Genomic DNA, 114,991 nt, shown 5'->3' on the forward strand with positions numbered 1-114,991 from the left:
GTGGCGCGGAAGGTCGGCTGGGCGTTCTCCCAGACCGAGGCGCCGGTGGTGGAGTAGCGGGTGTGGCCGACCGCGATGTGTCCCTGGAGGGAGGACAGCGAGGTCTCGTCGAAGACCTGGGAGACCAGGCCCATGTCCTTGAAGACCAGGATCTTGGAGCCGTTGCTCACCGCGATGCCCGCGGACTCCTGGCCGCGGTGCTGCAGCGCGTAGAGCCCGAAGTAGGTGAGCTTGGAGACCTCCTCGCCCGGGGCCCAGACACCGAAGACGCCGCAGGCGTCGCGCGGTCCCTTTTCGCCGGGGTTGAGATCGTGACTCAGTCGTCCGTCACCACGTGGCACGCCTTCGAGTCTAGGGCAGGTTCCGAACCTGGGAAGGCGGAGGGGCTGTGACCCTGGGCTCACCCTGGTGGCCGGTCCGCACCCGCGCACGCGCCCACCGGACCTGTGGCACGCACGCCGGGTGGTGCGCCCCGGGGCGCCGGGGGCAGGGGCGGCGGCCGGCGGAGCAGAGGCACGGGAGAGGCAGGGGCCGGGCAGGGTCAGGAAAGGACGGGGAGGTGCTGGTCCAGGGTGGCGGCGCGGTCGCCGCTCGCCTTCAGGCGGCCGGTGGCGGTGGCCAGCCGCCAGGTGGTGCGGCCGGTGGCCAGCCGCATCCAGGTGATCGGATCGGTCTCCACCACATTCGGCGGGGTGCCGCGGGTGTGGCGCGGGCCGGCGATGCACTGCACCGCGGCGAACGGCGGAATCCGCACCTCGGTGGAGGCGCCGGGCGCCTTGGCGGCCAGCGCGTCGGCCAGCACCCGGACGGTGGTGGCCAGCGCCATCCGGTCCAGCCGGACCGGCCGGCCGGTGGCCCGGGTCAGATCGTCGCTGTGCACCACCAGCTCGACGATCCGGCTGACGGTGAAGTCCAGGGCGCGGATCACCCCGGCCCGGTGGGGCAGCAGCACATCCTCGCGCACACCGGTGTCGATCACCGATTCCAGCTCCTCGGCGGCGGCGTCGATGGCGGCGACCGGCCCGCCCGGGCGGGCCGCGTCGGCACGCGCGGCGGCGGCGGTCTTGCCGGCCTCCTCGGCGGTGGACAGCGCCCAGGCCTGAAGGGAGAGGGTGGGGCGGACGGCGCGCGGCGCCGGCTCGGCGAGGCGCTGCGGCAGGGCGTCGATCTGTCCCGCGAGGTGCGCCAGCAGCGCCCGGATGTCCCAGCCGGGCAGCCCGGAGGGCTTGCCGAGCTGCTCCTCGGTGAGCTCCCCGGCGGCCAGCCGCAGGAACTCCACCTGGGCGAGCAGCGCATCCCGGACCCGGTCGGGGTGGTAGGAACGAGGCTTGCGCCGGACGGTGGACATGTCTGGAGCTTACGGCCTCACGACGGCCTCACCGCGTGCCGCTTAACAACCGGGTACCAAGTCCCCCGGCTGGGGGTGTGCCGGGGGCGGGCTGTGCCAGGATGCGCGCATGCCTATCGCCGACCGGTACCTCGCCGAGGACGAAGAGCTGGTGTATCACACCCGGCAGCACTGGACCACGCTGGTCAGCGAGTTTCTGCTGCTGCTGGTGATCGTGGCGGTCACCGGGGCGGCCGTGTGGTTCCTGCCGGACGAGGACTGGGCGGACACCGCGCTGTGGGTGGTGCTGGGCGCCGGGGCGCTGGCCGCGCTGTGGTTCTGGCTGGTCCCGCTGCTCCAGTGGCGCTCCACGGTGTATGTGCTGACCACGCGCCGTCTGCACAAGCGGTCGGGCTTCATCAACAAGGCGGGCCGTTCCATTCCGCTGGCCCGGGTGAACGATGTGGCGTTCTCCGCCAGCCTGTGGGAGCGGATCATGCGGTACGGCACGCTCACCGTCCAGTCCGCCTCCGAGCAGGGCACGATGACGCTGCGGCATGTGCCCGATCCCGAGCTGTTCAAGAGCAAGGTCTACCAGCAGCTCGACCAGCTCGACGACGAGCCCGGAGAGCGGTGAACCGGCTGAACGGGCGGCTCGGCCGGACCGCCGTGGCCCGGCCGGACCGCCGCCGAGCGCGCTGAATCGCCCGGGGCCGGGCGGGTACTCCGGCAGGCATGGCCGGAATCGAACTCAAGAGCTCAGCATTCAGTGATCAGGCGATCATCCCGCGCCGCTACACCAAGGACGGCGACAATGTCTCGCCCCCGCTGACCTGGTCGGGGGTGCCGGACGACGCCGCGGAGCTGGTGCTGCTGTGCGAGGACCCGGACGCGCCGGGCGGCCCCTTCCTGCACTGGCTGGTCACCGGGATCGACCCGCACAGCAACGGCGTCGGCACCGGGCACACCCCGGAGCACGGAACGCCGCACCGCAACGGTTATGGCGAGCCGGGATGGGGCGGCCCCCAGCCGCCCAAGGGCGATGACGCGCACCGCTACTTCTTCCGCCTCTACGCGCTGCCGGGCCACCCGTCGCTGCCTGCCGGGGCAAGTGCCCGGCAGGTGCACCAGGCCGTGGACAAGGCGCAGCTCGCCAGCGGCAACCTGATGGGGGTCTATCAGCGCTAGCCGGCAGTTTCGGGCGGGCGGGCGCGGTCACCCGTCAGCCACCGGCCCCGGTGACGGGCGGCGGCCCCAGGGCCCGCCCCCCCCGGCCGGCGACCCGTCGAGCGGCCGTCCCGGGGCGATCTCCCGACGACCGGGAAGAGGTGACTTCTTCCATGCAGCACGACCAGTTCATCGGCGAAGTGCAGAACAAGGCGGGGCTGGAGAGCCGGGGCGCGGCCGAGCGCGTCACCCGGGCCGGCCTGGAAACCCTTACCGAACGCATCCCGGCCGGGCTGGCGGACAATATCGCGGCCCAGCTTCCGCACGAGATCGGCGAGCACATGCGGCGGGTGGCGACCGCACCGGATGTGCCGTACACCGGCATGCGGATGACCACCCAGGAATTCTTCGACCGGGTGGCCACCCGCTCCGGCGCCAAGGGGCCGGCCGCCGTCTACCAGGCGCGATGCGTGATGGAGGTGGTCGGCGAGGCGACCCAGGGCGGGCTGATGACCAAGGTCCGCGAGGCCCTGCCGGACGAGCTGTCCACGGTCCTGCTGGCCGGCAGCACCGGCCATGTGCCGAACGGCGGCGGTGCCGCCGACCCGCACCGGGCCGGGAGGTGAGGTGCCATGGCCAAGATGGCGGGCCCCGAACCGGGCGGCCGGAAGGACTCGGGTGCCGACGACATCCGCAAGGCCGTCAAGGACGTGGACTTCCCGGCGGGCAAGGACGAGCTGATCCGGGCCGCCCAGGTGTCCGGCGCCTCCCAGGAGACGGTCAAGGCACTGCGCGGCATCCCGCCGGAGGACTACGGCAACCGTGAGGAGGTGGTCCGCTCGGTGCGGCTGAAGCCGGACACCGATCTCGGCCACAGCGCCGGGCAGCGGGCCGCGCAGGCGCGGAAGGGCGGCAAGCAAGGGCTGGCCCAGCAGTTGCGCGACGCGCCCAAGCCGCCGGTCGAGGAGGAACTCGACCGCTGACCTCCGGCGCCGCGCGGCGCCGGAGGCGGGGAAAGGAGCTTTCCGATGGTGCGCAAGAAGGTGGAGGGCGACGAGGACCAGCGGCGGGCCGCGGCGCACGCCGCGGAGAAGGCCGGGGAGCAGCCCAGCTCCCGCGGTGAGACCACCGGTGCCTCCAAGCAGCGGACCCACAGGCCGCACCGCTCGACCCTCACCCACGAGGAGAAGACCGCTTCGGTCCACCGGGGGAAGCAGCGCTCCGAACGGGAGTCCTCCTGGGGAACGAGGCCCTCGACGGCCGGCGGGCGCAGCTTCACCGGCCGGGGAACCCCGGAGTACGGCCCGGACCACGAGCGGGTGTTCCAGGCGCTGGCCGCGGCCGAGGACCAGCACGGCGGCGAAGGGGTCTATCTGCCGGAGGTCGCCCGGCTGGCCGGACTGCCGCTGGAGCAGGTCCGTGCGCTGATGCACGACCTGGTGACCGTGCACGGCCTGGCCACCGAGCTCCAGGGCGCCGACCGCCCGGATCTCGGCCCCCGCTACGAGTCCAAGGCGCGCCGCTGACCCCGCCCGCGCCACCGGCGGACCGCCGCGCCCCCCGGCGCCCCGCCGCCGCGCGGGGCGCCCGTTCAGTGGCCGGCCGGCCCGGCGACGGCCCGGCGGAGGGCTCCGTCACCGGTTGCCGCCCGGGCGGGAGACCGGCGGTCAGCCGGGGACGACGGCCACCAGCGCATGGCGCTCGCCGGGGGCGGCGCCGCCCCAGAGGGAGGGGTCGGTCAGCGGCTCGGCGCGCAGCGGCCGGGCGAAGGGCCTGACCAGCCCGGCCAGTTCTTCCGGGCCTATGCCGCCGGGCCAGGGCAGCCGCTCCGCCCCCGTCACATAGGGCGCGGGCGGACGTTCCCTGCCGGAGTACCAGCGGCGTCCCTCGAAGAACAGCATCCGGCCGCCCGGCCGCAGCCGGGCGGCCCACTCGCGCAGCGCGGCGGCCGGATCCGGCAGGGTCCACAGCACATGGCGGCACAGCAGCACATCGAATCGCCGCTCACCCGTGGGGGGCGCGGCGGCGTCCCCCACCAGGAAGCGCGCGGGCAGCCCCGCCGCGGCCAGCTTGGCCCGGGCCAGCTCGACCATCCGGGGCGATATGTCGACTCCCGTGACCCGGTGGCCGGCCTCGGCGAGCAGCAGCGACATCGTGCCCGTGCCGCAGCCGGCGTCCAGCACCTCCAGCGTCCCCGGCATCTCAGGGGCCCGATGTGGCATGTCCGCGGGGGGCGGCCCTCCGTCACCGTCGCCTTCCGGCCGGGCGGCCAGCAGACGCCGCACCAGCACGGCCCAGGCGGCCCTGGCCTCCCGGGCGGACAGGCCGTGATCCGGGCGCTCGTCGAACCCCGGGGCGGCGGCGTCCCAGTAATCCGTGACGGCGGCGGAGAGTTCGGTCATGCGGCCATGCTGCCACCCGCCACCGACAACCGCCCGGGCCGCATCCGGCCCCCGGATCGGCCGAACCCCCTTCCGGGCGGGCCCGGATGCGCCATGCTGTCCCGCAGCGACCCGGGCACGCCGGGCCAGGGGGAAGGAGGCGTGTCATGGCCGACGCCGGACATGTGGCGGGCAGCGCACCGGGCGGCGCCGGTGCGCCGTTCCGGATCTTCATCGCGGGCGACTCCACCGCGGCGGTGTACGAGGCACGGATGGCGCCGAGCGCCGGCTGGGGCCAGGCACTGCCCGTTTTCACCGCACCGCATGTCACGGTGGTGAACCGGGCCCTGTCGGGCGCCAGCACCCGCAGCTACGACCAGGCCGGGCTGCTCGCGGCGATTCTGCGGGACATCGCACCGGGCGACCGACTGCTCATCTCCTTCGGCCACAACGACCAGACGCTGGACGACCACTGGGGCGGCACCCAGCCGTACAGCAGTTATCAGGCGTTTCTGCGCCGCTATCTGGCCGGCGCGCGGCAGCGCGGCGCGCATCCGGTGCTGGTGACCCCGGTCGAGCGGCGCTGCTTCCGCCGGGACGGCACGCCGTTCCTGTCGCTGGGCGAGTATCCGGCGGCCATGGCGGCGCTGGCGGCCAGGGAGAGGGTGCCGCTGGTGGATCTGTCGGCGGCGAGCGCGGAGCGGTGGGCGAGGCTGGGGCCGGAGGGCACCAAGGACTGCTTTCTGTGGCTGGAGCCGGGCGAGCACCGCCATTTCCCGTTCGGGGCCTCGGACAACACGCACTTCCAGGCGCGGGGCGCCATCGAGGCGGCCCGGCTGGTCGCCACCGCGCTGGCCAAGGACCGGATCCTCCCCGACGGCGCATTCACCGGCCTGGACCGCCCGGTACGGGAGGACGAACTGGTCTGGCCGCCCCGGGCGCCCTCGCCCGGCTGATCCCCGCGCCCGCCGCGCCCGGCCGGCACGGTCGGGCAGGGCAGGCCCGCCCGTCCGGAATGACAAGCGATTGCAGAGATGGCCGCGCAACGGCGACGCGGACACGCCCATTTCGTGGCACCTACCGCTGCAATCGTTTGCAGGTTAAGGTGCTCGACGCCCCTCGCTTCTCCTTACCGCACCCGCGCCTTTCTCTCCGAGTCGCCTGGAGCGTCGTCTTGCCGAAACACCGTGTTGGCACCACCCGCCGCGGCCTGCTGCTGGCCGGAACCGTCGCCGCCCTCGGTCTGGCCCACCTGGCCGCCGCTCTCCCGGCCGCCGCCCGCCCGGGCGGCGGCCGGGGCCCGGACCAGGGCCATGGCCGTCCGTTCGGCCCCTATGGCTCACCCGGCGACCGCCGCGATGACCGCACCCTGTACGTCGACCCGCGGGGCCGGGGCGACCACACCACCGTGCAGGCCGCCGTGGACGCCACCACCGGCGGCGGCCCGGGCTGGACCCTGGTGCTGGCCGCCGCCCGCTACCGGGAGACGGTCCGCATCCCCGCCGACCGCACCGGCCTCACCCTGCTGGGCGCCACCGGCGACCCGCGCGAGGTGGTCATCGTCCACGACAATGCCGCGGGCACCCCCCGGCCGGACGGCAACGGCACCTACGGCACCTCCGGCTCGGCCACCACCACCGTGCGGGCCGACGGCTTCACCGCCTGCGATGTGACCTTCGCCAACGACTGGCTGCGCGCCGACCACCCCGGGGTCACCGGCACCCAGGCAGTCGCCATCAAGGTGCAGGGCGACCGCTCGGCCTTCCACCGCTGCCGTTTCCTGGGCCACCAGGACACCCTCTACGCCGACAGCCGCGGCTACGACCTGATCGCCCGGCAGTACTACCGGCACTGCTGCATCGAGGGCGACGTGGACTTCGTCTTCGGCCGGGCCACCGCCGTCTTCGACGCCTGCGAGTTCCGCACCGTCGCCCGGGACGCGGAGGTCACCCCGCTCGGCTTCGTCTTCGCGCCCAGCACCGCCCGGCACAATCCGCGCGGCTTCCTGGCCCACCGCTGCCGCGTCACCAGCTCGGCACCGGACGGCGCCTACAAGCTGGCCCGGCCCTGGGTGCCCACCTCGGCGCCGGACTCCTGGCCCATGCTGACCGTCCGCAACACCTGGATCGGTCCCGGCATCGACGCCGCCGTGCCCTACGCCAACATGCGCAACGCCCATCCCTGGCAGCGGCAGCGGTTCGCCGAGTACGCCGACTTCGGCCCGGGCGCGGAGATCACCGACCCGGCCGAGCGCCCGCAGCTCGACGACGCCGCGGCGGCGGAGCTGACGGTCGCCGGGCACCTCGGCGACTGGACGCCGCAGGACGCCTTCCGGCCGCAGGGCCGCCGGACACCGCCCGCCGGACCGCTGCGGATCTTCATCGCCGGTGACTCCACGGCCTCCGTCTACGAGGCCGCCCGGGCGCCGCGGGCCGGCTGGGGGCAGGCGCTGCCGGTCTTCACCGCGCCGGACGTGCGGGTCGTCGATCGCGCGCTGTCCGGCGCCAGCAGCCGGAGCTTCGCCGACGCCGGGCTGCTGGACGCGATCCTGCGGGACATCGCGCCCGGCGACCTGCTGCTGATCTCCTTCGGCCACAACGACCAGAAGCTGTACGACCCGGCGCGCGGCGTCGAGCCCTACGACGGCTACCAGGCATACCTGCGGACCTATCTGGACGGCGCGCGGCAGCGCGGCGCGCACCCGGTGCTGGTCACCTCGGTGGAGCGGCGCCGCTTCCGCGAGGACGGCACGGCCTACTCCTCGCTCGGCGACTACCCGGCGGCCATGGCGGCCCTGGCCCGGGAGGAGAACGTCCCGCTGATCGATCTCAACGCCGCCTCCATCGAACTGTGGCAGAAGCTCGGCCCCGAGACCACCAAGGAGTACTTCCTCTGGCTGGCCCCCGGCGAGCATCCCAACTACCCGGACGGCATCGGGGACGACACCCATTTCCAGGCGCACGGTGCCATCGAGGTGGCCCGGCTGCTCGGCTCGCTGCTGGAGGACGCCCGGGTGCTGCCGCACGGCTCCCTCACCGGCCTGAGCCGCCCGGTCCCCGACGACGCCCTCGACTGGCCCGCCGAGCCTCCCGTGCTGACCTGACGCCTCGATCCGGTCCGGGCCCGGCCGGTCCGGGCCGGCGCCGTCACTCCCCGGGGGTGGTCGTGAGGCGGGCCAGGGCAAGGGGCCAGGCGCGGGCGAATGCCTCGCGATAGGGCGGTCCGGCGTCGCCGTGGCGGTCCCAGTGGCCGTGCCGGACCCGGACCAGGGTGGAGTCGTCGCGGTCCGGGGTGAAGGTCACCGTGACCTCGCTGGCGTTCTCGGCGCGGGGCACCGGTACCCGGTCCGGGCCGATCTGCCAGGAGAAAACCAGGCGGCGCGGAGGCTCCCAGGCCAGCACCCGGCCCCAGTCCCAGCGCAGCCCTCCGGGGCCGTACTCGTAGAGCGCGCCGCCGACGCGCTGTTCGATCCCGATCCGCTCCAGACCGTCCGCCCCCGACCAGGAGAATTCCGGCGGCCACCACTGCTGGAGGCCGTCCGTGAACCGCTCGAACGCCTCCGCCGCCCCGACCGGCAGCCGCACCTCGGCGACCAGTTCCTCCACTTTCGCGGTATCCATACCGCTTCACCCTAGTCCCTCGCCGGGGTCGCGTCCTGGTCCCGCAGGGCCCCGCACTGCCGAGGCGGGGCGGGGACGGCGGCTCAGCCGTTCCCCGCCCCGCCTCGTTCAGCGGCAAGGCGCTCGCGCGCGACCCGTCAGGGAGCGGGGCTGCCGAGTTCGGTGACCTCGACCACCGATACCGGCATGTCCCATTCGACCCGCGAGTTGCCCCAGTCGTCCACGCCCACCACCGCGTACCGGACGGTCTCGCCGTCCGCCGTCGTCCGGTGGAGGTAGGAGGTGTCCGTCTCGGCGATGTAGGCGATGTGGCTGAAGGACCAGAAACCGTTCTCCTCGTCGCCGATCTCGCCCTCGCCGACCCACTCGCCCCGGTACAGGTCGTAGCGCCGCAGGTCCGGCTCGGTGAGCGGCTCCCACTCCAGCAGCACGCCGTCCGCCTGCGCGGTGGCGGTCAGCCCCGGCACCAGGCCCGGCGGGTCCAGGTCGCCCGGCATGGTGGCGGAGACCTCGGCCGTGGGGGCCGACTCGTTGCCGGCCGAGTCCACGGCGGTCACCACGTAGTGGTACGTCCCGCCGTAGTCCTTCATGCGGTTGTCGATGCCGGTGAAGGTCGCCGGGCTGGTGATCGGCTCATCGGGCCGGTAGACGGTCAGCCAGGGGTCCCTGCCCTCGGTCACCACCGGTGAGGTGCTGGACAGATAGACGTTGTAGTGGCTGACATCGGTGCTGGGCGAGGCGGTCCACTTCAGCTCCACCAGCAGGCTGTCCGGCTCCGGCTGCGCGACGGTCAGGCCGGTCGGCGGCAGGGGCGCGTGGTCACCCCGGGCGACCTCCACGGAGGCGGTGGGCGCCGATTCGTTGCCCGCCGCGTCCAGGGCCGCGACCCGGTAGCTGTGCCGGGTGCCCCCGGCCGCGGCGGTGTCCGTCCAGGAGGCCGATCCCGCGGTGCCGGCCCGGGTGTATGTGCCTTCGCCGCCGCTTCGGCGGTACACCGCGTAGCCTGCCGCGTCGCCGACGGGATTCCAGGTCAGCAGGACGCCGTCGGTGCTGTCGGCGGCGGTCAGCCCGGTGGGCGCGGCGGGCGGGGTGCTGTCGGTGGTGGTGACGGGACGGTCGATGCTGCCGGCCGACTCATTGCCCTTCTCGTCCACCGCGCGCACTTCGTAGCCCCAGCGGCGGCCGTCGGGCGGCAGGGACTCCTTGAACCAGGGATTGGTCAGCAGGGCGTCGCCGGAGACCTTGGTCCAGGAACTGGAGCCGGCCGGGCGGCGGTAGACCCGGTAGCCGGCAAGGTCCATCTCCTTGTTCCGGGCCCAGTTCATCTTGGCCTGTCCGCTCGCCTCGTCCCACCAGACGAAGTGCCCGGTCGGGGCCAGCGGCTCCACGGTGTCCACACCGGTGTTGGGCGCGTAGGCGAAGGACACACTGGCGTTGCCGGTCCAGGCCACGAAGTCGACGCGGATGGTGTGCTTTCCGGACGGAACGACCAGTTTGACCAGCTTGTAACGGCTGGCGGAGACGTCGTGCCACAGGCTCAGCTTGCGGTTGCCGTCCAGATAGACCCGGATGCCGTCCTGGCCCCCGGCGTAGAAGCGGAAGGAGCCGCCGGAGCCGAAGTCGCGCGTCATGGTCCAGCGGACGGAGAAGTTGTCCTTGGGCAGGGACACCCCCGCCGGGTCACCGGAACCGTAGTTCTCGTAGACCGCCGAGTCGCAGGTGGTCAGCTTCGGCGTGCCGGAGAAGGAGGCGTTGGCGTAGTACTGCGCCTTCCACTGCGGCGAGGGACACGACACCGCCGCCGAGGCGGGCGGGGCGAGAACGGACAGCAGCCCGCCGGTCAGCACGGCGGTCAGGAGGGCGACGACGGCATGTCTTCGCCGGCCTTGGGAGGTCATGAAGCAGAAATCCTTTCGGCCCGGCCGTCGGTGAGCCGGGCGGGAACACTCGGAAAAAACGTTCCGCCAATCAGCGCACCCTACCGCCCGGTTCACCCACCTCACCAGCCACTTGTGTCACTTTCCGATCATGGAAAGCGCAGCGCAACCCTCCCGCAACCGGGCGTCCGCCTCCGGGTTCAGCGGGTTCAGTGCCCTGCGCGAGTTCCGGTGGCGGCGGCCTTGACGGCGGTGAGGAGAGCGGCGAGGCGGGGCGGGGCGGTTATGAGGACGTCGGCCGGGCGGTCGCCCTCACGGAGTGCGATGCCTCCGGGCACCGCCGTCAGTTCGACGCAGTCGCCGTTGCCGTTGTTGGTGCTGAAACTGGACTTCTGCCAGGGGCCGGACATCGAGATTCCTCTCACAACTCGTAGAGCAGGCGCTGCATCAGACCGAAGGAGTCCCTGCGTGCCGGGCTGCTCACCTCAGCTTCGGCTTCGACAGGCGGAAGCGCAACGGAGCTGAGTCTGGTGAAGGCGTCGGAGAACTGGACCAGGCTGGGCTGGTCGATGACGAAGGACGACAGTGTCGGATGGTCGATGTACACGGTGCTCAGCTCCGGTACGGCCGCGTCGTAACAGACGAAGGGGCAACTGAAGCTGGGCGGATACGCCTCGGCCCGGAAGGGCAGGATCTGGAGCCGTACATGCGGAAGTCGGGTCGCCTGCCGCATCAAGTGCTCGATCTGCCGGCGCATGACCTCGCGTCCGACGAACTCCATACGCAGCGCGGCCTCGTGCACCACGGCGTGGAGCTCGGGGGCCCTGGCTTCCACCAGCAGCCGCTGGCGGCGCATCCGGAACCTCACAAAGCGTTCGATGCTCTCCTCCGGCAGGTCTGGCTGTCCGCCACGGAACAGTGCCCGCATGTACTCCTCGGTCTGGAGCAGGCCCGGGATATGAATCCACTGGAAGGAGCGGTGGCGGACGGACATCTCTTCCAGCTCGGCGAGGTCGCAGGCTTCATCGCTGTGCGGCGGGTGCCTGAACTCGGACCACCAGCCCCGGCCGTTCGACTGGCTCATGGCGATCAGTGCATCGATCAGCCGTTCGTCCTTGCACCCGTAGAGTTCGGCGAGCGCTCTCAGCCGGGCGGGGGCGATGGCGGTCCGGCCTGCTTCGATGTTGTTGACGTGGGCCGCGCTGAATCCGAACTCCTTGCCCGCTGCGGTCGCGGTGAGTCCGCCGTCAAGGCGCAGGCGTCGCAGTTCTGCCCCCAGACGCCGTTGCCGCTGGCTCGGGTTGGCACGCAGCCCCATGGTTCCCTCCCTGCACTCGGGGTCAGTCTGCCTGCCTGATGGCGCCGGTCCCAGCCGGGATCACTCACACGGATGAAATCCAAGAGAGAAGGGTTGGAATCCATCGAGGTTGATTTAGCTTAATCCCCATGCCGATCACTCGGCCACCGAAGTGCACCTGCCATCACAGCCGTTGGTGGCGGGCGAGCCACGGTCGCCGCGCTGATGCATGAAGGGCTGCGGAGACACGGTGAGAGACCGCTGCGGAGAAGGGAGCTGGTGTGATGGGTGGTGCTGGGGTGAGGGTGCCGGTGGTGCGGTCGTATCGGTTCATCACGCCGAATACGGCGGATGCGCCGAAGCTTGCCCGGGACCATGTGGTCTGGCTGCTGGAGCACGCGGGGTGCCCGGTGGATACGGATACCGCGCGGCTGCTGGTCTCGGAGGTGGTGAGCAACGCGCACCGGCATACGACCTCCACGCTGGTGTCGCTGACCACCACCATCCGGCCCGGCCGGGTGCACATCGAGGTCTACGACACCGCCCCCTGCCCCTTGCCGGACCCGCCCGAGGGTCCGGACCTGGCGCTGTGCGCTGAGGGAGGGCGCGGACTGTGGATGCTCCAGCAGTTCGCCGCGCTGTGGGGCTACGCCCTGCACGGCGGCGCCCGGCCCTTCGGCAAGACGGTGTGGTTCGACCTCTTGGGCGGTGCGAGATGACAACGGCCGGGTGCTCCGGCAGAGCGCACTCATGCAGCCGTCCGACCTGGGCCGCCGTACGGGCGGGTCGGGCCATCGGCGGTCAGGCCGACGGCGTGTGGTGGACGTTCTGTTCGCGCAGATCGCTGAGGTGCCTCGCTGCCGCACTGAAATCCTTGTCGTCGTGCAGCAGCACGAGGCCATGGTGCGCGGCCGTTGCCGCGACGAGCCAGTCCACCACGGACAGGCTGCGGTGCTGCGCCCGGGCGGCGAACGGCCGCCGTCCCCGGTGTGAGGGGCGGCGGCCGTCTCGGCGCGGTGGGTCGTGAGCGGTTCGGTGGTGAGCGGGTCAGGCGTGCCGGGTGTGGCCGAAGAGGGCGGGGATGGTGCGGGTGTGGGCCTCACGGAGCTCGGTCAGCGGCAGCGAGAACTCGCCCTGGACATCGAGGGAGTCGCCGTCGATGACGCCGATCCGGGTGGCCGGCATGCCCCGGGCCTCGCACATCCCGGTGAAGCGGACCTCCTCGCTGCGCGGCACGGCCACAACGGCCCGGCCGGTGGATTCCGAGAAGAGGAAGGTGAAGGCGGGCAGGCCGTCGGGGACGACGATGCGGGCGCCCCGGCCGCCCTTGAGGCAGGACTCGACGAGCGCCTGGACCAGACCGCCGTCCGAGAGATCGTGGGCGGCGTCGATCATGCCGTCCCGGGAGGCGTTGATCAGGATCTCGGCGAGCAGCCGCTCCCGTTCCAGATCCACGGCCGGGGGCAGGCCGCCCAGGTGGCCGTGGACGACATCGGTCCAGGCGGAGCCGCCGAACTCCTCCCGGGTGTCGCCGAGGAGGTAGATCATCTGGCCGTCCTCGGCGAATGCCATCGGGGTGCGGCGGGCCACATCGTCGATGACGCCGAGGACGCCGACCACCGGGGTCGGGTGGATGCCCACGTCCCCCGTCTGGTTGTAGAGGGAGACATTGCCGCCGGCGACCGGGGTGCCCAGGGTCCGGCAGGCGTCGGCCAGGCCGCGGCACGCCTCCGCGAACTGCCACATCCCGGCCGGGTCCTCGGGCGAGGGGAAGTTGAGGCAGTCGGTCACGGCCAGCGGGCGGGCGCCGGTGGCGGCGACATTCCGGTATGCCTCGGCCAGGGCGAGCTGGGCGCCGGCGTACGGGTCGAGCTTGGCGTAGCGGCCGTTGCCGTCCGTGGCCAGCGCGACGCCCAGGCCGGTCTCCTCGTCGATGCGCAGCATGCCGGAGTCCTCCGGCTGGGCCAGCACCGTATTGCCGAGGACGTACTTGTCGTACTGGCTGGTGATCCAGGACTTGTCCGCCTGGTTCGGGGACGAGACCAGGGCCAGGACCTGCTCACGCAGCTCGTCCCCGGTACGCGGGCGCGCCAGGCGGTCCGGGGTGTCGGCCTGGAGGGCGTCCAGCCAGCCGGGGCGGGCCATGGGCCGGTGGTAGACCGGGCCGTCGTGGGCCACGGTGCGCGGCGGCACGTCCACGATCAGCTCGCCGTGCCAGTAGATCTCCAGCCGCTCGCCGTCCGTCACCTCACCGATGACGGTGGCGGTGACGTCCCACTTCTCGCAGATGGCGAGGAAGCGCTCCGCGTTCTCCGGGGTGACCACGGCGCACATGCGCTCCTGGGACTCGCTCATGAGGATTTCCTCGGGCGACAGGGTGTGGTCGCGCAGCGGCACGGTGGAGAGATCGACGCGCATGCCGCCGGTGCCGTTGGAGGCCAGCTCGCTGGTGGCGCAGGACAGCCCGGCCGCGCCGAGGTCCTGGATGCCGACGACCAGCTTCTCGGCGAAGGCCTCCAGGGTGCACTCGATGAGGAGCTTCTCCTGGAAGGGATCTCCGACCTGGACGGCGGGGCGCTTGCTGGGCTTGTCCGAGTCGAAGGTCTCCGAGGCCAGGATGGAGGCGCCGCCGATGCCGTCGCCGCCGGTGCGGGCGCCGTAGAGGATGACCTTGTTGCCCGCGCCGGACGCCTTGGCCAGATGGATGTCCTCATGCCGCATCACGCCCACGCACAGGGCGTTGACCAGCGGATTGCCCTGGTAGCAGGGGTCGAAGACGACCTCGCCGCCGATATTGGGCAGGCCCAGGCAGTTGCCGTAGCCGCCGATGCCGGCCACCACGCCGTGCACCACGCGGGCGGTGTCCGGGTGGTCGGCGGCGCCGAAGCGCAGCGGGTCCATCACGGCCACCGGGCGGGCGCCCATGGCGATGATGTCGCGGACGATGCCGCCGATGCCGGTGGCCGCGCCCTGGTAGGGCTCCACATAGGAGGGGTGGTTGTGGGACTCCACCTTGAAGGTGACGGCGTAGCCCTGGCCCACATCCACCACGCCGGCCTGCTCGCCGATGCCGACCAGCAGCGCGTCCGAGGCCGGGGCCTTGTCGCCGAACTGCTTCAGATGCACCTTGCTGGACTTGTAGGAGCAGTGCTCGGACCACATCACCGAGTACATGGCCAGCTCCGAGCCGGTGGGGCGGCGGCCCAGGATGGACCGGACCCGCCGGTACTCGTCCTCGGTCATGCCCAGCTCGCGGAACGGCTGCTGGACGTCCGGGGTGGCGGCGGCGTGCTTGACGGTGTCGAGGGGCGTGCGGGGGCTCATGCGGTGACCAGCTTCTTGAGTACCGAGGTGAAGAATCCGAGGCCGTCGGTGGTGGGCCCGGTCAGCGGCTCCACGGCGTGCTCCGGGTGCGGCATCAGGCCGACGACGTTGCCGGCGGCGTTGGTGACGCCGGCGATGTCCCGCCGGGAGCCGTTGGGGTTGACGTCCAGATAGCGGAAGACCACCCGGCCCTCGGCCTCAAGCTCGTCCAGGGTGCGCTCGTCGGCCACATAGCCGCCCTCGCCGTTCTTCAGCGGGACGGTGATCTCCTGGCCCCCGGCGTAGTCGGAGGTCCAGGCGGTGGCGGCGTTCTCCACCCGGAGTTTCTGGTCCCGGCAGATGAAGTGCAGATGGTCGTTGCGGGTGAGCGCGCCGGGCAGCAGATGCGATTCGCACAGCACCTGGAAGCCGTTGCAGATGCCGAGGACCGGCATTCCGGCCTTGGCCTGCTCGATGACCGTCTCCATCACCGGAGAGAAACGGGCGATGGCGCCGCAGCGCAGATAGTCGCCGTAGGAGAAACCGCCGGGAAGGATGACGGCGTCCACCTGATGGAGATTTGTGTCACGGTGCCAGAGCGGTACGGCTTCGCCCCCGGCAAGGCGTACCGCCCGTTGTGCGTCCCGGTCGTCGAGAGAACCGGGAAAGGTGACGACGCCGATACGGGTGGTCACGGGGCGACCCCCTCGGCCTTCGGCTCCGAAGCGGCTTCCGCGGCGTCCTCGACGCGGACGGTGAAGTTCTCGATCACGGTATTGGCGAGGAAGGTTTCCGCCATCTCACGGACGCGGGCGAGCACGGCCTCGTCGACCGGGCCCTCCACTTCCAGCTCGAACCGCTTGCCCTGCCGGACGTCGCTGATGCCCTGGTAGCCGAGGCGCGGGAGAGCCCGCTGCACCGCCTGGCCCTGGGGGTCGAGGATTTCCGGCTTGAGCATGACGTCGACTACGACGCGAGCCACTGGTACTCCCGGTGGTGTTGGGTGACGCTGCAGGGCAAGACTACCGGGCGAGAAATTCTACGCGAGTAGATTACCGGGGGAACGGCCGGACGACGGCCACGCGGTCACGTTCCGGTATCGGAGCCGGAAAGGACTGCGCGGAAACCGGAAAGCGCGTAGTGTTCCCGACTGCGGAGGCGCGGGAAGACAGTCGGACGGCACACGGCGGGTTTTCCCGTGGCCGGTACGCTTCCCCGCGCATTGCGGGGGAAGGTAGAAAGAATAAAGACCTGATCCCCAACCAGTGGACCGCGTCGCGTGTCACCCGGCGATGGCCGGCCGGGGAGACCGAGCGGTCATCGAAAGGACCGATATCCGTGGCTCAGAAGGTAGTGGTCACACTCTGGGACGACCTCGATGACGGAGAGGCGTCGGAAACGGTCACCTTCGGGCTCGACGGAAAGTCGTACGAGATTGACCTGAGCGAGAAGAACGCGCAGCAGCTCCGGTCCATCTTCGAGCCCTATCTCGCGGCGGCGCGCCGCCAGACCAAGACCGGCAAGGCGTTCCGCCGTACCGCGGTCGCCCCCGACCCCAAGGCCGTGCGGGCCTGGGCGGAGGCGAACGGCATGGAGGTACCGGCCCGCGGCCGGATTCCGCGCAAGGTTTACGAAGCCTTCAACGCGGCGCACTGAGGCGGCTGTTGACTCACGCCGGGATCCGCGGGGGCGGTCGCGGCGGCCGGCGCCCGGGCGGACGGCACCGGCCCGGGGACCGGTGCCGGGCCGGCCCCGCCCTGACTTGCCACTCCCCCGGGGTGATCGGCTAGAGTCTGGAGCACGCCGCGGGGCGGACCGGACGGAAGGCCGGGAAGTCCCGGGAGGCATGCGGGTGTAGCTCAGTAGCAGAGCGCCCCTTTTCCAAAGGGGAGGCGCAGTGTGCAATTCCTGTCACCCGCTCCAGTCGTCGCCATGGCGATGGCCGTCGCACCGGGCAATACCGCGCCATGGTTCATCATGGGCCAGGCTCCTGCCCCGGTGAGGACATGCGGACGTAGCTCAGTTGGTAGAGCGCAACCTTGCCAAGGTTGAGGTCGCCGGTTCGAGCCCGGTCGTCCGCTCCGCAGAAAGGGCCCGGTCCGCAGCGGACCGGGCCCTTTCGCGTTTCCCCGCACCGCCCCGCCCCGGCCCGGCCCGCTCCGCGTCCGGCCCCCCGCGTCTGACATTTGTCATCCCGGCCGGTGACAGCCGGCACTGCCGGGCCGGCGCCGGGCCCGGGATGCTGGAGGACATGAGCGAGCGGGTGATCGAGGTGACCGGGCTCCGCCGTCGCTACGGGGGACCGGGACCGGAGGGCTTCGAAGCCGTCCGGGGGATGGATTTCGAGGTGCGGCGCGGTGAGGTCTACGCGCTGCTGGGCACCAACGGCGCGGGCAAGACCTCCACGGTGGAGCTGCTGGAAGGGCTGGCCCCGCCCACCGCCGGACAGGTACGGGTGCTGGGCATGGACCCCTGCCGGGAGCGCGGCGCGGTACGCCCGCGGATCGGGATCATGCTCCAGGAGGGCGGCTTCCCGTCCGATCTGACGGTGGCCGAGACGGCCCGGATGTGGGCGGGCTGCACCACCGGCGCCCGGCCGGTGGCCGAGGCACTGGACCTGGTGGACCTGGGGCGGCGGGCGGCGGTGCGCGTCAAGCAGCTCTCCGGCGGTGAGCGGCGGCGGCTGGACCTGGCCATGGCGCTGCTCGGCCGGCCCGAGGTGCTGTTTCTGGACGAGCCGACCACCGGCCTGGACCCCCAGGCACGGCACCGCACCTGGGAGCTGGTGGCCGCGCTGCGGGAGGAGGGCACCACGGTGCTGATGACCACGCACTATCTGGAGGAGGCGGAGGCGCTGGCCGACCGGCTGGCGATCATGCGGGAGGGGCGGATCGTGCTCTCCGGCACACCGGCCGAGGTGACGGCGGCGCAGCCGTCGCGGATCCGGTTCCGGCTGCCGGAGGGGATGGCCCCGGCGGAGCTGCCGCTGGATCTGCCGGCCGCGGTGGAAGGGACGCGGGTGGAGATCCGCACCCGGGACCTTCAGGCCGACCTGACCCGGCTGCTGCTGTGGGCCCGGGACGCCGGGGCGGTGCTGGCGGGGCTGGACGCCAGTTCGGCATCCCTGGAGGAAACCTTCCTCCAGGTGGCCGACGGGCCGGCCGGCGCGGACGGCGCGGACGGCGCGCAGGGGACGGACGGCACGGGCGGCGACGGCCGGGTGGAACGGGTGACGGCGTGATGAGCGGATACAGCACGACCTCGGTGCTGCTCGGGGTGCCGATGCGCAAGGGGGCGGGGGCACGGATGCGCTCCCTGGCCAGGGCCGAGCTGACCCTGCTGGTGCGCAACCGCACCGCGCTGTTCACCGCCCTGCTGATGCCGCTGCTGATGGTGGCCGCCGGGTACTCCGTCTCCCAGGACATGGCGGACGACCTGGCCGAGGGCGGGCTGTCGGTGGGGATGACGGTGGCCAGCGGCGGGCTGGTGATGATCATGCTGCTGGTCGTCTACAGCAATCTCACCGCCGCCTATGCCGCCCGCCGCGAGGAGCGGGTGCTCAAGCGGCTGCGCACCGGCGAGCCGACGGACGGGGAGATCCTGGCCGGGATGGCGCTGCCCAGCGTGCTGCTGGCCCTGGCGCAGTGCGTGCTGCTGGTGACGGCCACGGCGCTGCTGATGGCGGACTCGGTGCCGCGGCAGCCGCTGCCGCTGGCGCTGGGGGCGCTGCTGGGCTGTGTGCTGATGGCCGTGGCCGCGGTGGTGACCGCCTCCTTCACCCGCAATGCGGAGAGCGCGCAGATCACCGCGGTGCCGCTGTTCCTGGTCTCGGCGGTGCCCGTCTATGTGCCGCTGGAGCTGCTGCCGGACACCCTGGCGGATGTGCTGCGGCTGCTGCCGCTGACGCCCTCCCTGGAGCTGATGCGCAGCGGCTGGTCCGGCGGCCTGGACGGCACCGAGCTGCTGCGGGCGCTGGGCCTGGCGGTGGTTCTGGACGGCGCTGGCGGTGTTTGCTGTACGCCGGTGGTTCCGCTGGGAGCCCCGGCAGTGAACCGGGGCGGCGGCGAGCGGAACGCGTGAGTACGGGATCAGCACGGGAGCGGTACGGGACCGGTCCGGCAGGGCAGGCCGGCGCCGGCGGAGCGGGAGAGGTACGAGTGAACGAGGAGCCGGGCCCTGCCCCCTGGGGCGCGGCGGCCGCCCCGGGCGCCTCCCGGCACACCACGGTGGGCCGGCTGCGCGGCCGGGTGGACCGGTACCGCCGGGCCAGCGGCTACGCCCGCTTCCACTACTACAGCCGCTGGGGCCTGTATCTGGCGGCCGCGGTGGAGCTGACCGTGCTGGGCCTGTGGGCGGCCAACCAGCGCAACGAGGCCACCCCCGGCTGGGCCGTCGTGCTGCTGATGCTGCTGGGCGCGGTGCATGCCACGGCCAATCTGCTGCTGATCCGCACCGGTCTGCGGCACTATCTGGGCCAGGAGCCCTTCCCGGCGCGGCTGCTGACCGGGTTCCTGGCGCTCACCCTGTTCGTGCTGCTGGTGCCGGCGCTGCTGGCCGGGACCGGCCGGATGCCGGCCGAGGAGGCGGCCCCGGTGTTCGTCTGGTTCGCCATGTTCGCCGCCTCGGTGACCCTGGTCCTGCCGATGCGCCGGGCGGTGCCGGTGATGGCCGGTGTCACGGGCACCGCCATCCTCACCGGGGCGCTCGCCGGGGTGGAGCGGACGGGGCTGCTGGGCATCCTGTTCGGCTGCCTGCTGGGCAATCTCTGCTTCTCCGCCACCTTCCGGCCCACCGCCTGGGGGCTGCGGGTGCTCGACGAGCTGCATGCCGGGCGGGAGAGCCGGGCCCGGCTGGCGGTGGCCGAGGAGCGGCTGCGGTTCGCCCGGGATCTGCACGATGTGCTGGGCCGTAACCTGTCGGTGATCGCGCTCAAGAGCGAGCTGGCCGCGCAGTTGTCGCGGCGGGGATCGGAGACGGCCGTGGACCAGATGGTGGAGGTGCAGCGGATCGCCCGGGAGTCGCAGCAGGAGCTGCACGCGGTGGTGCGCGGCTACCGGGAGGCGGATCTGGTCAATGAGCTGGCGGGGGCCCGCGGGGTGCTGGAGGCGGCGGGCATCCGCTGCCGGGTGGAGCAGCCGGCGCAGCCCGCGGAACTGTCGTTGCCGGTGCGGGCCACCCTGGGCTGGGTGGTGCGGGAGGGTGCCACCAATGTGCTGCGGCATGCCGCGGCCACCGAGTGCACGATCGTGCTGAGCAGCGCGGACGGCCGGGTGCGGCTGTCCCTGGAGAACGACGGCGCGGACCGCGGCCCGGAGGAGGGGCGGGGCGCCGGCTCCGGCCTGCCGGGGCTGCGGGAGCGGCTGACCGCGCTGGGCGGCGGGCTGACCGCGCAGCGGGTCGGCGAGGGCCGGTTCCGGCTGGCCGCCGAGGTGCCCGCCGGGGCGGACGCATGACGGGGGCGGCGGGGCCGGTGCGCATTCTGCTGGCCGATGACGAGCATCTGATCCGGGGGGCGCTGGCCGCGCTGCTGGGCCTGGAGGACGATCTGGTGGTGGTGGCGGAGGCGGCCTCCGGCACCGAGGCGCTGGCCATGGCCCGGGCGCACCGCCCCGAGGTGGCGGTGCTCGACCTCCAGATGCCGGGCGCGGACGGTGTGACGGTGGCCACACGGCTGCGGGCGGCGCTGCCGGACTGCCGGGTGCTGATCGTCACCGGGCACGGCCGCCCGGGGGATCTGAAGCGGGCGCTGGCGGCGGGGGTGCGCGGTTTTGTGCCGAAGACCGTCTCGGCGCGGCGGCTGGCCGAGATCATCCGCACCGTACATGCCGGAAACCGTTATGTGGACCCGGAGTTGGCGGCGGATGCGATCAGTGCCGGGGACTCGCCGCTGACCGACCGGGAGGCCGGGCTGCTGGAGCTGGCGGCGGACGGGGCGCCGATCGCGGAGATCGCCGAGCGGGCGCGGCTGGCGCCGGGGACGGTGCGGAACTATCTCTCGGCGGCGGCGGCCAAGCTGCATGCGGAGAACCGTCATGCGGCGGTGCGCATCGCCCGGGAAAAAGGTTGGCTATGATGGAGGAGCTTCACGCGGTACGCCACCCGGGAGACGGGTGACGGCCGCGCGAATCACTCCTGCGGACGTAGCTCAGTTGGTAGAGCGCAACCTTGCCAAGGTTGAGGTCGCCGGTTCGAGCCCGGTCGTCCGCTCGCTTCCGAAGAGGCCCGGTCGGTTCCGCCGACCGGGCCTCTTCGCCGTGCGGGGGCGCGGCGCGGCGTGGTGGGACGGGCGAGAGCCGGGGGCGGAGCAGACTGGTGACCTTCCGTGATCTCGCACGAAGGGAAGCGAACGCTCATGGCCGATATGCCGCCGGCCCCGCAGGTGTGGCCCTCGCTGCGGGCACATGACGCCAAGCGGCTGATCCAGTTCCTGGTGGAGGCGTTCGGCTTCCGCGAGGTGGTGGTCTTCGAGGAGGGCGACCATGTGGCGCATGCGCAGCTCGCCTGGCCGGAGGGCGGCGGCGTGATGCTGAGCTCGGCCAGGGAGGCCGGGCTGGAGGACGAGTGGCCCCTGAAGCCCGGCACCTTCGGCGCCTATGCGGTCACCGACCGGGTGGACGAGGTGTACCGGCGGGCCCGGGCGGCCGGCGCGCACATCGAGGTGGAGCCGCGCACCACCGACTACGGCGCACGCGAGTTCATCGCCCGGGACACCGAGGGCAACTACTGGAGCTTCGGCGACTACCGGGGCGCCCCCGTGCCCGGCCGGTGATCAGCCGCCGGCCGGGGTGAGCTGCGCGGCTATCAGGGTGGAGCCGAGCGGGTCGCGGAAGTGGAGGGAGCGGCTGTCCGGATCCCGGCGCTCGTTCCACACCGGGACGTCGTGGGATTTGAGCCGCCGGGCGACCGCGTCCAGATCGTCGGTGTAGAGCACCAGCAGGGGCTGGTCGCCGGTCTGGCGGCCGACCAGGGCGCGCTCGGCCTCCCCGGTGGCGGGCATCAGCCACAGGCCCGCCGGGTGCGGGCCGGGCAGGCCGATGTGGAGATAGCGGTAGCCGTCCACCGTGCGGTCGTGCAGCACCCGGAAGCCGAGGACGTCCCGGTAGAAGGCGAGCGGCGGCTCCGGGTCGTCGACCAGGACGACGGTGCGGCCGATGGAACTGAAGAACTGTTCTTCGGTCATGGGAACACCGTAGCGGCCGGGTCCGACAGTCCGTTCGATCGGTTGTTTCGATGAATCTCTATCTTGACAGCCGTCAATGCAACCGCCATCGTGGGTGCTGCATCGGCATTCATCAATACAACCGAAGGGATGCGGACATGAGCGAGCAGTCGCGGCCGGAGGAGCTGCGGGAGGACGTACGGCGGCACTACGCGGACGCCGCACTGGCGGTCACGCGGAACGCCGGGCGGGCATGCTGCGGCCCCCAGGGCACCGAGGCGGCGGCGGACGTGGCGGTGGACGAGGACTTCGGCTCGGCCCTGTACTCGGCCGACGAGCGGGGCGGGCTGCCCGCCGAAGCGGTCGCCGCCTCCCTGGGCTGCGGCAACCCGACCGCCGTCGCCGATCTGCACGAGGGCGAGCGGGTGCTGGACCTCGGCTCCGGCGGCGGCATCGACGTACTGCTCTCCGCCCGCCGGGTGGGCCCCACCGGCCGCGCCTACGGCCTGGACATGACGGACGAGATGCTCGCCCTGGCGCTGGCCAACGCCCGGAGGGCGGGCGCGGCCAATGTGGAGTTCCTCAAGGGCGTCATCGAGGCGATCCCGCTGCCCGCCGGCACGGTGGACGTGGTGATCTCCAACTGCGTCATCAATCTCTCCACCGACAAGCCGGCCGTGTTCGCCGAGATGTTCCGGGTGCTCGCCCCCGGCGGGCGCATCGGGGTGTCCGACATCGTCGCCGACGACGGGCTGAGCCCCGGGGAGCGGGCCGAGCGGGGCTCCTATGTGGGCTGCGTCGCCGGTGCGCTGACCTTCCAGGAGTACCGGGCCGGACTGGCCGCCGCCGGTTTCACCGGCATCTCGCTGACCCCCACCCACCAGGTGGCCGAGGGCATGCACTCGGTCGTCGTGCGCGCCACCAAGCCCGCCGGGACCACCGGGACCCACGACCCGGCCGAGACCGCCGGGGCGGCGGCCGTCGCATCCGGCGGCTGCTGCTGAGCCGTCAGTCCCAGGGCAGGCCGGTGAGCAGCCGGTAGGCCTCGGTGCAGCGGACCCGGGTGTGGGCCACCACCTCGCCCGGCAGCGGCGGCGGGGGCTGGTTGCCGTGCCGGTCCCAGCCGGCGAGCTGAGCCGCACAGGACCCACGCTCCGCGCCCACATCGCGCGCATGTACGATGCACGCTCCAATTGCAGGCGGCGCTCCGGGGGTTCGGCGTGCTGCCGGACTTTCCCTGGAGGACGGGTGCGCATACGTACCGCTGTCGTCGCTGTCTGTTCCGCACTGGCGGCCTTGGTGATCGGCATACCGCCGGCGCAGGCACAGACCGGAGATCTGCGGATCTACAACGTCACCTTCAACGGCGGGAACAAGTACATCACCGTCTCGGCGACAGGTGCTGTGACGGTGACCGCCACGCTGGCCGCGAGCGATGACGCCGGCATCGGGAAGGTGTTTATCGGGATGACCAGGGAGGGGCCCAACGGCGAGCTCTACGACGCACTCCACAAATATGCGACGTGCAAGGCCTGGAACGCGACGACGTCGACCTGCCGGTGGTCGGTCCCGCTGGATCCGAAGGAGTTCATGCGGAACCGCTCGGCCGGCATCTGGGAAGTGACGATCCAGGTGCAGACGGACAACGATCTCCTCAGCCATGACCCGTACCAGACGGTCCTGGTCCGGCGGAAGTCGGTGCTGTCCATCAATGCCACGCCGGAGCCGGTGACGAAAAACGCCCCGATCACCGTCACCGGCACGATCAAGCGGGCCGACTGGACGAAGAACACCTACGTCGCCAACAGCGGCGTGTCCGTGAAGCTCCAGTTCAAGAAGAGCGGCACCAGCACCTGGACGACCGTGAAGACGGTGAAGTCCTCCAGCACGGGTGCGCTGAGGACCACCGTCCCGGCCACCGCCGACGGCACCTGGCGCTGGCACTACTCCGGTTCCCTCACCACCGCGCCCTGGGGCTCGAACGGTGACTTCGTGGACGTCCGGTAGCCCGCCGGCCCGGCAGCCAACGCTGTTTCGATGAATCTCTTTCCCGACTCTCGTCGATACAGCGCGCAGAGTCGCATCCACGCGTCGCATCCACGCGTCCGGCGGCTGCTGCTGAGCCGTCAGTCCCAGGGCAGGCCGGTGAGCAGCCGGTAGGCCTCGGTGTAGCGGGCCCGGGTGTGGGCCACCACCTCGCCCGGCAGCGGCGGCGGGGGCTGGTTGCCGTGCCGGTCCCAGCCGGAGGCCGGGGAGGCCAGCCAGTCCCGGATGTACTGCTTGTCGTACGGCTTCTGGGGCCTTCCCGGCTGCCACTCGTCCAGCCGCCAGAACCGGGACGAGTCCGGGGTCAGCACCTCGTCGGCCAGCACCAGCCGGGGTGCCCCGCTCCCGCCGTCCCCGGTGCCGTCCTCCTCCCAGCCGAACTCGAACTTGGTGTCGGCCAGGATCAGGCCACGGTCCCGGGCGATGTCCCGGGCCCGGGTGTAGAGCGCCAGGGTGGTCTGCCGGAGCAGCGCGGCGGTCTCCGCGCCGACCCGGCGGGCCACCTCCTCGTGGCTGACGTTCTCGTCGTGGTCGCCCACCTCCGCCTTGGTGGCGGGCGTGAAGATGGCGGCGGGCAGTTCCGAGCCGTCCGTGAGCCCTTCCGGCAGGGCGAGCCCGCACACCGTGCGGTCCCGCCGGTACTCGGCCAGGCCCGAGCCGGTGAGATAGCCGCGGGCCACGCACTCCACCGGAATCATCCGCAGCGCCCGGCAGACCATCACCCGCCCGGCCCAGTCGGCGGGCGCGCCCGGCGGCACATCCGTGGAGAGCACATGGGCCGGCGCCAGATCGGCGAGCTGCTCGAACCACCACAGCGAGAGCCGGGTGAGGATGCGGCCCTTGTCCGGGATGCCGGTGGGCAGCACCCAGTCGTAGGCCGAGACCCGGTCGCTGGCGACCATGACCAGATTCCCGTCCCCGTCGCGGTAGAGATCGCGCACCTTGCCGGTGTGCACATGCTCCAGTCCGGGGACCTCGACGGGCTCGGGCTTCTCCACAAAACCGGGCACGATGGCTCCTCGCGCGTGAGCGGAAACGGACTGGGCGGACAAGAACCACCGAACCGATGAAACAGTTGAAGCAGATGAAACGAATGAAACGGAGGAACCATATATCCGGGCCATCCGGGTCATGCGGGTCATCCGGCCCATGCGGTGCGGTGACCCTCCATTCGACCACAGCCGGCCCTCGCCGGGCCGCCCGGGGTCACCCGGACGGGCCCCGCCCGCCGATCCGGTCGAAGAGGCTGGCGGTGGCGCGCTGGACGCGCGGATCGGCGCGGCCGGCCCGGTCCAGGGCCGGGCACCAGCCCGAGGTCCCGGCGGCGAACACCCAGGCACCGCTGGGCGCCTGATACAGCGAGGTCTCCTGGTGACGCCGCGCCCCCGCCCCGTCCCGGTACGGCGAGTGCGCCAGCAGGATGCGGCTGCGGTACTCCGGCAGCGGGGTGCGCGGGAAATAGCGGTCCGCCGCCTCGGCCACCACACCGGGCAGTTCCTCGCCCTCGGCCGCGCCGCTCGCCGCCCACAGCCAGTGCCCGGCGTTGCGCACCACCAGCGGGTGCGGCTCCGGCACCGGCCCGCCGTACTGCACGCCCAGCAGCCGCTGCTCCGGATCGCCCTGTTCCCGCCACAGCACCGGGCGGCCGGGGCCGCGGCGCTTGCGGCAGGTCAGCAGCCGGTCCGCGTCCCCGGTGGGCAGCGCGGCCAGCTCCGCCCGCCAGTACATGGCGTGGGCGGAGAGGAAGACCAGCGAGACGCCCGCGTCCCGGGCCGCCGCCACCGTCCGGCGCATCGGCGCCGTCCAGTACGGGTCCGGACCCGGGAAGACCAGCGCCCGGTGGCGGGCCGGATCGATCCGGCCGGCGTGCAGATCACGGGCGGTGGCATAGCCGAGGTCGTAGCCGTGGCGCTCGGCCCAGCGGATCAGGTCGTGGCACTGCCCCAGATGCGGCGGCAGCCCGTCGCCCGCGTAGGGGCGGTCGAAGCAGACGGTGCCCGCGGCCTCGTCCTCGTCCAGCAGCCCGCCCTGCCCGTCCCAGGCGCGATGCAGGCCGGCGCCGGTGCGCCCGTCGTCCGGGAAGAGGTTGTAGGCCTGCCAGGTGAGGTCGGGCAGCACCAGCAGCAGCGCGGCCGGGCGGGCGTCCCGCACGGTGAACGGGATGTGCGAGCGGTAGGCGCCGTCCGCGGTGGTGAGCTCCGCGAGATAGGCGCCGGGCGGCCAGTCGGCGGGCACCGGCAGCCGCCAGGAGCACCACCAGTGATGGCAGGAGACGGTGCGGCCCACCACCAGCGGATCGGGCTGCCGGGTGCCCTTCAGCACCGGGCCGGTGACGAACCGCCGGCTGCCCGCGCCCGCGTAGTGGCCGATCCGGTGGACGGTGACGGTGAACGGGCCGGGCGGGTCGACGCTGATCCGGAAGTCCAGCATCCCGCCGGGCACGGCGCAGCCGCCGGGCACAAAGCCCTTGATCTGGCCGTTCCTGTCGTCGGCGGGGCGCGGGCCGGCTTCCGGCGCCCGGCCCCACGGCTCCAGGACCGGTGGCCGGTTCTGCTCGGTTCCCTCCACCGCCGCTCCCCCTTCGTCCGCTCGGCGCGACCGCGCCGGAACAGCACATCACATACGGCGAGCGGTCCGTCACCGGTCGCCGGGCAATGGCCGGATCAGCCCAGCCGGGCGAAGGCGTCGCCGCGCACCCCGGCGTCGGCCAGCCAGGCCAGCAGCGGGCCGGAATCACCGCTGTCCACCAGCGCCTGCACCGGCTCGACCAGGTCCGGGCGGCGTTCGCCGTCGGTCAGCAGCACCGGGCCGTCCAGCCAGTCCAGGCCGGCCCGGGCGCCGGTGGCGTCGGCGGTGGCGCGGCAGACGGCCGCCGCGATGTGCTCCACCAGCAGTTCCCGGCCGGTACGGGGCGGCTGCGCCGGAAAGCCGCGGTGGACCAGGACGGCGGCGGGGCCCTCCGGGCCGCCCGGCACGCCCTGCGGCCGGGCGGCGCGGGCGGTCTCGGCCACCACCCGGGCGGCCAGCACGTCGGCGGCCTCCGGGCCGCCGGCCCTGACGCCCACCCCGGCGCCCGGGCCGGCGGCGCCGGGACCCGCGGAGCCGACGGACGCGGAATCGCCCGCCAGCCGCCGCAGCAGCGCCGTCAGGGTGGCGGCGGCCGGGCCGCCGCCGCGCCCGGACGACGAGGACGGCCCCGGGGCGCCGTCCGCCTCCGCGCCGGAAACGCCCAGCGCCGCGGCCAGCCGGCCGGCCCGCTCCCGCCAGATCCGGTCCACCACCTCCGCCGGATAGGCGGGCCACTCCACCGGCAGCAGCTCCGCCCCGCCGGGCGGCGACGGGGCGAACAGCCGGGCGGCCAGCAGCGAGACCTCCCGGTCCACCGCACCCGGATCGGCCAGCAGCTCGCTGGCGGACCGCTCGGCGAGCCGTCCGGCGAAGCCCTCGGCCAGCCGGTCCCGGCGGGAGAGCTCGGTGAGGGCCGCCACCACGCCCTCGTTCAGCAGCACCGGGCGCCGCCCGGCCCGCCAGGCCGGGGAGGCGACCCTGGTGAGCAGCCGGTCCCAGCCCGCATAGGCCAGGCCCACCTGCTCCTGCACGGCCGGCCGCGGCCCCGGGTCGAAGCGCTGGGCATGCGCCGAGGCGGCGGCGGCCACCCCGCGCTCCATCTCGGCGGCGTGCCGGGCGGCGGCCCGCAGCATCAGCCGGGCCAGCCGGGCGGTGCAGCACAGCAGCGGCCGACGCGGGCCGCCGGCCGCCGCGGCGGCGTCCAGGCCGCGGACGCAGCGCCGGGCGGCGGCGATGTCCGGATGGGCGGAGGGGGCGGTACCGGCCACCACGGGCGCCAGCAGCGCGCGCAGTTCCGAGACCCGCATCCACCACAGGAAGGGCGAGCCGATGACCAGCACCGGCCCGGGGGCCGGCGGTGGCGGCTCGCCGTCGTCGTACCGGGCGCCGGGCCGGGCCCGGCGGGCGGCCGGCCGGCGCCGGTGGGCGGGCTCCTCCAGCCAGCTGTCGCAGTCCGGGGTGAGCGCGATGCCGCCCGGCGGTGGCACGCCCAGCCGCGCGGCCAGTTCCCGTATCAGGCCGTGCAGAGCGGGCCCGGACTCCTCCGGCACGGCGACGGTCGGGGTCACCGGGGGGCGGGCCCGGACGATCACCGAGGCGATCGCCACCGCCAGGGCGGACAGCACGCCCGCCGCCACCAGCACCGTCCAGCGCAGCGGCGTCCAGCCGCCGGGCAGGCGGCCGGTGGCCTGCGCGGTGAGCACCACCGCGGCCACCGCCGCCGGGAGCAGCGCGACGGCCACCGCGGTGTTCCGCACCCGCAGAACGGCCAGCGCATGGTCCCGCGCGGAGCGTGCGCCTCTCTGCTGCGCCATGCCTGCCTCCGCTTTCCGTCCGGGTTCCGTGCGGCGCCGCGGGGCCGGCCCGTGTCCGGGCGGCCGGCGCGGGCCTGCTGCGGTCCGCCGGTCCGGTCCTGTGCCCGGCCCGACCGGCCGGTTCCTCCGTCTTCCGAAGGAACACGACCGGGCGCGCGCCGGTGCACGCCCCGCCTTCTCCCCCACTGTGACATCGGACCCCGACATCGCAATGCGCGGAGGTCCGATCGCGCCGCACCCTAAGCCGGAGCATGCCTGTGCGTCAGCGGTACCGGGCAGGCGTCACCCGATGGTGGGGCTCTGGGCAGAGGACAGTGGGGAACATGTCGGGATGCAGACCGATTACGGCAGGTACGACGGATACGGCAGGTATGGCAGGTATGGCAGGTACGACGGACAGGAGGCCTACGGGAGTTATGGCGGCTTCGCCGTCGTTCGGCGGGCTTCACCGGCGCCCGGCGGGAGAACCGCGGCGCGCCGCCGGCGGGAGGGAGACGTCAGCCGGCGGCCTTGGCGGCGATGTCGGTGCGGTGGTGGGAGCCGGCCAGCCGGATGCGGGCGACCGCCCGGTAGGCGCGGTCCCGGGCCTCGGCGATCCCGTCGCCGACCGCGGTGACCGACAGCACCCGGCCGCCCGCGCTGACCACCCGTCCGTCCTCGTCCAGCCGGGTGCCGGCGTGCAGCACATAGGCGTCCGGTGCGTCCCGTCCGGCCACCTCGTCCAGGCCCTCCACCGGGTCGCCGGTGCGCGGCTTGGCCGGATAGCCCTCGGAGGCGATCACCACGGTGACCGCCGCGCCGTCCGCCCAGCGCAGCGGCGGCAGATCGGCCAGGGTGCCGGTGGCCGCGGCGTGCAGGACGCCGGCCAGCGGGGTGCGCAGCCGGGCCAGCACCGCCTGGGTCTCCGGGTCGCCGAAGCGGGCGTTGAACTCCACCACCCGCACGCCGCGCGAGGTGAGGGCCAGGCCCGCGTAGAGCAGGCCGGAGAACGGGGTGCCGCGGCGGCGCATCTCGTCCACGGTCGGCCGCAGCACGGTGGCCAGCACCTCGTCCACCAGCCCGGGGTCGGCCCAGGGCAGCGGCGAGTAGGCCCCCATGCCGCCGGTGTTGGGGCCGGCGTCGTTGTCGTAGGCGCGCTTGAAGTCCTGCGCGGGCTGGAGCGGGACCACGGCGGTGCCGTCGGTCAGCGCGAACAGGGAGACCTCGGGCCCGTCCAGGAACTCCTCGATCACCACCTGGTCGCACGCCCGGGCATGGGCCAGGGCGGCCTCCCGGTCCTCGGTGACCACCACGCCCTTGCCGGCCGCCAGGCCGTCGTCCTTGACCACATAGGGCGGGCCGAACGCGTCCAGCGCCTCCGCCGCCTGTGCCTCGGTGGTGCAGACGTGGGAACGCGCGGTGGGCACCCCGGCGGCGGCCATGATCTCCTTGGCGAACGCCTTGGAGCCCTCCAGCCGCGCGGCCCGCGCGGAGGGGCCGAAGACCGGCACGCCGGCCGCCCGGACCGCGTCCGCCACCCCGGCCACCAGCGGCGCCTCCGGACCGATGACCACCAGGTCGGCGGCCACCGCGGTGGCGAGCGCGGACACCGCGGCCCCGTCCCCGGCGTCCACCGGGTGGCAGGTGGCCACCGCGGCGATACCGGCGTTGCCGGGGGCGCAGTGCAGGGCCGTGACCTGGGGGTCACGGGACAGGGCGTGGCACAGGGCGTGTTCGCGGGCTCCGCCGCCGATGACAAGGACCTTCACGCGCAGCACCCTATCCCGCGGCGTCCCCGCGGCCTCCCTGCGGCATCCTGGCGGCCCGCGTGGCCGGCCTGGCCCGCCGGCCGGCGTGGCCGCGTGGCCCGCGTGGCCCGCGCCGCGGCCGGAGGGCCCCGCGCGGACGCGGGCGTTTGGGGACGCGGCGGTCGGCGCGCTATATCTGATCGGGCGCTCCATGGAGCGGATTTCACCGAAAACCGGCCCGGGATCCGCACGTTCGGGGGTATGAAGAGGGTCGGCAAGTGAGGAGATACTGGTGAGTCAGCCGGAGAAGCAGCCCGAAGACGGCCTCGAACCGCTCGCCGGGCGGCGCCGCGGCGCCAGGGCCGGGGGCGGCACATCCGGCGAGGTCCGCCGCCTGGGCCGCGGCGGGCGCGGCGGGGGCGTCTTCGGCCGTCCGTTCCCGCTCGGCGACTGGGCCGAGCCCGCGGAGCGGCTGGAGCAGCTCTACCAGTGGGTCGAGCAGGAGGCCATGCGGGCCGCCGACTGGTATCTGCACGACCGGGTATGGAAGCGGCGCGGCGCGCGGCTGCTGCGCTTCGGCGCCGCGCTGGGCGTGGCGGCGGGTGCCGCCCTGCCGATGCTGGAACTGGCCGGAACGGTGGGGGGCGAGGGCCTCGCCGTCTGGGGCTACCTGGCCCTGCTGGGCGCGGCGCTGTGCGTGGGCTGCGACCGCTACTTCGGGCTGACCTCCGGCTGGATGCGGGATGTCGCCACCGCGCAGGCGGTGCAGCGGCGGCTGGAGGCGCTGCGCTACGACTGGGCGGCGGAGAGCGTGCGGGAGGTGCTCGGCCCGGCCGAGGGGACGGCGAGCGAGGCCGCCGAGCGCTGCCTGGGCGTGCTGCGCCGGTTCTCGGAGGATGTGACCGACCTGGTCCGCGCCGAGACGGTGGACTGGATGCTGGAGTCGCGGGCGGGCGGCGCGCCGGCGCTGATGCAGACCGCGCCGCTGCCGGTGGTCGGCGGCGGCCTGGGGGCGGTGGCGCGGGCCGAGGGCGGCCAGGTGGTGCGCGGCGGGCGGTTTCCGCTCCAGTCGACCCGGGCCGCCATGCCGCGCCAGCGTCCGCCGGAGGGCCCGCGCGGCTGACGCGGTGTCACCGGCCCGCCCGGTGGTGGCTAACTGAAGACGATCATCGAGCCCTGGGCGAGGCTGCGGGTGGCGGCGGCATGCAGGCCGAGCCAGACGTGCCGTTCCCGGGCGTAGGGGCCGCCCTCGCCCTCGCCGGGCATGGCCGCGGGCTCGTCCAGCCTGGTGGGGCGGGCCGGGGCGGGCGGTGGCGGCGGCGGGTTGTGCGGGTCGATGCCCAGCGCCGGTGCCACGAGCTGGAGTTCGCGCAGCAGCCCGTGGCTGGAGCCCAGCGGGCCGCCGCCGGCCAGCAGCTTGTCGGTGGACAGCGGCTGCGGGAAGTCGACCGGCACATAGGCGCCCGCGTGGTCGTAGTGCCACACCAGATGCAGCCGCTGCGCGGTGGACTCGAACATCTCCAGCAACTGCTGGTAGTCGCCGTCGAGTTGCTCGGCGGGCGTCACCGGCAGGCCGCTGACCTGGAGCAGCAGCACCCGTCGCAGCAGATGCAGGGCCACATAGTCGAAGCCCGCCACCGGGGCGACCTGGCCGGACATCCCGGGCATGTAGCCGAGCACGGGCACCGGCGGCAGGCCGGCGCCGGTCAGCGCCTCGTCGTACTCGGCGAGTTCCTCGGCGAACGGATTGTCGGGGTTGTGGCACAGCACATCGACGAGGGGCACCAGCCACAGGTCACAGGCCACGTAACGGCTCTCTCTCACGCGGGGATCCGGGCTGCCAAGCGTAGAGCGTGCCGCCGGCCCCGCCGCGGTGCGGGGTACCGGTACCGCGGGCCGCGCCGCGCCCGGCCGCGCCGGACCGGGCCGGACCGCGCCGGACCGGGCGGGTCAGGCGCCGGCGGCTCCGGTGTCCGGCCGGCCGGCCGCCTCCGCCGCCTCGCGGTCGATCTCGGCGGCCAGGGTGAGCGCGTGGTCCCGGAAGTCCCGCAGCAGCGCCGCGGCGGCGCCCGCGTCGCGCTCCCCGAGCGCCTCGGCCAGCTCCGGATGGCGGGCCCAGAGCAGCCTGGGCAGGTCCGGGCGGCCCCGCAGCCGGGGCACGGCATAGGCCCAGCACTGGATGCGCAGCCGGTCCAGAAACTCACCGATGTAGGGGTTGCCGATCAGCGCCGTGACCTCCCGCCAGAAGCGCAGGTCGTAGCCGATCAGCACATCCAGGTCACCGGCCGCGGCGGCCTGGTGGGCGGCGGCGGCCCGGCGGCGGATGGAGGTGAAGGCGGCCGGATCGCCGCGCGGCAGCCGCAGCGCGGGGTTGTAGAGCAGCACCCCCTCGTTGACCAGGCTGCGCGCCTGCACCATGTGGCGGAAGTCGGTCAGGGTGTACTCGCGGATGCGGAAGCCGCGGTGCTGTTCGGCGTGCAGCAGGCCCTGGGCGGCGAGATCCAGCAGCGCCTCACGCACGGGGGTGGCCGAAACTCCGTACTGCTCGGCTATCTGGCGGACGGTGAACTCACGTCCCGGGGCCAGCCGTCCGGCCAGGATCTCCTCGCGGAGCGCGTCGGCGAGCTGTTCCCGCAATGTGCTGCGTCGGATCACGCCAACCAACCTTACTCACAACGGTTTCATTGACAGTATCCTGTCATTGGGACAGGATACTGTCATATCCGGAGTCCAAGCCCTCGTCCGCCTCGCCGGAGGACCGCCATGACCACCACCGCGCAGGACGCCACCGGGGACGCGCGGCGGCAGGAGCTGTTCCGCGGTACCGTCCTGGCCGCCTCCAGGCTCGACGGGCAGCTCCTCGCCGCGGCCGGGGAGCTGGCCCGGCCGGCCGGACTGACCGCCGCCTGGTGGCAGGTGCTGGACGCGGTGCTGCCCGGTCCGCTGCCGGTGGCCGGAATCGCGCGGGCCATGGGCGTCAGCCGGCAGAGCGTGCAGCGCGTCGCCGATCTGCTGGTCTCGCACGGCTGGGCGGCCTACTGCACCAATCCCGCCCACCGGCGGGCCAAGCTGCTGGCGCCGACCGCCGAGGGCCGGGCCGCGGTGGCCCGGATCGGCCCGGGACAGGCCGCCTTCGCCGCCCGGCTGTCGGCGGCGATGGGCGGCGAGGCGGAACTGGCCGCGGCCCTCGGCGCACTGCGCCGGCTGTCCGCCGCCCTGGAAGCCGTGCATGCCGCGGACACCGGGAAGCCCCTGGAGCCCGGAGCGTAACGGCAGGCCCGCGGCGGCCCCGGAGACTCCCGCGGTCCCGGCGTTCGCACAGGCTCCCGGCGTCCCGGAGGGCGTCTCCCGTCCGGCGGAAGGCGGGCGCAGTGTCACGATTCGGCTTTTGTCCGGCCGCAGCCGGGAAACATCGCCTCCAGCCGGTGAACCGTCCCTAGGCTCCTAGGAGTGCATCAACCAGCGGCGGTCGCACGGAAGATGCCGCAGGAGACAGCCGCAGGAGACAAGGGGGCGAGCCGATCATGAAGGCACTCAGGCCGGAGGATCCCGCACGGGTGGGCCGGTACGAGCTGCTGGGCCGGCTGGGCGAGGGCGGCATGGGCAAGGTGTATCTGGCCCGTTCGCCCGAAGGCCGGCCGGCCGCGGTGAAGCTGGTGCAGCCGGAGCTGGCCGAGGAACCGCAGTTCCGCCGCCGCTTCCGGCGCGAGGTCGAGGCCGCGCAGCGGGTGGGCGGTCGCTGGACGGCACGGGTGCTGGACGGCGACACCGACGCCGAAACCCCCTGGGTGGCCACCGAATACGTGGCCGGCCCGTCCCTGCAGGAACTCGTCACCGGCGAGGGCGGCGGCCCGCTGCCGGAGCGCAGCGTGCTGGCCCTGGCCAACGCACTGAGCCGGGCGCTGGCCGACATCCACGCCGCCGGGCTGATCCACCGCGATCTCAAGCCGTCGAACATCCTGGTCACCCAGGACGGGCCGCGAGTGATCGACTTCGGCATCGCGCGGGCGGTGGAGGCCGTCACGGTCACGCTGACCAGCACCGGCGCGGTGATCGGCTCGCCCGGCTTCATGTCGCCCGAGCAGTGCCGCGGCGAGACGCTGACCCCGGCCAGCGACATCTTCGCACTCGGCTCGGTGCTGGCCTTCGCCGTCACCGGCCGCAACCCCTTCGGCAGCCCGGGCACGGGCGTGCACACGCTGATGCTGCGCATCGTGCAGGGCGAGAAGGACCTGAGCGAGGTGCCGGAGCCGGTCCGGCGGGTCATCGAGGCATGCCTCGCCCCGGAACCGGGCGGCCGGCCGGCGCCCGCCGCGCTGCGGCAGATGACCGCGGCGGGCGACCTGTGGGGGGACGACGCCCGGCCCGCCGTCCGGCACGACTGGCTCCCGGGCGCCCTGGCCGCCCTGCTCGCCGAGCGGAGCGGCGCCGGGCTGCCCGGCGGCGCCGACGGCGGCACCGGCCCGCGCACCGCGCACCCGGCCACCGGCAGCGGCACCGGAACGGCAGCGGGGACAGGGACAGGGACGGCAGCGGGGACGGGAACGGGGACAGGGACGGGAACGGGGACGGCTGCCACGCCCGTGCCGGACGCCGCCGCTCCGACCGCCTCGGCGTCGCCGTACGCCCCGGGCGCCTTCGGCGCCGTGGTACCGCCGGTGACGGGCCATCACACCACCCCGGTGCCGCATCTCTCCGGGACGCACACCCCCGTGTCGCCGACCGCCACCGCGGCGGCCTTCGGCGCCCAGCCGCCCGGCGGCGGCGACCACGCCCGGCGGCAGCGCCGGGGGCCCCGGCTGTGGCTGCTGGCAGGGGCCTCGGCGGCGGTGCTCGCCCTGTCCGTGACGGTCTCCTACGCCCAGATCGCGGATGACCGGGGCAAGCAGCAGGAGGAGGACCAGGGCACCGCCGGCACCGGGACGGAGACCACCGAGCGGGACACCGGGAACTCCGAGGACTCCGGAGAGGGAACCACAGTCGGCGAGTCCCCGATGGAGGACACCACCGAGGACACCGCGGGCGGCGAGACGGCGGCCCCGGAGGAGACCGGCCAGGACGGCCACGCCGAGCAGGACGGCCACGCCGAGCAGGACGGCCAGGACGGCCAGGACGGCCACGCCCAGGAGACCGGGGACCCCCACGACGGGACGGAAACCGGCGGCTGGACCACCGGCGGCACCACCCACGGAACAACGGACGGGCACACCGAGGGCACGACGGACGGCACTGCGGACGGGACGACGGAGAGCACCACCGAAGGCTGGACCACGGAGGGAACCGCCGAGGGAACCACGGACGGCACCACCACCGAGGGCACGACGGACGGCACTGCCGAGGGCACCACCACCGAAGGCACCACCACCGAGGGGGCAACCGGCGGGTCCACGGAAAGCACCACGGAAGGCTGGACCACCGACGGAACCACCGGAGGCGACGGAACCGAGACCGGAGGGCTCACCACCGACAGCACCGAGAGCACCGGCACCGCCGACAGCGCCGAAACTGCCGGCTGAACAACCGGCGGGAGTCCGCACCCGGTTCCGCCCGGGACCGGACGCCGACCGCTCCGACCTGCCGGGAACAACCGTCCCGGGGACGTCACGGTTCTGCTTCTGTCCTCGTCAGAGTGCCCGATGAACGCTGAAGCACTCTAATCTCTGATCGGCCGCACGTGCGTTCCACCCACGCTGCGGCGACGGGCGGAATGAGGGGGATCATGAAAGCGCTTGGAGCTGACGACCCGCAATCGGCGGGTCCCTACCGGCTGCTCGCCAGACTCGGTGCGGGCGGCATGGGCCAGGTCTACCTGGCCCGCTCCGACCGCGGACGCACCGTCGCGGTCAAGCTGGTGCAGCCCGAGCTGGCCCGCCAGCCCGAGTTCCGGCAGCGCTTCCGCCACGAGGTGGACGCCGCCCGCCGGGTCGGCGGCCAGTGGACCGCGCCCGTGCTGGACGCCGACCCCGACGCCACCGTGCCCTGGGTGGCCACCGGTTACGTCGCCGGGCCCTCCCTGCACGAGGTGGTCACCGGGCCCACCGGTCCGCTTCCGGAGCGCTCCCTGCTGGCCCTGGCCAACGGTCTGACCAGGGCGCTGGGCGACATCCACACCGCCGGACTGGTCCACCGCGACCTCAAGCCGTCCAATGTGCTCATCACCATCGACGGCCCCCGGGTGATCGACTTCGGCATCGCCCGGGTGCTGGAGACCGCGCCCGGCGCCGGACTCACCCGCACCGGCGCCACCGTCGGCTCGCCCGGCTTCATGTCCCCCGAGCAGTGCCGCGGCGAGACCCTCACCCCCGCCTCGGACATCTTCTGCATGGGCTCGGTGCTGGTCTTCGCGGCCACCGGCCGCACCCCCTTCGGCCGTACCGACAGCCAGATGCACGCGCTGATGCTCCGCATCGTGCAGAACGAGAAGGACCTCAGCGGCATTCCGGAGCGCATCAGCGGCATCATCGAGGACTGTCTGGCGCCCGACCCCGCCGACCGGCCCACCCTGGACGAACTGCTGGACCGTACCTCGGCCGGCGATCTGTGGGAGCCGGAGCCCGGGGACGACCCCTGGCTGCCCGGCGCGCTGGTGGCCCGGCTCGGCCGGCACGCCGTCGAACTCCTCGACTCCGAGGACCCCCTGCGCGAGGGCGGCGCACCCGTGCCGCCGGCCATGCCCACCACCCCGCCGCCCGGTCCCGCGCCCACCGCCCCGGCGCATGGCGCGGGCATGGCCGGAATGCACACCATGCCCGCGGGCATGCACCAGCAGACCCCGCCGCCCCCGCACACCCCGCATCCGGCGATGGGCGGCCAGTTCTGGGCGGCCCAGCCGGGGCAGCAGGGGCCGCCGGTCACCCCGATGCCGGGGCAGTTCGGCCAGGTGGTGCCGGTCGCCCAGGGACGGTCCAAGCGGCTCGGGATCATCCTGGCCGCCTGCGGCGCGGTGTTCGCGGTGCTGGTGGCCGGCGGCGTGGTGTACGCGATGAACCAGGACGACAACGGCGGCGGCAGCACCGCCGGCGGAAACAACGGCGGCTCGGACAACGGAGGCTCGGACACCGGCGGCACCGACAACGGCGGCACCGACACCGGCGGCACCGACAACGGAGGCACCGACACCGGCGGCTCGGACGCCGGAGGCTCCGACACCGGCGGCACCGGTCTGACCTCCGAGGACATCGCGGGCTACTGGGAAGGCGAGGTCCTGGTCAACGGCGCCTCCCAGGACCTCACCTACCGCTTCGAGATCTTCGGGGGCGAGGAGGGCGAGGACGTCGGCTACCTCTACGGCATCTCGCCGGACTCGCTGTGCGCCGGCTATGTCAATGTCTCCTCCCAGGGAGAGGGCGAGGAGGTGACCATCACCACCTCGGAGCTCTACGACGTCCCGGACGGCGCCTGCACCTACGACGGCGAGTCCGGCCTCTCCCTGGACGGCGACGGCAACCTGTACTGGAACCACCCGGACACCGGCATCACCGGCACCTTCTACCCGGCGGTGGACGCCGGCGCCGAGTCGGCCGTTCCGGAGCCGTACCTGGGCACGTGGGGTCTGGACGTCACGGACCAGGACGGCAGCTACCACACCATCACCGTCGACCAGGGCTTCGTCACCGAATCCCTGCTCACCTGGGTCCGCGACGGCGAGGGCGAGGAGTACTGCGACTGGCGGCACACCCTGATGGCGGTCGGCCCGGACGAGGAATGGCTGCTCTTCGGCCCCAGCGAGTCGACCAGCTCCGAGCCGAGCGGCCTCTGCCTGGACGGCGGCATGCACTCCTTCTACCTCTACCCGCCGGACAGCGACGGCGACGTCCAGGTCGTCGCCATTCCCACCGACTTCGGAAACTGGTACTTCTCGCCGGAATGAACCCGTGCGGGTAACGCCCGTATCCTCGTGGGATCCCGGCGGTGCCGCCGCCGCGGCAACGGCGTCGGCGGCCCGCCACACTGACAGCGCATCAGCATCGACACACTCACATCGGCATCGGTCGGGCGCCGGACGCGCCGCGCAGGGCAGTTGAAGGGGAGAGCAACATGAAGCCGCTCGGTCCGACGGACCCGCAGCGTGTGGGGCAGTACCGGCTGCTGGGCAAACTCGGCGCGGGCGGCATGGGCCAGGTCTATCTGGCCCGCTCCGACCGCGGACGCACGGTCGCGGTCAAGCTGGTGCAGCCCGAGCTGGCCCGCCAGCCCGAGTTCCGCGAGCGCTTCCAGCGCGAGGTGGACGCGGCCCGGGCCATCGGCGGCCAGTGGACCGCTCCGGTGCTCGGCTGCGACACCAGCGCCGAGACCCCCTGGGTGGCCACCGGTTACATCGCCGGGCCCTCGCTCCACGAGGTGGTGGCCGGCTCGAACGGCCCGCTGCCCGAGCGCTCGATCCTGGCGCTGGCCAACGGCCTGACGCACGCGCTGCGCGACATCCACGGCGCCGGGCTGATTCACCGCGACCTCAAGCCGTCCAATGTGCTCGTCACCATCGACGGGCCCCGGGTGATCGACTTCGGCATCGCCCGGGCGCTGGACACCGCGGCGGGCGGCGGGCTGACCCGGACCGGTGCCTCGGTCGGCTCACCGGGCTTCATGTCGCCCGAGCAGTGCCGCGGCGAGACGGTCACCACGGCCTCGGACGTGTTCTGTCTCGGCTCGGTGCTGGCCTTCGCCGCCACCGGCCGCAGCCCGTTCGGCGATCCGCACAGCGCCATGCATGTGCTGATGCTGCGCATCATCCAGGACGACAAGGACCTGGACGGCGTGCCGGAGGCCATCCGCGGCCTGATCGAGGACTGCCTGGCCCCGGACCCGGCCGACCGGCCCGGTATCGAAACGCTGCTGGAGCGCACCGCCGACGGCGATCTGTGGGGCGACGACGCGGAAGCCGACGAGCCATGGCTGCCGGGCACCCTGGTGGCCAAGCTGGGGCGGCGGGCGGTGGACCTGCTGGACTCGGAAGACCCCCTGGTGGCCCCGCCCAAGCCGGGCACCGCGCCGCCCCCGGCCATGCCGACCGTTCCGCCGCCGGTGACCCCGCCGCCGCCCTCCGGGCCGCCGTCCGGGCCGGTGACGCCGCCCCCGCCCGCGCATGCCCCGACCCAGGTCGGTGCCGCAGCCGCCGGCCTGGCCGGAGCCGCCGGAGCAGCCGGAGCAGCCGCGTCGCAGCAGCACACCCCGGCGCCGACACCGGCGGCGACACCGGCACCGGCCACGCCGCCGCCCCCCGTCACCCCGCCGCCGTCGATGCCCCCGGCGGCCGGGCCCGCGGGCCCCACGCCGCCGCCGCCCGCCGCGACGCCCGCGGCACCGGCGGAGGGCAATCCGTACGCCCGGCCGGCGGGCACCGGAGCGGCCGACGCCGCCGCGCAGACCGTCGCCGCCGGCACCCCGCCGCCGATGGGCGCCTTCGGCGCGCCGGCTCCCGCGCCGGCGTCCGGCGGCGGCTACGGCGCCTTCGGCGCGCCCGGCACCCCGCATCCGCACCCGGCGACGACCGGCGGCCTGCCCGCCGTCGGCAGCACACCACCGCCGGGCGGCAAGCCGCCGCGCCGCAGGCTGCCGCTGATCCTGGCCGCCGCGGGCACCGCCCTGGTGCTGCTGGCCGGTGGCGCCACCGCGCTGGTGCTGGCCAACCGGGACGACGGCTCCAGCACCTCGTCGGACGCCCCGGCGGACCAGGCCGGGGATGCCGTCGAGACCGATCCCCCGTCCGAAGACGGCACCGGAGGAACCGAAGGCACCGATGACGACGCCGACGCTCCGGCCGAGGACCCGGCCGAGGACGGCGACGGCGACGACACCACGGGCACGGACGGCGACGGCGGCGGCTGGGAGGCGCCCGACAGCGAGGGAGTCATCGACGAGGCGTATCTGGGCGCCTGGGAAGGCGAGCTGTACGACGAATACGGCGAGCAGCTGGGCATCTTCCGCCGCATGGAGGTCGTCCAGGGCCGGGAGGGCGAGGTGGTCGCCTACACCTGGAATCTGCACGATGATCTGCTGTGCGTGGGCGAGTCCCGCCTGGTCTCCTACGGCACCCTGCTGGTCGTCGACAGCGAGATGACCGACTCCATCCCCGAGAACGCGTGCAGCGCCTACGACGAGCAGACCCTGAAGGCCCAGCCGGACGGCACCCTCGCCTGGACCAACCCGAGCTGGGGCTACGAGGCGACGCTCCGGCCCGCCGGTGACGCCCTGGCGGAAGAGGCGGTGCCCGAGGACTTCCTCGGCTCCTGGTCCTACACCGACGAGGACGGCGGCACCCACGCCGTGGAGATCGGCCAGGGCCGGGTGGGCGACATGGTGCTGGTCTGGACCGCCGACAGCAATTCCATGCACTGCGTCATGGAACACGCGCTGGTCGCGGTGGACTCCGACGCGGCAGGGCTGCTGATCTCGCCCAACCGGGTCACCGAGGCGCAGCCGGAGTCGGCCTGCTCCTCCGGCGACATCCCGTCCTTCGCGCTCCAGCTCGACTCCTCGGACAGCGACCGGATGGTCATGACGCCGCGGGTGGAGAGCGACTACGACGAGGCCGAACCCGCCGAGTTCCAGCGCGTGGGCTGACCGGCCCGCGCACCCGCCCGCGCGGTGGCCGGACCGGGCGATGCCGCCCGGTCCGGCCGCCGCACGCCGTCCGGTCCGGTCCGGTTCAGAGGAAAGAGCGGACCTCGATGGTCTGGTCCCGCCCCGGGCCGACCCCGATCGCCGAGATCGGCGCCCCGGACATCTCCTCCAGGGCCCGCACATAGCGCTGCGCGTTGCCCGGCAGATCGGCCAGGCTCTTGGCGCCGCTGATGTCCTCCTGCCAGCCGGGCAGGAACTCGTAGACCGGCTTGGCGTGGTGGAAGTCGGTCTGGCTGTAGGGCATCTCGTCCACCCGGCGGCCGTCGATCTCGTATGCCACGCACACCGGGATGCGCTCCCAGCCGCTGAGCACGTCCAGCTTGGTCAGGAAGAAGTCGGTCAGGCCGTTGACCCGGGCGGCATAGCGGGCGATGACCGCGTCGAACCAGCCGCAGCGGCGGTCCCGCCCGGTCGTCACGCCGTACTCGTGGCCGATCCGGCGCAGCGCCTCGCCGTCCTCGTCGTGCAGCTCGGTGGGGAACGGCCCGGCGCCCACCCGTGTGGTGTACGCCTTGAGGATGCCGATCACCCGGCTGATCTTGGTCGGCCCGACCCCCGAGCCGGTGCAGGCGCCGCCCGCGGTGGGGTTGGAGGAGGTCACGAACGGATAGGTGCCGTGGTCCACGTCCAGCAGGGTGCCCTGGCCGCCCTCGAAGAGGACCACCTTGCCCTCGTCGATGGCGCGGTTCAGCACCAGCGCGGTGTCCGCCACATAGCCACGGAGCCGGTCCGCGTAGCCGAGCAGTTCCTCCAGCACCTGCCCGGCCGCGATGGCCCGCCGGTTGTAGAGCTTGACCAGGACCTGGTTCTTGTTGTCGAGCGCGGACTCCACCTTCTGCCGCAGGATCGACTCATCGAAGAGGTCCTGGACCCGGATGCCCACCCGGTTGATCTTGTCGGCGTAGGCCGGGCCGATGCCGCGGCCGGTGGTGCCGATCCGGCGCTTGCCCAGGAAGCGTTCGGAGACCTTGTCGATCACCGTGTGGTAGGGGGTGATCAGATGGGCGTTGCCGCTGAGCAGCAGCCGGGAGGTGTCGATGCCGCGCTCGTCCAGGCCGCGCAGCTCGTCCAGCAGCACGCTGGGGTCGACCACCACACCGCCGCCGATCACCGGCGTGCAGGTGGGCGAGAGGATTCCGGAGGGGAGCAGGTGCAGGGCGTATTTCTGGTCGCCGACGACCACGGTGTGGCCGGCGTTGTTGCCGCCCTGGTAGCGGACGACGTAGTCGACGGAGCCGCCGAGGAGGTCGGTGGCCTTCCCCTTTCCTTCGTCACCCCACTGAGCACCCAGCAGCACGAGCGCGGGCACAGGCGTACACCCCTTCCGGGCGGGGCATCCCATTAAGCAGGCTGCCCCCATCGACGAAGCCCCTGGCGCAATCGCGGCAGGGGCTCTTGCACCGAGAGTTTACGCAACCGGGCAGCCGGAGGCGAACGTGCCCGCGGCAGGTACCCGGGCGGTTCCGGGCCGGTCTGGTGCCGCGCCGCCCCCGGGCCGCGGGCGGCCTCGCTTGCGTCGGCGGCAGGAGGCGGCCAGAGTGCTCATCGTCATCGATCCGATTGCCCGGCGTACGGACGGTGAGTCGGTGCGGATCGCGCGCGACGTGCTGTGTGCGGGTTCCCCGGACGCCCGGCTGTGCCTGCTGGAACAGCCGCGTGAGCAGGAACTGGCCCGGGTGCTGGCGCACCGGGCCGGCTCCGGGCGTCCGGTGGTGGTGGTCGGGGACGACCGGGCGCTGGCCCGGGCGGTGCGGGTGCTGCACCGCCGCGGCGAGCTGGCCGGACGGCCGCTGGGGGTGGTGCCGGTGGGGCCGCCGCGCAGTGTGCTGGTGGCCCGGGGCCTCGGGGTGCCGTGCGATGCGGTGCGTGCCTCCCGGACGGTGCTGCACGGCACCGCCCGCACCCTGGATCTGCTGGAGGACGACTCCGGCGGGGTGGTGCTGGACTCGCTGGGGATACCGTCCGGTCCGCCGTCCCGGCACGCGGCCGGGCCGGGTTCCGGGCCGGGTTCCGGGTCCGGTGCACCGCGGACGCCCTGGTGGCGGCGGGGCGAACGGGCGGCTGCGGCGCGCGGGGCGCTCCATCCGCTGCTGCGGGTGGAGGCGGACGGCGCGGTGCTGGCCGACGGGGTGCGGCCGGTGGCCCGGGTCTCGGTCTCGGCCGATGCCGGCCTGGCCCGGGTGGAGGTGCGGCACCAGGACGCGGAGACGGCGGTGACCGCACAGGCCAAGGAGGTGCGGGTGTCCGGGCCGGAGCCCGGCCCCGGGTTCTGCTACCGGGCGGACGCGGTGGAGTGCGGACCGGCCCGCTCCCGCGTCTGGCGGGTCCGCCCGGACGCGCTGCGGCTCACCCTGCCGGTGCTGCCGCCGAGCAGTCCGATTCCGCCGCCGCGCCGGGCCACGCCGTGAGGCGGGGGGTGCGGCCGGGCCGGGGCGTTCGGCTCAGCCGTCCGGCCGGGTCTCCTCCGGCCCGTCCGCGCCGGCCGTCTCCCCCGCTTCTCCCGCTTCCCCCGCTTCGCCCGTCTCCCCCGTCTCGCCCGTCTCCTCGGGCAGCGGGCGGCCCCGGGCGCGCTGGAGCTCCCGCCAGCGCTCCCGCATGGCGCCCAGCTCGGCCATCATGAACTCGAAGAACTCGATGGTCTCGCCGAGCCGCTGCCCGGCCCGGCTGTCCGGACCGAGAACATCGATGCCGGTGCGCAGGGTCAGGATCCAGCGGTGCGCCAGCGCGTCCCGGTTGGACATCGCCTCGTACCAGGCGTTGTGGTAGACGCGGTAGAGCTCGCGCCGGGTGCCGGGCCTGCGCTCCCGGGCCACCATGTGCACCTGGCTGAGATAGCGGACGGCCCCGGAGATGGCGGCCGGGCTGATCCGCAGCCGCGCGACCAGTTCCTTGGAGGTCAGCGCCCCGCTGTCCTCGGCGAGCAGGCAGGCGAAGACCCGGGCGGCGGTCGGCTGCACCCCGGCGTCGATCAGCTCCGCCGCAAAGCGTTCGACGAACTCGGCCACTTCCGGGGTCCAGCCGCTCCCGGCCGCCGCCGCCTGTGCCGTCTCCGGTCTCTTCGCCGCCGGTTCCTCGGGCATCCCGTCCGCCTCCCGCATGGCCCCCTCAAGATCCTCGCGCAGTTGATCGATCACCGGGCCATTCTCCTTTGCATCGGATCTTCGTAATGACCGCGACCCGCCTTCCTTATCTTCACAAGTTTCTGAAGTAACTGTATCTTCAGAACCATGAATGAGGCAGCCCCCGCCATCTCCGTGTCCGGTCTGGTCAAAACCTTCGGCCGGACACGCGCCCTGGACGGCCTGGACCTTCAGGTCCGGCCCGGTGAGGTGCACGGCTTCCTCGGGCCCAACGGCGCCGGGAAGTCCACCACCATCCGCATCCTGCTCGGCCTGCTGCGGGCCGACTCCGGCGAGGCCCGCCTGCTGGGCGGTGATCCCTGGCACGACGCCGTCGCCCTCCACCGACGCCTGGCCTATGTGCCCGGCGACGTCGAGCTGTGGCCCACGCTGACCGGCGGCGAGGCCATCGACCTGCTGGCACGGCTGCGCGGCGGTCTGGACAAGCGGCTGCGCGCCGAGCTCATCGAGCGGTTCGACCTCGACCCCACCAAGAAGGGCCGCTCCTACTCCAAGGGCAACCGGCAGAAGGTGGCCCTGATCGCGGCGCTCGCCTCCCGCGCCGAGCTGCTGCTGCTGGACGAGCCCACGGCCGGGCTGGACCCGCTGATGGAGGTCGTCTTCCAGGACGTGATCAACGAGGCCCGCCGGGCCGGCACCACCGTGCTGCTCTCCAGCCACATCCTGGCCCAGGTGGAGAAGCTGTGCGACCGGGTGAGCATCATCCGGCTGGGCAGGATCGTGCAGTCCGGCACGCTCCAGGAGATGCGCCATCTCACCCGGACCACCATCGAGGCGGACACCGTCGAGCCGTCCGCCGGACTGGAGTCGCTGGCCGGGGTGCACGATGTGCGCGAGGAGGACGGCCGGGTGCGCTTCGCCGTGGACGGCCGGCACCTGGACGGGGCGGTCAAGTACCTCTCCGGACTCGGCATCCGCAGCCTGACCAGCCACCCGCCGACCCTGGAGGAGCTGATGCTGCGGCACTACGGCGACGAGGTCGCCGAGATCGAGGGAGAGTCGGCCCGCGCCCGCGCCGCGGACGGCACCGCCCCGGCCGCGGCCCCGGCTTCCGGCACCGGCCCGGTCTCCGGCACCGGCTCCGGCTCCGGCTCCGAGAGCGACGGAGACCCCCGATGAGCACCGCCACCGCCGTCCGCCCGGACCAGCCCTCCGCCCCCGGCCGCGCCCCGCGCAACGGCGGCGCGCTGGCCGGTACCGGCACCCTGATCCGCTTCAACCTGCGCCGGGACCGCATCCGCCTCCCGGTGTGGGTGTTCGTCCTGCTGCTGATCACCCTGAGCACCGCCTCCAGCCTGGAGGCCGCCTATCCGGACGCCGCCGACCGGGCCAGGGCCGCCGAGACCATGAACAGCCCGCAGGGGCTCGCCATGAGCGGCCCGGCGCACTACCTCACCGACTACCACTACGGCTCCATGCTGGCCCACCAGACGATCAGCTTCGCCTCGGTGCTGGTGGGCATCATGAGCGTGCTGATCATCACCCGGCACACCCGCACCGAGGAGGAGACCGGGCGCGCCGAACTGGTGCGGGCCGGCGTCGTCGGCAGGCACGCCCATCTCACCGCGGCGCTGTCGGTCGCGGTGATCGCCAACGCCGTCCTGGGCCTGCTGCACACCGCCGCGCTGTCCGGCTACTCGGCCGCCGGATTCACCGCGGAGGGCGCGCTGCTCTACGGGGCGCAGACCGCGCTCATCGGCATCGTCTTCGCCGCCGTGGCGGCGGTGACCGTGCAGATCACCCCGCACTCGCGGGGCGCCTCCGGCTGGGCCATGGCGGTGATCGGCGCCTCCTACGCGATCCGCGCGGCCGGTGACGCGGCCGGGGCGGACGGCTCCGCCTCCTGGCTGTCCTGGCTCTCCCCGATCGGCTGGGTGCTGTACACCTACCCCTATGTGGACAACCGCTGGTGGCCGCTGCTGATCTGCCTGGCCGCGATCGCGGCGCTGGTCTGGCTGGCCTTCCGGTTCTCGGTCCTGCGCGACCTGGGCGCGGGCCTGCGCGCCGCCAGGCCGGGCCGGCCCGTCGGCAGCGACGCCCTGGCCACGCCGCTCGGCTTCGCGCTGCGGCTGCACCGCGGCCTGCTGATCGGCTTCGCGGTCGGGCTGGCGCTGCTGGGCCTGATGTACGGCTCGATCCTCGGCGACGCCGAGGAGATGATGGAGGGCATCGACGCCCTGGAGGAGGCCGTGGCCGAGCTGGGCGGCTCCGTGATCGAGGCGTTCGCCACCATGATCATGATCCCGCTGGCGGTGGTGGCGGCCATCTACGCGGTGATGGCCCCGCTGCGGGCCCGCTCCGAGGAGACCTCGGGGCGCGCCGAGCCGCTGCTGGCCACCGGTCTGTCCCGCACCCGGTGGCTGGCCGGCCATCTGGTGGTGGGGCTGGCCGGGTCCACACTGATCATGGCGCTGGGCGGCTTCTTCTTCGGCCTGGCCGGTGCCGCCTCCTCGGACCAGGACGGGCTGACCATGGAGCTGACCGGCGCCGCGCTGGCCTATGCGCCCGCCTTCTGGGTGACGGTGGGGGTGGCGGCGGCCCTGATCGGCTGGCTGCCGCGGGCGGCGCCCGCGGCCTGGGCGGTCCCGGCCGGGGTGTTCCTGATCGGCTACCTGGGAGTGCTGTTCGACTTCCCGCAGTGGGTGATGAACCTGGACCCCTTCGGCCATGTGCCGGACCTGCCGTCCGCCGAGATGAACTGGACGCCGCTGGCGATCCTGACCGCGGTGGCGGTACTGCTGCTGGCCGCCGGTCTGGCCGGCATCCGCCGCCGCGACCTCGAACTCAAGTAGCCACCGGGCGAGTTGCTCCCGCCCCGCCTCCGCCGCCGGCCACCCGCGCAGGGCCGGGCTCCCGCCTCCCCGGAAGCCCGGCCCTGCCGCCCCGTGCCCCCCGCGCTGCCCTTCGCTGCCCCCTTTCGGGCTACCGGACCACCCGTCGGGACGCCCTCCGGGTGCGGATACGGTCACGCGCTGTTCGCATGGCACTGACATCCCGTCACGCCGTCCGCCCGTGCGAGCGGCCCATCCACCCCGGAGGTCACCGTCCCATGCGTGCTACCGAACGACTCCGCTCCCGCCCCGGCCGGCTGGCGCTGGGCGCGGCTGCGGTCCTGCTGTCCCTGGGTCTGTCCGGCCCGGCCGCCGCCGCCACGCCCGCCGCCCAGGACGACGGCAAGGTGCCCAGCGACGGCACCACCGTTACGCCCAGCCCGCAGTCCCTCACCGTGACGCCCGGTGTGGGCGGCGCGGGCGGCCAGGTCACCGTCAAGGCCACCTGCCAGCCCGCCAGCCAGGCCATCTCCGACGCGTTCCAGTCGCCCATCACCCTGACCAAGACCAACGGTGTGTGGGCCGGCACCGGCTTCATCCGCACCAGCGGCCTGGTCCCGGGCCGGACCTACGACGTCCGGGTGTTCTGCGCCAACGGCACCACCCAGGTCGGTCACTTCACCTTCTCCCGCACCCCGATCGGCGGGGCGGCGGCCGGCTTCGGCGGCTCGCAGCAGAGCAGCGACTATCTGACCCCGCTGGCCATCGGCGGCGGCATCGCCGCGGCCGGTGCGCTGGGCTACGTCCTCGCCGCCCGCCGCCGCTCGGTGGGCAACCACTACTACTGATCGCGGCGGCGGCCGACCACCTCGGCACCGCGCACCGCACCGCACCACACCGCCCGGCCGGTCCGGGCGGGGGCGGGCGCACCCCCGCACCGGCGCCCCTCCCGCCCGCCTTCCCCCTCTCCTCTCCTCTCTCCTCTCTCCTTCCTCCTCCCCTCCCCGCCCCTCCCGTCCCGCCCGGCACATCAGCAGCAAGGAGCAGCAGGGTGACCCAGGTCCCGGAGACGCCCAAGGCCCCCGTACCGCCCGAGCCGCCGGAACCGGCCCGCCGGCCGGCCACCCGTCCGTCGCGCGCCGCCCGGCTGCGTGACCGGCTCGGTCTCCGGCGCCCGCGCCGCCGTCCGGGCCCCGGGTCGCCCTCCGCGCCGCCACCGGCACCGGCCGGAGCGACCGCCGCCTCGGGACGGCGCCGCCGCCCACGCCCCCTGCACCTGTTCCGCTTCCTCCGCTTCGTCCGCTTCGTCCGGATCTTCCGGATCTTCCGCTTTCTTCGCTTCCTCCGGATCTTCCGGCCCGCCCGGCTTTTCCGCCTCTTCCGGCGCATCCGCCAAAGACTCGTCCACAGCCTGTGGACCGTGCCGCGCTCCGCCGTCGCCCGCTGGGCGGCGGCTGCCGTGCGTCCGGTGCGCTCCGGCTACCGGGCCGCCGACCGCGGCGTCCGCGCCCTGCCCTGGCACCGCCTGGTCCGGCTCTGCCGCGGCACCGCCGCGCTGACCCGGACCGCCCTGCTGCGTACCGGACTGCTGCGCCCGGACCCGGACGGGGACACCGCCCGCACCCGGCAGGATCGGCTGGCGCCGCGCAGCCGCCGCATGGAGGTGGCCGCCGTGGCCTCCGCCGTGCTGGTCACCGTGCTGACCGCCGCCATTCTCCCGGCGGAGGACTCCGTCCCGGCCACCGCAGCACCCGGCGCCGGCCTCCCGGAACGGCCCGGCACCGGCACCGGCGCGGGTGCGGGCGCGGGCGGCCTCGCCCCCATGCCCCGCTCCGCGCCCACCCAGGTCCGGATCCCGGAGCTGGGCATCGCCGTCGAGGCCTTCGGCGCCGATCTGGCCCCGGACGGCGGCCCGCCCACCCCGGCGGAGGAGGACGCCATGCGCGCCGCCTGGTACGCGGGCGGCGTCGCCCCGGGCGAGGCGGGCGCGGCCCTGCTGGTCGGCCATCTGGACACCGCCACCGGCCCGGCCGCCTTCGCCGGCCTCGGCTCCCTTGAGCCCGGCGGCGTGATCGAGGTGGACCGCGCGGACGGCACCACCGCCGTCTTCGTCGCCGACGCCGTCGAGCAGTACCTGAAGTCGCAGTTCCCCGACGACAAGGTGTACGGCTCGGTCGACACCCCCGAACTCCGCCTGATCACCTGCGGCGGCACCTGGTCCCCGGACGGCGGCTACAACGCCAACATCGTCGTCTACGCCCACCTCACCGCCACCCACCCCACCGCCTCCGGCTGAACGCACAGACGGCAGAACCGGCTCGGGCGGCGAGCCCGGCGGCACACCACCGCACCCCCGCCTGATCGCGCGCCTTCACCACCACCCGCCACGGTTCACCCCGATGCGCCTGCCGCCGGCCCGGTGCAGCGCGCCTCCGCGACCGTGGCCCGGAGGGCTTTCCCGCACCCGAGTACGAGACGCCGGATACCGGCCTCTATCTCCTGGACGAAGATCGCGTCCTGCCTGTGCGGCATGGGGGCCTGAGTCCGGCGCTCGCGGACCGCGCTCTGCGCACGGCACACCAGCCCGATGAGGCCGGTGTCCCCAGACTCCGGGGCCGCGCTTTCCCGAAGGCCGAACCGCGCCTGCCGGTGCGGTCAATCTCTCCTTGACTCAGATATGGCAGCCAGGTACAGCACGTCATAGGCTGTTCTAGGCGGATTACCCGCAGAGATCAGCCCGGGGCAAGGACAGGACCCTCGCCTCACAGGAGGTCGGCGTGCTGCTCAGCTTCCGCGTGGCCAATCACCGGTCCATCCGCGACGAGCAGGAGCTCTCGCTGGTCGCGACCGAGCACAACGAGCACACCGCCCGGGACACCGGCGTCCGGATCGAGGGGCGGTCCGTCTCGGTACTCCCGTCCGTCGGTATCTTCGGCGCCAACGCGTCCGGCAAGTCGAACATGCTCGACGCCCTCCGCTTCATGCGCAGAGCGGTCCTGAACTCCTTCGCCGACTGGGGGAAGGAGCAGGAGGGCAGAGTGCCACGCCATCCCTTCGCCCTGGCGCCGGAGGCCCGCGAGGACACCAGCCTCTTCGAGGTGGAACTGCTGCTCGGCAAGAGACCCGTCCGGTACACCTACGGCTTCGAACTCTCCGACGAGCGGGTGGAGGCCGAGTGGCTGCACGCCTACCCGGCCGGGCGCCGCCAGGAGTGGTTCGACCGCGACGCCCGCCGCCCCGACGAGGGGGCCGAGGAGTTCCGCTTCCGGGGCACCGGGCTGCGCGGGCGCAAGGAGGAGTTCGTCGCCTTCACCCGTCCCAACGCCCTGTTCCTCACCGTCGCCGCCACCATGAACCACCCGCAGCTCGCGGCGGTGCACCGCTGGTTCAGAGACAACCTGTGGCTGGTCACCTCCCAGCACGACGTGCGGGCCCGGACCGGCTGGACCAGGGACAGAATCGCCTCCGACGCGGCCTTCCGGGACCGGCTGACCGCCCTGCTGGTCCAGGCCGACCTGGGTATCACCGGTGTACGGACCAATCCGGACACCGGAGAGGTGCACCTGCTGCACAGAGCCGGGGACGGCGCCACTGTGCCGCTGGACTTCTGGCAGCAGGAATCCCTCGGCACCCACGCATGGTTCGCCTTCCTCGGCCCGCTGCTGCACGTGCTGGACCACGGCGGCACGCTGCTCGCCGACGAACTCGACTCCAGCCTGCACCCGCTGCTGGCAGCCGAGGTCATCCGCCTCTTCCAGGACCGGGAAGCAAATCCGCGCACCGCCCAGCTCATCTTCACCACCCACGACGCGACGCTGCTCGGGCCGTCCGTGGCGGAGCGGCCACTCGACCGCGACCAGGTGTGGGTGAGCGCGAAGAACGCCGTCGGCGAGACCGAGCTGTATCCGCTCACCGCCGCCCGGCGCGCCGTCCGGAAGGACGACAATCTCGAACGCCGCTATCTGCACGGGCACTACGGCGGCATCCCGCGCATCGGCCCCGGTGATCTCGCCCGAGAGGTGGCGCTGCTGGAAGAGAAGCTGAGGCGGAGCGCGTGAGCCCATCGCAGAAGCGCAGCCAGCAGCGTCGGGGCGGACGCCGTCGCGACCCGGACGCCGCCACCCCGCGTGGTGTCCGCCGGTCGCCCGGCTCGTACCCCGACAAGTCGGTCCGGGTGATCTATGTCGCCGCCGAGGGCGGCCGGACGGAGCGGGACTACCTCCGGCAGGTCGAGAAGAGCTACGGCAGGGGAGACGACGAGCAAGGGGTGCGGCCCTTTCGTTTCCACTACTGCGACCCCGGTCATGTCAACGGCTTGCGGCCCGAGGAGGCCGTCCTGCAGGTGGTGGCCGGGGCGAGCTCACCGGACGACGAGAAATGGGCGCTCTTCGACCGCGACAGCCTGGACAACCGTGACGCGGAGATCCCGGCCGCCATGCGCCTGGCCGCCAGGAAGGGCGTCCAGGTGGCGCTGTCCCATCCGTCCTTCGAGCTGTGGCTGCTCCTGCACTTCCAGCACTTCACCAGTCAGGAGGACGGGCGCGACGACAAGGTGAAAGAGCGGCTGCGCGGCCACAAGGACGCGCAGGCGTTCCGCGAGTACGACACCGGCTCCGGCAAACGCGGCAAGGGCCTCGACGACGAGCACGGCGCGGCCCTGCACGGCCGGGAGCACACCGCCGTACGCAACGCCCGCAAACTGGTGGACGCCTGCCCGCACGGCGGCTGCGCCGCCCGGACGGCCGCCACCGAGCCGATCGGCGACGCCGCCCCCGAGCCCTACGGGGAATGGACCGCCCGCACCGGCCACGCCCCGGACTGCGACCCCCTGCGACGTGACCCGTCCACCGACCTCTGGCGCCTGCTGGTCAGCCTGGGCATCGGCACGGAGGGCAGCAACAGCAAGGGGAGCACGAACCGGCGGAGCGCCCGGGACGCGAAGAAGGTGCCCCATCAGGGCGGTTTCGCTCAGCGGCAGAAGGCCGACTAGGCTTCCGGGGCCGTCCCCTCCCGGGAAGCCGGCTCCCGGATCAACGAATGAGCGAAGGATCGGTGCGTGGCCAGGATCACCCTGCCCCAGCTCGAACGGCACCTGTTTTCCGCTGCGGACATCCTGCGCGGCCGGATGGATGCCTCGGAATACCGGGACTACATCTTCGGAATGCTGTTCCTCAAGCGCACCTCCGACGAATTCCAGCCCGCGTGGGAGAAGGTCCGGAGCGACGCTCTGGAGCGCTACGGGGACGAGGAGGCGGCCCTGGCCCGGGCCGACGACCCGGACTCCTATTCCCGCCTGTTCTACGTCCCACCCCGCGCCCGCTGGTGGCCGGGTCCGCACCGCGACCCGGAGGCGGCCGGCGGCACGGTGCCCGGCATCTGCAAGGTCACGGAGCGGGCGGGCGAGCGTCTGGACCAGGCGCTGGAAGCCCTCCAGGACAGCAACAAGGCCCTGGCCGGGGTCGCCACACATATCAGGTTCAACGACACGGTCGGTAACAAGCCCCGCTTCAGCGACACCGAACTGCGTTCACTGATCAGGCATTTCGAGCTGTACCGGCTCCGCAACGAGGACTTCGAGTTCCCCGACATGCTGGGCGCGGCCTACGAGTATCTGATCGGCCGCTTCGCCGACTCGGCCGGCCAGCGCGGCGGCGAGTTCTACACACCACGCTCGGTGGTCCGGATGATGGTCCGGCTGGTCGACCCGAAGCCGCGCGAGACCGTCTACGACCCGTGCATGGGGTCGGGCGGCATGCTGATCGCGGCCCATGAACATGTGGAGGACAACGGCGGGGACGTCGGGGATCTGCTGGCCGCAGGGCAGGACATGAACCCCGCCACCTGGTCCATGGCCACCATGAACATGCTGCTGCACGGCATCCGGGAGTACGACCTGCGGCACGGCGACACCCTCACCGAGCCCGGGCACCTGACCGACGCCGGACGGCTGCGGACCTTCAACAAGGTGCTGTCCAACCCGCCGTTCTCGCAAAACTACGACTGGGCCGGGGTGGCGCTGGCCGACCAGAAGCACGGCCGCCGCATGTGGTGGGGGTCCACCCCGGAGACGGGGAAGAAGGCCGACCTGATGTTCGTCCAGCACATGATCTCGGTGCTGGAGGAGGACGGGATGGCCGCCACCGTCATGCCCCACGGTGTGCTCTTCCGGGGCGGCAAAGAACGCGAGATCCGCGAGAACCTGCTGCGGGACGACTGCATCGAGGCCGTCATCGGCCTCGGGCCCAATCTCTTCTACGGCACGGCGCTGCCCGCCTGCGTGCTGGTACTGCGCCGCCCCCACCGCAAGCAGGGTCCCCGGCGCGATCACGTGCTGTTCATCAACGCGGACCGCGACTTCACACCGGGACGGAACCAGAACGAGCTGCGGCCGGAGCACGCGGAGAAGATCGTCAGCGTCTTCCGGTCGTGGAAGGCCGTGGACCGCTACTCACGGATCGTCCACCGGGACGAACTTCTCACCGCCGAGACCAACCTCAACATCCGGCGCTGGGTGGACAACTCGCCCCCGGCCGAGCCGCAGGACGTACGCGCCCACCTCTACGGCGGCGTACCGAAGTCCGAGGTCGCCGCACATCAGCCCCTCTTCAATGCTTTCAACGTCGATCCCTCCGACCTGTTCGCGGAGCGGCCCGGGGACGACGCCTACTACGACTTCCTCCCGGAAGGCCCCGAGGCGACCGCCGCACGCATTCCCGAGCTCACCGCGGCGCGCGAGGCGAAGATGACCAGCGCCTACGCGACCTGGTGGGCCGAGCACTCCCCGCTCTTCGCGGACCTCGCCACTCACCGCAAGCTGCGGTTCCTCCGCCGGAAGCTCCTGCACAGCTTCACCGAGGCCCTGCGCGGCCCGGGCATCCTGGACGACTACCAGACGGCGGGCATCATCGCCGACTGGTGGACGGCCCGCCGCTACGACCTCAAGGCCCTCGCCGCCGGCGGCTTCGGCCGGGTGCTGGAAGGGTGGGTCGATTCGGTCGAATCCATCGTCCAGCCCATCGCCCCCGGCAGCGGCAACAGCCGCAGGCCAACGGTCACGGCTGCGGACTGGCGCCGCGCCATGGACGAACCCGTGGTCCGCGAGCTGATCCCCGGCTTCCTGGAAGAAGTCGCCGAGGCCGACAAGGTCCTGGCCGAGGCCGAGACGGCATACCAGCAGGCCCAGGAAGCCCTGGACGAAGCCCTGGATACCCCCGACGAGGCGGAAGAAGCTCCCGAAACGGAACTCGAACCCGCCTCCGCCGAAGAACTCTCCAAACTGCACGCGGCCGTCACCCGCACCAAGAAGGCCCGCACCGCAGCCGCCAAGAAGCGCAGAGACCTCAACTCCCGCTTCCTCACCGAACTGCGCACCGCCACCAACCGCGCCCTCGCCGAAGGCAACGCACAGCAGCACGTCCTCGCGATCCTGGACCGCGACATCCGCACCCGCCTCGAAGCAGCAACCGCCACCCACCGACGCGACCTGATCACCCTCTTCCGCCTCTGGGCAGAAAAATACGCCGCTTCCCTCGTCGACATAGAGAAAGGAGCCGAGGAGGCAGCGGCCGACCTCACTGAGTGGTTGAGGAACACGGCTATGCACACTGAGTCTCGAATTCGCCAGGTGCCCTTGGGTGAGCTACTTACCAAGGACCCAAAGAACGGCTACTCGCCTGTTGAATCACCCTCATGGCAGGGCATGCTCGCCTTGGGGCTGGGATGCTTGACACCCCATGGGTTCGTTCCTCGGCAGCTCAAGAACGTCCCCGACAGCCCGACGGCGCGGCGCTTCCTCTTGTCAGATGGAGATCTGCTGCTCAGCCGCGCGAACACGAGGGAACTGGTCGGGCTTGCCGGTATCTACCGGGATGTGGGCAGCCCATGCATCTACCCCGATCTCATGATGCGCTTGAGCCCGGACACCAGACGCTGCCTCCCCGAATTCCTGGAGCTTGTTCTTCGCTCCCCTTCAGTGCGCATGGCCATCCAGCAGAGTGCTCGGGGGACGAATGAGAGTATGGTCAAGCTCAACGGGACAGACGTAAAGCGGGTCCTCGTCCCGCTGCCCGACATGCTTGCGCAGCGTCGCATCGTCGCCGCCCACACCGCCTTCGAACGCCGCATCGCAGCCTTGCAGAAGCAAGTTGAGAAGCTCAGGGAAACGGAGAGGGGAATCACGGAAGCGCTCCTCTCCGGAGTGGGTGCGGCTATCGTCACCGACCCGGCGGCAAGAGGCTTTTCTGTTTAGTGCGGGTGAGCAAGGCTTGAAGCCGGAGCCGATTTGCCACTATGAGACATTCGGGCGCACTGCTCTCCCGAACCGCAAGGTAATGGCCCGGGAGGCGGGCGATCTCTATGCAGTTGTTCCCGCCGTCTTCGGAGAACGAGGACTTCAGCCAGCCCAGCTCGGCCACTTGCCTCTCCTCTCACAATTCGCGTTCGATGCTCCGGATCAGGTCCTGGGAGTCCGGTACGTCCAACGCTACCTTTTCGATCTTGACCAGCCGACGCCGGAAGCTGACGAGTTGCGCCGGTGAGTCAACGAAGACGGCCCCTGTCGGTGAGTCCATGTGGACGGTGTCGAGCTGTGGCGTGGTGGCCTCGGCGTAGAGGACCGACTCCCCGATCATCGGGAAGCCACCCGCCGCGAACGGGATCACTCGAAGCGTGACGTTGTCCTGGTCGTTCGCTTCGAGAAGCCGAGCGAGCTGGGCCTTGGCCACCTTCCGGCCGCCCACCTGCATGCGCAGCGCCGCCTCGTGGATCACCCCCTCGTAGGGAGTGTCTGCGTCACCGTTGACGACCACCTGTCGGTCCATTCGGTGCGCGACCCGTAGTTCGATCTCAAGTCGCGCGAGCGGAGGAATGTTCAGCTCGAACAAGGCACGTGCGTGGTCCTCCGTCTGGAAGAGACCCGGCATGTGACACGTCTGGACGGTGCGCAGCCGGACGGCGTGGTGCTCCATCTCTGATACATCCAGGAAGCCTGGCGGAATCTTGCCTCGGTACTCCTCCCACCAGCCGCTCTTCCTACCGCCCGTCATCGCGACCAGTGCCTCAATCAACACCGGATCATCGCACTCGTAGATGCTGGCAAGCCGCCGGAGACGCTCCTCACTGATGCCGAACCGCCCGGCTTCGACGTTGGAGATCACGGTCCGATCCGTGTCGAGCAACGCAGCCACAGCAGCAGCCGTCATGCCGGCGGCTTCCCGAAGTCGCCGGAGTTCGGCGCCGAATCGCCGTTGCCGGAAGGTCGGAAGTTGCTTCGACTCCGTGTACTTGCCTCTCACCACGCGCACAGTGTGCCGGTTCCTCAAGCCTCGTTCCACCGAAGCCCGATCACGTAACTCGTTCGAGTTACTTCTACAGCACAGTTATGTGTTCTCCCCTAACCTGTGATGGCCGCCGCTCGTCCTGCCCAGTGGGAGGAAGCGCACCAACTCCGCCGCCCGCGCACCCGTCCGGGCCGGGGATGGCAATGACACCGTCCGGTGGGGACAGGGCCGTGGGGCGTCGTTCTCTGTTCGTCGCGTTCGCGCACCAGGAGGTGCCCGCGTGCTTCAGCCACCGCCACCCCTCACCGTCGTGCCTGCCGTCACCGAGCCATGGCAGTACGAGCTGCTGCTGCCCAGCGATCTGCGAGGCCCCCGGGTCGCGCGCAGCACGGTCCGTGCCGTGCTGCTCCACCACGGCCTGGAACAGCTCTCCTACCGGGCCGCCCTGCTGACCACCGAACTCGTCACCAACTCGGTCCGGTACACCGAGGGACCCGCGTCCGTGCGGGTCACCTGGCGAAGTCCGGAGCTCCGGGTGAGCGTATGGGACACCAGCCCGGATCTGCCGCCCGGCTGCGGCGGGCCGCGTCCGCTGCCGTCGGCCGACTCCGAGACCGGCCGGGGGCTGTTGCTCCTCGATGTCTACGCCGATCGCTGGGGCGGGTGCGCCCTCGGCTCCACGCCGTGGGGGTCGGGCGGCAAGACGATCTGGTTCGAACTGCATGCCAAGGAAGGAGAGGAAGGAGCGGAAGAAGACCGGTAGGAGGAGGCCGGGCAAACCGCTTCCCGGGCTGACACCCGCGCCACCTGCGCGGCTGCCGCTCCTGCCCGTCCGCCGAGTAAAGTGTTCGGCCCGTGTTGCCGGGTGCACAGGCACACGGGTGCGGCGGCGACGGGCGGGGAGCCAGGACTTGGCACACCGGGAATACAACACGGTTGTACGGCCTCTCATCAACCAGCTCACGGCCATGGGCTGGCACCACCTGGCAGGCGCCGACCCCGGACAGCCCGCGCACCATCCCGCCCGCAGCGGGCGGACGGACTTCGCCCGCGCGGTCTACCCCGACCGTTTCCGTGCCGCCGTCTCCCGGCTCAACCCTGGTCCCGGCGGCCGTCCGTGGCTCACCGGCGCCCAGCTCGATCAGCTCTGGGAGCTGCTGGATGACGCCCGGACATCCGGGTCCGGCATCCGAGGACATCTCGCCGCCACCGAGCTGCTCCGCAAGGGCGTCAACGCCCAGCTCCTGACCGGCTGGCGCAAAGGCGACCCCGAGCATGTGCGGCTGGTGGACTGGGAGAACTCCCTTCCTCCCGGCGAGGGCAACGATCTGCTCGTCGTCTCCGAACTCCGGGTCGAGCGGCAGGACGGCCGGTCCGCCACCCCCGACCTGGTGCTGTTCGTCAACGGGCTGCCCTGGGTGGTCATCGAGTGCAAGGCACCGGGGCCCATCGCCCTCGACCAGGCCGTCAGCCAGGTCATCGGCTACGCCGGCGCACACGCCGAGGCCCCCGTCCCCGACTTCGTCCGGTACGCCCAGCTCCTCGTCGCGACCGATCGCGAGCGGGCCGAGCTGGGCACCGTCACCTCCGGTCCGGAGCACTTCGCGCCCTGGCGCACGGTCGAGCCCGCCACCGAGGACCAGGTCCGCCAAGAGACCGGCACCCCGGACGACCGGCCGCTGTCCGCCCAGGCCGTCCTGGTCGCGGGCGTGCTGCGCCCCGACCACCTCCTGCGTCTGGTGCGCGACTTCACCACCCACACCGGAACCGGCTCCGGGGCCGCCAAGATCGTCGGGCGCTACCAGCAGTTCCGGGCCGTAGGGCGGCTCGCCCGGCGCCTCCGGGCGCGGCTGGTGACACTCGCCTCCGGCCGCGATCCCGGCAACCGGGGCGGCGTCATCTGGCACACCCAGGGCTCCGGCAAGAGCCTCACCATGGCCTTCCTGGTCCGCCACCTCCGCTCATCGCCGTCGCTCCGCCGCCACAAGATCGTCGTGGTCAGCGACCGGATCGATCTGGAGAAGCAGATCCGGCGCAGTCTGGGCGCCGCCGAGGAGGAGATCCACCGGGCCGCCACCGTGGAACAGGCCCGGCGGTTCCTCGCGGTGGATGTGCCGGACCTGGTCCTGATCATGATCCAGAAGTCCCGGCGGGACGACGCCGCGGACGACGGCACCCCGGAGACCCTGGACAACGGCCCGGACGGCGACCGTCACCTGCACAACCGGGTGGCCAACGACGGTGCGGAGATCGTCGTCCTGGTGGACGAGGCGCACCGCTCCCACCCGGGATGGCAGCACGCCCGGCTGCGCGCCATGCTGCCCAACGCCGCGTTCATCGGCTTCACCGGCACCCCGGTGATCGACCAGACGCGCAAGACCACCCGGGAGATCTTCGGCGACTTCGCCGACCTCTACACCCTGCGCGACGCCGAACGCGACGGCGCCGTCGTCCCGGTGCGGTACGAGGCACACCACGTCGCCCTGGAGGTGATCGAGAAGGTCGCCCTGGACGCCAGGTTCGAGACCACGGTGCCGAGCGATCCCGAACGGCGCGAGCGCGTGCTGAGGCGCTTCGCCCGCCGCAAGGAGGTCCTGGAGTCGTCGGCCGTCATCGCCTGCAAGGCGGAGCACATGCTGCGGCACTGGGCCCGCACCGCTCTGCCGGACGGCTTCGGCGCCCAGGTGGTGGCGGTGTCCCGCAAGGCGGCCGTGGAGTACCAGCGGGCCATCGTGCGGGCCCGGGACACGCTGCTGGCGGAGCTGGACGCGCTGGACCCGGACATCGTCCACGACCCCATGGCGCACGAGTACCTGTCCGATGACGAGCGCGCGCTGCTCTACCTCCTCCCGCACCGGCATCTGCTGGCCGCCGTGGTCATCTCGGAGGTGGAGGGCAAGGCGGATCCGGCGGAGTGGCGGCGGTGGAAGCTCAAGTCCCGGCATGACGACTACATCGAGCGCTTCAAGCAGGGCATCGACTCCTTCCGCGACCGCATCCCCAGCGATCCCTCCTGGGCTGCGGAGACCCATGGCGGACCCGCCCCCGCGCCGCCCAGCACCCCGGGCCCCGGGACGGGCGAGCCCTGGCACCGGGAACAGGCCCCTTCCCAGCGCTCCGGAGACGGGGACGAGGACCGGGACGGAGCGGAGGAGGGCGGCCCGGTCGCCTTCCTCGTCGTCCAGTCCATGCTGCTGACGGGTTTCGACGCACCCGTGGAGCAGGTCCTCTACCTGGACCGCAAGCTCACCGGCGTGGAACTGCTCCAGGCCATCGCCCGCACCAACCGGCCCTACCGCGCCAAGGAGTGGGGGCAGGTCGTGGACTATGTCGGCATCGGTCCCGAGCTGGCCAAGGCCCTGACCGCCTATGACCGGGAGCATCTACGCGAGGTCTACGGCTACCGGAACATCCAGGTGGACCATCTCCAGCCGGACTACGACGGGGAGCAGCCCACCGCGGACCAGCCGTGGCTGGAGACCGACGCGGCGGCGGACCGGCTGCTGCGGGAGCTGGCCAAGCGGGTCCAGGACTTCCTGGACCGGAACGGCACGGCCTCCCTGGACACCGAGGAGCACCGGGAGGACCTGCTCGCGGCCCTGGAGAACCCGCTGCTGCGGGGCAAGTTCGACAACCTGGTCCGGGATTTCCTCACCTCCCTCAACGCGGTGCTGCCCCGGCCGCGTGCGCTGCCCTACGAGGGTCTGGCGCGCAGGCTCGGCGAGGTGCAGTACCTGGCGCGGCAGCGCTACCGCGACGACCGGGACCAGTTCAGCCCGCGCCGCTACGGCGCCAAGGTCCGCCGGCTCATCGCCCGGCATCTGGAAGCGGGCGGAGTGGAGGAACGCATTCCGCCGGTCGAGATCAGCGATCCGGCTTTCATGGACCGGGTGCGGGCCAACCCGGACCCGCGAGCCCGGACCGCCTACCTCACCAGCCGACTGCGGATGCGCATCGAGGCCCGCATCGGAGGCGACCGGGTCCGCTATCAGCGCTTCAGCGAGCGGCTGGAAGAGATCGTGCGCAGCATGGCCGAGGATTTCGAGGCGGCGGCTGCGGCAATGCAGGATCTCGTCGAGGACATCCGCGCGGCGGATGAGGACACCGCGGCGCCGGACGGGCTCGATCCGTATACGGAGCGCCCGGTGCACAGCCTGCTGGAGGAGACCCTGAAGCAGCCGGACGGCACACCGCTGCCGCCGGGGACCGACCTCGTCCAGGCCTCCCGGGATCTCACCGTGGAGATCGCCGGGCTGGTGCACGGCCCCCACTTCGGATGGCTGCCGGAAAGCCGTGACCGGGTGCGTCGCGAGCTCCGCCACTATCTTGAGGACCGGCTGAACGTCGCCTGGGGCGCCACCGGCCCGCTGGCTTCGCTGCTGGTGGAGCTGGCCGAGGCACGCCACGGAGACTTCCGGGCCTACGCCCGCCGCCGCGGCCGGTAGTGACCCGGCGGGGACGGGACCGTGCGGCTCCCTGTCGGTACCGGATGGTAGGAATGGCGGGTGAGCAACCCCGTCCGCCGGGCCATCGCCGCCCTCCCCATTCCCCCGGAATGGGAGTGGAGGGTCGAACTCCGCCCGCGTCGCCGCACCTTGTCCATCGAGGTGGACGAGGACGGCGGGGTGCTGTTCGCCGTGCCGACCGATGCCGATCCGGAGCACGTTGCCTCGGCGGTGCGTGCCCGGCTGCCCCGGCTTGCCGACGAGGTGGCGCGCCGGCGGGCGCGTCCCGCCCAGCCGGTCAAGGAACTCATCGGCGGGACGGGCTTCGACTACCTGGGCCGCCGCTACCGGCTGCGGCTGGTGGACACCGGCGCGAGCGAGGCCGTGCGGCTGTGGCGAGGGCGCCTGGAACTGCCGCGCCCCACGCACCCGGCCCACGGCGGCAGGCAATTGATCGAATGGTACGAGCAGCGCGGCAGCCGCTGGCTGGCTGCCCGGCTGCCGTCCCTCACCAGTCGGCTCGGGCTCCGACCAGTGCCGGTGGCCGCCCGTGATCTCGGTGACCGCTGGGGCGCCTGCTCGCCCGCCGGTGCCGTCACGGTGCACTGGGCGGTCCTGCAACTCCCCGTGGCACTGATCGATTACGTCCTCGTTCACGAGCTGACACATCTGAAAGTGCCCGGTCACGGTGCCGTCTTCCGGCGCCACCTGCGCCTGGCGATGCCGGACGCGGACACCCGGGCCGCCGAGTTCGTGATGCGGGAGCCCTCGCTCTGGCGCGGCGCGGTCGCCCGCCCCGAGCAGTACCGGACGAGAGCAGGCCGCACGGCCGACGCTCGCCCTCCGCGCGGGAGGCGCCGGGCAACTGGCTCTGCCGCAGCCCTCACATGACCGGCCCGCCCCCGCCCGGGATTCGCGACGCACTGGCCGCCTATTCGGACGCCAAGGTGGCCGCGGCCGTCTCCCCGCACCGCGGGCTTTCCGAGATTCGGTTGCGCGGCATGGTGGAGGGCACGGCATGCAGGTCGCGGCGGGGGCAGCCGCCAACCCCGCTCTGCCGCTGCCCGTGATGCGCCGGCTCGTCTCCTGAGCCCGCACCGCCGACTGCCGACCGTCCCACCCGGTCCGGGGGTGTGCACCCGGGCGGGGGGCGGGGCCGCTTCAGGCGGCGCAGGCCAGCAGATAGGCCTGGGGGCCTTCTCCCCCAGCTCCGGCCTCGGTTCGCGGACCACACGGGTGTGGACCTTGAAGCCCGCCACGGACAGCAGCTCAGCGACGTGCTCCGGGGTCCGCCGGTGGAAATCCAGGTGCACCGGTCGCCCGAACACCTCGTCGAGGTGGCGCCGTTCGCTGCCGGACTGGAAGGCGACGGCGAGCTGCCCGCCCGGTATCAGCACCCGCCGGAAGCCGGCGAGGACCTCGGGCACATACGCGGTCGGAATGTGGATGAGCGAATACCAGGCGATCAGCCCGGCCAGTGAGCCGTCCGGAAGATCCAGCTCCGTCATCGACCCCACCTCGAACCGCAGCCCGGGGTAGGACCGCCTGGCCAGCGCGACCATCTCCGGCGAGAGATCGATCCCGCTGATGGACAGGCCCGTCCGCCGCGCCAGATACGCCGTCACCTTCCCCGGCCCGCTGCCCACCTCCAGCACCGGCCCGGCGTCCGCGCCCGGCGCCGCCGCCCGCACCAGATCGGCGAACGCGCCCAGCAGCGCCCGGTCCACCGGCTTGTCCGACAGCTCCAGCGCGAAGCGCGCGTTGTACTCGGCCGCGATCGCGTCGTACGACGCCCGCGTGTCCCGCAGAAACCCCGGCTCACCCATACCGCCGAGGCTAGAGCGGGCCACTGACAGAAACCGGGCCGGGACCTCGCCACCGGGCCGCCCTGTACGGGCCGGCTGTCCGCTGCCCCGGCCTCGGAGCATGGGCGATACTGACGGAATGTGCTTCCGACACACGAGCGCGAGCCGGCACTTTGTGTGCCTCCCCTGCCGGGTGTCCTTCAAGAAGCGGGCCGAGGCCGGACACCAGGGCGTCTGCCCGGGTTGCGGCGGTGGGCTGATCGACGCCGGTCAGGATCTCGCCGTGCCCGGGAAGCGGGACACCGCCGGGTGGAAGGCACTCGCCGCCGTCCTCGGCTCGGGGCTGACCTTCCACTCCGGCTGCTGCGAAGGCCCCGGCTGGCGACCTCGCCACCCCCGTGAGGTGCGGGAACGGCTGGCAGCGGCGGCGCGGTCCGGTGTGCCGGTCGCTGAGGCACTGTCCACACCCGATCTCGACGAACTGACCCGACAAGCCCCCGGGAAGAGCTGACCACCCGCGCCCGGACACCGCGCCTTGCCCCGGCGGCGGGCCACCCGCCGCCGGGGACACAAGCTCAGCGCGGCCAGTAGCGAGGAGGCTCCTTGGCCGGATCGGTCATGTCGAAACGGTGCTTGGTCCCGGGGGCCAGTCCTTTGATCATGACCAGCCGCTGGCCCTCGGCGTTCTCCAGGTCTCGCACGACCATGGGGAGGGAGCCGATGACAGCTCCTATGGCCAGGGCCAGCCCGACCCGCCCTGGCTGCGGCTGGCCGAACCGGACGTGGTGCAACCGGGATTTCTTGATGGCCGTTGTCTCGTCGGGGTCGTCGAGCTGCCGGGCGTCCTTGGTGACGAAGATGTCGTAACCATGACTTGCGGCATCGGCGAGCAACGCCAAGTCCTTCTTGCCCGACCACTTCATCAGCGTGACATGGTCGACGCGGTGACCGGGAAGCAGATGACGCAGCACATCGACCATGAGGGAAGGCGCGTTCTCGTCAAGAAGGATCTTCATCAGGAGGCGCGGGGCTCCGGTTGGTAGCTGTTCACGTACAGCGCGAAGGTCTGTGCGTCCCTGGCCGCTTCCGGCGTCACCGCCGGGTAGTAGTCGGCGATCTTCTCCGCGCGGACCCCGTCCTCCAGCAGCTCGACCACCGCGTCATACGGCACCCTGGTCCCCGTGATGACCGGACTGCCGCCCTGGGTCTCGGGGTCGAGCGTGATGTGCGCGGTAGGGCGCAGCAGGTGAGGGACGACCACCCCGGGGCGCACCGAAAAGGGCTCCAGGATCTCCGCCAAGGTCGCCACAACCTGCTGCCCGGGACGCTTGACCAGATCCGTCGAGTGCTCGCTGTCGTTGCCGACCAGCGCGATCGAGTCCCCGTCGGCCACCAAGCTGTAGGACGACAAGTGCTCGATCTCCCCAAGCCGCCGGAGGTTGCCGATCGCCCGGCGGATCTTCTGGAGCGAGGCGTCCTGACGCAGCCGTACGCAGGTGCGCAGCGCGAGGACGTCCCGGAACGAATAAAGGGCCCTCGGCCGTACCGCCAGCTCGGGAATCAGAACCGGCCCGTCACGGACATCCCGACGCCAGTGACGCAACTGGGCAATAGTCGCCCCCGACAGAGCAGCGGCCATGTGAGTCGAGTACGCCATGTTCCGGGCCTCCTTCCGTACCTGGTCCAGTCTCCCGCCCGCCGGCAGTCAGACGCTACAAGTCCCTCCCTGGCACGTCATGCTCCGCGCAGAGCATCACTCCTCGTGCACCCGAGTCGCCAAGGCATACCCGGCCGCCTCGTCGGCCCCGTTCCGCGGAGCGAGGAGTGCTGCCTGTCGGGTCCCGTGCCCGCCATGGCCTCCTTGCAAGAAGCGGGGTGAACCGGAGGGGTCGGTGTGCACGGATGGGCGCGTCGTGACGGGGCGTGGAGGGCCGGGGCTGATACGCATCAACGCGCAGGCACTCCGCCCTCGCCCCGCCCGGGGCAGTGGCCGTCGCGAAGGTCACGAACCCAGCCAGAGCAGGAGACGGCATGTCCCTTCCGTCCGACACGAGCAGTGAGAACGCCCACCGCGGTATCGCCGTCACCGGTGTGACCGGCCGGCTCGGGGTGCGGATCGCCCGGCGGCTGGCCGCCGCCGGGGTTCCGCAGCACCTGGTGGTGCGCGATCCACACCGCGCGCCCCGGCTGCCCGGGGCGAGCGTGGCGCGGGCCGCCTATGGCGACCGGGACGATGTGGTGCGGGCGCTGTCCGGGATCGAGCGGGTGCTGATGATCTCGATCTCCGAGACCGCCGACCGGGTCGACCAGCACCGCGCGTTCGTGGACGCCGCCGTGGCGGCCGGGGTGGGGCATCTGGTCTACATCTCCTTCTACGGCGCGGCGGAGAACGCGACCTTCACCCTGGCCCGCGATCACTGGGCCACCGAGCAGTACATCCGGGACAGCGGGCTGGCCTTCACCTTCCTCCGGGACAACATCTACGCCGACTTCGTCCCGGCGTTCGTCGGCGAGGACGGCGTGATCCGGGGCCCGGCCGGTGACGGGCGGGTGGCCCTGGTCGCGCAGGAGGACATCGCCGAGGCGGCCGTCTCGGTGCTCACCCACGCGCCGGAGCACGCGGGCGCCGTGTACGAGCTGACCGGGCCGCAGGCGCTCACCTTCCACGAGATCGCCGCCATCCTGACGACCATCACGGGCCGGAATGTCACCTACCACGCGGAGGGCCTGGAGGAGGCGTACGCCTCGCGCGCCCACTACGGCGCCGAGCGCTGGCAGCTCAACGCCTGGGTGTCCACCTACACCGCCGTCGCCGCCGGGGAACTCGCCGGCGTCACCGACGCCATCCCCCGGCTGACCGGCCACCCGGCCACCCCGCTCGCCGACGTCATCCGGCACGCCGACGGCCGCGAGCCGTGAGGTCTGCGGCCGGCCCTCCGGCCGCTGCCGGGCGGGGCAGCGGCCGGAGGACGGGGGCGTGGGCAGGGCGTGGGCGTGGGCAGGGGCGGGGGGTGGTCAGGTGGTGCAGGTGCCGGTGGCGGGGGTGCCGGTGAAGCGGCCGGCGAGCCAGTCGGCGCCCATCAGGGCGCCCGGCCGGACGGCCCCCAGATGGTCGGCGCCCGGGATGATCTCGGTCCGGACGGCGGCGCCGCGGGTGCACCAGGCGTCCGCCAGTTCGCGGCCGAGCTGCGGCGGGATCAGCACGTCGGCGTCGCCGTGGTAGACGAACACCGGGTGCCGGGGCGCGATGCCGCCCAGGTCCTGCTGGCCGAGCCGGAACTGCCAGTAGCGGCTGTCCGCCGGGTCGGAGGTGGTGATGTCGGGAAGCGAGTACGCGGCACCGGCGGCGATGTTCTCGTTGAGGCAGCCGTCCGCCATCCGCGCGGCGAGCGCCCGCCCGGTCTCGTTGAGATAGCGGTCCAGATGGAGTCCGGGGTAGGCGGCGTCCTGGCCGATGAGAGACATCAGGGTGAACGCCACGCCGTAGGGCGACTCCTCCTGGAGTTCGGAGAACCGCAGCCGGGACGGCGTGCCGCCGGCCACCGTGCCGGCGATGTCCAGCTCGGGGGCGTAGAACGGCTGGAGCTGGGCGGCCCAGCTCACCGACTGGCCGCCCTGGCTGTAGCCCATCAGGCCGATGGGCGAGTCGGCGGTGATGCCCAGGCCGGCGGCGCCGGGCAGCCGGCGGGCCGCGCGGGCGGCGTCCAGGACGGCCTTGCCGGCCGAGCGGGCCACCGTGTAGGTGTGCGTGCCGGGGGTGCCCAGGCCCTCGTAGTCGGTCACCACCACGGCCCAGCCTCGGGCCAGCAGCAGGGCGATCAGCCCGCCCTCGGCCGTGGTCCCGGACGGAAAGCCGGCGGACGGGGCGCACTGGTCGCCCAGGCCGACCGTGCCCACCGCGTAACTGATCAGCGGACGCGGGCGGTCCGGCCCGCCCGCGCCGTCCTCGGGCACCAGCAGGGTGCCGGAGACCACATTCGGCCGGCCGAGAGCGCCGGTGGAACGGTAGGTGATCTTCCAGGAGGTGACTTCGGCGGTGGTCGTGGGGGTGGGCCGGAAGACGCTGGGCTCGGCGCTGACGAGGTCGCCGGGCCGCTTCTGCCGGCCGCCGTGCGGCAGCCGCTCGGGCGACGCACCGGCGGCGGGGCCGGGCCCGGGCCCGGCCCCGTTGTGGGCGCCGGTGGTTGCGGTGGCGGTGGCGGTGGTGGCGGTGGCGGTGGCGGTGGCGGTGAGCGCGGTGGCGGCCAGGGCCGCCCCGGCCAGCAGGACCCCGGCGCGCCGGAGCAGCGGATGTCGGGCGGTGATGGGCATGGTGCTTCGCTCCCGGATGGCTGAGGCGGGTGGGGTGACCGGACCGGAGGGGCCACCGTAGGGAGCCGCCCGGCGCGCCCGCATCGGCGTGATCACCGGTCTCGCCGTCCGCGTCGGGCCCCCGGGCGGTGTGGCGGGGAAGGATTCCGGACACCCGTGCCCGGCCATTTCGCTGTGTCCGGCGGGGCATCGGTTTCCGCGCCGCGCGGCGGTTCTCCGGCCCGGGAGAAGCCGTGTGACATGCGCGGCCGGTGCAACAATCCATGAAATGCGCACTCCCGGGGCGCCCGCTGCGGACTTAGCGCCTACCGGCGGCATATGCGCCGCTCGAATCAGCGACAGAACCTTGAAAGATTTCCGCCGCACTCATAAGATCCGGCCACCGACTGCTCGGCATGAGCGAGTGGCGATCAAGGGGGCCGCCGGAATGAAGTTGCAGATGATCTACAAGGACGACGAATCGGGCGGCGAGGGCTGTCCCAGCGTCTATCTGGCCGACAATGGGGAATTCGTTGTCCAGGGGCCTCAGGTGGACGAGGCCACCGCGGGCGAACTGCGGAACGTCCTTCCCGGTGAGACCGCGGTCCGGATCTCCGCAGAGGTCATTCTCGGCGCCGTCCGGCGCTTTACCGCGCCAGACACCCGAGAGCACTGAGCAATGCGCCGGACCTTCTTCTCGCTCGGCGACCCCGGATTCCGCAGCCACTTCGCGGAATTCCAGCGCACCGCCTTCCGGCTGGAGACTCTCCAGAAATACGATGTCACCTACGAGCGAACAGAATTCGAGCGGTTCCTCGCCGGTGAATCACGCGGCACGTTTCCGGGTCTGGAGGGCTGGCTGCGGCGAGTCGGCGAGGGAACCCGGCGCGGCAAGGAATTCCGGCGGGTGCATATTCTGGAGGAACCGCTCACCGATTACGCTCGCTTCGAATGCCTCTGGTCGTACCGCCACACGGTCGCGGCGGGTGAGGACGTCCGCATCATCCCGGTCCCGGCCGGGCAGTGGCCCGAAGGGCTTCCCCGGCGGGATTTCTGGCTGTTCGACTCCCGCCGCCTGGTCCTGATGAACTACGGCCCCGACGGCACCTTCGTCTCGGCCGAGGCCCTGGACGACCCGGAACCGGTGGCGGAAGCCGTCCGGTGGCGGGACCGCGCCCTGGCGGCATCGACGCCCTTTCCGGAGTATGCGCGGCGGTTCGACGAACTGATGCTGAGCAGCGGCTCCGGCCGCCCGGCCTGACCACGGCGGCGCCGGTGCGTCCATCCCGCGCCGCCGCCGGCGGCGAAAGCGAGAGCGAGAGCGGTGCCGGCGGCACCCGGAACGAGTTGAGCGGCACCTCGGGCACCACCGTGCAGGCGGGCACCGTGCACGGGGGCATCACCCTGGGCCGGTCCGCTGCCGACGCCCTCCCGGACTGGCCCTGGCCACGGCAACAGCATGGCCGGCCTCGGCGCACGGTACGGAGCCGAACGCATGACCCTGGACACGCTTCCGCCCGGCCGGTCGGTGGAGCTCCTCGGCCGCATCATGGGACCCGACCGCGTGGCGGCGGAACCCGAGGCAGCCGCCCGCATGGCCGAGCGGTGCGCCCATCTGCCGCTGGCCCTGCGCATCATGGCCGAAAAGGCCAATGACCAGCCGGAGGTCTCCCTCGCCGAACTGGTGGAGCAGCTCGCCGACGAGCGCGACCGGCTGGACGCCCTGGGCTTCGCGGACGACGAACTCGCCGATGTGCGGGCGGTGTTCTCCACTTCCTACCGCTCCCTGCCGGCCGCGGCGGCCCGGATGTTCCGGCTCCTCGGCCTGCATCCCGGCCCGGAGATGAGCCTGTCCGCCGTCGCCGCCCTCACCGGCAGCCGGGCCGCGGACCTCCGGCCGCCGCTGGAGCGGCTGGTACAGGCCAGCCTGGTGCAGCGGGCCCCGGGCCGACGGCTGCGCCTGCACGACCTGCTGCACTCCTATGCCGCCGAGTGTGCCGAACGGGAGGAGACGCCGGAGCACAGGACCCGGGCGCTGCGCCGCGTGCTCGGCTGGTATCTGCACACGGTGGCCGCCGGACACCGGGTGATACTTCCCAGCTTCCACCGCGTCCCGCTGCCGGCCGCCGATCCGCAGGCCCCGCCCCCGCTGTCCTTCGGCGACGTGGAACAGGCCATGGACTGGTTCGAGCGGGAACGCCTCACCCTGCTCGACGCGCTGCGCACGGCCCTGCGCGCCGGCCAGTACGACCTGGCCTGGCGCCTCCCGGCGGTGATGTACGGCTTCTGGGAGCTGCGGCACTACTGGCACGAATGGCTGGAGCTGCACCGGCTGGGCCTGCGGGCGGCCCGTGCCGCCGGGGACCGCTACGGGGAGGCGTGCAACCGGCTGGGGCTGGGCGACGCCCAGTGGCTGCTGGGCCGGCTGCCGGAGGCGCTGGCCGCCTACCGGCAGGCGGCCGGGCTGGGCCGGGCCGAGGGCGACGGCTGGATCGCCGGCTTCGCGCTGCGCGGAACCGCCACCGTGCAGCTCCGGCAGGGGTCGATCGGCGAGGCCCTGGCCACCACCGAGGAGTCCATCGAGGTGTTCCGGGCGCATGGTGAGCGGCGCGGGGAGGGCCAGGCCCTGCTGACCCTGGCCCAGTGCCAGTGCGCTCTGGGCGAGCACGACCGGGAACGGGAGAGCTGCCGGCGGGCCGTGGAGCTGTTCACCGGCCTCCGGGACACCTGGAGCGTGGCCTTCGGCTCCTGCGCGCTCGCCCGGGCGTGCGGCGAAGTCGGGGCGCACCAGGAGGCGTTGGAGCTGTACCGGGCGGCCCGCGAGGCGTTCGAGGAGTTCGGCAACCGGCGCAATACGCTGCGGGCGCTGGTCGGCATCAGCGAGTCGCTCCAGGCGCTCGGTTCGCCCGAGGCGGCCGGACACTGGCGGGAGGCGGCGCGGCTCTCCGCCGGTCTGGAGGAGGCGCAGGCCGCGGAGATGCGGGAGCGGATCGCGCGTGCTCCGGGTTCCGGTCCGGGAGGGGCGGCGGGGTGAGAGGCGGCGGCGCCGGGCCGTCAGGTGCGGTGCGGTGGCGGGGTGGCCGGAGGGACAGGTGGGACGGGAGGGACGGGTGGGAGGAGGGCGGCGAGGGAGCGGAAGGCGGGGGTGCCGGGGGTGACGGGGGCGTAGTGGCCGGTGGCCGGGAGCGGGTGGAGCCGGATGCTGCCGGTGGCGCGGTGGGCGGCGGCATAGCGCTCGGAGAGGGCGAGGGGGACCTGGCCGTCCGCCGTGCCGTGCACCAGGGTCACCGGGCAGGGCGGGGCGGGCAGGCGCAGCGGGTCGAGGGCGGCGAGCAGCGGCGAACCGGCGAGGTCATCGCCGAGGAAGCCGGCGACGGCGCCCGCGCCCAGCCGGAGCCGGTGGGCGGCGCCCAGGTCGCAGACGGCGGCCACCGCCAGCACGGCGCCGGGCGGGGTGCCGGCGGTGGCCGCCGCCCACAGGGCGAGCTGGCCGCCGGCCGAATGGCCGAGCAGCAGCGGGGGTCGGTCGCCGGCCGCGGTGGGGTCGGCGGCCAGGGCGGACAGCGCGGCGGTGATGTCGTCGAAGGTCTCCGGGTGCCCGCCGCCGCCCCCGGCCCTGCGGTACTCCACCAGGGCGACCGGCCGGCCGGCGGCGGCCAGGGCGGCGGCGAACGGGGTGAGATGGGTGCGGTCGTAGGCCTCCCGCCAGAAGCCGCCGTGCAGGACGACAAGCCACGGCCCGGCCGGTGGCCCCGGTGGAGTACCGGTACCGCCGGGCCGGGGCTCGTACAGGCCGATGACCTGGGAGGGGTGCGGGCCGTAGCGCAGGGTGCGGTCGGGCGGCTCCGGCCGCAGGGCGAGCAGTGCCGCCATCTCCGCCGCGTCCCGCCCGCTTTCCGCCGCGCCGCCGGGCGAGGCGGCGCCGCCGGGGACACCGCCGGGGACGCTGTTCACCGGGTGCCCTCGCGCAGGACCGCGGCCAGGGTCCGGGCGGCGCGTTCGGTATCGGTGAAGCCGGTGTACAGCGGGGTGAAGCCGAAGCGCAGCACATCCGGTTCGCGGAAGTCGCCGACCACGCCCCGGCGGACGAGTTCGGCCATGACGGCGGCGGTCCCGTCGCAGCGCAGCGAGATCTGGCTGCCGCGCCGGGCGTGTTCGGCGGGGGTGAGCGGGACGAGGGAGCCGGGCGGGGCGAGGGCCGCCACCCGGGCCAGGAAGTAGTCGGTCAGGGCCAGGCTCTTGGCCCTGACCTCGGCGATGTCCACGCCGTCCCAGACCTCCAGCGCGGCTTCCAGGGCCAGCATGGAGAGGATGTCCGGGGTGCCGACCCGGCCGCGCACCGCCCCCTCGGCGGGCCGGTAGTCCGGGGTCATGGCGAACGGCTCCCGGTGGCCGTTCCAGCCGGGCAGCGGGGAGTCGAAGCGCGCCTGGTGTTCGGCCCGGATATAGAGGTATGCCGGGGCGCCCGGACCGCCGTTGAGGTACTTGTAGGTGCAGCCCACCGCGAAGTCGACCCCGAGCGCGTCCACATTGACCGGCAGCGCACCGGCGCTGTGGCACAGATCGGCGACCACCGGCGCGCCGGCCGCATGGGCGGCGGCGGTCACCGCGGCCAGGCCGTGCAGTTCGCCGGTGCGGTAGTCGACATGGTTGACCAGCACGGCGGCGGTGCGGGGCCCGGCCAGCGAGGGCAGGTCTCCGGCCGGCACCGGGACCAGGGTGCGGCCGGTCATCCGGGCGGCGGACTCGGCGATATAGCCGTCGGTGGGGAAGGTGCCGGCGTCCATCAGGATCTGGTCGCGGACGGTGCCGCGCGATGCGGTCCCCCGGGTGTCGTCGGCCTCGGCCAGCCGGACCGCGCCGACCAGTGCCTTGAAGACATTGACGCTGGTCGAGTCGCCGACCACCACCTGGCCGGGCGCGGCGCCGATCAGCGGGGCTATCCGGTCGCCGATCCGCTGCGGCGCGGTCCACCAGCCGGATTCCGTCCAGGAGCGGATGCGGAGTTCGCCCCATTCGCGGCCGATCACCTCGGCCAGCCGTCCGGGAACGGCGGCCGGGAGGGCGCCCAGCGAGTTGCCGTCGAGGTAGACGGTGTCGTCGTCCAGGACGAAGGCGCGGCGGCGGCCGGCCAGGGGGTCGGCGGCGTCCAGCCGGGCCGCCGCCGCCCAGGCGGAGCCGGGGCCGGAGGCGCCGGGGTGGGTGAGAGGCCGGTCAGACATGGCTGCGGGCCGTCCAGAGCTCGGGGAAGACGCTTCTGCGGGCGCGCTTCTCCAGCCAGGCCACGCCCGCCGAGCCGCCGGTGCCCTGCTTGGCGCCCATCGCGCGCCGGGTGGCCACCAGATGGTCGTTGCGCCACCGCCAGACGAGTTCGGCGACCTCGGTGAGGGCCTCCCCCAGACGCAGCAGGCCGTTGTCCGGGGAACCGTCCGGGGAACCGTCCCGGGCATCGCCGGCGTAGACCGCGGTCCAGGCCGCCTCCACGGCCGGATGCGGCTCATGGGGCAGGCCGCGGTCGCGGTGCAGCACCTCGTCCGGCAGTTCGTGGCCGTGCCGGGACAGATAGGCCAGCGCCTCGTCGTACAGGCTCGGTTCGTGCAGCGCCTTGGCCAGCTCGTCGTGCACCCGCGGCGCGCCGCGGTGCGGCACCAGCATGGAGGCCGACTTCTCGCCGAGCAGGAACTCCATCCGCCGGTACATGGCGGACTGGAAGCCGGAGCCCTCGCCGAGCGCCGCCCGGTAGGCGTTGAACTCGGCGGGGGTGAGCCGGGCGAGCGGCTCCCAGGAGGCGTTGAGCGCCTTCAGCTCGTGGCCGGAGCGCTCCAGCGCGGCCAGTGCGGTGCCCAGCTCGTCCCGGCGCAGGGCGTGGGCGGCGGTGGTCCACTCGTGGACGATCACCGTGAACCACAGCTCCATCACCTGAGTGGTCACCAGGAAGACCATCTCGCCCGGCTCGTCGGTGAGCGGGTGCTGGAGGTGGGTGAGGACCTCGGCCCTGACGTAGTCCTCGTAGGGGGTGGTGCCGGCGAAGTCCAGATGCGGGTCGGTGCCGGGGTCGGAGGCGGGGGTGGGGGTGGACGTGGGGGTGGGCAGTGGTGACTGCGTCATTGCGGTCTCCCGGGGGAAGCCCGGCGGCGCCGGGATCGCCGGTGCCGCCGGGCGTGGTACGGGTGGTTCGGATCGTGCGGGTGGTACGGACCGGTCAGGCGGACGGCCGCGGGCCGGTGAGCACCTCGGCCGCGGTCGGGGAGCTGTCCCGCAGGAAGGTGGTGCAGCGCTCGTACTCCTCGGTCTCCCCGATCGCCTGCGCGGCCCGGGCCAGTGCGTACAGCGCGCGCAGAAAGCCCTGATTGGGTTCGTGCTCCCAGGGCACCGGGCCCTGCCCGCGCCAGCCGCTGCGGCGCAGCGCGTCCAGGCCCCGGTGGTAGCCGGTCCGGGCGTAGGCGTAGGACTCGACCGCCCGGCCCGCCGCGAAGGCCTGGTCCGCGAGCCGGGACCAGGCCAGCGAGGAGGCCGGATACCGGGCGGCGACCTCGGCCGGCTCCTTGCCCGCCGCCAGGGCCTCGCGCGGCTCCGGGTCGTCCGGCAGGTGGGTCGGGGGCGGACCCCCGAGCAGATTCTCATGGATGGCCATGGGGTCCAGTCTGCCGGTAGGGGCGGCCGGCCGCCGCCGCCCGGTCCCGGTCCGGGTCCTGCTCCGCCCGGGGCGGCGGGCGGAGCCGGACCCGGACCGCCGGATCACTTCAGCCGGGTACCGGCCGAGCGCAGGTCCTTGCAGGCCCCGACCACCCGGGCCGCCATGCCGGCCTCGGCCAGCTTGCCCCAGCTCCGCGGGTCGTAGGTCTTCTTGTTGCCGACCTCGCCGTCCACCTTCAGCACGCCGTCGTAGTTGCGGAACATGTGGTCCGCCACCGGACGGGTGAAGGCGTACTGGGTGTCGGTGTCCAGGTTCATCTTCACCACGCCGTTCTCCAGCGCGGTGGCGATCTCCTCCTTGGTGGAGCCGGAGCCGCCGTGGAAGACGAAGTCGAACGGCGCGGTCTTGCCGTACTTGGCGCCCACGCCCTCCTGGAGGTCCTTGAGCAGCTCGGGCCGGAGCACCACATTGCCCGGCTTGTACACCCCGTGCACATTTCCGAAGGAGGCGGCCAGCAGATAGCGGCCCTTCTCGCCCAGGCCCAGCGCCTCGGCGGTGCGCAGCGCGTCCTCCACCGTGGTGTACAGCTCGTCGTTGATCTCGTGGCTGACGCCGTCCTCCTCGCCGCCGGTCGGGGTGATCTCCACCTCCAGGATGATCTTCGCGGCGGCGGCGAGGGCGAGCAGCTCCTGGCCGATCTCCAGGTTGTCCTTGAGCGTCTCGGCCGAGCCGTCCCACATGTGGGACTGGAACAGCGGCTCGCGGCCGGCCGCCACCCGCTCCCGCGAGACCTCCAGCAGCGGGCGGACATAGCCGTCCAGCTTGTCCTTGGGGCAGTGGTCGGTGTGCAGCGCGATATTGACCGGGTACTTGGCGGCCACCACGTGCGCGAACTCGGCCAGCGCCACCGCCCCGGTGACCATGTCCTTGCTGTACTGGCCGCCCAGGAACTCGGCGCCGCCGGTGGAGATCTGGACGATGCCGTCGCTCTCCGCCTCCGCGAATCCGCGCAGTGCCGCATGCAGGGTCTGTGTCGAGGTGACGTTGATGGCGGGGTAGGCGAACTTGCCTGCCTTCGCCCGGTCGAGCATCTCGTTGTAGACCTCGGGTGTCGCGATGGGCATCTGTCCGCTCCTTCGAAGCGTATCTATGAGGGTCGGGCTCTCTGCGGCCTGCGGCTCTCAGGACGGGGAGCCGGGAGGGGAGAGTCGGATGACATCATCGTCGGGCCCATCCTCCCAGACCTCCCGGGCGGCCGGATGCTCAGCCCAGGCCGAGGTCGGCGAGCTGGTACGCGGCGTAGTACGGCAGCCCGGCCGCCGCCACCGCCGGGGCCCCGCCCCGTTCGACGATGACGGCGACACCGACGACCTCGGCGCCGGCCGCGCGCAGCGCCTCCACCGCGGTGAGCACCGAGCCGCCGGTGGTGGAGGTGTCCTCCACCGCCAGCACGCGCCGGCCGGCGACGTCCGGGCCCTCGATCCGGCGCTGGAGGCCGTGCGCCTTGCCGGCCTTGCGGACCACAAAGGCGTCCAGCTTCCCGCCGCGTGCCGCGGCGGCGTGCAGCATGGCGGTGGCCACCGGATCGGCGCCGAGGGTGAGGCCGCCCACCGCGTCGTAGTCCAGCCCGTCGGTGAGGTCCAGCATCACCTGGCCGACCAGGGGCGCGGCGGTGCCGTCCAGGGTGATCCGGCGCAGGTCCACGTAGGTGTCCGCCTCCTGGCCGGAGGAGAGCGTCACGCGGCCGTGGACGACGGCCTTGTCCTGGATCTGGCGCAGCAGCTCGGCGCGGGTGTCGGTGCTCGTGCTCATGGGGCCAGCCTAGGCGCCGGGACCCGGGCCGCCGGTCACCGGTGACTCGGAGCGCGGTCGGCCCGGCCGGCGGCGGCGGGCGCCCGCGCCGGCGGTGTCTTCCCCGTGCCTTCCCTGCCGCCGGCCGCCGGGCCGCCGGGCCGCCGGGCCCGTTATGCGGTCTGCGTCTCCGGGGCCGGGCGCCAGCTCCAGGTGGTGGAGAGCTCCAGCGGCTCCAGCGGAGTGACCAGCCGGGGGTGCGAGTTCAGGCCGTCGGGCGGGCCGGACTGCGGTTCCACGCAGATCGCCTCGGGCTGCATGTCGTAGACCACCACCCAGGGGGAGGGGCTGGTGACGGTCAGGGCCAGCTCGCCGGGCCAGGTGAGGGTGACATGCACGCCGTCGGGCATGCCGAAGCAGTCGTCCCAGGGGCCGGGCCGGGGGTCGATCCGGTTTCCGGTGGGGATGTGGTCCCCGCCGCGCTCCTCCTGCCAGTCGGCGGTGAAGCCGATCTCCGCGTCCGGGCCGCCGGGGCTGAGGCGGCGCAGGAACCAGGGGTGCCAGCCGACCTGGGCGGGGAAGGAGGGGCCTGCCGTCTCCACCCCCAGGGTGAGGGTGACGGCGGAGCCGTCCTCGGCCAGCTCGACGAGCTGGGTGACCCGGCCGGGATAGGGCCAGGGGTCGCCGAGGTCGCACACAAATGCGGCGCTGCGCTGCTCCGCGCTCACCGTCTTCCACGGCTGCTCACGCACGGTTCCGTGCATGGCGTGCGGTGCGGCCGCACCGTCGTTGGGGAGCTGGTGAAAGGTTTCTCCGTTGCGGAACCTCCCGTTCCGGGTCCGGCCGCACCAGGGCACCATCAGGAAGGAGCCGAAGTCGTCGCCCTGGCGCAGCAGCTCGGTGCCGCCCGTACGGAGCGAGGAGATCCGGCAGCCCTCGTCGGGCAGTACGGTCAGCTCGGCGTCGGCCGCGTGGAGTCGCACACCGCGCTCGGTCTGTTGTGGAGTGGTCACGACACGATGATAACGATTCGGTCTACACCGCATTGACCAGCGCTGTTTTCGGAGAGTGAGGTCAGCGGCGGCGCCGCAGCGCGCGGGTGACGGCCACGGCGGAGGCGACGGCCAGGGCCGCCACGGGTGCCGCCCAGCGCAGCGTGGAGCGGTGGGAGGTGGACGATCCGGGGCCGGGGACGGGTGCGTAGCGCCCGCGCGGCGGGGCGTGGTCGACCTCCTCGGCGCTGCGGCCGATCATGGCGCGGCGCGCGGCGTCGGCCTCGGGCAGCTCGTCCTCCAGATCGCCTTCGAGATCGTCCTGAAGCCCGTCGTGGAGGCCCTCCACGGCGTCGTAGCCCGCCAGGTCGTCCTCGGTCTCCTCCTCGTCCGCCTCGACCGCCTCGACCGCCTCGACCGCCTCGGCGGCTTCCTGCTCACCGTTCCCGCCGTTCCCGCCGTTCCCGCCGTTGCCGTCGTGACCGCCGTTCCCGTCCTCGGCTTCCCGGGGCTCGCCGGCGTCCGGGTCCGGGGTGGCGGGCGGTGCCTCGGTGTCGAGGACCGGCGGCGGGGTGTCCTCACCGCTGTCCGGTGCGGGAATCCCGGGGATCGCCGGCTCGTTGTCGTCCGCCAGCCCCAGCCCGCGCGGCTCGTCCTCCGCGGCGTCCCCCGGCTCACCGGTGCCCGGCGACGCCGGGGCCGCGGTGCCGTCCGGCGTGGGGGGTGCGCTGATCAGCGGGAGGAGGGATTCGGTGAAGCGGTCCAGCAGGCGGCGCCCGGCCGCCTCGCGGCGGGCCGCGTCGAACTCGGCGATCCGGCCGCGGGCGTCCTCCAGGACGCCGGCGAAGGCCAGCGTGGTCCCGCTGCCGTCGGCGACCGGGCGGGGCACCACGGTCAGCGTCAGCCGCACCCGGCCGTTGCCGCGCGACTCCTCGCCGGTGGCGTCGACCAGAAAGCCCTCGCCGTGCGCCGTCAGGCGCAGCACGCCGCGGTAGGTGATGGTGGAGCCGCCGATCCGCAGCCGCAGCCGGCCCGCCAGGGCCGCGGGGTCCTGGCCCGCTGCCGCGTCGGCCGCCGTTTCCTTTGCGGGCTCCGGCTGGAAGCCCGGCACACAGGTGGCGATACGTTCCGGCGCGGCGAAGACCGCCCGCACGGCGCCGGCGGGATGCGGTACGTAGACCTCGTGCTCCATGCGCGGGACTCTACCCACTGGGCGCCCGCTTCCCCACCGTTGCGGAACGTTTGTCCCGGGCGATGCGGGCCCGCGGATCTCAGCGGGCGGTTTCGGCGGCGGGCCGGTCCTCCACGGCCCGGGCGGTGGCCGCCTCCAGCGGGCCGCCCAGCAGGGCACCGGTGATCAGCGCGCCCGCCACCGCCGTGTTGACCGCGAACAGCGACAGCCGGGCCCGCCCGCCGAGGTCGCCGCGGAACAGCCACAGCACCACCGCGCCGCCCGCCAGCACATTGACCACCCCGGTCAGCAGAGCCGCATTGAGCCGCCCGAGGAACGGCAGCAGCAGAAACGGAAAGGCCAGCCCGCCCAGCAGCGCGCCCACATAGTCCGCGGCGGACAGATCCGCCACCGCGCCGCCCGGGTCCTGCTTGCGGATGCGCTGGATCAACGTCATCAGCAGCGGCATCTCCGCGCCGATCAGCACCCCGATGGCCAGCGCGCAGCCGAACAGCACCGGCCGCACCTCGCCGAACCACAGCCAGCAGGCGTGCAGCGCGATCGCCGATCCGCCGCCGGCCAGGGCCAGCAGTGCCTCGATCAGGCCGAAGTTGCGTGAGGCCCGCAGCCGCAGCCGCTTGGCGCCCAGCGAGCCCAGGCCCATGGCGAAGACCATCAGCGACAGCACCACGGAGGTCTGGGTCACGGTGTCGCCGACCAGATAGTCGGCCAGCGCCACCAGCACCAGCTCATAGACCAGCCCGCAGGCCGCGCAGACGAAGACGGCGCTGAGCACGACCCAGCGCCCCACCACGGGCCGCACCGGCAGGATCAGCGGCCGGCCGTCGTCCTCCCCGGCGCCCGTCCCCGTCCCCGGCCCCGCCGCTGCCCCCGCCGGGTCTCCGGCGGACGCCATGGCGGCGGAGCGCCCCGCGGCGGCACGGCCCGCCGGGACCTCGGTCGAGTCGATCATGTGGCGAACGGTACGTCAGTGCATGACGGGACTGTGTCACCCACGGGAGTGGCGCAGGGGCACGCCACCGAGGAATCACCGCGACAACGTTTAGAGTTCGCGCCGCACGATGATCCGGGTCCGGGTGAAGACCAGGCGGTGCTCCTGCGGGTAGGCGTGCCAGGTCCGCCAGTGCACCTGGCCGCCGCGGCACTGGGCCAGCAGCGCGGTGAAGGCGTGCGGCTCGCCGGGGAAGGTCCCGGCCAGTCCGTGCGGATGATCGGCAACCAGCGCGAGCAGTTCCTGGGCCCGGCCGGCGAACGATCCCGGCGCGAGTCTCTCCACATGCGCTGCGAACTCATACTCGAACGCCCCAAGACTCTTCGACACGCCCAGCGGCAGCGGGGTGCGGCTGCCGGGCATGCAGGCCACCGTTTCGGAGCAGCTCCCGTCCCCGCTGTCGAGGAGGACCTGGTGGGAGGCGCCGAGGACCCGCAGCCGGACGCGTGCGCCGCCGAGGTCGAGATCGAGCGAGGCCAGATAGGGCAGGGGCTCCCGGCCGAGGGCCCAGGCGAGGTCGTCGGCCCGGGTGTCGGAGTAGGCGGTGTGAATGGTGGTGAGCATGGGACGGCTCCCGCATGCAGGCAGTGGAAGTGTTTCCGGCCGGCCCCGCCGGATTGCAATGTGTTCACCGAATCACGGAACTCGCCACCCCCACAGCGTTTTTACCCAAGTTGGCCGGGTTTCCCACCCTCCGGGGACAGGCTGGGTCACATGTTCACACCTTTGCCGTTCGCGTGCCGTGCGCGCCGGGCCGCGACGCCCCAGCCGACGCCCAGCCGACGCCCCGCCGCCCCCGCGGGCCCGCCGGACGGAAACCGCGGGCGGCATACCGGTGACCGTCCGCGGACAGGATCGGAACGGGTCCGCGACGCGGCCGGGACGCCCCGGGGCCGGGACGACGGCAAGCCGAGAAAGCGACATGCGGACACACCCATGAAATCCGCCCGGATTACGGACGGTAATGCACGGTAACCACTGACCAAGGCTTGCCGTTTGTCCGTTTTTGCCACAAAATATCATTAATTGCTGATCACAGCTCAGCCTGTTTCGGATCTCGGGTAGACAACGGTCACCCGAACGCACTTGTTACCGGGCCGTCGAGTGAGGAAGCTTCCGGCAACTTCACACCCGAAGTCATCACACCGCGGAAGGCCCGAAGATGACCCGATTCGGCACCAAGTCGAAGCTGGTCGCCGCGGCGCTCGGGGGGGCTCTCGCCCTCTCTGCGTGCAGCGGCGGAGGCAGCAGCAGCGACGACGACGAGACCCAGGACCCGACCACCGCGTCCGGTCCCAGTGGCACGATCTATGTCGCCAACGACCAGGAATACGACTCGTACAACGACACCACGGCGTCCACCAACTCGTACAAGAACTCGATGGTCAACAAGTGGGTGACCACCGGTTTCTGGTACTTCGGTGCGGACGGCTCGATCGTGCGCAATGAGGAGTTCGGCACCTTCGAGAAGGTCTCGGACGACCCGCTGACCGTCGAGTACACCATCGCCGAGGAGGCCACCTGGTCCGACGGCGACCCGATCGCCTGTGACGACGCCCTGCTGTGGTGGGCGCAGAACAGCGGCAACATGGCGGTCGAGCGCGAGGTCGACGTCCTGGACCCGGAGACCGGCGAGCCCACCGGCGAGAAGGAGGTCCAGGAGACCCCCGTCTTCTCCGTGGTCGGCACCGACGGTGTGGAGGACGTCACCACCCCGGTCTGCGAGGACCCGGCCGCCAAGACCTTCACCCTGGTCTACGACAAGCCGTTCGCCGACTGGGAGTCCAACGGCCCCAGCAACGGCTACCCGATGATGCCCGCGCACATCGTGGCCGAGCAGGGCGGCTTCGCCGACTCCGCCGAGATGTCCCAGGCCATCCTGGACGGCGACGCCGAGGGCCTGAAGGCCGCCGGTGACTTCTTCAACGAGGGCTGGCTGTTCCAGGGCGCGATGCCCGACGCGGCCCTGATGCCGTCCTCCGGCCCGTTCACGATCACCAACTTCGCCCCGGGCGAGTCCATCTCCATCGGCGTGAACGAGGAGTACTGGGGCACCCCGCCCGGCGCCGCCGAGATCGTCTTCCGCGTGGTGCCCGGCACCGAGCAGCCGCAGGCGCTGGAGAACGGTGACGTCAACGTCATCCAGCCGCAGCCGGACGCCGACATCAAGGACCAGCTCGCCAACATGGAGGGCGTGACCCTGGTCGAGTTCGACCAGTTCGTCTACGAGCACCTGGACCTGAACTTCGACAGCGGCTCGCTCGCCGACGACCCGAGGCTGCGCGAGGCCTTCGCGCTCTGTGTGCCGCGCCAGCAGATCGTCGAGCGGCTGATCCAGCCGATCGCCGCCGAGGCCCAGCCGCAGGACGTGCGCACCATCTCGCCGTTCCAGGCGGAGTACGCCGAGTCCGTCGAGTACGCCTTCCCGGCCGAGTACGCCGAGCCGGACATCGAGGCCGCCCGGGCCCTGCTGGAGGAGGCCGACGCGGTCGGCACCGTGATCCGCGGTGGCGCCATCGCCGACAACAAGCGCCGCGAGGACACCTGGCAGCTGATCAAGGAGTCCTGCGACCAGGCCGGCTTTGACGTCCAGCCCTACTTCGAGGCCAACTTCTTCGACCCGGACGGCGGCCTGTCGCAGAACACCTACGACGTGGCGCTGTTCGCCTGGCTGGGCTCCCCGCAGGTGAGCGGCTGGGCCTCCACCTTCACCACGCCGACCGAGTGCTCCGCCGAGGGCAAGGGCAACAACAACGGCTGCTACTCCAACCCCGAGGTCGACGACCTGATCGCGGAGATCAACGAGACGGTCGACCCGGCCGCCCAGCTCCCGCTGATCAACGAGGTCGAGAAGATCCTCTGGGAGGACGTGGCCACCATCCCGCTGTTCGCCCACCCGGGCCTGCTGGCCTTCTCCGACTCCGTGAAGGGTGTCGAAGCCAACGCCACCCAGGACAACTTCGCCGCCTCCATGCACAAGTGGACCGTCGAGGAGTAATCCGACCGGAAGTCATGCCCGCCCACGGCGGTCCGCGGTACGCCGCGCCGCCCGAGCGGTGCCGGACACGGCCTGACACATAGCGAAGTGCGGGGCCGGGGAAGCCTCAACTCCCCGGCCCCGCCTTCCGCGTAGGTCCGCACCCCCGGCGTCGCCGCGCCACCGCGCGACCGGGCCGCCCGGCCCACCGGCCGGACAGTGCCTTCGGCGGGTCCCGCTTCCTGACCATTCCGGAGTCAGCGACATGCTTGTCTTTATCGTGCGGCGGCTGATCGTCTCGGTGTTCGTCTTCTTCTCGGCGACGGCACTGGTCTACGTCATGGCCGCCAACCTCGGGGACCCCCTTGCCGACCTGAGGGAGCTCCCCGCCAACCGCCGCGAGAACGCCATCGCCGAGCGGACCGAGCGGATGCATCTGGACAAACCCGTCATCGTCCGCTATTTCCTCTGGCTGGCCGGTGCCTTCCGATGGGATCTCGGAACGGACCGGGACGGCATCCAGATCAACGCCACCCTGGAGGACGCGCTCGGCGCGACCTTGCAGCTCGTGCTCGGCGCCACCATCCTGGCGATCGTGCTGGGCGTGGCGCTCGGAGTCATCTCCGCCCTGCGCCAGTACAGCTCGCTGGACCTGACCGTCACCTTCAGCGCGTTCGTGTTCTTCTCCCTCCCGCTGTTCTGGGTGGGTTCGCTGCTGAAGGAATTCGCGGCGATCGAGTTCAACAACTGGCTGGCCGACCCCACCATCGCCTGGTGGGTGATCGCCCTGATCGCCCTGCTGATCGGCGGTTTCTTCGCCTCCCTGCTGGTCACGGACCGACGCACCCGGCTGATCGCCTTCGGCGGCACCACGGCGGCGACGGCCGTGGCCCTGGCCGTGATGTCCGCCACCGGCTGGTTCGCCAATCCGGGCCTGGGCATCGGGGTCATCGCCCTCACCGCGCTGGCCGCCGCACTGGGCTTCTCGGTGCTGTTCAGCGCGCTGGAGTGGAACCCGGTGATGAAGTCCGCGGTGATCACCGCGGTGATCGGCATCCTCTCCTCGGTGGCGTTCCGCGGGGTGCTGGAGAACCCGTACCCGATCGTGGTGATCGGGCTGCTGGTGCTGGCCCTGGCCATCGCGGCCGGTGTCGGCTGGTTCGTCGGCGGCGAGCTGTTCCGCCGGCCCGCCATCACCGCCTCGCTGTGCACGGCCGTGGCCACCGCGATGGTGATCTTCATGGACCGGCTGCTGTGGTCGTTCGCCGCCTACAGCGACTCGGTCAACGGCCGCCCCATCGCCACCATCGGCCCCAGCACCCCCAACTACGACGGGACCTACTGGGAACACAACCTGGACAGCCTGACCCATCTGGCGCTGCCCACCATGGCGCTGGTGCTGGTCTCCCTGGCGTCCTACTCCCGGTACAGCCGGGCCACCATGCTGGAGGTCATGAACCAGGACTATGTGCGCACCGCCCGGGCCAAGGGCCTGCCGGAGCGCGCGGTCATCCTGCGGCACGCGTTCCGCAACGGCCTGATCCCGATCACCACCCTGGTCGCCTACGACATCGCCACGGTCTTCGGCGGCGCGGTGGTGACCGAGACGGTGTTCGGCTGGCGGGCCATGGGATCGCTGCTGCTGGGCGGCATCCAGGAACGCGATCCCAACCCGATCATGGCGTTCTTCCTGATCTCCGGCGGCGCGGTGGTGGTGTTCAACATGATCGCCGACATCGCCTACGCCTACCTCGACCCCCGCATCCGTCTGTCCTAGGAGGAGTTCGACATGGCACAGACAGCTCAGAGCGCGGGGACGCACACGGTCACCCCGGGCGATCCCCGCCCCCCGGCCGACAGCGATGCGGCACAGGGCCTGGACATCAAGGCCCGCACGCAGAGCCAGCTCATCCTGCGTCGGTTCCTGCGGCACAAGGGCGCGGTGGCGGGCATGCTCCTGCTCGGCTTCGTGGTGGTGCTCTCCATCAGCTCCATCGGGCTGGGTCCGATCCCCGGCTGGTGGGACAAGAACTACGTCAACTCCGCCGACCTGGTGAACCGGGGCCGGCCCACCCTCTCCGTGGTGCCGGAGTTCCTCGGCGGCGGCGGCATGCACCTGGGCGAACATCCCTTCGGCCAGGACAACATCGGCCGCGACTACTTCGCCCTGACCATGCGCGGCACCCAGATTTCGCTGCTGATCGCCTTCATCACGGGCGTCGTGGCCACCGTCACCGGCACCCTGATCGGAGCGGCGGCCGGCTTCTTCCGGGGCCGGCTGGAGTCGGTGCTGATGCGCATCACCGACGTGATGATCACCATCCCCACCATCCTGTTCGCCGCCATGGTGGCCGTGATGTGGGGCAACAAGGGCGTGGCGGTGCTGGGCCTGGTGCTCGGGCTGGTGACCTGGACCCAGGTGGCCCGGCTGGTGCGCGGCGAGGTGCTGTCCATCCGGGAGAAGGAGTTCATCGAGGCCGCCCGCTCGGTGGGCACCTCGGCGGCCCGGATCATCGTCAAGCACATCCTGCCGAACGTGATCGGCATCATCATCGTCTCGGTGACGCTGGCGATCTCGGCGGCGGTGCTGCTGGAGTCCGCGCTGTCCTTCCTCGGCATGGGCGTGCAGCCGCCCGACACCTCGCTGGGCCGGATCATCAACGAGTACCGGACCGCCATGGTGACCCGGCCCTGGCTGTTCTACTGGCCCGGCATCTTCATCATCGCCATCGCCCTGTCGGTGAACTTCATCGGCGACGGGCTGCGGGACGCCTTCGACCCCCGACAGAACAGGGTGCGTGACTGATGGGCATCACACCACCACCACTGGACACCACGGCGCCGGACATCCACGGCGAGCCCGACGGCATGCTGCACGGCGGCGCCGAGGAGGTGCACACCGCCTACACCCTGGCGGACTCCAAGCCTCCGCTGGACGAGGAGGTGCTCAAGGTCGAGAACCTCACCGTCGAGTTCCCCACCGACGACGGCCTGGTCAAGGCGGTGCGCGGGGTGGACTACACGCTGCGCGCCCGTGAGGTGCTGGGCATCGTCGGCGAGTCCGGCTCCGGCAAGTCCGTCTCCTCCATGGCGATCATGGGCCTGCTGCCCAAGAACGCCCGGATCCGCGGCCGGATCCTGTTCCGGGGCAAGGACATCCTGGCCATGCGCGCCAAGGAGCAGCGGGCGCTGCGCGGCGAGAAGATCGCGATGATCTTCCAGGACCCGATGACCTCGCTCAACCCGGTGCACACGGTCGGCGACCAGCTCGCCGAGGCGGTACTGGCGCACCATCTGGTGCCCCGCAGGCAGGCGCTGGCCAAGGCCAGGCACATGCTGGACCTGGTCGGCATCCCGCAGGCGGAGCGGCGGCTGCGGGCCTATCCGCACGAGTTCTCCGGCGGCATGCGGCAGCGGGTGATGATCGCCATGGCGATCATCAACGACCCGGACGTGATCATCGCGGACGAGCCCACCACGGCGCTGGACGTGACCGTGCAGGCGCAGATCCTGGAGAAGCTGCTGGAGGTCAAGGACGAGGTCAACGCGGCGATCCTGATGATCACCCACGACCTCGGGGTGATCGCCGGCATGGCCCACCGCACGCTGGTGATGTATGCCGGCAAGCCCGTGGAGGTCGGCTCCACCGACGACGTGTTCTACACGCCGCGGATGCCGTACACGGCCGGTCTGCTCGGCTCCGTGCCGTCGCTGGAGGGCGAGGGCGAGGAGCGGCTGCGGCCGATCGTGGGCACCCCGCCGTCGCTGATCCGGCTGCCGGCGGGCTGCCCGTTCTCGCCGCGCTGCCCGCTGGCGACCGCCGAGTGCCGGGAGAGCGAGCCGGCGCTGGAGGCCGCCGGTGACAGCCACTGGGCCGCCTGTCACCACAGCGACCGGCTCGCCGCGGCGGACGACCCCACCGCGTTCTTCCGCGCCGACGGCGAGCCCGCCGCCGCGGGGGAGGCGGAGCCGGCGGACGGCGTTCCGGCCCGGCAGACGGTCACGACCACGGAAGGCACCACGGAAAGCGAGGAGGGGCAATGACAGCGGACCTGTCCAAGGCCCCGGAGAACACCCCGGCCACGGCCACGGCCACCGCCACCGGGAACGGCGGGGAACGCGAACCGCTGCTGAAGGTCACCGACCTGGTGGTGAACTTCCCGATCCGCGGCTCCGGCCTGCTGCGCCGCCTCGTCGGCCAGGTGCAGGCGGTCAGCGGCGTCAGCCTGAGCGTGGACAGCGGCCAGACCCTCGGCGTGGTCGGCGAGTCCGGCTGCGGCAAGTCCACCACCGGGCGGGCCATTCTCCAGCTCATCCAGCCGACCGCCGGATCGGTGCGGTTCGACGGCCAGGAGATCACCGGCCTGGACCGCCGTGCCATGCAGCGGGTGCGGCGCAACGCGGGCATGGTGTTCCAGGACCCGATGGCCTCCCTCAACCCCAAGCTGCCGGTGAACGACATCGTCGCCGAGCCGCTGAAGGTGCAGGGACGCTGGCGCGACGGCGGCAAGGCGCGGGTCGCGGAGCTGCTGCGGATGGTCGGGCTCGGCCCCGAGCACGGCAACCGCTATCCGCACGAGTTCTCCGGCGGGCAGCGGCAGCGCATCGGCATCGCCCGGGCGCTGGCGCTGGAGCCCAAGCTGCTGGTGCTGGACGAGCCGGTCTCGGCGCTGGACGTGTCCGTCCAGGCGGGTGTGGTGAACCTGCTGGAGGACCTCCAGGACAAGCTGGGCCTGGCGTACTTCTTCATCGCGCACGACCTGTCCGTGGTCCGCCACATCTCGGACCGGGTCGCGGTGATGTATCTGGGCAAGGTGGTGGAAACCGGCTCGCACGACGACGTCTACGAGCGGCCCTCTCACCCCTACACCCAGGCCCTGCTGTCCGCGGCACCGCTTGCGGACCCCAAGAAAGAACGGCAGCGCAGGCGGACGGTGCTGACGGGCGACGTACCCAGCCCGATCGACCCGCCGAGCGGCTGCCGTTTCCGGACGCGCTGCTGGAAGGCCCAGGAGATCTGTGCCACCGAGGAGCCGGCACTGGTGGACCGGGGATCGGGCCACCCGGTCGCCTGCCACTTCGCGGAGGCCGACACCAAGATCCTCTGACGCCGGAGCGCGGCGCGAGGGACCCCGGGTTACGTCACAACGGCCCGGGGTCTCCTCGCGTCCGGGCTACTGCCCGTTGTTCTCACCGGCCTCGCCGCCGGCCTCACCGGCCTCACCGCCGCTGTCGTCGGGGCGGACCGCCGAGTCGGCGTCCTTGGCCAGGCCGAGCTGTTCCACGGCCCACTTGTCGAACTCGATGGAGGCGCGGATCCAGCTCACCGCGGAGGCCAGGAAGTGGTCCAGCCACACTCCGGTGCCGATGATCATCTGCACTTCGCCGATGAACCGGACCGTGCCGTCGTCATGCGTGTGGGTGTAGATCTTGGGCCACAGGGTGCGGCGGTTCCATTCGTTGGCCGTCTCCAGCAGGCGCGGGATGTCCTCCACGCCGTGCGGCCGGTCGTAGAAGGTCCGGACCGAGAAGACGCGCTGCTGCTCCTCGCCGCGGAACATGAAGTAGGTGCGGAACTTCTCCCACGGGGCGACCAGGTCGCCCTCCTTGTCCACCACGTACTTCAGCTTCATCTGGTCCAGCAGCCGCTTCACCAGCTCCTGGTCCGGGAGCACCGGGCGGGTCGGCTTCTTCGGCTGCTCGGGCTTCGGCTGCTGGCCCCCGAAGTTCGGAATCGAGGACGGGTCGATAGACACAGGAAGGTCCCTTCATACGGGTAGATCTCCATCCTCCCCCATCCCCCCTTCCGCCCGAAACCGCAGCGGGGCGCCCGGGACATCGCCCCGGAGCGCCCCGCGCGCCGCCCGCCGGGCGCGGTCAGTCCGCCGCCCGGCCGACGATCAGTCCGCCGCCGCCCGGGGCGGCGGCCACCCGCACCGTGTCGCCGTCGATGACCTCTCCGGAGAGGATCGACCGGGCGAGCTGATCGCCGATGGACGTCTGCACCAGGCGGCGCAGCGGCCGGGCGCCATAGGCCGGGTCCATGCCCTCCTCGGCCAGCCAGCGCAGCGCCTCGGGGGCCACGTCCAGGGTGATCCGGCGGTCGGCCAGCCGCCGCTGGAGGGCGTCGATCTGGAGCCGGGCGATCCGGCCCAGCTCGGCACCGGTCAGCGCCTCGAAGATCACCACATCGTCCAGCCGGTTCAGGAACTCCGGCCGGAACGCGGCCCGCACCGCGGCCATCACCTGCTCCCGCTGCTGCTCCCGGGTCTCGATCGGCTCCAGCAGATGCTGGCTGCCGAGGTTGGAGGTCAGGACGAGGATGGTGTTGCGGAAGTCGACCGTGCGGCCCTGGCCGTCGGTGAGCCGGCCGTCGTCCAGCACCTGGAGCAGGATGTCGAAGACGTCGTGGTGCGCCTTCTCCACCTCGTCCAGCAGCACCACCGTGTAGGGGCGGCGGCGGACCGCCTCGGTGAGCTGGCCGCCCTCCTCGTAGCCGACATAGCCGGGCGGCGCGCCGACCAGCCGGGCCACCGAGTGCTTCTCGCCGTACTCGCTCATGTCGATGCGGACCATGGCCCGCTCGTCGTCGAAGAGGAAATCGGCCAGCGCCTTGGCCAGCTCGGTCTTGCCCACGCCGGTCGGGCCGAGGAAGAGGAACGAGCCGGTGGGCCGGTCCGGGTCGGCCACCCCGGCGCGGCTGCGCCGCACCGCGTCCGACACCGCCCGCACGGCCTCGCCCTGGCCGATCAGCCGCCGGCCGATGGCCTCCTCCATGCGCAGCAGCTTCTCGGTCTCGCCCTCCAGCAGCCGGCCGGCCGGGATGCCCGTCCAGGAGGCCACCACATCGGCGATGTCGTCCGGCCCGACCTCCTCCTTGACCAGCTTGTCCTTGGCCGCGGCGGCGGCCGGGGAGCCCTTGGCCGCCGCCTCCGCCTCCGAGGCCGCCGCCAGCTCCCGTTCGAGCTGCGGGACCTCCCCGTACTGGAGCTTGGCCGCGGTCTCCAGATCGCCGTCCCGCAGCGCCCGCTCGGCCAGCCCGCGCAGCTCGTCCAGCCGCTCCTTGAGCTCGCCGACCCGGTTCAGGCCCTGCTTCTCCTTCTCCCAGCGGGCGGTCAGGCCGCGCAGCTCCTCCTCGCGGTCGGCCAGCTCGCGGCGGAGCCGGTCCAGCCGCTGCCGGGAGTTCTCGTCCGATTCGCCGGCCAGCGCCAGCTCCTCCATCTTCAGCCGGTCCACACTGCGCCGCAGCTCGTCGATTTCCACCGGGGAGGAGTCGATCTCCATGCGCAGCCGGGACGCCGATTCGTCCACCAGGTCGATGGCCTTGTCCGGCAGGAAGCGGGAGGTGATGTAGCGGTCGGAGAGCGCGGCGGCGGCGACCAGCGCGCTGTCCGAGATCTGCACCTTGTGATGGGCCTCGTAGCGGCCCTTGAGTCCGCGCAGAATGGCGATGGTGTCCCCGACGTCCGGCTCGGCCACCAGCACCTGCTGGAAGCGGCGCTCCAGCGCCGGGTCCTTCTCGATCCGCTCCCGGTACTCGTCCAGGGTGGTGGCGCCGACCATCCGCAGCTCGCCGCGGGCCAGCATCGGCTTGAGCATGTTGCCCGCGTCCATGGCCGAGTCCCCGCCGGCCCCGGCGCCGACCACGGTGTGCAGCTCGTCGATGAAGGTGACGATCTGCCCGTCGCTGTCCTTGATCTCGGCCAGCACGGTCTTGAGCCGCTCCTCGAACTCGCCCCGGTACTTGGCGCCGGCCACCATGGCGCCGAGGTCGAGGGAGACCAGCCGCTTGTCGCGCAGCGACTCCGGCACGTCCCCCTTGACGATGCGCTGCGCCAGCCCTTCGACGACGGCGGTCTTGCCGACGCCCGGTTCGCCGATCAGCACCGGGTTGTTCTTGGTGCGGCGGGAGAGCACCTGGACCACCCGCCGGATCTCCTGGTCGCGGCCGATCACCGGGTCCAGCCGGCCCTCGCGGGCGGCGGCGGTGAGATCGGTGCCGAACTTCTCCAGGGCCTTGTAGGTGCCCTCCGGGTCCGGGCCGGTCACCCGGCGCCCGCCGCGCGCCCGCTGGAACGCCTCGGCCAGCCTCGTGGCGGTGGCCTGCTGGGCGCGCAGCAGCTCCCCGGCCCGGCCGCCCTGCGCGGCCAGGCCGATCAGCAGATGCTCGGTGGAGACATGGGAGTCCCCCAGCTCCCTGGCGCGCTTGGCGGCGTCCGCCAGCACGGCCAGCAGCTCACGGTTGGGCTGCGGCTTGGACAGCGACGCGCCCTGGGCCCGGGGCAGCCCGCCCAGCAGCTTCTCGGCGCCGGCGCGCAGCGCGGCCTGGTCCGCCTCCACGGCGGCCAGCAGGTCCTGGATGTTCTCGTTGTCCTGGCCCTGAAGCAGGGCGAGCAGCAGATGGGCCGGGGTGATGTCCGGATGACCGTCGGTCAGCGCCCGGCTGTTGGCCGCGCTGATCGCGTCCCGGCTCCGATTGGTCAGCTCACCGTTCACTTGCGGTATCTCCTCCTGGCCGATCCTGACCGCAGCGTCCCTCGGGGACGGCCCGGCAGTCCATCCGCCCCGCCTGGACCCTGCCTGGCTTACCCTCCACAAACCTGAGTCTAACTCACTCAAGCCGGTTTCCCGTCAGCCCGCCTCCCCGGTCACGCCACCTCCGGGTGAACTCTCCCGAAGATCGTTCCGGCTACATGCAGCCCGCTGGGCACACTGGCTTCCTCACACCCGAGGAGGCACCATGCCTGTCACGGCCGCGCACCAGTCGGCGTCGGACTCATCGGCGCAGTCGGCAGACCGCCTCAAGACCTTCCTCGCCCTGTTCAGCTCCCCCCGGAGGACGGGATACGCGGCCGAGTACCGGGTCCCCTTCGGCAAGCCGCTGCCGCTGCCCGAGCCCTTCGGCTTCGACCTGGAGACCTCCGACTTCCTCTGATGCGCTGATGGCACCCGCGGCCGATCCCCTGCACCCCGCGCCCCCGACCCCGGCCGCGTGCTGATCCGCATCACCCTCACCCGCGCCCTGGGCAACGCCTGACAGCCGCGGGACGGTGCGGCGGTGCGCGAGGATGAACGCGGACCGGGTGGCCGGCCCGCGACCACGGACGAGAGGGGACCAGCGCCATGACCGGTACAGCCGGAGCGGAGAGCGCCGCCGAGAACGCGGAGAGCGCGGCGCACCGGGTGCGCATCGAGTACTGCACGCGGTGCCGCTGGCTGCCCCGGGCATCCTGGCTGGCCCAGGAACTGCTCAGCACCTTCGAGGCGGAGCTGGCGGAGGTGGCCCTGGCCCCCGGCACCGGCGGCGTGTTCCGCGTCCTGGTCAACGGCGAGGTGGTGTGGGACCGGCGCGACCAGGGCTTTCCCGAGCCGACCGTCGTCAAGCGCCTGATCCGCGACCGGGTCGCCCCGGGCCGCCCCCTCGGCCACTCCGAGGCATGACCGCCGACGGCCCCGCCCCTGCGGCCGGCAGCACGGCGAACGCACCGGGCCGCGCGTTGGCCGCACTCACAGGTCGTCAGGAAGCAGCCGGAAAGCCAGCGGCCCGGACAGCGGACGCAGGGTGCGGAAGTCCTTGCGATCGAGTGTGAGAATCATGTCGGTGGCGTACTCCCGGGCCAGAGCCACCACTACCGCATCGCAGAGATCCAGCCGCAGCTCGCGGTAGCGCCGCTGTACCCGCCGAGCCTCCTGCAGCACCTCGAGCCCGGCATCCGCCAGGGCGTACCTGCCCCTGCGGACCTCGCCGAGAAGGCGGTCGAGCAGGGTCCCGGACGCCTCCTTCCCCCAACGGCTGCCCACCAGGTGATCCAGCTCCGCGAGAACAGGCGGTGGGATCACCACCAGCCCCGCTGTGTCCATCACTCTCCGGGCACCGGTGTGATCGGCAGAGCTCCGGTCGACCGAGGCGATGATCCCTGAGGTGTCGGCGACCACGATCACGACGCCCGGTCCTCTTCCCAGGCACCGAATCCGCTGTCCCGCAGCATCTCGTCGGCCCGCTCGGCGAACGCGGGATCACCGCTCTCGAAGACCGGCAGATCCACGGGCTCGTCCCAGACCCGGTATCGCGCGATGGCGAGCCGCACTCCCTCACGCAGTATCTGCGCCTCACTGACCTTCTCCCGGGCAGCAGCGCGCTTGAGTTCGGCAAGATCGGCTTCGTCCAGATACACCGTGGTCCGCTTCAGAGTCATGCGTATATGGTAGCCCTGCCATACATGCCGTCGCACGCAAGCACGTGACCCGGCGCTGCTGCCCCTTGCCCGCCCGGTCCCGCCATGGCGTCCTGCAATGTTCCGCGCGGGTCCGCGACCGCACCACCGGGGCCGTCGGCATCCTTCGGGCCGTCGCCCCCGACCTCCATGTGCGCGCGGGCCAGCGGTCAAGGTCCGCCGGGCCTGGCTGGCACCCGAAACCTGCGGCGTCGAGTGGACAGCATGTCCGGAGACATCGGACCCGTCGCGGAGCAGGAGCGGTAGGAATCTTTCCAACCGGAGTGTGAAACGGGGAAGTTGAAAGAAGCACACGCTCTGGGGCAGTCCCCGGTCACACGCTACGCTGTCTCGTCGGGGCGCACACCTGCTCGAACACCGCCAGGGGCTCGGGGCCGGGTTGGGAGGCTGTTTCCACATGGGGCGGGGACCGTGGGGTCGGTACGAGGACCGGAACGAAGCCGCCATCGACTGGCTCAAGCTGCTTCTGGCACTGGTCACCGCAGCCTCGCTCACGGTCATCTACTTCCTGCTGCCGGATGGGGAGCGGGGCGGGCAGACGGCCGGATTCCTCAAGGACTTGTTCCCGAACCTCATCGCCGCACTGATCGTCTTCCCGGTGGTCTTCATCGTGCTGGGAACGGTCGGCCAGAGCACGGAGGACCGGCTCGCTCGCACGGTCCGGCAGAGCATGGGATCGAGGGAAGCAGGCCGAAGGTTCACCGACGATGTGGCCGGAACCGCCGACTTCGTCCATCAACTGGTGAGCGACAGCGTTTCGCGCCGCGTCGTGCACATCGAGATCCTGGCCTTCACCGGCGGCACCTTCACCACGGCGCTGCTCAGGGACCTGGTCCGGCGGAACCCCAACCGGCTGTCCATCACGCTGCGCACCATCGACTTCGCGCGAGCCGACAAGGAGCTCTTCCCGCGGCACTGGGAAGGGGAGCAGAGCGAGACGGTAGAACGGCTGCGGGCGCTCTGCGACGGCCGGGCCGGGCTGGAAATCTGGAAGTATCCCAGCTTCCCCTTCCTGCTCGGACTTGCCATCGACCGTACCCACCTGCTGATCGCCTTCCCCCGCTGGGACCACGAGACCGGGCGACTGGCGGATACGTCACTCGAATATCGGTACTACGAGCGGAATTCCTTATCCGAACATCTATTCGAGCTCTTTGAGAACTGGGCCCGCCAGCCCCGTCAGGAGCTCCTGCGCCCCCAGCAGCGGCCGTGATACCCGGCCCACGGCCCGCCACGCGACCGAAGGAGGTGGTTGCCGCGATAGACGCCGGAAAAACGAAGTTCCTGGCAGGTGTATTCACTCCGGACGCGAACGAGCTCGAACGTTGTCGCATACGCGTGACCACGCCCCGCGAAACGGTGGACGCGCTGCTGGCGTATCTTGACGGCATTTGCGAGCGATACTCTGTTGTGGCCATCGGCCTTGCCGTCTTCGGCCCGCTGGAGGTGAATCCTGGGCTCGGTGATTTCGGAGGAATCGTCGGCAGCTCCGAACCGCAGTGGTCGGGTGTCAATCTGCCGTCGATGCTTACCACCCGCTTCCATGTACCCGTATTGTTCGATTTCGATGTCAATGCCGCCGCGATCGCCGAAGCGCGGAACATGACTCTCCCTGCCGAAGACTTCGTCTATCTGTCCATCGGGACCGGGATCGGCGGAACTTTCCACGGACCGCCAGGACGCACCGTGCCACGAACGGACCCGCCCCAGCTCGGGCACATGCATCTGCCGCGAGAACCGGACGACGGCTACCCCGGAAGCTGCCGGTTCCACGGTGCCTGCTTCCAGGGCCTCGCCTCAGGCCGTGCGCTGAGCGGCCGGTGGCAGAGGCCCACCCACGAGCTGCCGGCCGGCCACCGGGCCTGGGACCTGGAGGCCCGGTACATCGCCCGCGCCTGTGCCAATCTCCTGTACTCCTGCTCTTTCACCACCGTCCGGATGGGAGCCGGCATATCCCAGATCCCGGGCCTCGTGGCCCGCGCCAACCACTACCTGAGGTTGTTCATGAACGGTTTCCCGGAAAACCTCTGGCGAGGCATAGCGGATCGGAACGTCATCGAAGTCGCCAGAACCGCGCCGCATTCCTCGCTGCTCGGAGCGGCGCTCCAGGCGATAGAAGGGACGGGGCTGGTGTTCCCGCCGGATCGCCCGGCGCCCGGACCGGCACCGTCACGCACCTCCTTTCGAATACCCAACTGACCACAGAGGAACAGAGGACGCCCGACAATGAATACCTTGCGAGACCGACTCGGCAGCGAGACGCCCTTGATCGCCGTCAGTTTCCGGGACAGCGACAACGAAAGGCTGTCGAAGGAGGCCATGGGGGCCGGTGTGGACGTCGCGGAACTGCGGATCGACAAGTTTTCACGGGCCGATACCGGCCATGTGCTGGCGCAGGTGAAGCTGTTCCGCGAACTGGCCACCCTGGCCACCATCCGCTCACGGGAGGAGGGCGGGCACTGGGACGGCGCCGAGGAAGAGCGGCTGGAACTCTTCCGCACGGTGGCTCCCGTGGTGGACGCCGTGGACATCGAACTGTCCTCGCGGGGGATTCTGCCCGAGGTGATCGCCACGGCCAGGGAGAACGACACCGTCGCCGTGGTTTCCTACCACAACTTCGAGGCCACACCGGGCCGCCAGGAACTCGAGGCGGTCGTGCGCGACGCGGCCCGGGCCGGCGCGGACGTCGTCAAGATCTCGACCATGGTGGCCTCCGGAGCGGACCTGCGGAGGCTGGCCTCGCTACTGGTCGCCAGAGAGGACGGCCCGGAACTCATTGTGATCGCCATGGGTGCGCTGGGTGCCGTCTCACGCGTGTTCTTCCCGGCGCTGGGCTCCCGGCTCACCTACTCGTTCATCGGCAGCAGCTTCGCCCCGGGACAGCTCGACTTCCATGAGACATTCCATCTGCTTCGCCAGTTTTATCCGGACTTCAATCAGCGGAAGATCAACGAGCTGAGTCTCTTCGAGGCCGTGTAAGCATGCCCCGGAAGGACGGCCGGAGCCGACTCACGATGAGCGTGCGCACGCTGGGCGACACTCCCTTTGCGGAGCGGGTCCGCACGGCGGCGGCGGCCGGGTTCGACGCCATCGGCCTCAGTGTGGAGTCCTACCTGGCCGCCCACCGTGACGGGATGGACGACCGCACCATGCGCACGCTGCTGGACGACCACGGGCTCGCGGTCACCGAGGTGGAGTTCCTCAGCGACTGGTTGCCGGCGGGGCCGGGCCCCGGCCCTGGCGCGGGCTCGGTGAAGGAGCGGACCGCCTTTCACATCGCCAGGACATTCGGCGCGAGCCGGGTCAACGCCGGGTTGTTCGACAAGGCGCCGCCGGGCCTCGTGGCCGAACGCTTCGCGGCGCTCTGCGAGCGGGCCGGTGGGCTGGCCGTCGCACTGGAGTTCATGCCGTTCGGAGGCATCCCGGACCTGCGGGCCGCCTGGGAGGCGGTACGTCTCGCGGACAGTTCCCGTGCGGGCCTGCTCATCGATGTATGGCACTGGGTACGGGCGGGTACCACGGCTGATGCACTGTCACCGGTGCCCCCCGGCCGGGTCCTCGCCGTGCAACTCTGCGACGTCGGACCCGAGGCGCTGCCCGAGGCACGGTATGAATCACTCCATCACCGGCTGCTGCCCGGCAGCGGGAGCAACCACGCCCGCGACGTGCTGACCGTGCTGCGCCGCCACGGGGCCGGGCCCCAGATGACGGCCGAGGTCATGTCCGACGACCTGCTGGCGGGCGGCCCCCGGGCCGCCGCCCGGGCGGCCTTCGCCGCGACGCACTCCGTGCTCGTCTCGGTCTACGGGGGCTGGCCGGTGTCCTGAGCGCCGGCCCCGGGGGCGCGGGTCACCAGTGGAACGGCTCGGTGTGGGTGTGGCGGGGCGGGACGCCGGCGTCGGTGAGGGTGCGCAGGACGGCGGCGGTCCACTCCGGGGGGCCGCTGACGTACACCTCGCGGTCGGCGATGTCCGGGACGAGCGTGCGCAGGGCCGCCAGGTCGTCCGCCGGCAGCGCCCGGTCCCGGTCGTCGCGGTCGCCGAGCCAGGAGCCGGGGGCGCGGCGGTGGCCCGGCAGCCGGATCAGGTCCAGGCCGCTGCGCCGGGCCAGGGCGGTGAACTCCCGCTTGAAGAGCGGATGCCGGGTGAAGCGGTGCAGCAGCACGGCTTCACCGGGCCCGTGGTCCAGCCCTTCGGCGAGGGCGCGCAGCGGGGCCACGCCGATCCCGGCGCCGATGAGGGCGACCCGGCGGCGGGTGCGCACCCGGGCCGTGAGGCGGCCGTACGGGCCGGTGCACCAGACCGGCGTGCCCGGCTCAAGGGCGCGGATGCCGGAGTTGTGGCCGTCCCGGGTGAGGACGGTGATGCGCAGCAGCCGGCCGTCCGGTACGGCGGAGAGGGCGTACGGGGTGGCCCGGCGCCAGGTTTCCGGCTGGAGGAAGCGCCAGATCAGGAACTGTCCCGGGACCGCCCGCAGCCGGTCCAGCCGCCGCCCGCCGATGGTCACGGACAGCACGCCGTTGCCCTCGGCGACGACCGACGCTACGCGCAGCCGGTGCCGGCGGTGGCGCCACAGCGGCAGGGCGGCCCGCCACAGCACGAGCGCGCCCGCGGCGAGGCCCCACAGCGTCCACCAGTAGGCCCGGGCCGCGGTGGAGGGCAGGAAGCTCGCGCCGCGCAGGAGCTGTTGCGGCAGGACGAGGAAAAGGCCCAGGCAGCAGTACAGGGGGAGGAGCGCGAGCGGGCCGCGCCACCACCGCCCGTCGGCCGCCGGCCCGCGGCGCGGGCGGAGCAGGCGGAGCAGCCGCCGGCCGAGGAACCAGCACAGGGCCACGGCGGCCAGGACGGCCGCGGTGAGCAGCGGGCCGGGGGTGCGGGAGACCAGGTCGAGCGGGCTGCCGCCGTGGGCGAGCAGGACCAGCACGGCGTGGGCCAGGGCCAGGGCGAGGGAGGCGAGACCGGCCAGGTCGGCCAGCCGGACGAGACGGTGCAGGCCGAAGGGGCGCTCCAGCACCGGCACCCGGGAGAGCAGCAGGGCCTGGGCGAGCAGCGTCACGCCGGCGGTGACGGCGGCGAACCGGGCGGGGGCGAACAGCCCGCCGGGCAGATCGGTGGCCGACCAGTACCAGGCCGGAACCAGGGCCGGGACCAGGGCCACGGCCGCCGCGGCACGGACCGCGGCATCACGCCGGACGGGTCCCGCGGCCGGGACGGTATCGGGTGCGGTACGGACGGGCCTGCTCCCCGTGGACGGAGCAGGCCGCAGCGAGGTCTGGGCGGTGCTGTCCATGCCCCGGCACCCTGCCGCAGAAAAATGAGGGAAGCCTGAGAGAGCGGTGTGGGGTCGGTGAAGGGCTCGTGGGCGGCCGTGCGGCGGCCCCCGGGCGGCCCGGGGTGGATGTCGGGTGCCTCGCGGGGGAGGCGGGTCCGGACACGGACCAGGGCCGGTACCCGGAGGTACCGGCCCTGGTCAGACGGTGCGCGTCGGTGCGAGACGGCCGCCCCGGCGCCGGGTCAGCGCCGACCGCCCTGGTTCACGATCAGAGCACGCGCACATCGGTGGCCTGCGGGCCCTTGGGGCCCTGCGCCACCTCGAACTCCACGGCCTGGTTCTCCTCCAGGCTGCGGAAGCCCTGGCCCTGGATCTCCGAGTAGTGGACGAAGACGTCCGGGCCATCGTTCTGCGCGATGAAGCCGTAGCCCTTCTCCGCGTTGAACCACTTGACAGTTCCCTGAGTCATTACTGCTCCTTGACAGGGGCTGGATACGTGAGCGCCGCACCTTACGGCGCCCCGGGCCGGTCTCGACGCGACTCCTCCAGATCCCTGAAGGCAAGCAGCGCGCCCGCGAACCACGTTTACTGCGAGCGTGCGGGTAACACGAACAAGCAAAAACTACGACCGCTATGCACAACCCTAGCCCGGCGGGTTTCATTCCCACCACGCGACTCGGCTACTCCACCCGTCCGTACGGCTTCAAGGCGCCCCGCGGACCCACCGCACCGCCCCCGGACGTCCCGGCGCCACCCGCCCGGCGCCGGCCGCCCCGCACGGGCAGGATCCAGCGCCGACGAGAGGAACCCTGCCCAGCGGGGCGAAGCTGGGCAAAACAGTGCGGAAGCACCGCGGAATAGCTGTACGCACCCACCACATTCACGAATTCTTCGTAACACGTGCGTAAAAAGTGAAGGCGGTGGCCGAATCTGTTCTACGGTCTCCATGTCGTGGGGAGACTTGCGCAGCCCCAGTGGAGGGTTGTCGCGAACGGGACATAGTGGGGCTTAGGTTACTTTTCGTGTCTGACTTTACACAAGGCATCTGGTCATGGATCGTCGTCGCGGTCGGCGAGACGTCGTGGCGCGAGCTCATGCCGCTCGGACTGGCCGGAATCTTCGTCTGGGCCCTGTGGCTCTACCGGGCGGTACTGTCACGGTTCGCACGCCCGGTCAAGAACGACTTCCGGACAACTGTTTCCGTGGTAGTCCCGGCCTATCGGGAGGACCCGGACATTCTGATGGAGTGCCTGGACTCATGGCTGGACCAGGATCCGACCGAGATCATCATCGTCCCGGACGTCGAGGACACCGAGGTCCTGCGCCGGCTGCGCACCGTCACGGACCGCCGGGTGCGGGTGCTCGCCTTCGAGCACCGCGGCAAGCGCTCCGCGCTCGGCGTGGGCATCCGCGCCGCCACCAGTGAGCTGGTGGTGCTGGTGGACTCCGACACCCGCTGGGAGCCCGGACTGCTGGCCGCCGTGCAGATGCCGTTCGAGGACCCCTCGGTCGGCGGGGTCGGCACCCAGCAGAACGTGTACCAGCGCACCACCAGCGTCTGGCGGCGCATGGCCGACTGGCTGGTCAACCTCCGCTACTACGACTATGTACCGGCCATGGGCCGGGCGGGCGCGGTGGCCTGCCTCTCCGGTCGGACCGCCGCCTACCGCCGCGAGGCCATCGTGCCGGTACTGGAGAACCTGGAGAACGAGTTCTTCCTCGGCCGCCGCTGCGTGGCCGGCGACGACGGCCGGCTCACCTGGCTGGTGCTGGCCTCCGGCTACCGCACCGTCCACCAGTCCTCGGCCCGCGCCATCTCGATGTTCCCGTCCTCCTTCCGTGCCTTCGTCAAGCAGCGGGTGCGGTGGAGCCGGAACTCCTACCGCTGCTATCTGACCGCCCTGTACAAGGGCTGGCTGTGGCGTGTTCCGCTGGTCACCAAGATCACCGTGCTGCAGATCCTGCTCACCCCGGTGACCATGGGGATGGCCCTGGGGTATCTGCTCCTCAGCCGCCTTGAACTCACCGGCCGAGGCCTGATCCTGGTGCTGATCTGGCTGCTGGTCGGCCGCGGCATCCGCGGCTGGTCGCACCTGCGCCGCCACCCGCAGGAGATCCTGCTGCTGCCGCTGCTGGCGACGGTGGTGATCATGATTTCGCTGCCGATCAAGCTGTACGCCTTCATCACCATGAACAAGCAGGGCTGGCTGACCCGAAGCAGCACCAGCGTCGGCGGCGAGGGCCAGACCGCCGCCACCCTGACCGGCACCGGCAGCGGCCCCCGCGCGCCGCGGCCCCGGACGCACCACGGCGACCCCGAGCAGACCATGGAACTCGACGTCAAGGCGGTGCGGATCTGATGCGCCCCACGCGAACGACGCGGCAGACCGGGCGTCTCGCCCTGGTCGCCGCCTGCGCGGTCCTGGCCGCACTCGGCGGCCCGGCGGCCGGCGCACACGCCGACACCGGCGGCGACGGGGACCAGGCGATGCCGTTCACCCCGGAGGAGGCCGAGGTGCAGGCCGCGCTGGTGGCGGCCGAGGACGACCGGCTGAACCAGGTGCGCGCCATCACCGCCATCGCCCCGCTGCAGGGCGGCACCGCATGGAAGCAGCCCTACCGGCTGGACACCGGCAGCGGCTACACCCTGGTGCTCACCGAGCGCAGCAACGCGTACACCGTGTCCGATCTGCTGGAGCTGGCGCCGCAGACCTTCGTCCGCCAGTCCGACGGCTCCTATCTGCTGACCGAGAACATCTATCTCAACCCCGGCGCCAAGCTGAAGCTGTCCACCCCCGGCGGGCTGACCCTGCGGATGGCCAGCAGCGCGGCCGGCTTCGTCTCCATCGTCTCCTTCGGCGGCGAACTGACTCTCCAGGGGACCCCGCAGGCCCCGCTGGAGATCACGAGCTGGGACCCGGACAAGGACACGGCGGACACCGATGTGCGCGACGGCCGGGCCTACATCCGCGCCATCGGCGGCCAGTTCCGGATGGACCACACCCACATCTCCACCCTCGGCTTCTGGAGCGGACGCACCGGCGGGCTCAGCCTGACCGGCACCGACCGGCCCAACACCGGTGCCATCGACGGGCCGGACGCGCTGCCCGAGGAGAGCGAGACCGGCGGCGAACCCGGCGAGGGAGCCGAGGAAGCGGAGCCGCCGCGCAACGGGGACGTCACCGCGCTGCCGACCGGGCCCCTGGAGACCCCGGACACCCGCTTCACCGTGCCCGACCTTTCCTATGTGTCGGTGGCCATCGCCGACTCCGAGATCGACGGCAACGCCTTCGGCCTGTTCATCTCCAGCGCGGCGGGCGTGGACATCAGCGACACCGTGGTCCGCGACAGCCTGCAGGACGGGGTGCTGCTGCACCGCTTCGTCCGCAGCGCCGTGGTGGAGCGCACCGTGTCGGAGAACAACGGCGGCGACGGCTTCATCCTCTCCCGCGCCACCCAGCAGGTGCAGGTCACCGGCTGCACCGCGCGGGACAACGCGGGCAACGGCTACACCGTCAGCGGGCGCCCGCTGGCCTCCGGCCCCTCCGCCTCCGGCCAGCCCGTCGACAGCTACGGCTCCAACTCGGTCTCCAGTTCCGTCGCCGAGGGCAACGGCCGGTACGGTATCGAAGTGCTGGGCGGCTTCGACGTCGGCGTGCAGAACAACCGGGTCGAGGGGGGCGACATGGGCATCGTGGCGCGGCAGGACGCCGACACCGTGTCCATCACCGGCAACCGGGTCACCGGGCAGGAACGCCAGGGCATCTCGGTCCGGGACGGGGTGCTGGCCGCCACCGTCACCGGCAACATCGTGGACGGCGCGGCGACCGGCATCTACATCCGGGACTCCGAGGCCGAGGTGCGGGGCAACACCATCCAGGACGCCACCAGTCACGGCGTCTCGCTGGTCGGCGACGTCCCCGGCTCGGTGGTCACCTTCAATGTGATCGCCGGTGTCGGCCCCAGCGCCCTGGACACCACCCGCTCCGACGGCGGAATCACCGTCAAGGAGAACCAGACCTTCGCCTGGTACGACACCAGCTCGTTCTGGACCAAGGTCAAGCACTACGCCAGCCCCATGACGCTGCTGTGGGTGAGCATCCTGCTGCTGATCCTGTTCATGGCGATGATGGGCGTGAAGCACCACGGCGTCCGCAGGGGCCAGCCGCCACGGGTGCGGCATCCCTACGACGACAAGCGGCCCCTGCCCACCCCGCCGCCCACCGAGGTGCCGACCGGGGCCCAGCGCGGACGGCACCGGGTCCCGGTGATGGCCGAATGACCGGCCCCGCCCCGGGCCCGGCCGCCGCCCGCCGGAAGCCGCCCGGCGACCCGCGCACCTGGCTGTCCACCGCGGCCCTGCTGATCGCGCTCACCGCGCTGGTGGTCGCCCTGGCCGGGAGCGGAGACGGCGAGGGGCCGGCTCCGGCCGCGGGCACCGGCCCGGGTTCCTCCCCCTCCCCCTCCCCCTCCTCTTCCGCCTCGCCTTCTCCCTCGCCCTCCGGCACCGGCGACGAGCCGGACGCCGACGGCGGCGGGGACGGCCGGCCCACGGGGGTGGAGACCGGGCCCCTCGACCCGGCACCCACCGGGGACGCGCCCACCGGAGCAGCCGTCACCGACTGCCCTGAGCCCACCGTCACCGTCAACGACGCGGAATCCCTCCAGCGGGCACTGGACGAGGCCGGGCCCGGCGACAGCATCCTGCTGGCCGACGGCACCTACCCGGGCACCTTCACCGCCTCGGTCCCGGGCACCGAGCAGCAGCCGGTCTTCGTCTGCGGCGGCCCGGGTGCGGTGCTCGACGGCGAGGACATCGAGGGCGGCTACGGCTTCCATCTCGACGGCGCCAGCCACTGGCGGCTGATCGGCTTCACGGTCCGCAACAGCCAGAAGGGCGTGATGGCCGACCGGGTCACCGGCGCGGTGATCAAGGGACTGACCGTGCAGGAGATCGGCGACGAGGCCATCCATCTGCGCAACTTCAGCTCCGGCAACCTGGTGGAGGGCAACACCATCCGCACCACCGGGCTGCGCCGGGAGAAGTTCGGCGAGGGCATCTACATCGGCAGCGCCGAGTCCAACTGGTGCTCGATCACCGACTGCGAGCCGGACCGCAGCGACCACAACATCATCCGCGGCAACGACATCCGGGACACCACCGCCGAGTCCGTCGACATCAAGGAGGGCACCACCGGCGGGCTGGTCACCGGCAACACCTTCGACGGCGCCCGGCTGACCGGCGGGCACAGCGACTCCTGGGTGGACGTCAAGGGCAACGACTGGGTCATCGAGAACAACACCGGGACCAACTCCCTGGAGGACGGGTTCCAGACCCATCAGGTCGTGGACGGCTGGGGCACCGGGAACATGTTCCGCGGCAACACCGCCCACGTGAACGGCCCCGGCCACGGGTTCAGCCTCACCCCCGTCGAGGACAACAAGGTGACCTGCGACAACGAAGTCAGCGGCGCCGCCGAGGGGCTGGCCAACGTCGACTGCTCCGGCTGACCCGGCCGGCCCGGCCGCCCTCCCGGCTCTCCCCCCGCTCCCCCCGCTCTCCCGTCCCCCCGCAGGCAAGGAATCCGTCCGGTGGCGCGGCGATGCCGTGCTGCCCGAGAACTCCCCCGGAGGAGCTCATGGTCCCCGCAGAAGCGACCCCGACCGCCGCGGCGCCGCGGCTGACCGTCATCGGCACCGGCTATCTCGGTGCCACCCACGCCGTGTGCATGGCCGCGCTCGGCTACGAAGTGCTGGGCGTGGATGTCGACCCCGGCAAGATCGAGCGGCTGAACAGCGGCGAGGTCCCGTTCTACGAGCCCGGGCTGCCCGAACTGCTGGCCAAGGCGATGGACTCCGGCCGGCTCCGGTTCTCCACCTCCCTCGCCGAGGCGGCGGACTTCGGTGATGTGCATTTTCTGTGCGTGGGCACCCCGCAGCAGCGCGGCTCGAACGCCGCCGACCTGAGCTTTGTGCACGCCGCGACCGATGAACTGGCCCGGCATCTGCGCCGCCGCGCCCTGGTGGTGGGCAAGTCCACGGTGCCGGTGGGCACCGCCGCGGCGCTGGCCGACCGGGTCCGGTCGCTGGCGCCGGCCGGCGAGGAGGTGGAGCTGGCATGGAACCCGGAGTTCCTGCGCGAGGGCTTCGCCGTGGAGGACACCCTGCACCCGGACCGGCTGGTGTTCGGGGTGACCTCGGCCTGGGCCGAGGAGCGGCTGCGCGCGGCGTTCGCCCCGGTCATCGGCGAGGGCACACCGGTGGTGACCACCGATCTGGCCACCGCCGAGCTGGTGAAGACCGCGGCCAACTCGTTCCTTGCCACCAAGATCTCCTACATCAACGCCATGGCCGAGGTCTGCGAGGCCACCGGGGCGGATGTGCAGAAGCTGGCGGAGGCGCTGGCCTACGACGACCGGATCGGCGGCCGGTTCCTCCGGCCCGGCCTGGGCTTCGGCGGCGGCTGTCTGCCCAAGGACATCCGGGCCTTCATCCACCGGGCCGAGGAGCTCCGGGTGGGCCAGGCGGTGGCCTTCCTGCGCGAGGTGGACGAGATCAACAAGCGGCGCCGGGCCCGCACGGTGAGCCTGATACGGGAGCTGGCCGGCGGTGACCCGGCGGGCATCCGGGTGGCGGCGCTGGGCGCCTCGTTCAAGCCCGACTCGGACGACATCCGGGACGCCCCGGCGCTGGATGTGGCCGCCACGCTGCACGCGGCCGGCGCCCGGGTGCGGGTCTTCGACCCGGTGGCCATGGACAACGCCCGCCGCGCCTGTCCGCAGCTCGACTACGCGGCCGACGCGCTGGACGCGGCGGCCGGGGCCGATGTGGTGGTGCTGCTGACCGAGTGGACCGAATTCCGGGAGATCGACCCGGCGGCCATGGGCGCCGTGGTGGCCCACCGCCGCATCGTGGACGGCCGCCACGCGCTCGACCCGGCCCAGTGGCGCGCCGCCGGATGGACCTACCGGGCCCTGGGCCGGCCCTGACCCGCGGTCGTGCTGTCCCCGCCCGGCGCTCTTCCCCGGGCGCCGGGCTCCGGCCGCCCGGGCGGGGCCCGGGTCAGCGGCGGCCGGGGCGGCCCGGGCGGTCGGGGCGCCAGACGACGAGGGCGCTGGTCTGGCGGACGTCCTGGTACGGGACCAGGTCGCGGCGGTAGGAGGCGTGCACGGCGGCCTCGCGCTGCCGCATCGCCGCCGCGGCGCCCTCCAGCGCCTGCTGCATCTCCGCCAGCCGCGACCGCAGCGCGGCCACCTGGTTCTCCAGCTCGATGATCCGCTTGATGCCGGCCAGATTGATGCCCTCCTCCTGGGAGAGCCGCTGCACCTCGCGCAGCAGCTGGATGTCCCGGGCGGAGTAGCGGCGGCCACGGCCGGCCGTGCGGTCCGGGCAGACCAGGCCCAGCCGGTCGTACTGGCGCAGTGTCTGCGGGTGCAGCCCGGAGAGCTGGGCCGCCACCGAGATCACATAGACGGGGGTTTCCTCGGTCAGCTCGTAGGGGTTGCCCGGGTTCATGCCGGGGCCGGGCGCCGAGCCGGCGCCCGGTCCCGTGCGGCCATGGCCGTCCATCTGGTCATTCTCCCTTCGCGGCCTCGAACAGCGCCGCCCGAGGGTCCTCGCCCTCGGCCGCCTTGCGGTACTCCTCCAGGGCCTTGCGCGCCCGCTCCCCGAGCTGGTGCGGCACCGCGACCTCGATGGTCACCAGCAGGTCGCCGCGGGTGCCGTCCTTGCGGACGGCGCCCTTGCCGCGGGCCCGCATGGTGCGCCCGCTCGGCGTGCCCGGCGGCAGCCGCAGGGTGACCGGGGGACCGCCCAGCGTCGGTACGGTGATCTCACCACCGAGTGCGGCTTCCGGGAAGGTCACCGGCACGGTGATGGTCAGATTGTCGTCCCGACGGTCGAATACCGGGTGCCTGTCCACATGCACCACGACATACAGATCCCCGCTGGGCCCGCCGCGCTCACCCGGCGCGCCCTTGCCGCGCAGCCGGATGCGCTGCCCGTCCCCGACGCCGGCCGGGATGCGCACCTGCATGGTCCGGGAGCTGGTGGCCCGGCCGCTGCCCCGGCACACCTCGCACGGGTCGTCGGCGATCAGGCCCCGGCCCTTGCACTCCACACAGGGGTCGGTGAGCGAGAAACCGCCGCCCCGGCCCCGGCTGACCTGGCCGGTGCCCACACAGGTCGGGCAGACCCGCGGGGTGCCGTTCTTGTCGCCGGTGCCCGAGCAGGCCTTGCAGGCGGCCGAGGAGGACATCCGCAGCGGCACGGTGGCGCCGTGCACCGCCTCGGTGAAGCTCAGCGTCACCTCGGACTCGATGTCCTGGCCGCGCCGCGGCTGGGTCCGGGTCCCGGTGCCGCTCCGGTTGAACAGGCCGCCGAAGACATCCCCGAGCCCGCCGCCGAAACCGCCGGCCTGGCCCGTGCCGGTGCCGGTGCCCGAGCCGGGGCCCGGGCCGCCGAACAGGTCGCCGAGGTCGAAGGAGAACTGGCCGGCGCCGCCCGCGCCGGGCCCGCCCCGGAAGCCGCCGGAGCCGAACAGCGCCCGCGCCTCGTCGTACTCCTTGCGCCGCTTGGCGTCGCCGAGCACGTCATATGCCTCGGAGACGTCCTTGAACCGCGCCTCCGCCTTGACGTCGCCCTTGTTCGCGTCGGGATGGTACTCGCGTGCCAGCGCCCGGTACGCCTTCTTGATCTCGGTCTCGGTGGCGTCCTTGGGGACGCCGAGAACCTTGTAGTAGTCCTTCTCGATGAAGTCCTTGGTGCTCACCCGCGCGTCCCTCCTCCCGCCGTGTGCCGGTCCGCCGTGTGCCGGTCCGCCGACGCGCCGCCCGGCCGGACCCGGTCCGGGGACCTGGTCCGGCCGGGGGCGCGCTCGGCCTCAGCTCTCCTCGGAGCCACCGTTGTCCTGCTTCGAGGCCCCGGACTCCTGCTCGCCCGTCTCCTCGTCCGCGCTCTCGCCACCGGCCGGCGCCGTCTTGGCCCCGGGCTGGGGCTCGGCCACGCCGACCCGCGCCGGACGGATCGTCCGGTCGCCGATCCGATACCCCGGCTGCAGGATCTGCACGCACGTGGTCTCGGTGACATCCGGCGAGTAGCTGTGCATCAGCGCCTCGTGGATGGTCGGGTCGAAGGGCTCGCCCTCCTTGCCGAACTGGCTGAGCCCCATCTTGGCGACCACCGTCTCCAGGGACTCGGCCACCTGCTTGAAGCCGCCGACCAGTTCCCCGTGGTCCCGGGCCCGGCCGATGTCGTCCAGCACCGGAAGCAGCTCGGTGAGAAGGTTGGCCACCGCGATCTCCTTGACGGCGATCCGGTCGCGCTCCACCCGGCGGCGGTAGTTCTGGAACTCCGCCTGGAGCCGCTGGAGGTCCTCGGTCCGCTCATTGTGCGCGGCCCGCAACTGGTCGAGCTGGGCGGTCAGGGCGACCTCCTGCACCTCCTTGGCGGAGGGGCCGGAGGAGGAGCCGGGGCCGGAGCCCTCGCCCTCACCGCTGCCGCCGGCCGCGGCACCCGACGGGCCCGTCCGGTCGGCGGCACCCCCGTCGGGGTCCGGGCCGCCGGCCTGGGCGGAGCTGTCGGATGCCTTGGCGTCGGGGACCTCGGGCTCCTGTTCGAAGCCGTTCGGGTCCTGCGTCACGCCGCACCGTCCTTCGGCTTGTCGTCGTCCACGATCTCGGCGTCCACCACGTCCTCGTCGGCCGAGGAGGCGGAGCCGCCGCTCTGGCCGCCGGCCCCGCCGGCGCCGCCGGCCGCCGAGGCGGTCTTGGCGTCCGCGTACATGGCCTGGCCCAGCTTCTGGCTGGTGGCGGCGACCTTCTCGGACGCCTCCCGGATGGCCGCGGTGTCCTCGCCCTTCATCGTCTCCTTGAGCTCGGACACGGCCGCCTCGACCTCGGTCTTGATCTCGGCCGGGACCTTCTCCGCGTTCTCCTTGAGGAAGTTCTCCGTGGTGTAGACGAGCTGCTCGGCCTGGTTGCGGGTCTCCGCGGCCTCACGGCGGCGGTGGTCCTCCTCCGCGTACTGCTCGGCCTCGCGCATCATCCGCTCGATGTCGTCCTTCGGCAGCGCCGAGCCGCCGGTGACGGTCATCCGCTGCTCCTTGCCGGTGCCGAGGTCCTTGGCGGAGACATGCATGATGCCGTTGGCGTCGATGTCGAAGGTGACCTCGATCTGCGGCACGCCGCGCGGCGCCGGGGGCAGACCGGTCAGCTCGAACATGCCGAGCTTCTTGTTGTAGGCCGCGATCTCCCGCTCGCCCTGGTAGACCTGGATCTGCACCGAGGGCTGGTTGTCGTCGGCGGTGGTGAAGATCTCGGAGCGCTTGGTCGGGATCGTGGTGTTGCGCTCGATCAGCTTGGTCATGATGCCGCCCTTGGTCTCGATGCCGAGGGACAGCGGGGTGACGTCCAGCAGCAGGACGTCCTTGACCTCGCCCTTGAGCACGCCGGCCTGGAGCGAGGCGCCGATGGCGACGACCTCGTCCGGGTTGACGCCCTTGTTGGGCTCCTTGCCGCCGGTGAGCTGCTTGACCAGCTCGGCCACGGCGGGCATCCGGGTGGAGCCGCCGACCAGGACCACATGGTCGATCTCGGAGACCTGGACGCCGGCGTCCTTCATCACATTGTGGAAGGGGTGCTTGCAGCGCTCCAGCAGATCGGCGGTGAGCTGCTGGAACTGGGCGCGGGTGAGGCGCTCGTCCAGGTGCAGCGGGCCTTCGGCGGAGGCGGTGATGTAGGGCAGGTTGATCGAGGTCTCGGTGGAGGAGGACAGCTCGATCTTGGCCTTCTCGGCGGCCTCACGGAGCCGCTGGAGGGCCATCTTGTCCTTGGAGAGGTCCAGGCCGTGGCCGTTCTGGAACTGCTGCACCAGGTAGTCGACGATGCGCTGGTCCCAGTCGTCGCCGCCGAGGTGGTTGTCGCCGTTGGTGGCCTTCACCTCGACCACGCCGTCGCCGATCTCCAGCAGGGACACGTCGAAGGTGCCGCCGCCGAGGTCGAAGACGAGAATGGTCTGGTCGTCCTTCTCCAGCCCGTAGGCGAGCGCGGCCGCCGTCGGCTCGTTGACGATGCGCAGCACATTGAGGCCGGCGATCTCGCCCGCCTCCTTGGTGGCCTGCCGCTCGTGGTCGTTGAAGTAGGCGGGGACGGTGATCACCGCGTCGGTGACCTTCTCACCGAGGTAGGACTCCGCGTCCCGCTTCAGCTTCTGCAGGATGAAGGCGCTCATCTGCTGCGGGTTGAAGTCCTTGCCGTCCAGATTGATCTTCCAGTCGGTGCCCATGTGGCGCTTGACCGACCGGACGGTCCGGTCCACGTTGGTGACCGCCTGGCGCTTCGCGACCTCGCCGACCAGCACTTCGCCGTTCTTGGCGAAGGCCACGACGGACGGCGTGGTCCTGGCGCCCTCCGCGTTGGCGATGACCGTAGGCTCACCGCCTTCGAGAACACTGACGACGGAGTTCGTCGTACCCAGGTCGATGCCGACCGCACGTGCCATTTCGGAATCCTCCAAGCCCATACCTTGAGTAGGTCTGACTCAAGAATGCAGGCGGCGGGCGCCCGCGTCAAATGACCTGAGCGGACCGGGCTCAATTCTCATCCTCTTCCCACGCTCAAGCCGTACTCGGGCCGGATGCACCGCCCCCGGCCATGGCGTTCACGGCAGCGGACGCCCCCGGCGCAGCGCGGCGAAGACCGGCCCGGCCCGCTCCTCGTCCAGGGCGACCCGGTTCTCCCGGTCCGGGTGCGGCAGCACCGGCAGGGTGTGGAAGCGCAGCCCCTCGGCGGGCACCGAGCGCAGCTCGCGGGCCAGGCCGTAGAGCGCGGACAGGCTGTCCAGACCCGGTCCGGCGGTGACCGAGGAGGTGGCGGCCTCCAGCACCGGATAGAGCCGGGCCGGATTGAGCAGGGTGGAGTCGCCGCGGGCGTGTTCGTAGAGCAGCTTCAGGAATTCCTGCTGGCGGGAGATGCGGTTCAGATCGCTGCCGTCGCCGACCAGTTGCCGGGCCCGGAGATAGGCCAGCGCCTGCTCGCCGTCCAGCAGATGGGTGCCGGCGGTCAACTGGTGGCCGACATGCCAGTCGGACTCGTCCTCGGCCAGGGTGACCTCCACCCCGCCGACCGCGTCGACGACCTTCTCCACCGCGGAGAACTCGATCACCAGATGGCTGTCCACCCGCACCCCGGTGAGGTCCTCCAGGGTGCGGATGGTGCAGGCCGCCCCGCCGTACTGATACGCCCAGTTGAACTGCGCCCGCCGCGGCTCGGTCCATGCCCCGTCCCGGCCCGCGTCCCCGGCACCGGTCTCGTCGTCCCCGTGGTCCTCGCGGCGGCAGCGCGGGATGTCCACCATCAGATCGCGCGGGATGTGCACCACCTCGGCACGGTGGCCGTCCGCGGGAAGCTGGAGCAGCAGCACGGTGTCCGAGCGGGCGGTGCCGGTGCCGCCCTCCTCGTCCGAGCCGATGACCACATAGGTGCGGGTGCCGCCGGATGCCGCGTCGGCCGGGGGCCGCGCCGCGGCGTCGTCGGCCAGGGCCGCCGCGGCGGCATGATCGGTGCGGACGTTGCCGTCCAGACGCAGATAGAGCCACCAGCCCACGGCCAGCAGCGGCAGCAGGATCCAGGTGAGGACGAGCAGCGGGCGACGGACCGGCAGGCGGCGGTGACGCGGAGTCATGCGCGCATTATGCTCACCGATTGTCCCATTTCCGGCTATTCCGGACATTCGTGTTCCGGGTCCGCCGCCCGCCGGGACCGGCTCAGGACCGGCTCAGGACCGGCTCAGGACGGAGCGGTCTCCTCCGCCCGCCGGGCCTCGTTCTGCAGCCGGGAGAGCACCGCGGCCGGATCACCGCCGGGCTCCAGCGCCCGGCCGATCGCGTCCTCCAGCAGGGCGGCCACCTCCGGCCAGGACCGCTTGTCGACCGGCTGGAGCACCGACTCGGCCATCTGCTCGAAGAACGGGCGCAGCGGCTGCCCCTGCGGCATCCCGCGCAGCCGCTCGGCGGCGGAGACGGTGGTGGGCAGGGTGCCGTCCCGCGCGGTGGCGGCCGTCACCCGGTCGGCCGCGTACAGGTAGCCGAGAAACTCCCCGGCCGCCTCGCCGCGGCCCCCGTCACGGAAGGCGATCAGCCAGTCGGTGAGCCCCAGCGGCAGCGCCGGGCCGCCCTCCCGGGCCGGGAACGCGGCGTGGTCGTAGGGCAGCCCGGCCGTCTCGGCCGCGCGGACGAGGGGCGGGTGGGCGAGCAGCATGCCGATCCGGCCGCCCAGAAACGCCTCGGTCACGGCGTCCCGGTCGGCCGGGTAGGGGTCTTTGGCCAGCCCGGGCGCCACCAGATGGTCCCGGAGCCAGGTCAGGGTGGCGATGTTGGCCGCGCTGTCCAGGCGGTATTCGCCGGCGCCGCCGGTGAGGCCGCCGCCGCCGGCCAGCATCCAGACCAGGATCTCCTGGGTCGCCGAGCCCTCGGCGAGCTGGAGCGCATAGGGCACCTCCACCCCGGCGTCCCCGAGCGCCCGGGCGGCCCGGGCCAGCTCCGCCCAGTCGGCCGGGGGGCCCTCCAGCCCGGCGGCCCGGAACAGCTCCGGGTTCCACAGCAGCCGGGGGGTGGAGGCGAGATACGGCATGGCGTACTGCTCCAGCCGGTACTCGCCCGCCCGGGACAGGGCCAGCAGGAAGTCCGCCTGGACGGCGGGCGGCAGGATCTCCCGGACCGGGTGGAGCAGGCCGTCCGCGGCGTAGGGGACATAGCTGCCGGTCTGGGCGATGTCCGGCGGGCTGCCCTCGGCCACCCGCCGGGCCAGCAGGCCGTCGAGCTCCGCCCGGGGGACCAGCTCCACCTCGACGGTGACCCCGGGGTGCTCCGCCCGGTATCCCGCCGCCAGCGAGTTCCAGCGCTCCCGGGCGGCGCCGGTCGCCGGTCCGGCACCGAAGTCGGCGGCCAGCACGGTGATCACCGTGGTGTCCGCGGTGTCCTGGAACGCGGCGCAGCCGGCCGGTGCCAGCAGGGCCACGGCCCCGGCGGTGGCTCCGGCCGCGGTCCGCCGCATCCGGGCCGCCAGCGAGGCGGGGGCCCGGGCCGGTGCCGGGCCGGTGGTGGTGGGGTTCTGTGTCGCCATGGTCACCGCTGCCGTTTCCGCTGCCGTTTCCGCTGCCGTCCGCTGATCCGAGGGACCCTAACCTGCACGGACGCGCGCCCCGCCCGGTGCGGCCGGGTCATTCCCGATCGGTATTCCGCGCCTGCCGGCCGGGTATCGGGGGGCCGGGCCCGGCGGGCGGTCACCCGAGGGCCGCGCGTCTGTCCGCGGGGGGACTTGAGGACCTCGGGAGGAGGTCAGGGGAGCCTGGGCGACACAGATCACCCGCCGTCGGGCTGCGAGGCGCGGACGATCTCGGTACGCTCTGTCCAAAACGACTGAGTTACCGTTCAGTAGCTTCACCTCCAGCCCCCGTTCCGCCGGTCCGAGGAGCCGTCATGCAACTCGTAGCGATCGTCGTGTCGCTGGTACTCACCGCGGTGGCCGTCGCGCTGTTCGGCCGGGCGGTCGGGCAGATCGTCCAGACCCTGAAGCTGGGACAGCCGGTGCCCGCGGGCAGCCGCACCGACGCGCCCGGCCGGCGGACCCTCACCCTGACCAGGGAATTCCTCGGCCACACCCGGATGAACCGGTGGGCCGTGGTGGGCGTGGCGCACTGGTTTGTGGCCATCGGCTTCCTGACCCTGGTACCCACCCTGCTCCAGGCCTACGGCCAGCTCTTCCAGGCCGACTGGCTGCTGCCGCTGATCGGCGAGTGGCTGCCGTACGAGATCTTCGTGGAGTTCATCGCCGGCGCCACGGTGGCGGGCATCGCGGTGCTGATCGTGATCCGGCTGCTGTCCCTGCCCTCCCGGGCCGGACGCAAGTCCCGCTTCGCCGGCTCCACCTTCTGGCAGGGCTACTTCGTCGAATACGTCATCCTGGTCATCGGCGCCGCCATCCTGACGCTGCGCGGCCTGGAGGGCGCGCTGCACCATGTGGAGGGCTACCAGGCCGGCTACTTCGTCTCCTACCCGCTGGTCGCCGCCTTCGACGGACTGGACACCGGCACCTTGCAGACGCTGGTCTATCTGACCGCCATGATCAAGATCGGTGTCTCCATGATCTGGGCGATCACGGTCGGGCTGAACACCGCCATGGGCGTAGCCTGGCACCGCTTCCTCGCCTTCCCCAACATCTGGTTCAAGCGCCGGGCCGACGGCGGCACCGCGCTGGGCGAACTGCTGCCCATGACCAGCGGCGGCAAGGAGATCGACTTCGAGACGGTCTTCGACGAGGCCGGGGAGGAGGAGCCGCAGCTCGGCGTCTCCCAGGTGGAGCACTTCTCCTGGAAGGGCCTGCTGGACTTCTCCACCTGCACCGAATGCGGGCGCTGCCAGTCGCAGTGCCCGGCCTGGAACACCGGCAAGCCGCTCTCCCCCAAGCTGCTGATCATGTCGCTGCGCGACCACGCCCATGCCAAGGCCCCCTATCTGCTGGCGGGCGGCGGCAGGACCGCGGAGGGCGAGGAGAAGGCGAGCGGGGAGCAGCTCGCGGACGTCCCGGCGAGCGCGCTGGCCGAGGCCGGCCGCCCGCTGGTGGGCACCGCCGAGGAGAACGGGGTCATCGACCCCGATGTGCTGTGGTCGTGCACCACCTGCGGCGCCTGCGTGGAGCAGTGCCCGGTGGACATCGAGCATGTGGACCACATCCTGGACATGCGCCGCTACCAGGTGATGATCGAGTCGGCGTTCCCGTCCGAGGCCGGCACCATGCTGAAGAACCTCGAACGCAAGGGCAATCCCTGGGGCCTGGCCAAGAAGAAGCGGCTGGAGTGGGCCAAGGAGGTCGACTTCCCCGTCCCCGTGGTCGGCCAGGACGTCGAGGACCTGACCGGGGTGGACTACCTGTACTGGGTGGGCTGTGCCGGCGCCCTGGAGGACCGCGCCAGGAAGACCACCAAGGCCTTCGCCGAGCTGCTGCACATCGCCGGGGTGTCCTTCGCGATCATGGGCGGGAAGGAGTCCTGCACCGGTGACTCCGCCCGCCGCCTGGGCAACGAATTCCTCTTCCAGCAGCTCGGCCGGCAGAACATCGACACACTGAACACGGCCTTCGGCGAGGACGAGGACCAGGGCGTGCGGGTGGAGCGGGCCAAGAAGAAGATCGTCACCACCTGCCCGCACTGCTTCAACACGATCGCCAACGAATACCCGCAACTCGGCGGCGAGTACGAGGTGATCCACCACACCCAGCTCCTCCAGCACCTCATCGACTCGGGCAAGCTGGTCCCGGTCACCCCGGTGGAAGGGCTGATCACCTACCACGACCCGTGCTACCTGGGCCGGCACAACCAGGTCTACACCCCGCCGCGGGAGATCATCGGGAAGGTGCCGGGGCTGCGCAACGAGGAGATGCACCGCCACAAGGAACGCGGCTTCTGCTGCGGCGCCGGCGGCGCCCGGATGTGGATGGAGGAGCGGATCGGCAAGCGCATCAACGACGAGCGCGTCGACGAGGCCCTGTCCCTCAACCCCGACATCGTCTCCACCGCCTGCCCGTTCTGCCTGGTCATGCTGACCGACTCGGTCAATGGCAAGAAGAACTCGGGGCAGGCCAGGGAGGAGATCGAGGTGGTGGACGTCGCCCAGCTGCTGCTGCGCTCGGTGCAGGCCGAACCGGCCTCGGGCGGCGCCCCGGAACCCGCCGTGGAACCGGAGCCCGCCACCTGACGCCCCGGTGCCGCCGCACCGGGCGGGAGGGGCCGCGCCCGCGCATCCGCCGGGCGCGGCCCCTCCCGCCTACTGGGGCAGTTCCGTGCTGATCACGTCGCCGTTCTGGAAGAACAGGAACAGCAGCCCGCCGCGGGCCAGGGCGACCGGATCGTTCGGGGTGCCGCCGCGCGCCGGGCCGGGCCAGCCGGCCGGCAGCTCCGGCTCCGGCAGCGGCGTCCCGTCCGACAGCCGGTAGATGTCCAGCCCGCCGTAGCCGGAGGCAAGCAGCAGCCCGCCGCCGGCCGTGAACTGCACGCGGGTGGCGAAATCGGTGGCCGCGCCCGCCCAGAGCTGCTCGCCGGACGCCCCCTCCCGGATGCGCAACTGCGGGTCGGCGGTGTCCGCCACGATGCCCCGCTCCGGGTCCAGCACCGCGCTCAGCGGCGGCAGGCGGTAGACCTCCTCCCAGGTGGCGGCGGACCACACCGGCCGCTCGGCCTGCCCGGTGCCGTAGTCGGGGCAGTACACCAGCTCGCCCACCACCCGCCAGAAGCCGCAGGCGCCCGCCGCCTCGGCGACCGGCTCGCCCGTGGCGGCGTCCAGCACCGCACCGGGCATGTCCCCCTCCAGCAGCAGCCGGCCGCCGGCCAGCTCCATGGCGTACGGATGGGCGGCGGTGACATTCCGCTCCCACAGCAGCTCCCCGGTCTCCTCCTCGAAGGCCCGGAACAGCATCGAGTAGGAGTTGCCAATGCCGGACTCCCCGACAAAGCCGGCATAGACCACACCGTCCGCGACCAGGGTCCGCTCCGGGTAGTAGCCGGGGCTGCCGGGGTAGGCACCGGCGACCGTGCCGTCGGCCGCGTGCACCCGCCGCACATCCGTGCCGTCCGGCAGATACACATACGGGCCGCTGACCGCCGGGGCGGCCAGCGGCACCGGCAGCTCCCGCCACTTCGGCGCGGTCAGCAGCTCACCGCCGTCCGCGGTGCTCAGCACCCGCAGCTCGCTGTGCGTGCCGCCCACGTTGACCCGGCAGGAGATCAGCTCCTCACCGAGGAAACAGCTCTCCGGAAACCCGGGCAGGGTGTTCCACCACGGCTCCCAGTTCTCCGGGCGCAGCTCCGGGTCGGTGGCCGCCTCGCCGAGGTAGTCGGTGCGGGGCTGCCCCTCCAGGGTGTTGTGGGAGAACTCGGCCGCCCGCACCGGACCGGCCCCGCCAGGCGCCCCGTCGTCCTCCGGCGGCGTCTTCGCGGCACCGCCGGTGCCGTCGGCGGGATCGTCACCGGCCGCGCCCGGGGTGCGGTCCGGACCGGCCGCCGGGTCACCGCCCCCGTCACCGCCGAACAGCAGCACGCCCGCCAGCACCCCGCCGGTCAGCGCCAGGGCCGCACCGCCCGCGGTGGCCGCCACCACGGCCCGGCGGCGTCGCCCGGCGGACGGTGCGGCGGACGGTGCGGCGGGCGGTGCGGCGGGGCCCGGAGCGGAGGCCGGAGCCGGCTGCGGGCGCGGCGGACCGGTCATGGTGGCCACCGCCG

Annotated in this window: 100 protein-coding genes, 3 tRNA genes and 4 pseudogenes (2 of these 107 only partly in view); 57 read left to right on the forward strand and 50 right to left on the reverse strand. The window is 72.4% G+C overall.

Annotated features, from left to right (window positions below; genetic code table 11):
* Together purF and BM242_RS18525 are read right to left on the reverse strand one after the other, a co-directional pair.
* Window positions 1-341: the beginning of an amidophosphoribosyltransferase gene (purF, locus tag BM242_RS18520; protein WP_093839989.1), read on the reverse strand. Its footprint begins 1,240 nt before the window's first position; the window shows 341 of its 1,581 coding nt (coding positions 1-341); its start codon is at window positions 339-341; its stop codon lies beyond the left edge, outside the window.
* A gap of 200 nt (window positions 342-541) precedes the next feature.
* A complete protein-coding gene (locus tag BM242_RS18525) occupies window positions 542-1,348 on the reverse strand; it encodes a maleylpyruvate isomerase family mycothiol-dependent enzyme (RefSeq protein ID WP_093839990.1) in 807 nt (268 codons plus the stop codon).
* A gap of 109 nt (window positions 1,349-1,457) precedes the next feature.
* Between BM242_RS18525 and BM242_RS18530 the strand changes: the two genes are divergently transcribed.
* The 5 genes from BM242_RS18530 (at window position 1,458) to BM242_RS18550 (ending at window position 4,020) form a co-directional block, all read left to right on the forward strand.
* Window positions 1,458-1,964: a PH domain-containing protein gene (locus BM242_RS18530; protein WP_093839991.1), complete on the forward strand. Its 507-nt coding sequence runs from the start codon at window positions 1,458-1,460 to the stop codon at window positions 1,962-1,964.
* Between the two features lie 98 nt (window positions 1,965-2,062).
* Complete coding sequence (locus BM242_RS18535; protein ID WP_093839992.1) at window positions 2,063-2,515, forward strand: YbhB/YbcL family Raf kinase inhibitor-like protein; 453 nt, start codon at window positions 2,063-2,065, stop codon at window positions 2,513-2,515.
* 152 nt (window positions 2,516-2,667) lie between these two features.
* Window positions 2,668-3,120, forward strand: a complete 453-nt coding sequence (locus tag BM242_RS18540; protein ID WP_093839993.1) for a DUF2267 domain-containing protein — start codon at window positions 2,668-2,670, stop codon at window positions 3,118-3,120.
* Between the two features lie 15 nt (window positions 3,121-3,135).
* Window positions 3,136-3,477 (forward strand): DUF2795 domain-containing protein, encoded by a 342-nt coding sequence (locus BM242_RS18545; protein ID WP_093840087.1) that lies wholly within the window; start codon window positions 3,136-3,138, stop codon window positions 3,475-3,477.
* A gap of 45 nt (window positions 3,478-3,522) precedes the next feature.
* Window positions 3,523-4,020: a hypothetical protein gene (locus tag BM242_RS18550; RefSeq protein ID WP_093839994.1), complete on the forward strand. Its 498-nt coding sequence runs from the start codon at window positions 3,523-3,525 to the stop codon at window positions 4,018-4,020.
* Between the two features lie 141 nt (window positions 4,021-4,161).
* On the opposite strand, the gene BM242_RS18555 is transcribed toward BM242_RS18550, so the two are convergent.
* Window positions 4,162-4,896: a class I SAM-dependent methyltransferase gene (locus tag BM242_RS18555; protein ID WP_093839995.1), complete on the reverse strand. Its 735-nt coding sequence runs from the start codon at window positions 4,894-4,896 to the stop codon at window positions 4,162-4,164.
* Window positions 4,897-5,042: 146 nt separating this feature from the next.
* Here BM242_RS18555 and BM242_RS18560 point away from each other — a divergent pair, with 146 nt between their 5' ends.
* From BM242_RS18560 to BM242_RS30385, 3 genes and pseudogenes are all read left to right on the forward strand, one after another.
* The gene (locus BM242_RS18560) at window positions 5,043-5,831 is read left to right on the forward strand and encodes a rhamnogalacturonan acetylesterase (RefSeq protein ID WP_093839996.1); all 789 of its coding nucleotides are present in this window, start codon (window positions 5,043-5,045) and stop codon (window positions 5,829-5,831) included.
* 218 nt (window positions 5,832-6,049) lie between these two features.
* Window positions 6,050-7,198 (forward strand): annotated as a pseudogene (locus BM242_RS18565) (pectinesterase family protein); the annotation flags it as partial.
* Window positions 7,199-7,255: 57 nt separating this feature from the next.
* Complete coding sequence (locus BM242_RS30385) at window positions 7,256-7,978, forward strand: rhamnogalacturonan acetylesterase (protein WP_245834277.1); 723 nt, start codon at window positions 7,256-7,258, stop codon at window positions 7,976-7,978.
* Window positions 7,979-8,021: 43 nt separating this feature from the next.
* Here the strand turns inward: BM242_RS30385 and BM242_RS18570 are convergent, their stop codons facing one another.
* The 4 genes from BM242_RS18570 to BM242_RS18585 all read right to left on the reverse strand — a co-directional run bounded on the left by BM242_RS18570 (window position 8,022) and on the right by BM242_RS18585 (window position 11,690).
* Window positions 8,022-8,495: an SRPBCC family protein gene (locus BM242_RS18570; protein WP_093839997.1), complete on the reverse strand. Its 474-nt coding sequence runs from the start codon at window positions 8,493-8,495 to the stop codon at window positions 8,022-8,024.
* A gap of 137 nt (window positions 8,496-8,632) precedes the next feature.
* Window positions 8,633-10,393 (reverse strand): PA14 domain-containing protein, encoded by a 1,761-nt coding sequence (locus BM242_RS18575; protein ID WP_093839998.1) that lies wholly within the window; start codon window positions 10,391-10,393, stop codon window positions 8,633-8,635.
* A gap of 188 nt (window positions 10,394-10,581) precedes the next feature.
* Window positions 10,582-10,782 (reverse strand): DUF397 domain-containing protein, encoded by a 201-nt coding sequence (locus BM242_RS18580; RefSeq protein ID WP_093839999.1) that lies wholly within the window; start codon window positions 10,780-10,782, stop codon window positions 10,582-10,584.
* Window positions 10,783-10,793: 11 nt separating this feature from the next.
* Window positions 10,794-11,690: a helix-turn-helix domain-containing protein gene (locus tag BM242_RS18585; protein ID WP_093840000.1), complete on the reverse strand. Its 897-nt coding sequence runs from the start codon at window positions 11,688-11,690 to the stop codon at window positions 10,794-10,796.
* A 293-nt stretch (window positions 11,691-11,983) separates the two neighbouring features.
* On the opposite strand from BM242_RS18585, the gene BM242_RS18590 reads away from it, so the two are divergent.
* The gene (locus BM242_RS18590; protein WP_175541479.1) at window positions 11,984-12,388 is read left to right on the forward strand and encodes an ATP-binding protein; all 405 of its coding nucleotides are present in this window, start codon (window positions 11,984-11,986) and stop codon (window positions 12,386-12,388) included.
* A gap of 82 nt (window positions 12,389-12,470) precedes the next feature.
* On the opposite strand, the pseudogene BM242_RS18595 reads toward BM242_RS18590, so the two are convergent.
* The 4 genes and pseudogenes from BM242_RS18595 to purS form a co-directional block, all read right to left on the reverse strand.
* Window positions 12,471-12,620, reverse strand: a pseudogene (locus tag BM242_RS18595) (PIN domain-containing protein); the annotation flags it as partial.
* A 96-nt stretch (window positions 12,621-12,716) separates the two neighbouring features.
* Complete coding sequence (gene purL / locus BM242_RS18600) at window positions 12,717-14,993, reverse strand: phosphoribosylformylglycinamidine synthase subunit PurL (protein ID WP_093840002.1); 2,277 nt, start codon at window positions 14,991-14,993, stop codon at window positions 12,717-12,719.
* Window positions 14,990-15,667 carry a phosphoribosylformylglycinamidine synthase subunit PurQ gene (gene purQ / locus BM242_RS18605; RefSeq protein WP_093840003.1) on the reverse strand — a complete coding sequence of 226 codons (678 nt, stop codon included), beginning with the start codon at window positions 15,665-15,667 and terminating at the stop codon, window positions 14,990-14,992. The genes purL and purQ overlap by 4 nt, the downstream gene beginning before the upstream one ends.
* A complete protein-coding gene (gene purS, locus BM242_RS18610) occupies window positions 15,664-15,954 on the reverse strand; it encodes a phosphoribosylformylglycinamidine synthase subunit PurS (protein ID WP_093840004.1) in 291 nt (96 codons plus the stop codon). The genes purQ and purS overlap by 4 nt, the downstream gene beginning before the upstream one ends.
* A 356-nt stretch (window positions 15,955-16,310) precedes the next feature.
* Between purS and BM242_RS18615 the strand changes: the two genes are divergently transcribed.
* From BM242_RS18615 to BM242_RS18655, 9 genes are all read left to right on the forward strand, one after another.
* Window positions 16,311-16,628, forward strand: coding sequence for a histone-like nucleoid-structuring protein Lsr2 (locus tag BM242_RS18615; protein WP_093840005.1), 318 nt, complete (start codon window positions 16,311-16,313; stop codon window positions 16,626-16,628).
* Between the two features lie 192 nt (window positions 16,629-16,820).
* Window positions 16,821-16,895 (forward strand) — tRNA-Gly (locus BM242_RS18620).
* Between the two features lie 85 nt (window positions 16,896-16,980).
* Window positions 16,981-17,053 (forward strand) — tRNA-Gly (locus tag BM242_RS18625).
* Window positions 17,054-17,223: 170 nt separating this feature from the next.
* On the forward strand, window positions 17,224-18,213 hold the full coding sequence (locus BM242_RS18630; RefSeq protein WP_175541480.1) for an ABC transporter ATP-binding protein: 990 nt from the start codon (window positions 17,224-17,226) through the stop codon (window positions 18,211-18,213).
* Window positions 18,213-19,052, forward strand: coding sequence for an ABC transporter permease (locus BM242_RS18635; protein ID WP_342746980.1), 840 nt, complete (start codon window positions 18,213-18,215; stop codon window positions 19,050-19,052). The genes BM242_RS18630 and BM242_RS18635 overlap by 1 nt, the downstream gene beginning before the upstream one ends.
* A gap of 77 nt (window positions 19,053-19,129) precedes the next feature.
* On the forward strand, window positions 19,130-20,425 hold the full coding sequence (locus tag BM242_RS18640; RefSeq protein ID WP_245834263.1) for a sensor histidine kinase: 1,296 nt from the start codon (window positions 19,130-19,132) through the stop codon (window positions 20,423-20,425).
* On the forward strand, window positions 20,422-21,045 hold the full coding sequence (locus tag BM242_RS18645) for a response regulator transcription factor (RefSeq protein ID WP_093840007.1): 624 nt from the start codon (window positions 20,422-20,424) through the stop codon (window positions 21,043-21,045). Before BM242_RS18640 ends, BM242_RS18645 begins: the two co-directional genes overlap by 4 nt.
* A gap of 61 nt (window positions 21,046-21,106) precedes the next feature.
* Window positions 21,107-21,179, forward strand: a tRNA-Gly gene (locus tag BM242_RS18650).
* A gap of 145 nt (window positions 21,180-21,324) precedes the next feature.
* Window positions 21,325-21,741 carry a VOC family protein gene (locus tag BM242_RS18655; RefSeq protein WP_093840008.1) on the forward strand — a complete coding sequence of 139 codons (417 nt, stop codon included), beginning with the start codon at window positions 21,325-21,327 and terminating at the stop codon, window positions 21,739-21,741.
* Here the strand turns inward: BM242_RS18655 and BM242_RS18660 are convergent, their stop codons facing one another.
* A complete protein-coding gene (locus BM242_RS18660; protein ID WP_093840009.1) occupies window positions 21,742-22,152 on the reverse strand; it encodes a VOC family protein in 411 nt (136 codons plus the stop codon).
* Window positions 22,153-22,289: 137 nt separating this feature from the next.
* Here BM242_RS18660 and arsM point away from each other — a divergent pair, with 137 nt between their 5' ends.
* The gene (arsM, locus tag BM242_RS18665; protein WP_093840010.1) at window positions 22,290-23,135 is read left to right on the forward strand and encodes an arsenite methyltransferase; all 846 of its coding nucleotides are present in this window, start codon (window positions 22,290-22,292) and stop codon (window positions 23,133-23,135) included.
* A 4-nt stretch (window positions 23,136-23,139) separates the two neighbouring features.
* Here arsM and BM242_RS29530 read toward each other — a convergent pair whose 3' ends face one another.
* Window positions 23,140-23,295, reverse strand: coding sequence for a hypothetical protein (locus BM242_RS29530; protein ID WP_175541481.1), 156 nt, complete (start codon window positions 23,293-23,295; stop codon window positions 23,140-23,142).
* Between the two features lie 84 nt (window positions 23,296-23,379).
* Here BM242_RS29530 and BM242_RS18670 point away from each other — a divergent pair, with 84 nt between their 5' ends.
* Window positions 23,380-24,138 carry a calcium-binding protein gene (locus BM242_RS18670; RefSeq protein ID WP_139238369.1) on the forward strand — a complete coding sequence of 253 codons (759 nt, stop codon included), beginning with the start codon at window positions 23,380-23,382 and terminating at the stop codon, window positions 24,136-24,138.
* Between the two features lie 119 nt (window positions 24,139-24,257).
* On the opposite strand, the gene BM242_RS18675 is transcribed toward BM242_RS18670, so the two are convergent.
* From BM242_RS18675 to purD, 4 genes are all read right to left on the reverse strand, one after another.
* Entirely contained in the window at window positions 24,258-25,187 is a 930-nt protein-coding gene (locus BM242_RS18675) for a phosphoribosylaminoimidazolesuccinocarboxamide synthase (protein ID WP_093840012.1), read from the reverse strand.
* 196 nt (window positions 25,188-25,383) lie between these two features.
* Window positions 25,384-26,745 (reverse strand): N,N-dimethylformamidase beta subunit family domain-containing protein, encoded by a 1,362-nt coding sequence (locus tag BM242_RS18680; RefSeq protein ID WP_093840013.1) that lies wholly within the window; start codon window positions 26,743-26,745, stop codon window positions 25,384-25,386.
* A 95-nt stretch (window positions 26,746-26,840) separates the two neighbouring features.
* Window positions 26,841-28,559, reverse strand: coding sequence for a M48 family metalloprotease (locus tag BM242_RS18685; RefSeq protein WP_093840014.1), 1,719 nt, complete (start codon window positions 28,557-28,559; stop codon window positions 26,841-26,843).
* Between the two features lie 497 nt (window positions 28,560-29,056).
* The gene (gene purD, locus BM242_RS18690) at window positions 29,057-30,307 is read right to left on the reverse strand and encodes a phosphoribosylamine--glycine ligase (protein ID WP_093840089.1); all 1,251 of its coding nucleotides are present in this window, start codon (window positions 30,305-30,307) and stop codon (window positions 29,057-29,059) included.
* A 271-nt stretch (window positions 30,308-30,578) separates the two neighbouring features.
* Here purD and BM242_RS18695 point away from each other — a divergent pair, with 271 nt between their 5' ends.
* Window positions 30,579-31,409 carry an SLATT domain-containing protein gene (locus BM242_RS18695; protein WP_425443882.1) on the forward strand — a complete coding sequence of 277 codons (831 nt, stop codon included), beginning with the start codon at window positions 30,579-30,581 and terminating at the stop codon, window positions 31,407-31,409.
* Between the two features lie 29 nt (window positions 31,410-31,438).
* Here the strand turns inward: BM242_RS18695 and BM242_RS18700 are convergent, their stop codons facing one another.
* Both BM242_RS18700 and BM242_RS18705 read right to left on the reverse strand, forming a co-directional pair.
* Window positions 31,439-32,092, reverse strand: coding sequence for a hypothetical protein (locus BM242_RS18700; protein WP_093840015.1), 654 nt, complete (start codon window positions 32,090-32,092; stop codon window positions 31,439-31,441).
* 144 nt (window positions 32,093-32,236) lie between these two features.
* On the reverse strand, window positions 32,237-32,950 hold the full coding sequence (locus BM242_RS18705) for a GntR family transcriptional regulator (RefSeq protein WP_093840016.1): 714 nt from the start codon (window positions 32,948-32,950) through the stop codon (window positions 32,237-32,239).
* 99 nt (window positions 32,951-33,049) lie between these two features.
* On the opposite strand from BM242_RS18705, the gene BM242_RS18710 reads away from it, so the two are divergent.
* The 4 genes from BM242_RS18710 (at window position 33,050) to BM242_RS29895 (ending at window position 40,846) form a co-directional block, all read left to right on the forward strand.
* Window positions 33,050-33,556 (forward strand): MarR family winged helix-turn-helix transcriptional regulator, encoded by a 507-nt coding sequence (locus BM242_RS18710; protein WP_093840017.1) that lies wholly within the window; start codon window positions 33,050-33,052, stop codon window positions 33,554-33,556.
* 254 nt (window positions 33,557-33,810) lie between these two features.
* On the forward strand, window positions 33,811-35,802 hold the full coding sequence (locus tag BM242_RS30390; protein ID WP_245834265.1) for a serine/threonine-protein kinase: 1,992 nt from the start codon (window positions 33,811-33,813) through the stop codon (window positions 35,800-35,802).
* 203 nt (window positions 35,803-36,005) lie between these two features.
* On the forward strand, window positions 36,006-38,156 hold the full coding sequence (locus BM242_RS18720) for a serine/threonine-protein kinase (RefSeq protein WP_093840018.1): 2,151 nt from the start codon (window positions 36,006-36,008) through the stop codon (window positions 38,154-38,156).
* Window positions 38,157-38,323: 167 nt separating this feature from the next.
* Window positions 38,324-40,846 carry a serine/threonine-protein kinase gene (locus BM242_RS29895; RefSeq protein WP_093840019.1) on the forward strand — a complete coding sequence of 841 codons (2,523 nt, stop codon included), beginning with the start codon at window positions 38,324-38,326 and terminating at the stop codon, window positions 40,844-40,846.
* 85 nt (window positions 40,847-40,931) lie between these two features.
* On the opposite strand, the gene BM242_RS18730 is transcribed toward BM242_RS29895, so the two are convergent.
* On the reverse strand, window positions 40,932-42,215 hold the full coding sequence (locus tag BM242_RS18730; protein WP_093840020.1) for an adenylosuccinate synthase: 1,284 nt from the start codon (window positions 42,213-42,215) through the stop codon (window positions 40,932-40,934).
* A 229-nt stretch (window positions 42,216-42,444) separates the two neighbouring features.
* Between BM242_RS18730 and BM242_RS18735 the strand changes: the two genes are divergently transcribed.
* Window positions 42,445-43,314: a diacylglycerol kinase family protein gene (locus tag BM242_RS18735; RefSeq protein WP_342746981.1), complete on the forward strand. Its 870-nt coding sequence runs from the start codon at window positions 42,445-42,447 to the stop codon at window positions 43,312-43,314.
* Window positions 43,315-43,347: 33 nt separating this feature from the next.
* Here the strand turns inward: BM242_RS18735 and BM242_RS18740 are convergent, their stop codons facing one another.
* Window positions 43,348-44,040 (reverse strand): GbsR/MarR family transcriptional regulator, encoded by a 693-nt coding sequence (locus tag BM242_RS18740; RefSeq protein ID WP_342746982.1) that lies wholly within the window; start codon window positions 44,038-44,040, stop codon window positions 43,348-43,350.
* 93 nt (window positions 44,041-44,133) lie between these two features.
* Between BM242_RS18740 and BM242_RS18745 the strand changes: the two genes are divergently transcribed.
* From BM242_RS18745 to BM242_RS18780, 7 genes are all read left to right on the forward strand, one after another.
* On the forward strand, window positions 44,134-45,165 hold the full coding sequence (locus tag BM242_RS18745; RefSeq protein WP_093840021.1) for an ABC transporter ATP-binding protein: 1,032 nt from the start codon (window positions 44,134-44,136) through the stop codon (window positions 45,163-45,165).
* The gene (locus tag BM242_RS18750; protein WP_107365147.1) at window positions 45,162-46,838 is read left to right on the forward strand and encodes an ABC transporter permease; all 1,677 of its coding nucleotides are present in this window, start codon (window positions 45,162-45,164) and stop codon (window positions 46,836-46,838) included. The genes BM242_RS18745 and BM242_RS18750 overlap by 4 nt, the downstream gene beginning before the upstream one ends.
* A gap of 257 nt (window positions 46,839-47,095) precedes the next feature.
* Complete coding sequence (locus BM242_RS18755; RefSeq protein WP_093840022.1) at window positions 47,096-47,665, forward strand: hypothetical protein; 570 nt, start codon at window positions 47,096-47,098, stop codon at window positions 47,663-47,665.
* 203 nt (window positions 47,666-47,868) lie between these two features.
* Window positions 47,869-49,113 (forward strand): class F sortase, encoded by a 1,245-nt coding sequence (locus BM242_RS18760; protein WP_093840023.1) that lies wholly within the window; start codon window positions 47,869-47,871, stop codon window positions 49,111-49,113.
* Window positions 49,114-49,594: 481 nt separating this feature from the next.
* Window positions 49,595-50,875 carry an AAA family ATPase gene (locus BM242_RS18770; protein WP_093840025.1) on the forward strand — a complete coding sequence of 427 codons (1,281 nt, stop codon included), beginning with the start codon at window positions 49,595-49,597 and terminating at the stop codon, window positions 50,873-50,875.
* Window positions 50,872-51,807, forward strand: coding sequence for an RloB family protein (locus BM242_RS18775; protein WP_093840026.1), 936 nt, complete (start codon window positions 50,872-50,874; stop codon window positions 51,805-51,807). Before BM242_RS18770 ends, BM242_RS18775 begins: the two co-directional genes overlap by 4 nt.
* A gap of 66 nt (window positions 51,808-51,873) precedes the next feature.
* Window positions 51,874-55,065, forward strand: coding sequence for a type I restriction-modification system subunit M (locus BM242_RS18780; RefSeq protein ID WP_093840027.1), 3,192 nt, complete (start codon window positions 51,874-51,876; stop codon window positions 55,063-55,065).
* On the opposite strand, the gene BM242_RS31210 is transcribed toward BM242_RS18780, so the two are convergent.
* Both BM242_RS31210 and BM242_RS18790 read right to left on the reverse strand, forming a co-directional pair.
* Complete coding sequence (locus tag BM242_RS31210) at window positions 55,031-55,231, reverse strand: DUF397 domain-containing protein (protein WP_093840028.1); 201 nt, start codon at window positions 55,229-55,231, stop codon at window positions 55,031-55,033. The two genes, BM242_RS18780 and BM242_RS31210, sit on opposite strands and share 35 nt — an antisense overlap.
* A 12-nt stretch (window positions 55,232-55,243) precedes the next feature.
* Window positions 55,244-56,113: a helix-turn-helix domain-containing protein gene (locus tag BM242_RS18790; protein ID WP_281254697.1), complete on the reverse strand. Its 870-nt coding sequence runs from the start codon at window positions 56,111-56,113 to the stop codon at window positions 55,244-55,246.
* A 262-nt stretch (window positions 56,114-56,375) separates the two neighbouring features.
* Between BM242_RS18790 and BM242_RS18795 the strand changes: the two genes are divergently transcribed.
* The 3 genes from BM242_RS18795 (at window position 56,376) to BM242_RS18805 (ending at window position 61,431) form a co-directional block, all read left to right on the forward strand.
* Window positions 56,376-56,858 carry an ATP-binding protein gene (locus tag BM242_RS18795; RefSeq protein WP_093840030.1) on the forward strand — a complete coding sequence of 161 codons (483 nt, stop codon included), beginning with the start codon at window positions 56,376-56,378 and terminating at the stop codon, window positions 56,856-56,858.
* A 148-nt stretch (window positions 56,859-57,006) separates the two neighbouring features.
* Window positions 57,007-60,540 (forward strand): type I restriction endonuclease subunit R, encoded by a 3,534-nt coding sequence (locus tag BM242_RS18800; protein ID WP_093840031.1) that lies wholly within the window; start codon window positions 57,007-57,009, stop codon window positions 60,538-60,540.
* Window positions 60,541-60,600: 60 nt separating this feature from the next.
* Window positions 60,601-61,431 (forward strand): M48 family metallopeptidase, encoded by an 831-nt coding sequence (locus tag BM242_RS18805; RefSeq protein ID WP_093840032.1) that lies wholly within the window; start codon window positions 60,601-60,603, stop codon window positions 61,429-61,431.
* A 407-nt stretch (window positions 61,432-61,838) separates the two neighbouring features.
* On the opposite strand, the pseudogene BM242_RS18810 reads toward BM242_RS18805, so the two are convergent.
* Window positions 61,839-62,468: pseudogene (locus tag BM242_RS18810) on the reverse strand (class I SAM-dependent methyltransferase); the annotation flags it as partial.
* A gap of 70 nt (window positions 62,469-62,538) precedes the next feature.
* On the opposite strand from BM242_RS18810, the gene BM242_RS18815 reads away from it, so the two are divergent.
* A complete protein-coding gene (locus BM242_RS18815; protein ID WP_245834267.1) occupies window positions 62,539-62,856 on the forward strand; it encodes a deoxyxylulose-5-phosphate synthase in 318 nt (105 codons plus the stop codon).
* 64 nt (window positions 62,857-62,920) lie between these two features.
* On the opposite strand, the gene BM242_RS18820 is transcribed toward BM242_RS18815, so the two are convergent.
* A complete protein-coding gene (locus tag BM242_RS18820) occupies window positions 62,921-63,361 on the reverse strand; it encodes a DUF5615 family PIN-like protein (RefSeq protein ID WP_093840034.1) in 441 nt (146 codons plus the stop codon).
* On the reverse strand, window positions 63,361-64,002 hold the full coding sequence (locus tag BM242_RS18825) for a DUF433 domain-containing protein (RefSeq protein WP_175541482.1): 642 nt from the start codon (window positions 64,000-64,002) through the stop codon (window positions 63,361-63,363). Before BM242_RS18825 ends, BM242_RS18820 begins: the two co-directional genes overlap by 1 nt.
* Window positions 64,003-64,376: 374 nt before the next feature.
* Between BM242_RS18825 and BM242_RS18830 the strand changes: the two genes are divergently transcribed.
* Complete coding sequence (locus tag BM242_RS18830; protein ID WP_093840035.1) at window positions 64,377-65,264, forward strand: SDR family oxidoreductase; 888 nt, start codon at window positions 64,377-64,379, stop codon at window positions 65,262-65,264.
* A 96-nt stretch (window positions 65,265-65,360) separates the two neighbouring features.
* Here the strand turns inward: BM242_RS18830 and BM242_RS18835 are convergent, their stop codons facing one another.
* Complete coding sequence (locus tag BM242_RS18835; RefSeq protein WP_093840036.1) at window positions 65,361-66,656, reverse strand: lipase family protein; 1,296 nt, start codon at window positions 66,654-66,656, stop codon at window positions 65,361-65,363.
* A gap of 403 nt (window positions 66,657-67,059) precedes the next feature.
* Between BM242_RS18835 and BM242_RS18840 the strand changes: the two genes are divergently transcribed.
* The 3 genes from BM242_RS18840 to BM242_RS18850 all read left to right on the forward strand — a co-directional run bounded on the left by BM242_RS18840 (window position 67,060) and on the right by BM242_RS18850 (window position 69,669).
* Window positions 67,060-67,311, forward strand: coding sequence for a hypothetical protein (locus BM242_RS18840; RefSeq protein WP_245834271.1), 252 nt, complete (start codon window positions 67,060-67,062; stop codon window positions 67,309-67,311).
* Between the two features lie 3 nt (window positions 67,312-67,314).
* A complete protein-coding gene (locus tag BM242_RS18845; protein ID WP_093840037.1) occupies window positions 67,315-67,896 on the forward strand; it encodes a DUF6879 family protein in 582 nt (193 codons plus the stop codon).
* A gap of 234 nt (window positions 67,897-68,130) precedes the next feature.
* Window positions 68,131-69,669, forward strand: coding sequence for a hypothetical protein (locus BM242_RS18850; RefSeq protein ID WP_093840038.1), 1,539 nt, complete (start codon window positions 68,131-68,133; stop codon window positions 69,667-69,669).
* Window positions 69,670-69,689: 20 nt separating this feature from the next.
* Here BM242_RS18850 and BM242_RS18855 read toward each other — a convergent pair whose 3' ends face one another.
* The 10 genes and pseudogenes from BM242_RS18855 to BM242_RS18900 form a co-directional block, all read right to left on the reverse strand.
* Entirely contained in the window at window positions 69,690-70,508 is an 819-nt protein-coding gene (locus tag BM242_RS18855; protein ID WP_093840094.1) for an alpha/beta hydrolase family protein, read from the reverse strand.
* Between the two features lie 77 nt (window positions 70,509-70,585).
* Entirely contained in the window at window positions 70,586-71,857 is a 1,272-nt protein-coding gene (gene kynU / locus BM242_RS18860) for a kynureninase (protein ID WP_093840039.1), read from the reverse strand.
* Entirely contained in the window at window positions 71,850-72,743 is an 894-nt protein-coding gene (locus BM242_RS18865) for a tryptophan 2,3-dioxygenase family protein (RefSeq protein ID WP_093840040.1), read from the reverse strand. The genes kynU and BM242_RS18865 overlap by 8 nt, the downstream gene beginning before the upstream one ends.
* A 94-nt stretch (window positions 72,744-72,837) precedes the next feature.
* The gene (locus BM242_RS18870) at window positions 72,838-73,269 is read right to left on the reverse strand and encodes a DUF3151 domain-containing protein (RefSeq protein ID WP_093840095.1); all 432 of its coding nucleotides are present in this window, start codon (window positions 73,267-73,269) and stop codon (window positions 72,838-72,840) included.
* Window positions 73,270-73,373: 104 nt separating this feature from the next.
* A complete protein-coding gene (fbaA, locus tag BM242_RS18875; protein ID WP_093840041.1) occupies window positions 73,374-74,396 on the reverse strand; it encodes a class II fructose-bisphosphate aldolase in 1,023 nt (340 codons plus the stop codon).
* Window positions 74,397-74,535: 139 nt separating this feature from the next.
* Window positions 74,536-75,084: an orotate phosphoribosyltransferase gene (gene pyrE / locus BM242_RS18880; RefSeq protein WP_093840042.1), complete on the reverse strand. Its 549-nt coding sequence runs from the start codon at window positions 75,082-75,084 to the stop codon at window positions 74,536-74,538.
* A gap of 152 nt (window positions 75,085-75,236) precedes the next feature.
* Window positions 75,237-76,109, reverse strand: a complete 873-nt coding sequence (locus BM242_RS18885; protein WP_093840043.1) for an aldose epimerase family protein — start codon at window positions 76,107-76,109, stop codon at window positions 75,237-75,239.
* Window positions 76,110-76,137: 28 nt separating this feature from the next.
* Window positions 76,138-77,247, reverse strand: coding sequence for an SRPBCC family protein (locus BM242_RS18890; RefSeq protein WP_093840044.1), 1,110 nt, complete (start codon window positions 77,245-77,247; stop codon window positions 76,138-76,140).
* Between the two features lie 112 nt (window positions 77,248-77,359).
* Window positions 77,360-78,142, reverse strand: a pseudogene (locus tag BM242_RS18895) (spermidine synthase); the annotation flags it as partial.
* Between the two features lie 147 nt (window positions 78,143-78,289).
* On the reverse strand, window positions 78,290-78,802 hold the full coding sequence (locus BM242_RS18900; protein WP_093840045.1) for a DUF2617 family protein: 513 nt from the start codon (window positions 78,800-78,802) through the stop codon (window positions 78,290-78,292).
* Window positions 78,803-79,400: 598 nt separating this feature from the next.
* Here BM242_RS18900 and BM242_RS18905 point away from each other — a divergent pair.
* From BM242_RS18905 to BM242_RS18925, 5 genes are all read left to right on the forward strand, one after another.
* Complete coding sequence (locus BM242_RS18905) at window positions 79,401-81,236, forward strand: ABC transporter family substrate-binding protein (RefSeq protein WP_093840046.1); 1,836 nt, start codon at window positions 79,401-79,403, stop codon at window positions 81,234-81,236.
* Between the two features lie 244 nt (window positions 81,237-81,480).
* Window positions 81,481-82,992, forward strand: a complete 1,512-nt coding sequence (locus BM242_RS18910) for an ABC transporter permease (protein WP_093840047.1) — start codon at window positions 81,481-81,483, stop codon at window positions 82,990-82,992.
* A 12-nt stretch (window positions 82,993-83,004) separates the two neighbouring features.
* On the forward strand, window positions 83,005-84,021 hold the full coding sequence (locus tag BM242_RS18915) for an ABC transporter permease (protein ID WP_093840048.1): 1,017 nt from the start codon (window positions 83,005-83,007) through the stop codon (window positions 84,019-84,021).
* A complete protein-coding gene (locus BM242_RS18920) occupies window positions 84,021-85,259 on the forward strand; it encodes an ABC transporter ATP-binding protein (RefSeq protein ID WP_093840049.1) in 1,239 nt (412 codons plus the stop codon). The genes BM242_RS18915 and BM242_RS18920 overlap by 1 nt, the downstream gene beginning before the upstream one ends.
* Window positions 85,256-86,323 (forward strand): ABC transporter ATP-binding protein, encoded by a 1,068-nt coding sequence (locus BM242_RS18925; protein WP_093840050.1) that lies wholly within the window; start codon window positions 85,256-85,258, stop codon window positions 86,321-86,323. Before BM242_RS18920 ends, BM242_RS18925 begins: the two co-directional genes overlap by 4 nt.
* 66 nt (window positions 86,324-86,389) lie before the next feature.
* On the opposite strand, the gene BM242_RS18930 is transcribed toward BM242_RS18925, so the two are convergent.
* Complete coding sequence (locus BM242_RS18930) at window positions 86,390-86,971, reverse strand: YbjN domain-containing protein (RefSeq protein WP_093840051.1); 582 nt, start codon at window positions 86,969-86,971, stop codon at window positions 86,390-86,392.
* Between the two features lie 121 nt (window positions 86,972-87,092).
* Window positions 87,093-89,711 (reverse strand): ATP-dependent chaperone ClpB, encoded by a 2,619-nt coding sequence (gene clpB, locus BM242_RS18935; RefSeq protein WP_093840052.1) that lies wholly within the window; start codon window positions 89,709-89,711, stop codon window positions 87,093-87,095.
* Window positions 89,712-89,955: 244 nt separating this feature from the next.
* Between clpB and BM242_RS18940 the strand changes: the two genes are divergently transcribed.
* On the forward strand, window positions 89,956-90,150 hold the full coding sequence (locus BM242_RS18940; RefSeq protein ID WP_093840053.1) for a hypothetical protein: 195 nt from the start codon (window positions 89,956-89,958) through the stop codon (window positions 90,148-90,150).
* Between the two features lie 188 nt (window positions 90,151-90,338).
* The gene (locus BM242_RS18945) at window positions 90,339-90,656 is read left to right on the forward strand and encodes an Rdx family protein (protein ID WP_093840054.1); all 318 of its coding nucleotides are present in this window, start codon (window positions 90,339-90,341) and stop codon (window positions 90,654-90,656) included.
* 66 nt (window positions 90,657-90,722) lie between these two features.
* Here the strand turns inward: BM242_RS18945 and BM242_RS18950 are convergent, their stop codons facing one another.
* Both BM242_RS18950 and BM242_RS18955 read right to left on the reverse strand, forming a co-directional pair.
* On the reverse strand, window positions 90,723-91,157 hold the full coding sequence (locus tag BM242_RS18950) for a type II toxin-antitoxin system VapC family toxin (protein WP_093840055.1): 435 nt from the start codon (window positions 91,155-91,157) through the stop codon (window positions 90,723-90,725).
* Window positions 91,154-91,411 (reverse strand): ribbon-helix-helix domain-containing protein, encoded by a 258-nt coding sequence (locus BM242_RS18955; protein WP_093840056.1) that lies wholly within the window; start codon window positions 91,409-91,411, stop codon window positions 91,154-91,156. Before BM242_RS18955 ends, BM242_RS18950 begins: the two co-directional genes overlap by 4 nt.
* Before the next feature lie 436 nt (window positions 91,412-91,847).
* Here BM242_RS18955 and BM242_RS18960 point away from each other — a divergent pair, with 436 nt between their 5' ends.
* Genes BM242_RS18960 through BM242_RS18975 form a run of 4 tightly spaced genes read left to right on the forward strand, consistent with a single transcriptional unit; the run spans window position 91,848 to window position 95,277 of the window.
* Window positions 91,848-92,663, forward strand: coding sequence for a hypothetical protein (locus tag BM242_RS18960; protein ID WP_093840057.1), 816 nt, complete (start codon window positions 91,848-91,850; stop codon window positions 92,661-92,663).
* 35 nt (window positions 92,664-92,698) lie between these two features.
* Window positions 92,699-93,649 carry an ROK family protein gene (locus BM242_RS18965; protein ID WP_175541483.1) on the forward strand — a complete coding sequence of 317 codons (951 nt, stop codon included), beginning with the start codon at window positions 92,699-92,701 and terminating at the stop codon, window positions 93,647-93,649.
* Between the two features lie 36 nt (window positions 93,650-93,685).
* Entirely contained in the window at window positions 93,686-94,429 is a 744-nt protein-coding gene (aroD, locus tag BM242_RS18970) for a type I 3-dehydroquinate dehydratase (RefSeq protein ID WP_175541484.1), read from the forward strand.
* Window positions 94,430-94,464: 35 nt separating this feature from the next.
* Window positions 94,465-95,277 carry a sugar phosphate isomerase/epimerase family protein gene (locus BM242_RS18975; protein WP_175541485.1) on the forward strand — a complete coding sequence of 271 codons (813 nt, stop codon included), beginning with the start codon at window positions 94,465-94,467 and terminating at the stop codon, window positions 95,275-95,277.
* Window positions 95,278-95,299: 22 nt separating this feature from the next.
* Here BM242_RS18975 and BM242_RS18980 read toward each other — a convergent pair whose 3' ends face one another.
* Both BM242_RS18980 and BM242_RS18985 read right to left on the reverse strand, forming a co-directional pair.
* Window positions 95,300-96,739, reverse strand: a complete 1,440-nt coding sequence (locus BM242_RS18980) for a ferric reductase-like transmembrane domain-containing protein (protein ID WP_139238370.1) — start codon at window positions 96,737-96,739, stop codon at window positions 95,300-95,302.
* 250 nt (window positions 96,740-96,989) lie between these two features.
* Window positions 96,990-97,190 carry a cold-shock protein gene (locus BM242_RS18985; RefSeq protein ID WP_093840062.1) on the reverse strand — a complete coding sequence of 67 codons (201 nt, stop codon included), beginning with the start codon at window positions 97,188-97,190 and terminating at the stop codon, window positions 96,990-96,992.
* Between the two features lie 553 nt (window positions 97,191-97,743).
* Here BM242_RS18985 and BM242_RS18990 point away from each other — a divergent pair.
* The 4 genes from BM242_RS18990 (at window position 97,744) to BM242_RS19005 (ending at window position 103,710) form a co-directional block, all read left to right on the forward strand.
* Window positions 97,744-99,081 carry a glycosyltransferase family 2 protein gene (locus tag BM242_RS18990; protein ID WP_093840063.1) on the forward strand — a complete coding sequence of 446 codons (1,338 nt, stop codon included), beginning with the start codon at window positions 97,744-97,746 and terminating at the stop codon, window positions 99,079-99,081.
* Complete coding sequence (locus BM242_RS18995) at window positions 99,081-101,003, forward strand: right-handed parallel beta-helix repeat-containing protein (RefSeq protein ID WP_245834275.1); 1,923 nt, start codon at window positions 99,081-99,083, stop codon at window positions 101,001-101,003. Before BM242_RS18990 ends, BM242_RS18995 begins: the two co-directional genes overlap by 1 nt.
* A complete protein-coding gene (locus BM242_RS30890; RefSeq protein WP_093840064.1) occupies window positions 101,000-102,232 on the forward strand; it encodes a right-handed parallel beta-helix repeat-containing protein in 1,233 nt (410 codons plus the stop codon). Before BM242_RS18995 ends, BM242_RS30890 begins: the two co-directional genes overlap by 4 nt.
* A 128-nt stretch (window positions 102,233-102,360) precedes the next feature.
* Window positions 102,361-103,710, forward strand: a complete 1,350-nt coding sequence (locus BM242_RS19005; protein ID WP_093840065.1) for a UDP-glucose dehydrogenase family protein — start codon at window positions 102,361-102,363, stop codon at window positions 103,708-103,710.
* Between the two features lie 73 nt (window positions 103,711-103,783).
* Here BM242_RS19005 and BM242_RS19010 read toward each other — a convergent pair whose 3' ends face one another.
* The 6 genes from BM242_RS19010 to BM242_RS19035 form a co-directional block, all read right to left on the reverse strand.
* Entirely contained in the window at window positions 103,784-104,236 is a 453-nt protein-coding gene (locus tag BM242_RS19010; protein WP_093840097.1) for a heat shock protein transcriptional repressor HspR, read from the reverse strand.
* A 58-nt stretch (window positions 104,237-104,294) separates the two neighbouring features.
* Complete coding sequence (gene dnaJ, locus BM242_RS19015; protein WP_093840066.1) at window positions 104,295-105,491, reverse strand: molecular chaperone DnaJ; 1,197 nt, start codon at window positions 105,489-105,491, stop codon at window positions 104,295-104,297.
* 111 nt (window positions 105,492-105,602) lie between these two features.
* Window positions 105,603-106,361: a nucleotide exchange factor GrpE gene (grpE, locus tag BM242_RS19020; protein ID WP_093840067.1), complete on the reverse strand. Its 759-nt coding sequence runs from the start codon at window positions 106,359-106,361 to the stop codon at window positions 105,603-105,605.
* Complete coding sequence (gene dnaK, locus BM242_RS19025; protein WP_093840068.1) at window positions 106,358-108,220, reverse strand: molecular chaperone DnaK; 1,863 nt, start codon at window positions 108,218-108,220, stop codon at window positions 106,358-106,360. The genes grpE and dnaK overlap by 4 nt, the downstream gene beginning before the upstream one ends.
* A 159-nt stretch (window positions 108,221-108,379) precedes the next feature.
* The gene (locus BM242_RS19030) at window positions 108,380-109,402 is read right to left on the reverse strand and encodes an LCP family protein (RefSeq protein ID WP_175541486.1); all 1,023 of its coding nucleotides are present in this window, start codon (window positions 109,400-109,402) and stop codon (window positions 108,380-108,382) included.
* Window positions 109,403-109,506: 104 nt separating this feature from the next.
* Complete coding sequence (locus BM242_RS19035) at window positions 109,507-110,841, reverse strand: extracellular solute-binding protein (protein ID WP_245834281.1); 1,335 nt, start codon at window positions 110,839-110,841, stop codon at window positions 109,507-109,509.
* Window positions 110,842-111,197: 356 nt separating this feature from the next.
* Here BM242_RS19035 and BM242_RS19040 point away from each other — a divergent pair, with 356 nt between their 5' ends.
* A complete protein-coding gene (locus tag BM242_RS19040; RefSeq protein WP_093840071.1) occupies window positions 111,198-113,471 on the forward strand; it encodes a (Fe-S)-binding protein in 2,274 nt (757 codons plus the stop codon).
* Between the two features lie 69 nt (window positions 113,472-113,540).
* Here BM242_RS19040 and BM242_RS19045 read toward each other — a convergent pair whose 3' ends face one another.
* Window positions 113,541-114,991: the 3' portion of a serine/threonine-protein kinase gene (locus BM242_RS19045; RefSeq protein ID WP_093840072.1), read on the reverse strand. Its footprint extends 973 nt past the window's final position; 1,451 of the gene's 2,424 nt are visible here — the last part of the coding sequence; its start codon lies beyond the right edge, outside the window; it ends in the stop codon at window positions 113,541-113,543.

Origin of the sequence: Streptomyces aidingensis (assembly GCF_900112355.1) — a bacterium.
GTDB classification, from domain to species: domain Bacteria; phylum Actinomycetota; class Actinomycetes; order Streptomycetales; family Streptomycetaceae; genus Streptomyces; species Streptomyces aidingensis.

Coding starts and splice junctions, on each gene's coding strand:
- BM242_RS18870 (WP_093840095.1), bottom strand. CDS start 73,269: ATGGCCATCCATGAGAATCTGCTCGGGGGTCCGCCCCCGACCCACCTG.
- BM242_RS19005 (WP_093840065.1), top strand. CDS start 102,361: ATGGTCCCCGCAGAAGCGACCCCGACCGCCGCGGCGCCGCGGCTGACC.
- BM242_RS18660 (WP_093840009.1), bottom strand. CDS start 22,152: ATGACCGAAGAACAGTTCTTCAGTTCCATCGGCCGCACCGTCGTCCTG.
- BM242_RS18825 (WP_175541482.1), bottom strand. CDS start 64,002: ATGGCGTACTCGACTCACATGGCCGCTGCTCTGTCGGGGGCGACTATT.
- BM242_RS18655 (WP_093840008.1), top strand. CDS start 21,325: ATGGCCGATATGCCGCCGGCCCCGCAGGTGTGGCCCTCGCTGCGGGCA.
- BM242_RS18845 (WP_093840037.1), top strand. CDS start 67,315: ATGCGCCGGACCTTCTTCTCGCTCGGCGACCCCGGATTCCGCAGCCAC.
- BM242_RS18555 (WP_093839995.1), bottom strand. CDS start 4,896: ATGACCGAACTCTCCGCCGCCGTCACGGATTACTGGGACGCCGCCGCC.
- BM242_RS18945 (WP_093840054.1), top strand. CDS start 90,339: ATGACCGGTACAGCCGGAGCGGAGAGCGCCGCCGAGAACGCGGAGAGC.
- BM242_RS18960 (WP_093840057.1), top strand. CDS start 91,848: ATGGGGCGGGGACCGTGGGGTCGGTACGAGGACCGGAACGAAGCCGCC.
- BM242_RS18755 (WP_093840022.1), top strand. CDS start 47,096: ATGCGTGCTACCGAACGACTCCGCTCCCGCCCCGGCCGGCTGGCGCTG.
- fbaA (WP_093840041.1), bottom strand. CDS start 74,396: ATGCCCATCGCGACACCCGAGGTCTACAACGAGATGCTCGACCGGGCG.
- BM242_RS18925 (WP_093840050.1), top strand. CDS start 85,256: ATGACAGCGGACCTGTCCAAGGCCCCGGAGAACACCCCGGCCACGGCC.
- BM242_RS18820 (WP_093840034.1), bottom strand. CDS start 63,361: ATGAAGATCCTTCTTGACGAGAACGCGCCTTCCCTCATGGTCGATGTG.
- BM242_RS19010 (WP_093840097.1), bottom strand. CDS start 104,236: ATGAACCCGGGCAACCCCTACGAGCTGACCGAGGAAACCCCCGTCTAT.
- BM242_RS18885 (WP_093840043.1), bottom strand. CDS start 76,109: ATGCGGTGTAGACCGAATCGTTATCATCGTGTCGTGACCACTCCACAA.
- BM242_RS19035 (WP_245834281.1), bottom strand. CDS start 110,841: ATGGCGACACAGAACCCCACCACCACCGGCCCGGCACCGGCCCGGGCC.
- BM242_RS18575 (WP_093839998.1), bottom strand. CDS start 10,393: ATGACCTCCCAAGGCCGGCGAAGACATGCCGTCGTCGCCCTCCTGACC.
- dnaK (WP_093840068.1), bottom strand. CDS start 108,220: ATGGCACGTGCGGTCGGCATCGACCTGGGTACGACGAACTCCGTCGTC.
- BM242_RS18855 (WP_093840094.1), bottom strand. CDS start 70,508: ATGGCGGCACTGCTCGCCCTGCGGCCGGAGCCGCCCGACCGCACCCTG.
- BM242_RS18975 (WP_175541485.1), top strand. CDS start 94,465: ATGAGCGTGCGCACGCTGGGCGACACTCCCTTTGCGGAGCGGGTCCGC.
- BM242_RS29895 (WP_093840019.1), top strand. CDS start 38,324: ATGAAGCCGCTCGGTCCGACGGACCCGCAGCGTGTGGGGCAGTACCGG.
- BM242_RS19040 (WP_093840071.1), top strand. CDS start 111,198: ATGCAACTCGTAGCGATCGTCGTGTCGCTGGTACTCACCGCGGTGGCC.
- BM242_RS18900 (WP_093840045.1), bottom strand. CDS start 78,802: ATGCTCACCACCATTCACACCGCCTACTCCGACACCCGGGCCGACGAC.
- BM242_RS18720 (WP_093840018.1), top strand. CDS start 36,006: ATGAAAGCGCTTGGAGCTGACGACCCGCAATCGGCGGGTCCCTACCGG.
- BM242_RS18890 (WP_093840044.1), bottom strand. CDS start 77,247: ATGGAGCACGAGGTCTACGTACCGCATCCCGCCGGCGCCGTGCGGGCG.
- purL (WP_093840002.1), bottom strand. CDS start 14,993: ATGAGCCCCCGCACGCCCCTCGACACCGTCAAGCACGCCGCCGCCACC.
- BM242_RS18570 (WP_093839997.1), bottom strand. CDS start 8,495: ATGGATACCGCGAAAGTGGAGGAACTGGTCGCCGAGGTGCGGCTGCCG.
- BM242_RS30390 (WP_245834265.1), top strand. CDS start 33,811: ATGAAGGCACTCAGGCCGGAGGATCCCGCACGGGTGGGCCGGTACGAG.
- BM242_RS18915 (WP_093840048.1), top strand. CDS start 83,005: ATGGCACAGACAGCTCAGAGCGCGGGGACGCACACGGTCACCCCGGGC.
- BM242_RS18535 (WP_093839992.1), top strand. CDS start 2,063: ATGGCCGGAATCGAACTCAAGAGCTCAGCATTCAGTGATCAGGCGATC.
- BM242_RS18635 (WP_342746980.1), top strand. CDS start 18,213: ATGAGCGGATACAGCACGACCTCGGTGCTGCTCGGGGTGCCGATGCGC.
- BM242_RS19030 (WP_175541486.1), bottom strand. CDS start 109,402: ATGACTCCGCGTCACCGCCGCCTGCCGGTCCGTCGCCCGCTGCTCGTC.
- BM242_RS18525 (WP_093839990.1), bottom strand. CDS start 1,348: ATGTCCACCGTCCGGCGCAAGCCTCGTTCCTACCACCCCGACCGGGTC.
- BM242_RS18645 (WP_093840007.1), top strand. CDS start 20,422: ATGACGGGGGCGGCGGGGCCGGTGCGCATTCTGCTGGCCGATGACGAG.
- kynU (WP_093840039.1), bottom strand. CDS start 71,857: ATGTCTGACCGGCCTCTCACCCACCCCGGCGCCTCCGGCCCCGGCTCC.
- BM242_RS18865 (WP_093840040.1), bottom strand. CDS start 72,743: ATGACGCAGTCACCACTGCCCACCCCCACGTCCACCCCCACCCCCGCC.
- BM242_RS18585 (WP_093840000.1), bottom strand. CDS start 11,690: ATGGGGCTGCGTGCCAACCCGAGCCAGCGGCAACGGCGTCTGGGGGCA.
- arsM (WP_093840010.1), top strand. CDS start 22,290: ATGAGCGAGCAGTCGCGGCCGGAGGAGCTGCGGGAGGACGTACGGCGG.
- BM242_RS18710 (WP_093840017.1), top strand. CDS start 33,050: ATGACCACCACCGCGCAGGACGCCACCGGGGACGCGCGGCGGCAGGAG.
- BM242_RS18940 (WP_093840053.1), top strand. CDS start 89,956: ATGCCTGTCACGGCCGCGCACCAGTCGGCGTCGGACTCATCGGCGCAG.
- BM242_RS18540 (WP_093839993.1), top strand. CDS start 2,668: ATGCAGCACGACCAGTTCATCGGCGAAGTGCAGAACAAGGCGGGGCTG.
- BM242_RS18560 (WP_093839996.1), top strand. CDS start 5,043: ATGGCCGACGCCGGACATGTGGCGGGCAGCGCACCGGGCGGCGCCGGT.
- BM242_RS18835 (WP_093840036.1), bottom strand. CDS start 66,656: ATGCCCATCACCGCCCGACATCCGCTGCTCCGGCGCGCCGGGGTCCTG.
- BM242_RS18580 (WP_093839999.1), bottom strand. CDS start 10,782: ATGTCCGGCCCCTGGCAGAAGTCCAGTTTCAGCACCAACAACGGCAAC.
- BM242_RS18995 (WP_245834275.1), top strand. CDS start 99,081: ATGCGCCCCACGCGAACGACGCGGCAGACCGGGCGTCTCGCCCTGGTC.
- BM242_RS18750 (WP_107365147.1), top strand. CDS start 45,162: ATGAGCACCGCCACCGCCGTCCGCCCGGACCAGCCCTCCGCCCCCGGC.
- BM242_RS30890 (WP_093840064.1), top strand. CDS start 101,000: ATGACCGGCCCCGCCCCGGGCCCGGCCGCCGCCCGCCGGAAGCCGCCC.
- BM242_RS18920 (WP_093840049.1), top strand. CDS start 84,021: ATGGGCATCACACCACCACCACTGGACACCACGGCGCCGGACATCCAC.
- BM242_RS18550 (WP_093839994.1), top strand. CDS start 3,523: ATGGTGCGCAAGAAGGTGGAGGGCGACGAGGACCAGCGGCGGGCCGCG.
- BM242_RS18910 (WP_093840047.1), top strand. CDS start 81,481: ATGCTTGTCTTTATCGTGCGGCGGCTGATCGTCTCGGTGTTCGTCTTC.
- pyrE (WP_093840042.1), bottom strand. CDS start 75,084: ATGAGCACGAGCACCGACACCCGCGCCGAGCTGCTGCGCCAGATCCAG.
- BM242_RS18850 (WP_093840038.1), top strand. CDS start 68,131: ATGACCCTGGACACGCTTCCGCCCGGCCGGTCGGTGGAGCTCCTCGGC.
- BM242_RS18630 (WP_175541480.1), top strand. CDS start 17,224: ATGAGCGAGCGGGTGATCGAGGTGACCGGGCTCCGCCGTCGCTACGGG.
- BM242_RS18905 (WP_093840046.1), top strand. CDS start 79,401: ATGACCCGATTCGGCACCAAGTCGAAGCTGGTCGCCGCGGCGCTCGGG.
- BM242_RS18530 (WP_093839991.1), top strand. CDS start 1,458: ATGCCTATCGCCGACCGGTACCTCGCCGAGGACGAAGAGCTGGTGTAT.
- BM242_RS18980 (WP_139238370.1), bottom strand. CDS start 96,739: ATGGACAGCACCGCCCAGACCTCGCTGCGGCCTGCTCCGTCCACGGGG.
- BM242_RS18985 (WP_093840062.1), bottom strand. CDS start 97,190: ATGACTCAGGGAACTGTCAAGTGGTTCAACGCGGAGAAGGGCTACGGC.
- BM242_RS18545 (WP_093840087.1), top strand. CDS start 3,136: ATGGCGGGCCCCGAACCGGGCGGCCGGAAGGACTCGGGTGCCGACGAC.
- BM242_RS18745 (WP_093840021.1), top strand. CDS start 44,134: ATGAATGAGGCAGCCCCCGCCATCTCCGTGTCCGGTCTGGTCAAAACC.
- BM242_RS18830 (WP_093840035.1), top strand. CDS start 64,377: ATGTCCCTTCCGTCCGACACGAGCAGTGAGAACGCCCACCGCGGTATC.
- BM242_RS18955 (WP_093840056.1), bottom strand. CDS start 91,411: ATGACTCTGAAGCGGACCACGGTGTATCTGGACGAAGCCGATCTTGCC.
- BM242_RS18685 (WP_093840014.1), bottom strand. CDS start 28,559: ATGGCGCAGCAGAGAGGCGCACGCTCCGCGCGGGACCATGCGCTGGCC.